Source organism: Pseudomonas sp. NFPP02 (assembly GCF_900119355.1).
Classification (GTDB): Bacteria; Pseudomonadota; Gammaproteobacteria; order Pseudomonadales; family Pseudomonadaceae; genus Aquipseudomonas; species Aquipseudomonas paracarnis.
This window is the reverse complement of sequence record NZ_FPJI01000009.1, coordinates 1-115,343: the sequence shown is the minus strand read 5'-3', so window position 1 is coordinate 115,343 and position 115,343 is coordinate 1. Positions and strand designations below refer to the sequence as shown.

Below are 115,343 nucleotides of genomic sequence, written 5' to 3'. Positions count from 1 at the left end.
GCCAACGATCACCAGCCCAATGACGATAAACCCTGCCAAAATCCCTCCGGCATTCACAAACACTTGTGGATAACCGAGGCTGTCCACATCCATGAACGGGTACTGATACTGCCCGAGCATATGCCCCCGCAGCAGCACATAACCGAAGTACACCAATGGGTAGATCACCCAGCCGGCAATGTGTTTGAGCCGCAACGTACCCTTGGGCACGCACCGCCACCAATACACCACAAACAACAACGGCATGACGTCGTGCAGCAATTCATCGGCGATAAATTGAAAGCCTTGCGGGCTCCACAGATGCCGCAGCAGCAGGTTGTAGGCCAGGCTCACCACCACGATGCTCGCGGCAATCGCGCTACTGATGCGAGGCGCGAGGAAGAACCGCTTGGCGGCTGAGTCGCGCTTGACCAGTGAGTAGCTGAGCACCACGACCACCAGGGTATTGGTCAGAACGGTGAAGAAGCTGAAGAAACTGATCAGGCCGCCCAGCAAGCTCGCGCCACTGGCCCAGCGCGAATAGAGAATCAGGTATTGCTGGATAGCCAACCCCACCCAACCGGCCAAGGCTGCCGTCGCGACAAAGCGCTTCATGCTTTCAATCCAGGGGGCGCTTGGTACGCATCAGCTTGACGTACAAACCTTCGACCTTTTCCCGCGCCCACGGGGTTTTGCGCAGGAAAGTCAGGCTCGACTTGATGCTCGGGTCACTCTTGAAGCAGCGGATATCAATGCGCTCGGCCAAGCCGCTCCACTCGTAATGCTCCACCAAGGTGGTGAGCACGTGTTGCAGGGTCACACCGTGGAGCGGGTCGTTGCTTGTCGCGGTCATGCCGGGCCTTTTGCAAAAAGAGGAACACAGCCGCGCACCTTAGCCGACGGGGCGAGCAGGTGGAAGCATCGCATTGAATATAGCCCGCCAGGAAAAGTTCCCCTTTTTCACAGAAAAGAGATGTTATATTGTAACTTAAATTATCAGTCATTTTGCCCAGGAATATCCGATGTCGCTGCCTTCTCTCTGGCGCTTGTCGCCCCTCGCCGCCGCCCTGTTGATTGGCTCCCAGGCCCATGCTCTGGAACTGCCACCCCAAGTAGTCACCGGCAACCCGCTGGGCAGCACACAACTCGCCTCGCCCACCACCGTGCTGGAAGGCGATGACCTGACCCTGCAACAAAAAGGCAGCCTCGGTGAAACCCTGAACAAGCAGCCGGGCGTGTCGTCTTCGTACTTTGGCCCGGGGGCCAGCCGCCCAATCATTCGCGGCCAGGATGGCGACCGCATTCGCATCCTGCGTAACGGCGTGGGGGCGCTGGATGCCTCGTCGCTGTCCTACGACCACGCGGTGCCACTGGACCCGATCAACGTTGACCGCATCGAAATCGTGCGGGGCCCGGCAGCCCTGCTGTACGGCGGCAGCGCCATCGGTGGGGTGGTCAACACCTTCGACAATCGCATCCCCACCGAAGCCATCGAAGGCATCCATGGCGCTGGCGAGTTGCGCTACGGCGGCGCCGACACCACCCGCAGCAGCGCCGGCAAGCTGGAAGCCGGCAACGGCACCTTCGCTTTGCATCTGGATGCCAATGGGCGCGAGTTCAATGACTTGAAAATCCCAGGCTATGCCCGCAGCCGGCATGCACCGGAGAGCGAGAACGGCCCCGGCAAAAACGGGCGCCTGGGCAACAGCAATGGGCGCCAGGACGGCGGTGCGGTGGGCGGTTCCTACACCTGGGACGATGGTTATGCCGGGCTGTCCTACAGTAATTACGACAGTAACTACGGCTCACCCGCCGAGCAGGATGTGCGCATCCGCATGAAACAGGACCACTACGCCTTTGCCTCCGAGATCCGCAACCTGCAAGGGCCGTTTACCTCGGTGAAAATCGACGCCGGGTACACCGACTACGAACACCGCGAAATCGAAGGCGGTGAAACCGGCACCACCTTCAAGAACAAAGGCTATGAAGCGCGGGTGGAAGCTCGTCACCAGCCGATTGGCCCATTCGATGGCGTGGTCGGCGCCCAAGTGACCCGCAACGAGTTCTCGGCCCTGGGCGAAGAAGCCTTCGTGCCGCAGACCGACACCAACGCCGGCGCGCTGTTTATCCTCGAAGAAATGCAAGCCACCGAACGCCTGAAACTCAGCCTCGGCGCACGCCTGGAACACACCAGCGTCGACCCGAACGCCAAAGGCAACGAGCGTTTTGCCAATGCCGACAAGAGCAGTGACTTCACCGCCGGTAGCCTGTCGTCAGGTGCGGTGTACACCCTCACGCCGATCTGGTCCCTGGCTGCCACCCTCGGCTACACCGAACGCGCGCCGACCTTTTACGAGCTGTACGCCAACGGCGCCCACGTTGCCACCGGTACCTACGAGTTGGGCGATGCCAACCTGAAGAAAGAAAAGGCCGTGTCCAGCGACCTGGCCCTGCGCTTTGACAACGGCACCCACAAGGGCAGCTTCGGCGTGTTCTATAGCCACTTCTCCAATTACATCGGCTTGTTGGGCACGGGTCGTACCCTGAACGATGAAGGCGAAGAGGACGCGGGAGGTATTCCCGAGTACGAATATTCTGGTGTGCGCGCACGTTTCGCCGGCTTCGAAGCCCAGGATCACTGGAAGCTCGGCGAAGGCGCCTACGGTAAGTTTGCGCTGGAACTGTCGGGCGACTACACCCGCGCCACCAACCTGGACACCGGCGAAGCCTTGCCGCGCATTGCGCCATTGCGTTTGAACAGCGGCTTGCTGTGGGAACTGGATCGCTGGCAAGCGCGTATCGACGTGGAACATGCCGCAGGCCAAGGGCGTGTGCCGGATAACGAAAGCGGCACCGATGGCTACACCACCCTCGGCGCCAGCGCGGGGTATCGCTTCAATGTGGGCGGCAGCCAGTGGCTGGCGTTCGTCAATGGCGAGAACCTGACCAACCAGACCGTGCGCTATGCCAGCTCGATCCTGCGCGACATCGCACCGGCGCCGGGGCGCAGTGCGCAGTTCGGCATCCGCACCACTTTCTAACCATCACCTCACCCCCCTGTAGGAGCGAGCTTGCTCGCGAAAAACGCCAACGATAACGCGCGCTTCCTGAATAAACGCGGCGCCTGTGAGTTTTTCGCGAGCAAGCTCGCTCCTACAGAGATAGAGCCTGCCATCAGGCTATTTTTGCAGCGACTATCTGTCACTGTTACCAAAACTGAAATGATGCATCTTGCGATTCACCCTTTCTCAAAACGCCCCGCCGCATTATCCTTCGCAACAATCTGAAACGCTTCACCTCCCGGTCGACTCCCTTTGCCGAATTTCTTCCTGCACAAAGACAGCGCTGTCTTGAATCGACCTGCGCCAGGGGATTGATTGCCCGCCTGTGGATAACCCGGTTATCCACAGAAAAAACCAAAAATAACGATGAACCAAGCCCGAGCCGAATCGTCATCTACAGTGAGTGAAGCACGGGGTTACATAATTCCAACGTAACGGAGAAACACACTATGAGCACTGATGGTGCCTCAAGCCCAAGCCGCCTGTTGCCCAGGCTGCTGGGGGTCTTGCTGCTGATCATGGGGCTGGCCTTGCTGGCCGGTGGCGTCAAGCTGAGTATGCTCGGCGGGTCGCTGTACTACCTGCTGGCCGGTATCGGCATTGCCGTGACCGGCGTATTGCTGCTGGCCACTCGCCGCGCCGCGCTGGGCCTGTATGCACTGGTGTTGTTTGCCAGCACCGTGTGGGCCCTGTGGGAAGTGGGCCTGGACTGGTGGCAACTGGTGCCGCGTCTGGCCCTGCTGTTCGCCCTCGGCATCGTCATGCTGCTGCCGTGGTTTCGTCGGCCATTGCTGCGTGGCCAAGCCGCACCGCTGGGCACTGGCGCGCTGAGCGTTGCCGTGGTGCTGGCGGGCGCGACCGCCCTGGCCAGCCAATTCACCAACCCAGGTGAAATGGTCAAGACCGGCCAACTGGACCGCGACGCGGTGCCGGGTATGGCCAGCGCTGCGCCAACCCAGGCCGATGGCGACTGGAACTCCTATGGCCGCTCGGCCTTCGGTGACCGTTACTCGCCACTGGCACAGATCACCCCGGAGAATGCCCATAAGCTGGTGCCGGCGTGGACTTATCGCACTGGCGACATCCCTGGCCCAGGCGATCCCGGTGAAACCACCGCCGAAAATACCCCGCTGAAAGTCAATGGCATGCTCTACGTGTGCACACCGCACAGCCAAGTGATTGCCCTGGACCCGGATACCGGCAAGGAAATCTGGCGTTTCGACCCGAAAATCACCACCCAGGGTGCTGAGAGCTTCAAAGGTTGGGCGCACATGACCTGCCGTGGCGTGTCGTACCACGATGACGCCGCCTACGCTTCCGAGCAGAGCCCGACTGGCACTGCCAGCCCGGCCGCCGCTCCGAATGCCTGCCCGAAACGCATCTTCGTGCCGACCGCCGACACCCGTCTGATCGCCCTGAACGCCGACACCGGCAAGATGTGCGAAGACTTCGGTGACAAAGGCCAGGTCGACCTGCGTGCCAACATCGGTAGCTTCGCCCCAGGCGGTTACTACTCCACGTCGCCACCGGCCGTGACCAAGAACCTGGTCGTGATCGGCGGTCACGTGACCGACAACGTTTCCATCGACGAGCCAAGCGGCGTGATCCGCGCGTTCGACGTGCACACCGGCAAGCTGGTGTGGAACTGGGACAGCGGCAACCCGGACGACACCACCCCGTTGGCCGAGGGCAAGACCTACACCCGCAACTCGCCGAACATGTGGTCCATGTTCGCCGTGGATGAAAAACTCGGCATGCTCTACCTGCCGATGGGCAACCAGATGCCCGACCAGTACGGCGGCGACCGTACCGATGAGTCCGAGAAGTACGCCGCGGGCCTGACCGCCCTGGACATCGACACCGGCCACGTGAAGTGGACCTTCCAGTTCACCCACCACGACCTGTGGGACATGGACGTGGGCGGCCAGCCTTCGCTGATCGACATCAAGACCGCTGCGGGCGTGAAGCAAGCGGTGATGGCGTCGACCAAGCAAGGCAGCATCTACGTGCTGGACCGCGCCACTGGCCAGCCAGTGGTGCCCGTCAATGAAATCCCGGTGCCACAGGGCGCAGTGGCGGGCGACCGCACCTCCCCTACCCAACCCAAGTCCGACCTGAACTTCATGCCGCCGCCGTTGAAAGAACGCGACATGTGGGGCGTGACACCGTTCGATCAGATGCTGTGCCGGATCGATTTCAAATCCATGCGCTACGACGGCCCGTTCACCCCGCCGTCCCTGCAAGGTTCGATCGTGTACCCAGGCAACTTCGGCGTGTTCGACTGGGGCGGTATCTCGGTTGACCCGGTGCGCCAGATCGCCTTCGTGAACCCAAGCTACATGGCGTTCAAATCGAAGCTGATCCCGGCTGCCGACATTGCCAAGCAAGGCCCACGCGTCAGCGAAACCGAAGGCGTGCAGCCGAACAAAGGCGCCCCGTATGGTGTGATCCTTGAAGCACTGCTGTCGCCGATGGGCCTGCCGTGCCAGGCACCGGCCTGGGGCTACGTGGCGGCGGTCGACCTGACCACCCACCAGACCATCTGGATGCACAAGAACGGCACCGTGCGTGACAGCTCGCCGGTTCCAATCCCACTGACCATGGGCGTGCCTAGCCTGGGCGGTACGTTCACCACCGCCGGTGGCGTCGCGTTCCTCAGCGGCACCCTGGACCAGTACCTGCGTGCCTATGACGTGAAAAACGGCAAGCAACTGTGGGAAGGCCGCCTGCCTGCAGGCGCGCAAACCACCCCGATGACCTACACCGGCAAGGACGGCAAGCAATACGTGCTGGTCATGGCGGGCGGTCACGGTTCCCTGGGGACCAAGCAGGGTGACTATGTGATGGCGTTCAAACTGCCAGATTAAGCAACGCTGGCGGTACAAAAAAGCGGCGGCCCGGATGGGCAGCCGCTTTTTTTTGCCTGCTGAAAATGCCCCCGTGGTTTCCCCTCAACCCTTTAAAACTAATTTAGTGCGCACACCCTGCGTAATACAAAAGGCGTACGGATAAAACTTTAAAGGGAGCTTCACTGCATGACGGACCATGTCGCTACAAAACCGTTTCTTTCCACCCCCACAAAAATCCTGGAACTTGAACACCTCAATACTGCCAGTTTGAAAAAACTCATCAGTGGCCAAGTGCTTGCCATTCGGGTACCTGAATTTGCCAACGCAACCACCAGCGCACGGTTGATTCAGGCCATCGACGATACCGCCACGCTGGAACACTACGGCCATGAAACCTACGAAGCGGGCCGCGTCGTTCAGCACTTCTATGGTGTGCATCGCTGGGGCACCCCGTTCAACTCCACGTACGGCAAGGCCGCCGGCGGTGACGCCCAACAGAAATATTATGCAGACGCGGCCCGTATGCGCGGCCTTATCGACAGCCTCTGTGCGCCGCAAAAACCGCCCATTCAACAACTGATGGAACAGTTCCAGGCGCTCTGGCCGCAAGGTGCAACAGCCGCTGCGTTCCAGGGCCAAGCGATGTTTTGCGGGATCATCCGCGTCATGTTCCCGGAGACGGCGCACCTCTCGGAAACGGTGCCCCATGTGGATTGCCTGCCCCGCACAATTGCTGAACTGCAGCATCAATTCAGCGCCAATATCTACCTGCAAACACCGCCTTCGGGGGGCGAGCTGATCATCTGGGACACCCAAGCCTTTAGCTATGACGAGGTCAAGCGCTTCGAGGGTGCCCAACTGCCCGAACAGTGTTTACAAAAACCGCTGCGCATCCGCCCACGCAAGAACGAACTGGTGCTCATCAATACCCGCCGCCCCCACGCCATCTGCGGGTTCGATTCGGGAAAACGCGTCAGCATGCAGTCGTTTATCGGCTATACCCCCGGCGAACCGTTTTACTTCTGGTGCTAATACTTTTATTGCTCGTGCACATGGACGTTTATCTATGACCCCCGAAGAATTCCGCCAACATGGCTATGCCATGATCGACCTGATTGCAGACTACCGACAGAACATCGAACAACGCGGCGTGCAGCCCACCACCCGACCTGGCGAGATCAAAGCTGCCCTGCCGGCCAGCCCGCCTGACACGGCCGAACCGTTCGAACAGATCATGGGCGACGTCGAAAAACTGATCATGCCCGGCTTGCTGCATTGGCAGCATCCCAGTTTCTTCGGGTTCTTCCCTTCCAATGTGGAACTGTCCTCAGTGCTGGGCGATTGCCTGAGCACCGGCCTGGGTGTGATTGGGTTGTCCTGGCAATCCAGTCCGGCTCTCACCGAAATAGAGGAAGTCACCACCGACTGGCTGCGCGACATGCTCGGCCTGGGCAGCACGTGGAGCGGTGTGATCCAGGACTCTGCGTCCACCTCCACGCTGGTGGCGCTTATCAGCGCCCGGGAACGCAGCTCCGATTACGCGCTGATGCACAACGGCCTGCAAAACAGCAGCGCGCCCCTGATCGTCTACACCTCAGCCCATGCCCACAGCTCGGTCAACAAGGCGGCGATCCTGGCCGGATTCGGCCAGAACCATATCCGCACCATCGCCACCGATGCACACCATGCAATGTCGCCCCAGGCACTGGCGCACGCCATCGCACAGGACCTGGCCGCCGGCAACACGCCCTGCGTGGTGATTGCCACCACCGGCACCACGGCCGCCATGGCGATCGACCCCCTGGATGCAATTGGCGAACTGACCCAACGTCACGGCCTGTGGCTGCATGTGGACTCGGCCATGGCCGGCGCCGCAATGATCCTGCCAGAATGCCGGGCCTTGTGGGATGGCATCGAAAAGGCTGACTCCCTAGTGCTCAACCCGCACAAATGGCTGGGCGCGGCCTTCGACTGCTCGGTGTACTTCGTGCGCGACCCCGAGCATTTGATTCGCATCATGACCACCAACCCGAGTTACCTGCAGTCCAGCGCAGACGGCCAAGTGCGAAACTACCGTGACTGGCGGATCTCCCTGGGCAGCCGTTTCCGCGCCTTGAAGTTGTGGTTCCTGATACGCGAGCAAGGCGTCAGCGGCCTGCAAGCGCGGTTGCGGCGAGACCTGGCCAATGCGCGCTGGCTGGCAGAGCAGATCGAAGCCACTGAGCACTGGACACTGGTGACCACGCCCGCCTTGCAAACCCTGTGCATTCGCCATGAACCGCCGGGTTTGGAAGGCCAGGCACTGGACCATCACACGCGAGCCTGGGCAGAAAAACTCAACCAGTCAGGCGATGCCTACGTCACCCCCGCCATCCTCGATGAGCGCTGGATGGTGAGGGTGTCCATCGGCGCGCTGGGCACCGAGCATCAGCATGTCCAAAGGTTGTGGGTGCGATTGCAAGCCCTGGTCGCTTGAACGCTGCCAAAGTAGCACCCCTGTGGCGAGGGAGCTTGCTCCCGCTGGAGTGCGAAGCGCTCCCAGGATTTTGGGGCCGCTGCGCAGCCCAGCGGGAGCAAGCTCCCTCGCCACAGTCAAACTGTCTAGGTTGGCACCTGCTCACGCCGCATCCACCGCTCGAACGCCATGGCATTGAGCGGCCGGCTGATCAGGTAGCCCTGGGCCGTGTCGCAGTTCCAGCGTTTGAGCAAGGTGAGGCTGTGTTCGAACTCCACGCCCTCGGCGACCACCTTGAGCCCCAGGCTATGACTCATCTCGATGGTGGAGCGCACGATCACCCCGTCGCCGCTGGTGCTGTCGAGGTTGCGCACAAAGGACTGGTCGATCTTCAGCTCTTGCACCGGCAGGCGCTGCAACTGTGCGAGGGAGGAGTAACCGGTGCCGAAATCATCCACCGACAGGCTGATCCCGCAATTGCGCAGCTGCTCCAGCACGCTGAGGGCCTGCTGCGGGTTGTGCATAATGGCGCTCTCGGTAATCTCGAAAATCAAATGCTCGGCGCCCACATGGTATTGGGCCAATAGCGCGGTGACGCGAATGGCCAAGTCATCATCCGCCAAGTCGTTCACGGAGATATTCACCGACAGCTGGATAACCAGCCCACGCTGCGCCCATTCGGCAATCTGGCGGATGGCTTCCTCGATCACCCACAGGGTCAGGGCACCCATGCTGCCAGTGCGTTCGGCCAACGGAATGAACTCCCCCGGAGACACTTGCCCCAGCGTCGCGTGTTGCCAGCGCAGCAAGGCTTCGGCCTGGCCCACGTGCCCGTGCCGCAGGTCGAGCTTGGGTTGGTAGCACAGGAACAACTCGCCTTCGATCACGGCGCGGCGCAAGTCGCGAATCAGGGTGATCTGGCGTTGGTGGGCGAGGTCGCGGTCCGGTTGGTAGATCTGCAAGTGCCCCGGCAGGTTGGCCGCGTCGTGCCGGGCGATGGCCGCGCGGTTGATCAACTCTTCCACCTGCTGCCCATCAGCAGGGTACGCGGCGATGCCGATACTCACCTCATGGCGCACTTCGTCATTGCCGATGCGCAGGGGTTCGGTCAACGCCCCATGCAACTGGTCGGCGCGGGCCACGGCAGAGTCGATCTCGGTGTTTTCCAGCAACAACAGAAACTCACTGCCGGCGATGCGCGCGGCGGTGTCGCTGGCCAACAGGCTGCTGGACAAGCAGCGGCTGGCCTCGCACAACATGTGCTCGACACCTTCGGGGCCAAACCCTTCGTTGATGACTCGGTAGTTTTCAATCCCCACGTACAGCAACACCACCGACCGCCGTGCGCTGATCGCACTGCCCAGGCGCTCCATGGCCAAGGCACGGTTGGGCAATCCGGTGAGCGGGTCATGCAAGGCATTGTGGGCCAGTTGCCGTTCGCGCAGGGCGATGCCGCTTTGCATGGCATTGAACGCCCGCGCCAGCAGGCCGAACTCGTCGTGGCTGCGCACCCGCACCGGGGTGCGGTAGTCACCGGCCCCGATCCGTTCAGCGGCTTGCACCAGCGCATTGAGCGGGCGTGACACTCGCCGCGCCAGGAATAAGGCCACCGCCAGCGAGACCAGCAGCACCGCCAGGGCAATCCCCATGAACTGCCGGTCCAGCGGCGCGAAGGATTCCAGCGCATGGTCCAGCGGACTTTGCAGCAACACGCGCACTTCATCGCCTTCGCCGCTGTTGGCCAAGGGCAACACTTGGCTGAGCACACGCTGGCCATGGAACAGCTGGATCTTCGCCTCAGGATCGACCTGCGTGCCATGCAAGAGGCTGATAATGCTTGGGCGCCAATTGCCAGGGTGGGTGGTGAACAGCTGACCGAGATGGCCGTCCTGCACACTGAGGAACGACACCTCCAGGTTGCTCATGGAGCGAAGTTCATGGGCGAATTGCGTGTCCATGGGAAAGCCCATGACCACGCGTGCGATCGGCACAGGCCCGAGCACATCTTTTTGCACCAGCAAATAGGGGCGCCCGGCCATGGCGACGATCAACATTTGCTGGCCGCTGCGCCGCGCCTTGCGCAAGGCATCGGCATACGGGAACAACTGGCCCCGCGTCTGCACCAGCAGGGTACTGACCATAACCCTATCATCCAGGCCCAGCACCACCACTTCGCTGGAACTGACCCCGGTGCCATGGGTGCCCAGGGCCTCCAGGATCGGCACCGTCCGGCCACCGGCCACCGCCTGCTTGAACGGCCCATCGGCGGTGAGCCAGTCCAACCCGTACTGCAAGCGCCGCCCGCGCAGGTCCAGCAGGCGCTCGAACACCTGCCGCCCGGTGTTCAACTGTACGTCGGCCTGGTTCTCCACCGCACGGGTGGTGGCAGCGTGCACGGCAAAATAGGTGGCGGCCACGACCACCAGCAACAACAGCGCCAGCACTCCGGCTATGCGGGTCTGAAACGTGTGGCGCCAGTGCATGGCCGCGCCCTCGGGCCGCGCTCGTCGCTCTTGGCCGTGCTTTCCTTGTGTCATACGCGTCCCTGCCGACTGCTAACCGGCGTCAAAAAAACATCCTTTTTTATGGGGAATTTTATTAAAGCAGGTTAGCTGGGACTGGGGATAAGTAAACCCAATAAAAGCTGGGTCTAGCCGTCACATTATTGACGATCAGTTCGAAAAGCGGAGGGGTAAAGTACGTTGACCGCAACCCTCCCGTTATTTCATGCAAATTGTTGCTAACGACGCCCCCCCATTGAAACCACCGCAACCCCGCCCCATCTAACCTGCATACTTACTGATGCAGGTGCCCCATGAGCGACCAGCAAGAATTTCCAGATTACGACCTCAACGATTACGCCGACCCCGAAAACGCTGAAACCCCCTCGTCCAATACTGGCCTGGCCCTGCCTGGGCAAAACCTGCCGGACAAGGTCTACATCATCCCGATCCACAACCGGCCGTTCTTCCCGGCACAAGTGTTGCCGGTGATCGTCAATGAAGAACCCTGGGCCGAAACCCTGGAGCTGGTGAGCAAATCCGACCACCATTCCCTTGCGCTGTTTTTCATGGACACGCCGCCCGAAGACCCACGGCACTTCGACACCTCCGCCCTGCCGCTGTACGGCACCCTGGTGAAGGTGCACCACGCCAGCCGCGAGAACGGCAAGCTGCAGTTCGTCGCCCAGGGCCTGACCCGCGTGCGCATCAAGACCTGGCTCAAGCACCACCGCCCACCTTACCTGGTGGAAGTCGAATACCCGCATCAGCCCAGCGAGCCGACCGATGAGGTCAAGGCCTACGGCATGGCGCTGATCAATGCGATCAAGGAACTGCTGCCCCTCAACCCGCTGTACAGCGAAGAGTTGAAGAACTACCTCAACCGCTTCAGCCCCAACGATCCGTCGCCGCTCACCGACTTTGCCGCGGCACTCACCTCGGCGACAGGTAATGAACTGCAGGAAGTGCTGGACTGCGTGCCCATGCTCAAGCGCATGGAAAAAGTGCTGCCGATGCTGCGCAAAGAGGTGGAAGTCGCGCGCCTGCAAAAAGAACTCTCCGCCGAGGTAAACCGCAAGATTGGCGAGCACCAGCGTGAGTTCTTCCTCAAGGAACAACTCAAGGTCATCCAGCAGGAGCTGGGCCTGACCAAGGACGATCGCAGCGCCGATGTCGAACAGTTCGAACAGCGCCTGCAAGGCAAAGTGCTGCCGGCGCAAGCGAAAAAACGCATTGATGAAGAACTGAACAAACTGTCGATCCTGGAAACCGGTTCGCCGGAATACGCCGTCACGCGCAACTACCTGGACTGGGCCACCTCGGTGCCGTGGGGCGTGTACGGAGAAGACAAACTCGACCTCAAGCACGCGCGCAAAGTGCTCGACAAGCACCATGCGGGCCTGGATGACATCAAGAGCCGCATCCTCGAATTCCTAGCGGTGGGCGCCTACAAGGGCGAAGTCGCCGGTTCCATCGTATTGCTGGTAGGCCCGCCGGGCGTGGGCAAGACGAGTGTGGGCAAGTCCATCGCCGAATCCCTGGGGCGGCCGTTCTATCGCTTCAGTGTTGGCGGCATGCGCGACGAGGCCGAGATCAAGGGCCACCGGCGCACCTACATCGGCGCCCTGCCTGGCAAGCTGGTGCAGGCGTTGAAAGACGTGGAAGTGATGAACCCGGTGATCATGCTCGACGAGATCGACAAGATGGGCCAGAGCTTCCAGGGCGACCCGGCGTCGGCGCTGCTGGAAACCCTGGACCCGGAGCAGAACGTCGAATTCCTCGACCACTACCTGGACCTGCGCCTGGACCTGTCCAAAGTGCTGTTCGTGTGCACCGCCAACACCCTGGACTCAATCCCCGGTCCGTTGCTGGACCGCATGGAAGTGATTCGCCTGTCGGGCTATATCACCGAAGAAAAAGTCGCCATCGCCAAGCGCCACTTGTGGCCCAAGCAGTTGGAAAAAGCCGGCGTGGCCAAAAACAGCCTGACCATCAGCGACGGTGCCTTGCGCGCCTTGATCGACGGTTATGCGCGAGAGGCCGGCGTGCGTCAGTTGGAGAAACAACTGGGCAAGCTGGTGCGCAAGGCGGTGGTAAAACTGCTGGATGAGCCGGACTCGGTGATCAAGATCGGCAACAAGGACCTGGAAAGCTCCCTGGGCATGCCGGTATTCCGTAATGAGCAAGTGCTGTCCGGCACCGGCGTGATTACCGGCCTGGCGTGGACCAGCATGGGCGGCGCCACCTTGCCGATCGAAGCGACGCGCATCCACACGCTCAACCGCGGCTTCAAGCTCACCGGGCAGTTGGGTGAAGTGATGAAAGAGTCCGCCGAAATCGCCTACAGCTACATCAGTTCCAACCTGAAGTCGTTTGGCGGCGATGCGAAGTTCTTCGACGAAGCCTTCGTGCACTTGCACGTGCCGGAAGGCGCCACGCCGAAAGACGGCCCGAGTGCCGGCGTGACCATGGCCAGTGCGTTGCTGTCCCTGGCCCGCAACCAACCGCCGAAAAAAGGCGTGGCGATGACCGGCGAACTGACCTTGACCGGGCATGTACTGCCGATTGGCGGGGTGCGCGAGAAGGTGATTGCGGCGCGGCGCCAGAAGATTCACGAGTTGATCTTGCCGGAGCCCAACCGTGGCAGCTTTGAAGAGTTGCCGGACTATTTGAAGGAAGGGATGACGGTGCACTTTGCCAAGCGGTTTGCGGATGTGGCGAAGGTGCTCTTCTGAGAAATATCCAGACCTGATCATTCCCACGCTCTGCGTGGGAATACATCCCGTGACGCTCCGCGTCACAAAGCGGACGCGGAGCGTCCAAGGCAACGTTCCCACGCAGAGCGTGGGAACGATCGGCCAACGCAAAACCCCACCTTGTCACACCTTGTCTCATCTTCGGTTATGCTCCCCCTTCGTCGTGTATTAACGGAGCCTTCATGACCGCTGCCCGCCTGCTTCTCCCCTTGAGCCTTGTCTTGCTGGCCGCATGCGCCAGTGCCCCCAAGCAAAACGTCAGCGTGGACAACCAGAGCGCCTGCCCGCTCCAGCTTAAAAACGGGCAAAACCTGATCCTCACCCTGCCCAGCAACCCCACCACCGGTTACCGCTGGGCCATCCAGGACTCCGCCGGCGGCGTGTTGCGCGCCTTGGGCCCCGAGGTCTACAGCAGCACCGAGTCCGGCGTGATCGGCGGTGGCGGCCAGTCCACCTGGCGCTTCCAGGCGTTTGCCGCAGGGCAAGGGCGTTTGCGCCTGACATCCCAGCAACCTTGGGAGCCGGAGGCCGAACCTGCCGAAACCTTTGACTGCGCCATTACGGTGAACTGATATGCCATGGCTGATCCTTGCCTTGATGGGCGCCGGCACCTTTGTCTATGGCTTGGCGACCCATGCGACGCTGCTGTGCCTGCTGGTCAAGCCACTGCCGGTGCTGGCGCTGCTGGGTTGGCTGCATGACGCGCCGCCCACCGAGTATCGACGCTGGATCAGCCTGGGGTTAATTTTTTCCCTGGTGGGCGACGTGTTGCTCGCCTGGCCAGGCGACCTGTTTATCTTTGGCCTGGGCGCGTTTCTGTTCGCGCACCTGGCCTATCTCAAAGCCTATTTCAGTGACTGTCGGCGCTTGGCGCTGCTGCCGCTGGTGCTGGCCCTCGGCGTAGGCGCAATCTTGCTGAGCATCCTGATCTCCCACGGCCTCGGTGAGCTTTTGATACCGGTGGTGGTTTACGCGCTGGTGATCAGCGCCATGCTCTGGCGTGCGTTGGCGCGACTGGGCAGCGAGGTGCCCAAGCGTTCAGCGTGGCTGGCGGCGGCGGGTGCGGTGTCGTTTGTGGTTTCCGACGCGCTGATCGGCATCAATCGGTTTGTGCTGGCGTTCGAGGCAGCGCCGTATTTGCTGATCGCCACCTACTGGCTCGGGCAATGGGGCATCACCGCCTCGGCTTTCCATCAGACAACCCGCGCATCCGAGGGCCAACTTGGCTAAAATGCCGGCCTTTCCCCCACCGTCGCCGGAACAACCGTGAGCAAAGAACCCGATCGCCTATTCGCCCAGCCCCTGCCCCAGGTGCCGGACTTCGCCTTTAACGAGGATGTGGTGCGGGTGTTCCCGGACATGATCAAGCGCTCGGTGCCGGGTTACCCCACCATCGTCGAGAACCTCGGCGTGCTGGCCGCGCAATTTGCCCAGCCCCACAGCGTGCTGTATGACCTGGGCTCTTCCCTGGGGGCCGTGACCCAAGCCCTGCGCCGCCATGTACGCACCGAGGGTTGCCGGGTGATCGCCGTGGACAACTCCGCCGCGATGGTCGAGCGCTGTCGCGAATACCTCAATGGCCAGGACTCGATGTTCCAGGAGTTGCTGCCCGTGGAGGTGATCGAGGGCGATATTCTCGCCCTGCAATTCAAGCCCGCCTCGGTGGTGGCCCTGAACTTCACCCTGCAATTTATCGCCCCCCAGGAGCGCCTGGCGTTGCTGGGGCGCATTCGCCAGGCGCTGCTGCCGGGCGGGGCCTTGATCCTCTCGGAAAAGCTGCGCTTTAACGATGTTGAAGAGCACGCGCTGCTGACCGACCTGCATATCGCCTTCAAGCGCGCCAACGGCTACAGCGAGCTGGAAATCGCCCAGAAGCGCAGCGCCATCGAAAACGTCATGAAGCCCGACAGCCTCGAAGAACACCGCGAACGCCTGCTGGCGGCCGGGTTCTCGAAAGTCGTGCCGTGGTTCCAGTGTCTTAACTTTGCCTCGTTGATTGCCTTGCCATGATTGATTTGTCCCCCCTCGCCCGCCACCTGGTAGGCACTCCTTTGGCCGTGTGGGCCCAGGGCCTGCAAGCGCAGCTCGATAGCAAGATGGAAAAAGGCCATGGCGACCTGGAGCGCTGGCAGAGCGCCTTGGATGCGCTGCCGAAGATCCAGCCCAACAGCGTAGATTTGCTCAACGGCCTGGTGCTGGACACCGATTGCGACGACGCCACCCGCGCGCAGATGCACACGGCGCTGATGGGCCTGAGCCCCTGGCGCAAAGGCCCGTTCCATCTGTTCGGCGTGCATGTGGACACCGAGTGGCGTTCGGACTGGAAGTGGTCGCGGGTCGCGCCGCACCTGGACCTCAAAGGCAAGCGCATCCTCGATGTGGGCTGCGGCAACGGCTACTACATGTGGCGCATGCTCGGCGCCGGGGCCGACAGCGTGATTGGCGTGGACCCCAACTGGCTGTTCTTCTGCCAGTTCCAGGCCGTGCAGCGCTACTTGTCCGAGCCCAAGGCCTGGCACCTGCCGTTCCCGTTCGAAGACTTGCCGGCGAACCTGGAAGGCTTTGACACGGTATTTTCCATGGGCGTGTTCTACCACCGCCGCTCGCCCATCGAGCATTTGCTGGCGTTGAAGGACACCCTGGTCAAGGGCGGCGAGTTGGTGTTGGAAACATTGGTGGTGGAAGGCGACCAACAACAAGTGCTGGTGCCAGAAGACCGTTACGCCCAGATGCGCAACGTGTGGTTCCTGCCGTCGGTACCGGCGTTGATGCTGTGGCTGCGCCGGGCCGGGTTCAGTGATGTGCGGTGCGTGGATGTGAGCATGACCACGGTTGAGGAGCAGCGTGGGACGCAGTGGATGAAGTATCAGTCGCTGAGTGATTTCCTGGACCCTGAGGATCACAGCAAGACCATTGAAGGGCTGCCGGCGCCGATGCGGGCGGTGATCATCGCTCGTAAATGACACCACTATGATCGTTCCCACGCTCTGCGTGGGAATGCCTCTTGTGACGCTCTACGTCACGCTTTGGGACGCAGAGCGTCCTGTGCTGCGTTCCCACGCGGAGCGTGGGAACGATCATCACGGTTTAGCTCGTCGGGCTTTGAAGAACTCGCTCAGGACAGCCCCACACTCCTCGGCCAATACCCCGCCCTCAAACAACACCCGATGGTTTAGAAAACCCTGGGTAAAAAACTGCCCCTGGCTTTGCACGATGCCCGCCTTCGGCTCCAGCGCGCCATACACCACCCGCGCCACCCGCGAATGCACGATCAAACCCGCGCACATGCTGCACGGTTCCAGCGTCACGTACAGCGTGCTGCCCACCAGCCGATAGTTGCTGATCGCTTGTGCAGCGGCGCGGATCGCGACCATTTCGGCATGGGCGCTGGGGTCGTTGCCACTGATGGGGCAGTTGAAGCCGCGGCCGATGATTTCACCGTCCTGCACCAGCACCGCACCCACCGGCACTTCGCCCAATTCAGCGCCTTGGGCGGCGAGCGCCAGGGCTTCGCGCATAAAGTCCTGGTCGCGGCTGCGGTCGATAATCGCGGCGGGGCGAATCTGGCGCATCACGCCACCTCGATGGCGGCCATCAGGCCGGTTTCCATGTGGTCGATCACATGGCAATGGAACATCCACACTCCTGGGTTATCCGCCACCAAGGCCACGCGGGCGCGTTCGTTCTTGCCCAGCAGGTAGGTGTCGGTGAAATACGGGATCACCTTGTGGCGGTTGGACGCAAGCACCTTGAAGCTCATCCCGTGCAGGTGGATCGGGTGCTGGTATTGGGTCATGTTCTTCAATTCGAAAATGTAACTCTTGCCCTTCTCCAGCTTGGCAATCGGGCGGTCGGCACAGGTCTTGTCGGTGATGTCCCAGGCCTGGCCGTTGATCTGCCACAGGCTCGGCGGCTTGCCGTTTTCGACGTTGACCGACACTGAGCCGACCCATTCGAAATTGAAGTTGAGTTTCTCGGCATTGGCCAGGTCTGGCTCGGCAACCGGGTTGGCCGGCAATGCCGGTGGCCATGCGGTAGGCGCGTCGGTATTGGCGACAGAGCGGAAGGTGCCAAGGCGCACCGGGCCGTTGCGCAGCGACAGTTCTTCGCCCGCCGGTGGCGCCTTGATCGCCAGGCAAATGCGCATGCCCGGGCCCAGCCAATATTCCTTGCCCAACGGGCGCGGCTCGATGGGGTTACCGTCCAGGGCATAGATCTGCGCTTCGACGCCAGGAATATTGAGGCGATAAGTCAGGGTGTTGTCGAGGTTGAGTAGGCGCACGCGGGTGATTTGCCCAGCCGGCAGGTCGATCACCGCCTGGGGCACGCCGTTGATAGTCGAGAGGCGCCCGGCCGTGCCGCCACGCGCCGCTTCACGGGGGATGCTGAACTCGACAAATGCGCCCTCTTCGTCGATGTGCCAGTTCTTCAGGCTCAAGGTGCGCTCGTACTGGAAACCGGTGGGTTCGCGCTCTTCCACGATCAACGGGCCGACGAGGCCACGGCCGAGTTCTTCGCTGCTGCTCACGTGAGGGTGATACCAGTAGCTGCCGGCATCGGGCACGCGGAATTTGTAGTCGAAGTATTCGCCAGGCAGCACCGGCAATTGCGAGACGTAGGGCACGCCGTCCATTTCCAGCGGCAGGCGGATGCCGTGCCAGTGGATGGTAGTGGCGACTGGCAGATGATTGATAAAGCGCACCCGCAGCCATTCGCCTTGGCGCACCCGCAACTCGGTGCCCGGCGCCGATGGGCCGAACGCCCAGGCCTGGGTCTTGTGCCCCGGCACCAACTCTACGTCCAGGGGCGCGGCGATCAGCTCGTAATCGTGCCCCGCCTCGGACTCAGCGACTTTCCCCAGCCAGTAGCGGTAGCCACCGCCGGCACCGACGCCTACTACGGCCAGGCCAGCAAGACCACCCAGGATTTGTCGACGGGAAAAGGATCGGGACACAACAACCTCGCGTATCTGCCGCAGGCCAAGGGCCCGCAAAGGGCTGATACGATACACCTGCGTCGGCTAAACAGTAAGGCTTCGCATTGCCGCACAGATGAAACATGGCTCAAACCTGTAGGAGCGAGCTTGCTCGCGAAAGACCTGAGAACAACGCGGGGAGCCAGACTCCCCGCGTCATCGTTAACGACCTTCGCGAGCAAGCTCGCTCCTACAGGTTAATGTGCGATCAGGGCTTGGCAGCGGCCAGAATCAGGGCTTTCATCTCGGCCACGGCGCCTTTGAAACCGACGAAAAGCGCGTGCGCCACCAGGGCGTGGCCGATATTCAGTTCGTTGATGCCCTTGATCGCAGCCACGGCTTCGACGTTGTGGTAATGCAAGCCATGGCCGGCATTGACGATCAAGCCTTCGTTGAGCCCGCAGTTCACGCCGTCGATGATGCGTTGCAGCTCGTCGGCCACTTCGGTCGGCGTGGTGGCATCGGCATAACGACCAGTGTGCAACTCGATCGCCGGGGCGCCGACACGGCGGGAGGCTTCGATCTGGCGTTCGTCGGCGTCGATAAACAGCGAGACTTCGCTGCCGATCCGCGACAGGCGCTCCACCGCGGCCTTGATCCGCGCTTCCTGGCCGGCGACGTCGAGGCCGCCTTCGGTGGTCAGCTCCTGGCGAGTTTCCGGTACCAGGCAGATATGCGCCGGGCGAATGCGCTCGGCGAACGTCATCATTTCTTCGGTGACGCCCATTTCGAAGTTCATGCGGGTTTGCAGCACGTCCTTGAGCAGCAGCACATCGCGCTCCTGGATGTGACGGCGGTCTTCGCGCAGGTGCACGGTGATGCCGTCGGCGCCCGCTTCTTCGGCGTCCAGCGCGGCCTTGACCGGGTCAGGGTAACGGGTGCCCCGGGCCTGGCGCAGGGTGGCGACGTGGTCGATGTTGACGCCAAGAAGAATGCGATTGCTGGTGGTCACGGAAGCGCTCCTGAAAAGGGAAAGAATCGGTGCACAGCATACACGGGGATGTCAGGGCTTTCGAAACAACTCGCGACTGACCAGCGGCCGCCCGCCCAGGTGCACGGCCAGGGCCTGGCGCATCAGGCGCTTGGCGGCGGACAGCGCACCGGGAGCGTGCCAGTCGGCTTCACTCATGGCCAGCAGTTCGGTGCCCTGAAACAGGCCGGGCTGCAGCAGGTACACGCGCTCAAGCCCCGCATCGACTTGCAGGCGATACATGCCATCGGCGGCGATGGGCTCTCCGTGCAAGTCGTTGGCCAGTTCGAAGCCGTAGCCAAGGTCGTCGAGCAAACGCCATTCGAAAGCGCGCAGCAGCGGTTCCAGCGGACGGCCTTCAGCGAGGGCCAGCAAGGTGGCAGCGTAGTGATCAAAGACTGCCGGGTGCGGGTCTTCGGCGGGCAGCAGGCGAATCAGCAGCTCATTGAGGTAAAGGCCGCTGAACAGCGCATCGCCATTCAGCCAGGCCGAGGTGCCAACGCTTTCCAGGCGGCCGACGTTTTTCAGCTCGCCCTTGCCGCGAAACTCCACGTCGAGCGCCACGAACGGCCGCGCCAAGGTGCCCGCCTTGCCCCGTGCGCTGCGCAAGACTGCGCGCAGTCGGCCTTGGGGCGTGAGGAAGTCCACCAACGCACTGGTTTCGCGGTAGGCGCGGCTGTGCAGGACGTAGGCGGGTTGGCTGGGGGGTGGGGATTGCGACATGAGACGGGGAATCTCTAAAGAAGGAGAGCGCTTGTGTGGCGAGGGGAGCTTGCTCCCGCTGGGCTGCGAAGCAGCCCCTCTAGCAGCCACCGAGTTATACCTGAAAAACCTCGTCGACCTTGTTGGGGCCGCTCCGCGGCCCAGCGGGAGCAAGCTCCCTCGCCACAGCAAGCCCGCCAGTCACTGTGCAACCCGTTACAGGTCGCCATAGCCCAGAGAGCGCAACGCACGCTCATCATCGGACCAGCCACCCTTAACCTTCACCCACAGGTTGAGCATGATCTTGGAGTCGAACAGCAGCTCCATGTCCTTGCGCGCTTCGGTGCCGATGCGCTTGATACGCTCGCCCTTGTCGCCAATGATGATTTTCTTCTGGCCGTCGCGTTCGACGAGGATCAGCGCATGAATGTGCAAGGTCTTGCCCTGCTGCTTGAACTCTTCGATTTCGACGGTGATCTGGTACGGCAGCTCGGCGCCCATCTGGCGCATGATTTTCTCGCGGACCAGTTCGGCGGCAAGGAAGCGGCTGCTGCGGTCGGTGATCTGGTCTTCCGGGAAGAAGTGCTCGTTTTCCGGCAGGTAACCGGCGATCACGCGCTCCAGGGCTTCGAGGTTGTGGCCGTGCTGGGCCGAGATCGGCATGATCTGGGCGTTCGGCAGTTGTTCCTGCAACCAGGTCAGGTGCGGCATCAGCTCGGCTTTGTCTTCGATACGGTCGGTCTTGTTCAGCGCGACGATCAACGGGCCGGTCACGTATTGCACACGCTCGAGGACCATCTGGTCTTCGTCGGTCCACTTGGTGCGGTCGACCACGAAGATCACCACGTCGACGTCTTTCAACGCGGCCGAGGCGGTCTTGTTCATGTAGCGGTTCAGGGCTTTCTCGCCGCCTTTGTGCATGCCAGGAGTATCGACATACACCGCTTGCACGTTGCCTTCGGTCTTGATGCCCAGCATGTTGTGGCGGGTGGTCTGGGGCTTGCGCGAGGTGATCGCGAGCTTCTGGCCGAGGATGTGGTTGAGCAGCGTGGACTTGCCCACGTTCGGGCGGCCGACGATGGCAACATAGCCACAGCGTGTTGCGGTTGAATCAGTCATGGCCATTCTCCACGCCCAGGGCAATCAGTGCTGCAGCGGCCGCTACCTGTTCGGCAATACGACGGCTCACACCCTGACCTCGGCTTTTTTCGTTCAATAAAGTGATTTCACATTCCACGAAGAACACCCGGCAATGGGGCTCGCCCTGGATATCCACCACTTCGTAGCGTGGCAGTTCGCAACCGCGGGACTGCAGGTACTCTTGCAGGCGGGTCTTGGGATCCTTGTTGGTATCTACCAGCGTCAGGCTTTCGATTTCCGAGGCCAGCCAGGCGACAACGCGCTCCTTGGCCGTCTCCATGCCTGCATCGAGGTAGATCGCACCGATCAAGGCTTCCAGGGCATCAGCCAGGATTGACTCGCGACGGAAACCGCCGCTTTTCAACTCACCGGAACCCAGCCGCAGGTACTCGCCCAGGCCAAAGCCTCGGGCCAGCACGGCCAGGGTCTCGCCTTTCACAAGGCGTGCGCGCAGGCGCGACAGCTGGCCTTCTCGCGCTTGGGGGAAGCGCTCGAACAGCGCCTCGCCGGCGGCGAAATTGAGGATAGCGTCACCGAGGAATTCCAGGCGCTCGTTATTGCGCCCTGCAAAGCTGCGATGTGTGAGGGCAAGGACCATCAATTCCTGGTCCTTGAAGGTGTAGCCGAGCTGACGCTCGAGACGACTTAGAGAAACGGTCACGGTTTATCCATATCTAGTTGATGGCACCGGCGGCCATCGACGATTGACGCAGTGTTCAAATTCAAATCCTGATGGGTACCGGGCATCGGAAAATGTCCAAGCCCCAGAAAAGCATTCGGCGCTGTGTTCACAGCGCCGCTTGTATTACTTGATCAGCCCGACCCGCGAGAAGTTCGGCAGGTGGCTGAGCTTGGGTTCCGGCCAACTCATCCAGACCGCGAAGGCTTTGCCGACAATGTTCTCGTCCGGCACCATGCCCAGCAGATCCTTGGGAATGTTGGGGTCATCCCAGTAGCGGCTGTCGTTGGAGTTGTCCCGGTTGTCGCCCATCATGAAGTAGTGCCCGGCAGGCACTTTCCACTGGCCATCCGGCATCGCACGGTAGCGGCTCATTTCCTTGCGGATTTGGTGCTCCACCGCACCGAGTTTTTCCTGGTACAGCTCGGCGCTGCCCAAGGTATTCGGCTCGGCGCCCAACAGCTTCTCGGCCACCGACTCACCATTGATGAACAGGCGCTTGTCGCTGGTGTAGCGCACCACGTCGCCCGGCAGGCCGACGACTCGCTTGATGTAGTTGACGTTCGGGTCGCTTGGGTAGCGGAACACCATCACATCGCCGCGCTGCGGGTCACCCACCGGGATGACTTTCTTGTCGATCACCGGCAGGCGAATGCCGTAGGAAAACTTGTTCACCAGGATGAAGTCGCCCACGTCCAGGGTGGGTTTCATCGACCCCGAAGGGATCTGGAACGGCTCTACCAGAAACGAGCGCAGCACCAGCACGATGAACAACACCGGGAAGAACGACTTGCCGTACTCAACCAGCAAGGGCTCTTTGTTCAGCTTCTCGACCACCACCGCATCGGGCTGGCTGACGCTGCCCTGATAGGAAGCGATGGCCGCCCGACGACGCGGGGCGAAGAACACCAGATCGAGCAACGCCAGGAGACCACAGACGGCAACGGCAATGACCAGCAACAGCGGGAAATTTAGTGACATAGGACCTAACTATCCAACCTGAGCACCGCAAGGAAGGCTTCTTGTGGAACTTCCACGTTGCCTACTTGCTTCATGCGTTTTTTACCGGCCTTTTGCTTCTCAAGCAGTTTGCGCTTACGGCTTACGTCACCGCCGTAGCATTTGGCCAGTACGTTCTTTCTGAGAGCCTTGACGGAAGTCCGTGCAATGATCTGCCCGCCGATGGCGGCCTGGATCGCGACGTCGAACATCTGGCGCGGAATCAGTTCTTTCATCTTCTCGGTCAGTTGGCGACCTTTGTAGTGCGCGTTGTCCTTGTGCACGATCAGTGCCAAGGCATCTACCTTGTCGCCGTTGATCAGCACATCCAGTTTCACCAGATTAGCCGATTGGTAACGATCGAAATGGTAGTCCAGCGAAGCATAGCCGCGACTGGTGGACTTGAGACGGTCGAAGAAGTCCAGGACCACTTCGTTCATCGGCATATCGTAGGTCACTTGTACCTGGGTACCGAGGAACAGCATGTCGCGCTGCACGCCACGTTTTTCGATGCACAGGGTAATGACGTTGCCCAAGTGTTCCTGCGGTACCAGGATATTGGCCCGCACGATCGGCTCGCGCATGTCTTCGATGGCCGACAGGTCCGGAAGCTTGGAGGGGTTGTCGACGTAAATCGTTTCACCGGTTTTGAGCAGCAACTCAAAAATAACGGTTGGCGCGGTGGTGATCAGGTCCAGGTCGTATTCGCGCTCAAGGCGCTCCTGGATGATCTCCATGTGCAGCATGCCCAGGAATCCGCAACGGAAGCCGAAGCCCAGGGCGTCGGAGCTTTCCGGGGTGTACTGCAACGACGAGTCGTTGAGGGTCAGTTTTTGCAGGGCTTCGCGGAAATCTTCGAAGTCATCGGAGCTGACCGGGAACAGGCCGGCGTAGACCTGTGGCTGGATGCGCTTGAAGCCGGGCAGCACGTCGACGTCTGGCGTGGAGCTCAAGGTCAGGGTGTCACCTACTGGCGCACCATGAATGTCCTTGATGCCGGCGATGATGAAGCCTACTTCACCGGCTTTCAGATCAACGGTAGCGGTGTGCTTGGGGTTGAATACACCGACGCTGTCCACCAGGTGGATCTTGCCAGTGGACTTGACCAGGATCTTGTCGCCCTTCTTCACACGGCCATGGCGCACGCGCACCAGGGACACAACGCCCAGGTAGTTGTCGAACCAGGAGTCGATGATCAACGCTTGCAGCGGATCTTCGTAGTTGCCGGTCGGCGCGGGAATGGTGTGCACCAGACGTTCGAGCACTTCGTCGACACCCAGGCCGGTCTTGGCGCTGCAGGTGACGGCGTCGGTGGCATCGATGCCGATGATCTTCTCGATCTCTTCCTTGACGCGCTCAGGCTCGGCCTGGGGCAGGTCGATCTTGTTGAGCACGGGCATGACTTCCAGGCCCTGCTCGATCGCGGTGTAGCAGTTGGCAACCGACTGCGCCTCGACGCCCTGGCCGGCATCGACCACCAGCAACGCACCTTCACAGGCCGCCAGCGAACGGCTGACTTCGTAGGTGAAGTCAACGTGGCCAGGGGTGTCAATGAAGTTCAGTTGGTAAGTGATGCCGTCTTTGGCCTTGTAGTACAGCGTGACGCTGTGGGCCTTGATGGTGATCCCGCGCTCGCGTTCGAGGTCCATGGAATCCAGTACCTGGGCTTCCATTTCACGCTCGGCAAGGCCGCCGCACATCTGGATAAATCGATCGGCCAGCGTCGACTTGCCATGGTCAATGTGGGCGATGATGGAGAAATTGCGGATATGACTCAAATCACTCACGGATCAACACTCAAAAAGGCTGCAGGCAGATTGCCCGCTGAAAAATAGCCGGGAATTGTACCTGATGCTCAGGCCAGACGTCATCTTTGCTGACCAATACAAAAAAGCCCCACTTTAATGGGGCTTAAAACTGTAGGAGCGAGCTCGCTCGCGAAAATCGCCAACGATAACGCGCTTATTCTGGATAAACGCTGCGTTTCGCAGACTTTCGCGAGCAAGCTCGCTCCTACAGTGAGTGGCATTTAGCGAGCGCGGCTTCAACCCGCCCGGCGCAGCAGCCAGAACCCGGCCACGGCACAAATAGCTGTTGGCACCAGCACCGCAAACAGCGGCGAGAAGCCGAATACCAGGCTCGACGGCCCAAGCAAGTCCTGGGCGATGCGGAAGGTGAAGCCCACCAGCACGCCGGTAAATACCCGTTGGCCCAGGGTCACGGAGCGCAATGGCCCGAAAATGAAGGAGATCGCCATCAACACCAAGGCGGCGGTAACCACCGGCTGCAAGACTTTCACCCAGAACGCCAGCCAGTAGCGGCCATTGTTCAAACCCTGCTCCTTGAGGTAGTGGATATAGCTCCACAAACCGGAGATCGGCAGGGCTTCCGGCACCATGACCACGGTATTGAGCAATTCCGGCTTGAGGGCGATATCCCACTGTTCGGTCGGCACGTTGACCACTTCGGTGCTGGACTGAGTGCCCTGGCCCACGTTACGGAAGTGCGTGGTGGTGACGTCGCTCAGTTGCCATTGCTCGCCACTGTACTGCGCGCGCTTGGCGAAGCTGGACGACAACATGTGCCGTTCTTTGTCGAAGGTGTAGCGGGTCACCCCGATCAACAGGCCACCCGGTTGCACGGCGTTGATGTGGATGAACTCGTCACCCTGGCGGTGCCACAGGCCGTGCTTGGCGCTTTGCGCATCGCCCGAACCCTGGGCCAGGGCGCGATTGGCCTGGGCGGTGGCTTCGGCCGGTGGCGCGACGTATTCACCGATCAGCACACTGCAGGCCATCAGCAGCAGCATCGGCTTCATCACCGCCCAGACGATACGGCCGATGGAAACCCCGGCGGCGCGCATGATGGTCAGCTCGCTGTTGCTGGCCAGGGTGCCCAGGCCGATCAGGCAGCCAATCAGCGCGGCCATTGGCATCATGTCGTAGAGGCGGCGCGGCGCGGTCAGTGCGACGTAGCTCAGCACGTCCGTGACTGTGTAAGTGTCAGTAACGTTGCCCACTTCATCAATGAAGGCGAACAGCAAGGCCAGGCCAAGGATGATGCCCAGTACCGCCAGGATGGCGATCAGTACGCTAATGCCGATGTAGCGATCAAGCTTAGCCACGGGCCAACTCCTTCAGGCCACGACGGCTCTTCATTTTCAAACGGATAGGTTCCCAGTAGAGCAGCCCCAGGCCGATCATCAGGAAAACCCCGTGCACCCACCACAGGCCCAGGGCCGGCGGCAACTTGCCCTTCTCCAGGGAACCACGGGCAGAAATCAGGATGGTGAGGTAGGCCATGTACAACAGGATCGCCGGCAGCAACTTGAGGAAACGCCCTTGGCGCGGGTTGACGCGCGACAGCGGCACGGCCATCAGGGTCACGATAAACACCAGCAGCGGCAGGGACAGGCGCCATTGCAACTCGGCGATGGAGCGCAACTCCGGGCTGCCGAACAGCGATGAGGTGGGCAGTGCGTCGCGGTCGGTGACCTCGTCACTGATCTCGGCCTTGGGCAGCATGACGCCATAGGTGTCGTACTTGATCGCTCGATAATCCGCCAGGCCAGGGCTGCCGTCGTAGCGGTAGCCGTTTTCCAGGATCAGGTAGCGATTGCCATCGGGGCGGATTTCCTGGCGACCGCTGTCGGCCACCAGGATCGAAATACCCCGATCCTTCTGGTTCTGACCGAGGTTCTTCTGGGAGATGAACACGCCGCCAAGGTTGGAGCGGTCGTCGGTCATGGTTTCGGTGTAGGTCACTCGCGAACCGTCGCTGAGCGACTGGAAGCGACCGGGCTCGAGGGTGTCGAACTCAGTCATCGCATCCTGCTTGTTCAGCAGCAGCTGGAATTGCATGGCCCCCTGGGGCGCCAGGCTCATGCTCAACCAGGCCACCACCAGGGCAACACCGGCGGCAGGCACCATGGTCATGGCCAGCAGGCGCTGCTGGCTCATGCCGGTGGCCGACAGCACGGTCATCTCGCTTTCCAAGTACAGCCGGCCATAGGCCAGCAATATGCCGAGAAACAGGCCAAGCGGCAGGATCAACTGGAGCATGCCGGGCATCCGGTAGCCCATGATCAGGAACAGTGAGCCCGGATCCAGGGCGCCAGCGGCGGCTTGGGCCAGGAACTTGACGAAACGACCACTCATGATGATGACCAGCAACACCGCACTCACGGCACTCAGGGTCAACAGGACTTCGCGGGACAGATAACGGAAGACAATCAAACCAGACACTCCAGGGTTGTCAGGCTAAGGCGGCCAAACAAGCAAGCATACCGAGTCGACCCGCTTACCACGGGCCGGCTAAAAAGATGGCGCATTATCCTGTGATTGACCTCGCCTGTCACGGAGCTTACTCATGCGCACGCACAAAGCGTGCGCCAAGGGTTGTCAGGCTCCGTTGGCGAGGTTCAAACTGCGGCCTTTGTCGCTGGCGGTTTACAACGCTGCCGAGCTTTAAAGCCGGAGTACAAGCTCCCGGCTCACAGACCTTGATAAGGGACCCGAAAATGGAATTGGTTGTAAAAAGCGTTAGCCCCGAAACGTTGAAAACCGCCACCCTCGTGGTCGCTGTCGGCGAAGGCCGCACACTCGGCGTCGCCGCCAAGCAACTGGACGAACTGAGCGGCGGCGCTATCAGCGCAGTGCTCAAGCGCGGCGACCTGGCCGGCAAGGTCGGCCAGAGCCTGCTGCTGCAGAGCCTGCCCAACCTTAAAGCCGAGCGCGTTTTGCTGGTGGGCGTGGGCAAGGATGCCGAACTGGGCGACCGTCCGTTTCGCAAGATCGTCAGCGGCATCCTCACCACCCTCAAGGGCCTGGGCGGCAGCGATGCGGTGCTGGCGCTCGATGAAATCGTGGTCAAGGGCCGCGACAGCTACGGCAAGACCCGCCTGCTGGCCGAGTCGCTGGTGGACGGCGGCTATATTTTCGACCAGTTCAAGAGCCAGAAAACCGAACCGCGCGCCCTGAAGAAAATCACCCTGCTGACCATCAAGGCCGCCCAGGCTGAAGTCCAGCGCGCCGTCACCCACGCCCAGGCCATCGCCAACGGCATGTCGTTCACTCGCGACCTGGGCAACCTGCCGCCGAACATCTGCCACCCGACATTCCTGGGCGAACAGGCCAAGGCATTGGGCAAAGAGTTCAAGGGCCTGAAGGTTGAAGTGCTGGACGAGAAGAAGATCAAGGACCTGGGCATGGGCTCGTTCTATGCCGTGGGCCAGGGCAGCGACCAGCCGCCACGCCTGATCGTGATGCAATACAACGGCGGCAAGAAGTCCGAGAAGCCTTACGCCCTGGTAGGTAAAGGCATTACCTTCGATACCGGCGGTATCAGCCTCAAGCCCGGTGCCGGCATGGACGAGATGAAGTACGACATGGGCGGCGCCGCCAGCGTGTTCGGCACCCTGCGTGCCGTGCTGGAACTCAAGCTGCCGATCAACCTGGTGTGCATTTTGGCCTGTGCCGAGAACATGCCGAGCGGCGGCGCGGCTCGCCCAGGCGATATCGTCACCACCATGAGCGGCCAGACTGTGGAGATCCTCAACACCGACGCCGAAGGCCGCCTGGTGCTGTGCGATGCCCTGACCTACGCCGAGCGCTTCAAGCCCCAGGCCGTGATCGACATCGCGACCCTGACCGGCGCGTGCATCGTTGCCTTGGGTTCCCACACTTCGGGCCTGCTGGGCAATAACGACGAACTGATCGAGCAACTGCTCAGCGCCGGCAAGGCCGCCGACGACCGCGCCTGGCAACTGCCGCTGTTCGATGAGTACCAGGAACAGCTCGATAGCCCGTTCGCCGACATCGCCAACATCGGTGGCCCGAAAGCCGGCACCATCACCGCAGCCTGCTTCCTGTCGCGATTTGCCAAGAACTTCAACTGGGCTCACCTGGACATCGCCGGCACGGCCTGGACCAGCGGCGGCAAGGACAAGGGCGCCACTGGCCGTCCGGTACCCCTGCTGACCCAATACCTGCTGGATCGCGCCAAAGCTTAAGCGGCCCCTGCGCCTCTCTGTAGGAGCGAGCTTGCTGTGGCGAGGGAGCTTGCTCCCGTTGACTGCGTAGCAGTCCCCGGCTTTTTAGGGGCACTGCGCACCACAGCGCAAGCAAGCTTGCTCGCCACAGCAAGCTCGCTCCTACAGAGGGGCAACCAGGCCAGCCCCAGGATTTCCAATGCCCCAAGTCGACTTCTATATATTGCCCAGCGCCGATCCCCTAGCGCGCCTGGACTTTGCCTGCAAACTCACCGAAAAAGCCTGGCGCATGGGCCATCGCATCTACCTGCACTGCAGCGATGCCGCCCAACGTGAAGAACTTGATGCCCGTCTGTGGCGATTCAAGGGCGAAAGCTTCGTGCCCCACGGCCCCGCCGAATCCGAACCTGAAAGCCTGGTAGTCCTGGGCTTGGGGGACAATTGCGGCGATCACCATGACTTGCTGGTCAACCTCGACCTGAAAGTACCGGCCTTTGCCCAAGCGTTCGCCCGTGTGGCGGAAGTGGTGGTGGAAGACCCGGCTATTCGTCAGGCTGCGCGGGAGAGTTTCCGTTTCTACCGTGAACAGGGCTATCCTCTGCAAGATCACCGGCTACAACGACTTTGAGTACATGATGGACACTCCCAACACGCTGAAAAAAGACGACCACCTGCTGGATGACCTGGAGTCGATCCGTCAGTTGCTGGGTGATGACAACCTGCAACCGCCGCTGCTGACCGAGACGGTCGAGGGTGAGGTACAGATTCCGCTGTTGTTCGACATGGTCGGCGGCAAGCCTGCCGCGCCGGCACCTGCGATTGCAGAACCCGCTCCAGCCGCCGAAAAAGCCCCCGACGCCCTGCTGCTGCACCTGGACAACGAACTGCGCGCCGCTGCGCAATTGATCATGCAGGATGTGATCGATGACTTTGCGCCGCATATCGAGGCCGAGATCAAGCGTCGGATGGATGCGCGGATGGAGCGGTTGCTCAGCCAATACCAGTCTTAAACCTTGCATAGACCCCTGTGGGAGCTGGCTTGCCTGCGAAGGCGGTTTCTCAGTCAAAACCTTTGGTGACTGAGAAACCGCCTTCGCAGGCAAGCCAGCTCCCACATTGGTTTTGCATCGACCTTTAAACGGTCTTCAACTCGCCCTCCACGCCTTGCCCCGTTATACTTGCCGGCTTTCCTGAATAAATGCCAACTAGGGTCCCGCCGCGCATGGATAAGACCTACCAGCCCCACGCTATCGAAACTTCCTGGTACAACACCTGGGAGTCCGAGAACTATTTCGCCCCACAAGGTGCGGGCGACTCGTACACCATCATGATTCCGCCACCGAACGTCACTGGCAGCCTGCACATGGGCCATGGCTTCAACAATGCGATCATGGATGCGTTGATCCGCTTCCGCCGCATGCAGGGTCGCGACACCCTGTGGCAACCGGGCACCGACCACGCCGGTATCGCCACCCAGATGCTGGTGGAGCGCCAACTGGAAGCCACCGGCCAGAACCGTCACGACCTGGGTCGCGAGAAATTCCTGGAGAAAGTCTGGGAATGGAAAGACCAGTCCGGCGGCAATATCAGCCGTCAGATCCGTCGCCTGGGTTCGTCCGTAGACTGGAGCCGCGAGCGCTTCACCATGGACGACGGCCTGTCCGAAGCCGTTAAGGAAGCCTTCGTGCGCTTGCATGAAGACGGCCTGATCTACCGCGGCAAGCGCCTGGTCAACTGGGACACCAAGTTGCACACGGCCATTTCCGACCTTGAAGTGGAAAACCACGACGAGAAAGGCTTCCTGTGGAACCTCAAGTACCCGCTGGCCGACGGCGCCAAGACCGCTGAAGGCAATGATTACCTGATCGTCGCCACCACCCGACCGGAAACCATGCTCGGCGATGCCGCCGTCGCCGTTAACCCGAACGACGAGCGCTACCAGGCGCTGATCGGCAAATTCGTCGAACTGCCACTGGTTGGCCGCCGTATCCCGATCATCGCGGATGACTACTGCGACCCTGAGTTCGGCACCGGCTGCGTGAAAATCACCCCGGCCCACGATTTCAACGACTACGAAGTCGGCAAGCGCCACAACCTGCCGTTGCTGAACATCTTCGACAAGAATGCCGCCGTATTGCCGGCCTGCCAGGTGTTCAACCTGGACGGCACGCTCAACGACAGCATTGACGGCAAGATCCCGGCCGAATACGCAGGCCTGGACCGTTTTGAAGCGCGCAAACAGATCGTTGCCGCCTTCGACGCTGCCGGTTTGCTGGTCAGCGTTGACGACCACGGCCTGAAAGTGCCGAAGGGCGACCGCTCCGGCACCGTGATCGAGCCGTGGCTGACCGACCAGTGGTACGTGTCCACCAAGCCGCTGGCAGAACCTGCGATTGCCGCCGTGGAAGATGGCCGCATCCAGTTCGTGCCTAAACAGTACGAAAACATGTACTTCTCGTGGATGCGCGACATCCAGGACTGGTGCATCAGCCGTCAGCTGTGGTGGGGCCACCGTATTCCGGCCTGGTACGACGAGTCGGGCAAGGTCTATGTAGGCCGCGACGAAGCCGAAGTGCGTGCCAAGCACAACCTCGGCGCGGACATCGCGCTGCAACAGGACAACGACGTACTGGACACCTGGTTCAGTTCGGGCCTGTGGACCTTCTCTACCCTGGGCTGGCCGCAGCAGACCGAGTTCCTGAAGAAATTCCACTCAACCGACGTGCTGGTCACCGGCTTCGACATCATTTTCTTCTGGGTTGCCCGGATGATCATGCTCACCATGCACCTGGTGAAGAACGAAGACGGCACCCCGCAGGTACCGTTCAAGACCGTGTACGTACACGGCCTGGTACGCGACGGCCAGGGCCAGAAGATGTCCAAGTCCAAGGGCAACGTCCTGGACCCGCTGGACATCATCGACGGCATCGACCTGGAAACCCTGGTGCAGAAACGCACCTCGGGCCTGATGCAGCCGAAACTGGCGAAAAAGATCGAGAAGCAGACCCGCGACGAATTCGCCGACGGCATCGCCAGCTACGGCACCGACGCCCTGCGCTTCACCTTCTGCTCGCTGGCCTCCACCGGTCGCGACATCAAGTTCGACATGGGCCGCGTCGAAGGCTATCGCAACTTCTGCAACAAGATCTGGAACGCGGCGCGCTACGTGCTGGACAAAGGCGAAGACTGCGGCCAGAACGGCGAAGCCTATGAGCTGAGCCTGGCGGATCGCTGGATCATCTCGCAGTTGCAGCGCACCGAAGCCGAAGTGACCCGCCAGCTCGACCAGTTCCGTTTCGACCTGGCCGCACAGGCCCTGTACGAGTTCATCTGGAACCAGTATTGCGACTGGTACCTGGAACTGTCCAAGCCGGTACTGTGGGACGAAAACGCGCCGGTCGAACGCCAGCGCGGCACCCGTCGCACCCTGGTGCGTGTGCTGGAAGTGGCGTTGCGCCTGGCGCACCCGTTCATGCCGTTCATCACCGAAGAAATCTGGCAGCGCCTGGCGCCGCTGGCCGGTATCGAAGGCAAGACCATCATGCTGCAACCTTGGCCGGTGGCCAACGAAGCGCGCATCGATGAGGCCGCCGAAAGCGATATCGAATGGCTCAAGACTCTGATGCTCGGCACACGTAACATCCGCGCCGAGATGAACATCGGTCCGGGCAAGCCGCTGGCCGTGTTCGTCAAGAACGCCAGTGCCGAAGACCAGCGTCGCCTCAGCGAGAACGATGCGCTGCTCAAGAAGCTGGCCAAGCTGGAGTCGATCACCGTATTGGCTGCCGATGCCGAAGCACCGTTGTCTGCCACCGCGTTGGTGGGTGATATGGAAGTGCTGGTGCCGATGGCCGGCCTGATCGACAAGGGCGCGGAACTGGCCCGCCTCGACAAGGAAATTGCGCGTCTGCAAGGCGAAGTGCAGCGAGTGGGCGGCAAGCTGTCCAACGCGGCGTTCGTCGACAAAGCGCCAGCTGAAGTGATCGAGAAAGAACGCGCCAAGTTGGCCGAGGCTGAACAGGCCTTGGGCAAGCTGGCGGAGCAACACGCGCGGATTTCCAGCCTGTAAGGGGAAACCGTGTAGAGAAAGAGGCCTTCGGGCCTCTTTTTTTTGTCCAGGAAAACCACACCATTTCCCAATCAAAACCCTATCCCTGTGGGAGCTGGCTTGCCTGCGATACTGACGACTCGGTGTATCAGGCAGACCGAGGTGATGCTATCGCAGGCAAGCCAGCTCCCACATTTGACCGAGTTGTGTTCAGGAATGTGTGACAATGCCCACCACATTGAGCCAACACCAGAATCATCATGACCGCCCCCACTACGCCCAAACCACCGCGCAAGAAGCCTAAAACCGCCGCCACGGCCAAACCCGTCGCGCCGCGCAAAGAGGCCACCCTGCACCCGCGCAACCGCCACACGGGCCGTTACGACTTCCCGGCACTGATCAAGACCACGCCGGAACTGGCGCAGTTCGTGATCATCAACCCCTACGGCAAAGAGAGCATCGACTTCGCCAGCCCGGATGCGGTGCGGGTGTTCAACCGGGCACTGTTGAAGTCTTTCTACGGCATCCAGCATTGGGACATCCCTGCCGACTACCTGTGCCCACCGGTGCCGGGGCGTGCCGACTACGTGCACTTTCTCGCCGACCTGCTGGCCAGCGTCAACGACGGCAAGATCCCGCGGGGCTCGATCGTCAAGGTGCTGGACATCGGTATGGGCGCCAACTGCGTGTACCCGCTGATTGGCTATATGGAATACCGCTGGAACTTCCTGGGCTCGGAGGTCGACCCGATCGCTGTGTCCGCCGCCAAGGCCATCGTGCAGTCCAACGACCTGAGCAAGGTCATCCAGCTGCGCCAGCAACCCAACCCCAAGCAGATCCTGTTGGGCCTGCTGGAACCGGGTGAGCGCTTTGACCTTACGATGTGCAACCCGCCGTTCCATGCATCCATGGACGAAGCCACCAAAGGCAGCGAGCGTAAATGGCGCGCCTTGGGCAAGGCCGACCCGAAACGCAAGTTGCCGGTGCTTAACTTCGGTGGTCAATCGGCCGAACTGTGGTGTGAAGGTGGAGAAGCGCGGTTTGTGACGCAGCTGATCGCCGAGAGCGCGCATTTTGCGCATAAAGTGCTGTGGTTCAGCACCCTGGTGTCCAAAGCGTCCAACTTGCCGGCGATCGAAACCGCGCTGAAAAAAGCCGGTGTGCTGGAAAGCCAGGTGGTGGAGATGTCCCAGGGGCAGAAGCAGAGCCGCTTTGTGGCCTGGACATTCCAGACCAAGAACGAGCAGCAGATCTGGCGCCAGCGCTGGGTTCGATAAGAATCATTGTGGCGAGGGAGCTTGCTCCCGCTGGGCAGCGCAGCGGCCCCAAAATCCTGGGAGCGCTGCGCACTCCAGCGGGAGCAAGCTCCCTCGCCACAATAACCGCGCTCTACAATAAAATCGCAGGCAATAAAAAACCGTGCCCGGATCACTCCGAAGCACGGTTTTTTTGCTGCGTCTTACTTGTTAACAGCGTCGGTCAGGCCTTTAGCCACAACCAGCTTGATAACTTTCTTGGCAGCGATTTCGATGGCAGCGCCAGTCGAAGGGTTACGGCCAGTACGGGCAGGACGCTCGGTCACTTTCAGTTTGCCAACGCCTGGCAGAGTGATTTCGCCGCCATTTTCCAGCTGATCAGCAACAACTTGGCTCAGTTGGTCCAGCAGAGCGCGCACGGTAGTTTTCGGTGCGTCTACTGCTTCAGCCAGGTCAGCGATCAGTTGGTCTTTAGTAATAGCCATTGTGGTGTTCCTTCCCTATCAAATTCATATGGATTGCAGAGTGCAGTGTCAGCCGTCGAGCCCGACCGTCATGGCCTGGCATCCCCGGCCATAACCACGGAGATCGGGGTTATAGATGCTTGAAACGGGGATTGGTTCGACCTGACAAATGCTGAATGCACGCTTAACGCCGAGACTTGGCGTAAGACGGGGCAAAACTAGCACAGAGACGGGGAAATATCCGCCTCAACATACCCATTTGGTCAGCTTTATCGCTCTAAACCGTGAAAAAAAGGCATATGGCCAGTGGGAGGGCGTGCAAAATGCCGTTCGGGGCACGTCTTGACCAATGGGTGCGGTACACTGGGCGACTTTTCGGGGAGGCCAACCGCTCCCCTTCAACCAGCCGAGAAGCCTATGCCGATCCGTCATTGCATCGTCCACCTGATCGACAAAAAACCCGACGGCACACCCGCAGTTCTTCACGCCCGCGACTCGGAGCTGTCCGAGTCCGCCGCCATCGAGAACATGCTTGCCGACCTCAACGAGAGCTACAACGCCAAACAAGGCAAGGCCTGGGGTTTCTTCCATGCCGAGTCCGGCGCGCACCCGTTCAGCGGTTGGTTGAAGGAATACTTTGACGGTGGCCAGGACTTCACCACCTTCAGCCGCACGGCGGTAGAGCACCTGCAAAAGCTGATGGAGGAATCCAACCTCTCCACCGGCGGCCATGTGCTGTTTGCCCATTACCAGCAAGGCATGACCGACTACCTGGCTATCGCCCTGCTGCACCACAGCGAAGGCGTGGCAGTGACCGACGAGCTGGATGTGACGCCCTCGCGCCATCTGGACCTGGGCCAACTGCACCTGGCGGCGCGTATCAACGTCTCCGAGTGGCAGAACAACAAGCAGTCCAAGCAGTACATCTCCTTCATCAAAGGCAAGAACGGCAAGAAGGTCTCGGAGTACTTCCGCGACTTTATCGGCTGCCAGGAAGGCGTGGATGGCCCGGGCGAAACCCGCACCCTGCTCAAGGCGTTCAGCGATTTCGTTGAAAGCGAAGACCTGCCCGACGAGTCCGCCCGCGAGAAAACCAAGACCCTGGTGGACTACGCCAGCAGCCAGGCCAAGCTCGGCGAACCCATGGGCCTGGAAGAGCTCTCCGGGCTGATCGATGAGGAGCGGCCAAAAGCCTTCTACGACCATATCCGCAACAAGGATTACGGCCTGTCGCCGGAGATTCCGGCCGACAAACGCACCCTCAACCAGTTCCGGCGTTTCACCGGGCGCGCCGAGGGCCTGTCCATCAGCTTTGAAGCGCACCTGCTGGGCGACAAGATCGAGTACGACGAAGCCGCCGGCACCTTGATCATCAAGGGCCTGCCGACCCAACTGACCGACCAGCTCAAGCGCCGTAACTGATGCTGGGCGGGGTGCTCAAGAAAGTCCTGCTGGTGTTGCTGGTGGTGGTTGCGATCCAGAACTGGGGCAAGGTGGAGCGGCTGTTCAACCCGTCCCAGGTTGCGCCCGAGCACGTACGCTCCTCTGCGCGGGTGGTGCTCTATGCCACCGAGTGGTGTGGGTACTGCAAGCAGATCCGGCGTTTTCTGGACCAGAAGGGTATCCCGTACCAAGCCGTCGATATCGAGAAGGATGCCGAGGCGCGCAAGGCGTATGAGGCACTGGGCGGTGGCGGGATTCCGTTTGTGGATGTAAACGGCACCTTGATTCGCGACTACGACCCCGAAGCAATCATGGCCGCCCTGAAGTAACACCCAATCAAATGTAGGAGCTGGCTTGCCTGCGATGGCGGTGTAACAGGTTCAATACCTGTGACTGACACACCGCTATCGCAGGCAAGCCAGCTCCCACACAAGTCTGCTCTGCGCATCGAGCTCTGGGGTGTGATTTAAAATTGGCCTCCAGCGACACCATCGCCGAGCGTGTCGAGCTGAGGTATTTCTTGCCTGACAGATTCAGCAGCGAAAACCCCAACGCAGCCCTAGCGCAGCACAATCATGCGGCCCAACAGGCTGTGCTGTTCAAAACCCAGCACCGCTTGCAAGGCGTTCAAGACCGCTACAGGGTCCTGGCTCGGAAAGCTGCCGCTGACGCGTTTGGCGGCCATGTCCTCGTTAAGCAGAAGAATTCGACCGGGGTAATAACGCCTCAGGTCCTCGACCACATCGGCCAGGGGGGCCTTGTAGTAGTTGAGCCAACCCTCGCGCCAGGCCAGGCGTGAGGCGCTGTCGACCCCATGCAAAGGGTCGGCAATACCATCGGCGTAGGCCACTTGCTGGCCTGCTGTCAGCACCTGTTGCTGGCCCTGTTTGGAGGGCGTCACGCCCACACGGCCGGACAGCACAGTGACCTCGGCGCCGCCAGGTTGCAGGCGCACTTCAAACTGCGTGCCCATTACCCGCGTTTCACCGCCGCTCGCCTCCACCACGAAGGGTTGGCCGGTGTGGGTCACGCTGAAAAAACCTGCACCACGGCGCAATTGGATGTGCCGTTCGCCCTGGCTGAAATCCACGGCGATGGCGCTGTCGGCGTCGAGGGTGACCTTGGATTGATCGGCCAGGGTGAAGGTCTTCACCTCCCCCGGCGCCGTCACATAATCGGCGCCCCACTCATCGACCCAGCGTGACGGCTGCCAACCGACGCCCATCGACACCATCAGCAGCAGGCAGGCGGCGACGGCCAAGGCACCAGACCAACGCGCTACCCGGGAGCGTTTGGAGGCGTTGATCGTGTTGAGGTAGCCCTGCAACGCGAGCGCGTCCTCGTCGGCCAGCTGGCGCGCCGGTACTTCGCTTAATTCCCAGAGCACCTGGGCTTGGGAGTATGCCTCGACGTGTGCGGGATCTGCGCGTAACCAGCGGCTGAACGTGGCCTGGTCGCCGCTGCTGGGCTGGTCATGCAGCAGGCACAACCAATCGAGCGCGGCCTGTTCCTGGGCGGGCGTGGGCGTGACGTTCACGGGGCGTTCCCTGGCGTGCGTGGAGGCGATGGTTCGCGAAGGCTGGCCTTGCAGGCTTCGAGGGCGCGCATCATATGTTTTTCCACGGCGCTTTGGGACAGGCCCATGGCCTTGGCAATTTCGGTGTACTTGCGCCCGTGGATGCGGTTAAGCAGGAAAATCTGGCGGGTGCGCTCGGGCAAGCTGCGCAAGGCGGCTTCCACATGACGCAGATCATTGCCCGCCTCCAGCGCTGCCTGGGGTTCGCAGCCTTGGTGGTCGGATTGTTCCGGTAGCCAGCCTTCGCTGCTGCGCGCCCGTGCGCTTTCGCTGCGCAGGTGGTCGATGGCGATGTTGCCGGCGCAGCGCAGCAGGTAGGTGCTCAGCTCTTCGACCTGCACCAGCGGGCGACGCCAGAAGCGCAGGAACAGATCCTGCACCAGGTCGGCTGCCGTGGCGCGGCAACCCACACGGCGGCTGACCAACGCCTCCATTTGCGAGCGCTGGGACAAAAACACCTGCAGGAAATGCGCGCGTCCACCCGCTGCATCCGGGTGCGGAGTGTCCTGAGAAGATTGCGGTGGTTGGGTCCTCATGGCCGGCTCAAGAGAGGGCGAACGCCGCAACAGGGCTGGCCAGAAGAGCGAGCCCCGCGAGGATCAAGGCCAGCCTCGGCCGATACGGCAACAGCAACACCAGTAGCAAGGCGCTGAGCATCAACACCGCGCACCACTCCACCAGGCCCTGACTCCAACCGGCGCCCAGCACCGATGGCCAGATCGACACGCCCAGCAGCAACCAACCGCCCACCCGCAACCCCAAGCGCCGAATGGGCGTGGGTTTGCTGTGCAGCAGTTCGCCGTGGTGACGGTCGGTGGACAAGCACAGTGCCATGAACCCGGCGTAGCACATCAATAGCGCCAGAAGCATCAGTTGGCCTGCTGCTTGAGTGTTAACCCGCGGGCACGCTCGGCCTTGGGTAGCGGCGCGCTGCGGTGGTGCATCGTCCAGGCTGCCCAGGCGAGGAACACGCCACTCGCCAGGCAGGTGAGGTCGAAGCCGGCCATGGCCCAGTCGCCACTTGGCACGGAGACGCCCAAGTGGTGCGAGGTGGTGATGGCGTTAAGCAATGGAATGGCGGCAAACAATAGCGCGCCGAGGCTCAGTTGCTCGACCCAGCCCTGGCGACCGCGCCGCAGCAAGGCGTGCAACAGGCTCAGGCCCCAGGCGATAAAGAACGCCTGCACTTCCCAGTCCGAACGCTCGGTGAAGCTCACCGGCAACAGGCGGTTGGTCCAGAAAAACGCTGCAATGGCGATCATCAATCCGGGCATGCTGGCGATATTCAGTACCTCCACCAAACGCAGTTCAAAGGGCATCACCGAGGCCTTGGCGTGTTTGAGCTGGCGTTTGCCCAGCCAGATCACCAAGCCTGTACCGATCATCGCCGTGCCCGCCAGGCCGCAGATAAAGTACAGCCAGCGCAGCACCGGGCCGGCGAAATGGCCCATGTGCAAACCGTAGAAACTGCCACCAACGACCGCTGGCAACGATGGCTCGGCACTGGCCCGCAACAGCTCGCCAGTGGTGCCGCTAAACGACAACGTACTGCCCGACGCATGCACTACGCTGTCGGAGCCGGCGCGGAACACATTGACCGAGGCGTTGACATCGCCGGGGTTGTTGACCGCCACACGGCCCACATGCCCGCCCGCCCACTGTTCCCGCGCCTGCTGGTACATCGGCATCAACGGCAGCAGTTTGCCCGGCTGGCCGAGGGCCGGCGCATTGTCAGTAGCGGGGAACAGCTCACTGAAAAACGCCCGGCTGTCGTCACCGTAGGACGCCACGATGGGCGCGGGCATGACCATGCTCATGAAAATCACCAGGCTGCTGTAGGTGATCATCAGGTGAAACGGCAGCACCAGCACACCCACCGCGTTATGCCCGTCCAGCCAGGAGCGCTGGCCTTTGCGCGGGCGGAAGGTGAAGAAGTCCTTGAAGATTTTCTTGTGGGTGATGATGCCCGTGATCAGCGCGACGAACATCACCATGGCAGCGATGGTCGACAGCCAGCGGCCCCACGGGTAAGGCATTTGCAGTTGGAAGTGGAAGCGATAGAAGAACTCACCGCCCTTGCTTTCCCGGGCCTGCACCGGTTGGCCGGTGACGGGGTCGAGGACTTTCTGGATGAAAGTGCCGCGCTTGCCGGGCTCGACCTTGTCTTGCCACATCACCGACAAGCCGGGGTCGCGGCGGTTCGGCAAGGTAATGAACCAGCGTGCGGCGGTAGGCGCCTGCTGTTGCAGATAGTTTTGCGCGACGGCGAGGCTGCGCTCATCGTCCAGGGGATGGGCCTGCACTTCGGGCTGCATCCAGTGGGTTATTTCATCTTTGAAATAGGCCAGGGTGCCGGTCAGGAAAATCGCGAACAGCAGCCAGCCGAAGATCAAGCCTGCCCAGGTGTGCAGCCAGGCCATGGCCTGGCGAAAGCCCTCTTTCATGTGCGAGCCATCCAAAAACCGATGCCGGCCAGGGTGGCCAAGAGTGCGCTCGGCACCATCACCCCTGCCCAGGCGCGCCATGCCGTGCGGCAGGCAAAACACCAGAGCACCGCCAGCAGGTAGAACACAAAGGAACTCATCATGCCGGTGACCACCGCATCGGCACGGGAGGTGGGCAGCCAGAGCGCCAGGCAGATGGCGGCCAGGGAGGCCATCAGATATCCGCCAATCACCGCCGCCAGCACGCGCGAGGTGACGGCGAGGCGGTAGGAAACGGGCAATGAGGTTTTGCTTTTCATGCGGCAGGCGCCTGGTTCATCAGCGCGCAATATTAATGATAAATATTCTCATAAGCAAAAGAGAACGGATGAATCACCTGCCTTGGCCGATTGCCGAACCTTGTCATGCGCCCTACAATGCGAACAATTCTTGTTCTCTAAAGCATGTCGAATGCTTGTGGAGTGATCGCGTTGCAGCCGTCCAACCCCGTCGAAGTGTTGTACAACGACCATCACCACTGGCTCACCGGCTGGTTGCGACGCAAGCTCGGCTGCCCGGAAAACGCCGCCGACCTGGCTCAGGACACCTTTATCCGCGTGCTCAGTGCCCGGGAAGCGCCAACGCTGATCGAGCCGCGCGCCTTCCTCACCACCGTGGCCAAGCGTGTGCTGTTCAACTTCTACCGCCGCCAGGACCTGGAGCGCGCCTACCTCGAGGCCTTGGCGCAGATGCCCGAACACGTGGCGCCGTCGGAAGAAGACCGCGCAATCATCCTGCAGACCCTGCTGGAACTGGACCAACTGCTCGACGGCTTGCCCAAGCAGGTCAAACGCGCCTTCCTGCTGGCCCAACTCGACGGCCTGACCTACGCGCAAATCGGCGCGCAACTGGGCATCTCCATCGCCACGGTCAAACGCCACCTGACCAAAGCGGCCATGCGCTGCTACTTCGCCCTATGAATGTCTCCAGCCAAGTCGCCGAACAAGCCGTGCACTGGTTGCTGGAAATGCAGCAAGGCGCGCTCAACCCACGCCAGCAGGCGGCCTGGCAGCAATGGTTGAATGCCCACAGCGAACACCAACGCGCGTGGGAGCAGATCCAGCGCGTCAACCAACGCCTGCGCGGCGTGCCCTCGCCCCTGGCCCACGCAGCGTTGAACGCGCCCACCTCCAGCAGCCGACGTCAGGCGCTTAAATTGCTGTTGATTCTGGGTGCCGGTTCGGCCGCCGCCTGGAGTCTGCGCCAGCAACATATCTTGCCGCCGTTGACGGCTGACTATCGCAGCCCGGTGGGCCAGCGCCGCACAGTACAACTGGCCGACGGCAGCCAGTTGCAGCTCAACACCGGCAGCGCGGTGGATGTGCATTTCGACGGCCAACAGCGCCTGGTGCGCCTGCTTGAAGGTGAAATCCTGCTCACCGCCCGTGCAGGCCAGGCGCCGTTGCACGTGCTGACCGGCCAGGGTCTGCTCAGCAGCCAGGCAGCGCGCTTGACTGTACGCCAGTTCAACGACCACACCCAACTGGCGGTACTGGCCGGCCAGGTCGAGGTGATGCCCAACCGCTACAACGGCCTGCCGCTGAGCGTCGACGCCGCGCACCAAGTCAATTTCACCCGCAAAGGCTGGGACACCCCGCGCCCCACCGACGCCAACAGCGGCGCCTGGGCCGACGGCATGCTGGTGGCCGCACACATGCGCCTGGAAGACTTCCTCAATGAATTGGGACGCTACCGTCGCGGCCAGCTCCATTGCGATCCACAAGTCGCCAACCTGCTGCTGTCCGGCAGTTACCCACTGGATGACAGCGAACGCATCCTCGACCTGCTGGAGATCAGCCTGCCGGTGAAAGTGCGGCGCTTTACCCGTTATTGGGTGACCGTGCAGGCACGTGCGTGATGCATAGCGCTTTTTGTAGGAGCGAGCTTGCTCGCGAAAAACCTCAACCCACCGCGTTAAACCAGACAACCCGCGTGATCGTTGACGACCTTCGCGAGCAAGCTCGCTCCTACAGTGGGCGGTGAGCTCGAAATATTTTTTGCAGCTGTGAGCCGTTTTCCGCACCTGGCGTGACAGAGAAGGAAAGCCACCTTGATCCTTCCTTCTCAGGACCGCCCTTCATGCCCCAGCACCCGACGCTTCTCGCCCGTACACTGCGCCAACTCCTGCTCGGTGCCAGTCTCAGCCTGACCACACTGCCGGCGGTGATGGCAGCCGACGCCAAGGCGTACCATATCGCCCCGACCACCCTGGAAGCGGCCCTGAATCAATTCGGTCGTGACGCCGGCGTACTGGTGTCCTTCGGCTCCGCCGTGACGGCAGGGATGCAAAGTCCTGGGTTATCGGGCAGCTACAGCACTGCCGAGGGCCTGCAAAAACTACTGGAGGGCACCGGCCTGCAAGCCCGCGCCGAGGGGGATAACGCCTACAGCCTGCAACCGGCCGGCGCCCCCGCCACACTGGAGTTGCAGACCTCCAACGTGGTCGGCGACTGGCTCGGTGACGCGGCGCAAACCAACGTGTTCGAACACCCCGGCGCCCGAGATGTGATCCGCCGTGAAGAATTCGAACGCCAGGGCGCCACCCAGGCCCGCGATGTGCTCAACCGCATCCCTGGCGTCAACGCCCCGGACAACAACGGCACCGGTAGCCACGACATGGCGCTGAACTTCGGCATTCGCGGGCTCAACCCGCGCCTGGCGTCGCGCTCCACCGTGCTGATGGATGGCATCCCGGTGCCCTTCGCGCCTTACGGCCAGCCGCAACTCTCCTTCGCGCCGATCAGCATGGGCAATATGGACGCGGTGGATGTAGTACGTGGCGGCGGTGCGGTGCGCTATGGCCCGCAAAACGTCGGTGGCATCGTCAACTTCGTCACCCGTGCCATCCCGGATGCGCCGACGGTCAAGGGTGGTTTGCAGACCGAGACCAGCCCCTCCTCCAGCCACGACGGCTTCAAGACCACCGGCAACTTGCTGGCTGGCGGCACCGCCGACAATGGGTTGGGTGGCGCGCTGCTGTACTCCGGCACCCGCGGCGGCGACTGGCGCGAAAACAGCAACACGCGCATCGACGACCTGATCCTCAAGGGCAAATACCAGTTGGACGACGCCAATAGCTTCAACGCCATGGCGCAGTACTACGAAGGCCAGGCCGACATGCCGGGCGGTTTGAACGTCAAGGACTACAAGGCTGATCCGTACCAGTCCACCCGCCCGTATGACAAGTTCTGGGGCCGCCGCACGATGTTCAACGTCGGCTACCGCTACGAACAGGACCGCCGCGAATTCACGGTCAACAGTTTCTTCACCAAGACCCTGCGCAGCGGTTACCTCGACCAGGGCAGTTTCTTGTCGCTGTCGCCACGGGAATATTGGGTACGTGGCCTGGAAACGCGCTTCGCCCAGGGCTTCGACCTCGGCCCCACCAGCCACGAAGTGGGTGTTGGCTACCGCTACATCAATGAAGCCGGCCACGAACTGCGCTACCGCACGCCGATTGCCGCCAACCAGCAAATCCCCACCACCAACAGCCGCAACGACCGCGACACGCGCGGCGGCACCGAAGCCAATGCGTTCTTCATCGACGACCGCATCGACATCGGCAAGTGGACCATCACCCCAGGCATTCGCTACGAGATGATCGAGTCCCAGCAGACTAACAACCTGAGCAACGTCAAATACAAGGGCGACTACAACACCGCACTGCCAGCGCTGAACGTGCTCTATCACCTCACCGATGACTGGAACCTCTACGCCAACACCGAAGGCTCGTTCGGCAGCGTGCAGTACAGCCAGATGCCCAACCGTGTGAACAGTGGCGAAGTGAAACCGGAAAAAGCCCGCACCTGGGAACTCGGCACGCGCTACGACAACGGCAGCTTGCGCGCAGAAATCGGCGCATTCCTGATCAACTTCGACAACCAGTACGACAGCAACCAGACCAACGACACCGTGATCGCCCGCGGTGAAACTCGCCACCAAGGCATCGAGTCGAGCATCAACTACGCCCTCGACGGCCTGAGCCCCGCACTGGCCGGCTTCGATGTGTACGCCACCTACGCCTATGTGGATGCGACCATCCGCGAAGACGGCCCCAACAAAGGCAACCGCGTGCCCTTCTCCTCCAAGCACAAAGGCACCCTCGGCGTGGGTTACACCGAAGGCCCTTGGAAGCTGAATGTGGACAGCAGCTACCAGAGCAGCCAGTTCGCCGACAACGCCAACACCCAGGCCGAAAGCGCCGACGGTGCCAATGGGCGCATCCCCGGCTACATGCTGTTCAGCAGCCGCGCAGCCTATGACTTCGGCCCGCAGTTGTCGGACTTGAATGTGGCGGTGGGGGTGAAGAACATCTTCAACAAGCAGTACTACACCCGCTCGTTCGATGACAACAACAAGGGCAAGTACGTGGGTGAGCCGCGTACGGTGTATGTACAAACCTCTATCGCGTTCTAACTGTATTTTGTAGGAGCGAGCTTGCTCGCGAAAAACTCACAGGCGCCGCGTTCATTCAGCAAACACGCGTTATCGTTGACGTTTTTTTCGAGCAAGCTCGCTCCTACAGATGGTTTTCAGTATGTTCAGGATCTAACTGCCCGCCAGGCAACTCGGGGTGGCCGCCACCAACGCGTCAATGGCACACCGCGTCTTGGCCGGCATATGCGCCGCCGTCGGCCAGATCACATGGATCGGCGCAGGTTGCTCACGGTAGCTGGGCAGCACGGCCTGCAACTGCCCGCGCAGCGCATAGTGGGCAATCAACCAACTCGGCAACCAGGCCAGGCCTACGCCCGCGATGGCGGCATCGGCTACCGCCTGGAGGTCGTCCACGATCAAGGGCGAAGCCAGGCGCGAGCGCTGCGCGGTGTTGCTGCGGTAGGCAATGCCACGATGAGCGGCCAGGTCTTCGATACTGCCAATAGCACCCTTGCGCTGCAAATACGCCGGCGACGCTGCCAGCCCCATGACCTGCTGACCCAGGCGCCGTGCGCTCAGGCGGTCGGTGTCGGGCAACGGGCCGATGCGCACGGCCATATCGAAGCCCTCCTGCACCAAGTCGATCATGCGGTCGGAAAAACAAAGGTCGATTTCCAGTTCCGGATAACGATCCAGCAAGGCCCACAACGCTGGCGCGGCATAGTGATGCCCAAACGCCAGGGGCACGCTCACTCTCAAACGCCCCCGAGGTTGCTGGCGGCCGCTTTCCAACACGGACTCGGCGGCCTCCAGCTCTGCCAATGCGCGCAGGCAATGCTCGTAGTACGCCTGCCCGTCCTCGGTCAACCGCTGGCGCCGGGTGGAACGCTGTAACAGGCAAGCGCCCAGGCGTGCTTCCAGGCGCGCCAGGCCCTTGCCCACCGCAGAACGCGTGAGGTTCAGGCGTTCGGCGGCTTCGGTGAGGTTGCCGCTTTCAACAATCTGCAGAAAGAGTTCGACACCATCAAAACGTGGGGTAGCCATGCTTAATTGTCGCCCTCTATTCCCTTGTTCAAGGAAAAATTATCGCTAATAAAGAACCTGATTCCCGAGAGAATAGCCCCTCCCGCTTTCGAAAGGAATGTCGTATGCCCCGCGCCGCCGCACTCTCGGCCCTCACTCCCCCGCGCACCGCCAGGAACGGCCTGGCCCTCACCGCCGTCTGCCTGGTGGCCCTGATGTTCGGCCTGGAAATCTCCAGCGTGCCGGTCATCCTGCCGACGCTGGAACAGGAACTGGGCACGGGCTTTCAAGACGCCCAATGGATCATGAATGCCTACACCCTGGCCTGCACCAGCGTGCTGATGGCGGCGGGGACCTTGGCGGATCGCTTCGGTCGTCGGCGTGTGCTGGTGGTGTGTCTGTGGGTATTCGCCCTGGCCTCGCTGGCCTGTGGCTTGGCCAACGATGCGCCGACACTGATCGCGGCGCGTTTCGTCCAGGGCATTGGCGCCGGGGCCATGATGATTTGCCAATTTGCGATCTTGTCCCATCAGTTCCGCGAACCGGCGGCGCGTGCGCGGGCCTTTGCGATATGGGGCGTGATCGCTGGCGTGGGCCTGGGTTTCGGACCGATGGTGGGAGCCTTGATCCTGGCCGTGGCGGACTGGCGCTGGGTGTTCCTGGTGCATGTACCGCTGACCCTGTTCACCTTGGCGTTGTTGCACATCAGCGTGCAGGAATCCCGCGACCCGGCCAACCATCGCCTCGACATCGCCGGCATGCTGACCATGACACTCACGGTGTTTGCGCTGGTTTATTTCATCACCCAGGGCAGCGAAATCGGCTTTGGCGCCCCGGCGATGCTCGGCTGGGCCGGCCTGGCGGTCTTCGGGCTGCTGCTGTTTATCTTGCTTGAGCGGCGCAGCGCCCATCCGATGTTCGACTTCTCGGTGTTCCGCATCCAACGCTTCAATGGCGCGTTGATGGGCTCGATCGGCATGAACTTCAGTTTCTGGCCGTTCATGATTTACCTGCCGTTGTACTTCCAGGCGGGCCTGGGTTACGACACGCTGACCACCGGCGCCGCCTTGCTCGCCTACACCTTGCCGACTTTGCTGGTACCGCCGCTGGCCGAACGCCTGGCCCTACGCTTTGGCGCCGAACGCATCATTCCCCTGGGCCTGGGGGTAATGGGCGCAGGGTTCATGGGAATGGCCGCCGTTAATTACGCCGAACAACCCAGCACGGCGCTGGTGCTGCTCAGTTGCGTGATCGCCGGTATCGGACTGGCGTTGACCAATTCGCCGACCACCAACACCACCACCGGCTCCGTCTCGAATGACCGCGCAGGCATGGCCTCGGGCATCGACTTCAGCGCACGGCTGATCACCCTGGCGCTCAATATCGCGCTGATGGGCCTTGTGTTGTTGTTAGGGATCAGCCACAACCTGGCCCATGTGCTGCCTGACAGCACGGCAATGGAGTGGGCAAGCCTCAGCCAGCATATTGCCGCCGGCAAGTTGGATGCGCCGGGGCTGACCATTCTGGATGCGCAAACAGCACTGCGCAGCGGCGCCGGCTGGGCCATGCTGTTTGCGGGGTTGGGCGCCTGCGGGCTGGCGCTGCTGAGCCGGCATTTCTTCCGGCGCGAGCGCTGAACGAAAAACGGGCCTGCATGTGCAGGCCCGTTTTCATTGGGGGAGTGGAAAAATCAGCCGTTAATGGCAGCGTTTTCGTTTTCCAGGAATTCCTCTTCCAAAGCGTCTTCGTTCACTTTGTTGATTGGCTGGTTTTTACCGGCAGCGCGCGGCTTGCCTTGCAGTTTGCCAAACAGATGTTCCAGTGCGTGGTCGAGCTTGACTGCGGCGCCATCGATCGCTTGCTCCAGCGTATCGGCTTTATGGCACACGGAAACTGGTTGATGGCCCTTTGGCCGTGCTTCCAGGCGGCAACTCAAATCGTGAGGGCCGGGCTTGTCGCCGTTCTCGTCTCGCAGGTAGACCTCTACACGGGTCAGGTCTTCTTCGTAGCGTTCGAGCGTGCTCTCAATGGTAGTACGTACCCACTCCTCCAGTCGGATGCTGCTTTCAATATGGTTATCGCTATTGACTTGGATTTGCATAGTTCTTCCCTTATTTCAGCTAGCTCGCCAGAGGTCACAAACTGCAACACCGGGGTGGTGAAACCATGACCTCTTGATTACACAATTGAGCACCTGCTGAAACATTTCAACCCCTTTGCAAAGATAAATCCTACATTACAAATTAACCCTGACGACGAGCAAAAACGCTGGTAGGGTGGGGAGTTAGTTACAACTTCTTACTTTCTGTTTTCCTCACAATTGCCCCTCTCCCAACGGGTGCAAGCTGCGAAAAATCCTCGCCTCCTCCACCAGCCAGTCATGCACCGCACGCACGCCCGGATGGTTCAACGCGCCCGGCGCATACAGCAGCACGTAGCGTTTATGGTTGGGCACGGCCAGGCCGAACGGCACGATCAAGGTGCCGCGCTCCAGCTCATCGTTCAGCAAGGTGCGCCGCGCAATCGCCACGCCCATGCCGGCGATGGCGGCTTCGATAGTCAGATGATTGCGGTTGAAGGTGTGCCCGCGCCGTACGTCGGCACCGTGGTAGCCGATGGCATTGAGGTAAAACTCCCATTCGGCATATTCATAACTCCCACGCCAGGCCGTGATGTCGTGCAGCAGCGGGAAATGGGCCAGGTCCGCCGGGCCATGCAAGGGTGGGCGGCCACGCAACAGGCTGGGGGCGCACACCGGGAATATCTGTTCGTCCAACAGGGCTGTGGATAACAAGCCAGGGTAGCTGCCGTCGTTGAGGTCGATGGCCAGGTCGAAGTCGCCTTCATGCAGGGCGATGCTGCTGTCTTCGGCGACCATGCGCAGTTGAATGTCCGGAAAGCGCTGCTGAAAACGTGGCAGACGCGGGGTCAGCCACTTGCCCAGAAATGAGGGGATAGAACGCAGGCGCAAGGTGCCGCTGATCATCCCGGCGTCCAGGCGCTGCAGTTCGGCATCAATGCTGCCATAAGCCTCACCCACCACGGCCGCCAGGCGCTGCCCCTCGGCGCTGAGTTCAACGCCTCGCGCACGCCGATGAAACAGTCGAAAGCCCAGGCGCTCTTCTAGCTGGCGAATTTGTTGGCTCACCGCTCCCGGCGTGATGTGCAGTTCCTCGGCGCAGCGGGTGAACGATAGATGCCGCGCAGCGCAGGAAAACACATGCAGCCAGACATAGGTCTGGCCATGGAGGGGGCGAGTCATAGCGTTTAGTCCTGCTAAAGGGTGTCTTAGGATAATTCGTTGGTCAGTACTGATCCAGAGGCTCAGTATCGCGCCAATTCCGCCTGCTCTACAAAACATGGCAGCGATTTCTACTCCATTGCTTGTAAGGCTTTAGCATGGCTATCAGTGTTTTCGATCTATTCAAGGTGGGCATCGGCCCTTCCAGCTCCCACACCGTTGGCCCGATGCGCGCTGCCGCGACATTCGCCCAAGCCCTGACCGACCTGCATTTGCTCAGCCAAACCCGTCGCGTCGAAGTGCGCCTATATGGCTCGCTGTCCGCTACCGGCGTCGGCCATGCCACCGACCGCGCCTGTGTCATGGGCTTGATGGGTGAATGGCCAGATCGCGTCGACCCCACCTCGATCAATGCGCGTATCCAGCAACTGCGCGAGTCCGGCCAACTGCTGCTGGCGGGCTCTCAGGCAATTGCTTTCAACTGGCACACCGACTTGCTGCTGCTGGACGAAAGCCTGCCGTACCACCCCAACGCCATGTCCTTGCACGCCTATGGCGACAGCGGCCTGCTGAGCGAACAAACCTATTACTCGGTGGGCGGTGGTTTCATCATCGAAGCCGCCGAAGCTGCATCAGGCATTGCACCGACCAGCGACGTGCAATTGCCCTACGACTTTTCCAGCGCCGTAGAACTGCTGGCCTTGTGCAACAAGCACGGCCTGCGGGTATCCGAGCTGATGATGGCCAACGAACGGGCGTGGCGCAGCGATGAAGAGATCCGCAGCGGCCTGCTGCATATCTGGTCGGTGATGCGCGAGTGCGTGGAACAGGGCCTGCGCGATGAAGGCATCCTGCCCGGTGGCCTGGATGTGCCCCGTCGCGCCGCGAAGTTGCATCGCAACCTGTTGGAAATCGGTAAGCCCAACGTGATCACCTCGACCTTGTCGGCGATGGAATGGGTCAACCTGTTCGCCCTCGCCGTCAACGAAGAAAACGCCGCTGGCGGGCGCATGGTCACCGCCCCGACCAATGGCGCGGCCGGGATTATCCCGGCAGTGCTGCATTACTACATGAAATTCAACGCCGACGCGTCTGACGACGACGTGGTCAATTTCTTCCTGGCCGCCGCTGCCGTCGGCATCCTCTGCAAGAAAAACGCCTCCATCTCCGGCGCCGAAGTCGGCTGCCAGGGCGAAGTGGGCTCGGCCTGTGCCATGGCCGCCGCAGGCCTGGCCGATATCCTCGGCGCCACCCCGGAGCAACTGGAAAACGCCGCCGAAATCGGCCTGGAACACAACCTCGGCCTGACCTGCGACCCGGTCGGTGGCCTGGTGCAGGTGCCCTGCATCGAGCGCAATGCCATCGCGGCGGTCAAGGCGATCAACGCCACGCAGATGGCCCTGCGCGGCGACGGCAAACACTTCATATCCCTCGACCGGGTGATCCGCACCATGCGCGATACCGGCGCCGATATGCATGACAAATACAAAGAAACTTCACGGGGCGGCCTGGCGGTCAGCTGGGTGGAGTGCTGATCGGAGCACTGCTACCCGCCCCAACGTGAGCCCGCGCAAAAATAATAACGAGGCAATACCGATGACTGATGTACGTACACCTGCTGCCGAAAATCCCGATGTCAGAGAAAGCACAGTAACCACCGGCTGGACCAAACACGATACCACCTGGATGCTCGGCCTCTATGGCACCGCCATCGGCGCGGGCACCCTGTTCCTGCCGATCAATGCCGGCGTAGGCGGCTTCTGGCCGCTGATCGTGCTGGCATTGCTGGCATTTCCGATGACCTTCTTCGCCCACCGTGGGCTGACGCGCTTTGTGCTGTCGGGCAAATCCGGCGACATCACCGAAGTGGTCGAGGAACACTTTGGTGTCGGCGCCGGCAAGCTGATCACCCTGCTGTATTTCTTTGCGATCTTCCCGATCCTGCTGGTGTACAGCGTGGCGCTGACCAACACCCTGGGCAGTTTCATGGAGCACCAATTGCACATGGCGCCGCCGCCACGGGCGATTCTGTCGCTGGTGCTGATCCTCGGCCTGATGGCCATTGTGCGCTGTGGCCAGGGCGTGATCGTCAAGGCCATGAGCGTGCTGGTGTACCCCTTCGTTGCCGCCTTGCTGCTGCTGGCATTCAGCCTGATTCCCAACTGGAACGGCGCGTTCTTCGCCTCGGCCAGCGAAGGCATGCCGCTGCCGCTGTTCTTCAAAACGCTGTGGCTGGCGATCCCGGTGATGGTGTTCTCGTTCAACCATTCGCCGATCATCTCCGCCTTTGCCGTGGACCAGAAGCGCGTCTACGGCGCCCAGGCCGAGCGCAAAAGCAGCGGCATCCTGGCCACCGCCCACGGCATGATGGTGCTGACCGTGATGTTCTTCTGCTTTAGCTGCGTGCTGGCGCTGTCACCGGCTGACCTGGCCGCTGCCAAGGCGCAGAACATCTCGATCCTGTCGTACCTGGCCAACCACTTCCAGACGCCGGTGATTGCCTACGCCGCACCGTTGATCGCGCTGGTGGCGATTACCAAGTCCTTCCTGGGTCACTACATTGGTGCCAGCGAAGGCTTCCAGGGGCTGATCGTCAAATCCCTGCGTGGGCGCAACCGTTCGATGTCGTCCAAATGGCTGGAACGCTGCACCGCGTTGTTCATGGTGCTGACCTGCTGGGCCGTGGCCACCTTCAACCCGAGCATCCTGGGCATGATCGAAACCATGGGCGGGCCGATCATCGCGTGCCTGCTGTTCCTGATGCCGATGTACGCCATCCGCCGAGTGCCATCTTTGCGCCAGTATTCAGGCCAGGCATCGAATGTATTTGTGGTGGTGATCGGGCTGATTGCGCTGTCTGCGATCGTTTTTTCCGTGATGCCCTGAATTAGCTCACTGATCTCCAAAAACAGCACAAAAAATGTGGGAGCGGGCTTGCTCGCGATTGCGGTCCTTCAGCCAAGTACTTGTTGGCTGATACACCGCAATCGCGGGCAAGCCCGCTCCCACATTTGAATATCTATGTCGGGTAAATCGCTGTACGGCACGTCCTTTGCTGTAGAACTTTTGAGGAAAACGGAATTTGGCCAGTGGTCAGGCAATGCGAACTAATCCCGACACCGGCCGTCAATGACTGCATGTTCTTATCAGGCGGTAACGCACCATGGACAATCCTTTTCAGATCATCACCGACACGTTCAGCCCCCAATACCGCGTCAACCTGAGCATCCAAAGGCTGGACGGCAGCATCATGCTCACCCTGTCTGACGAGACTGGCGTGGTGGCCAAGCGCATGATCAGCGCCGAACAACGCAACGACCCGCAGCGCCTCAGGCGCCTTGTGCAAAGCATCCAGTTCGGCATCGCCATCGAACAGGGCCACAGCGCCGTGGAAATTCTGGAGCTGATGACGGACGGCGACAGCCACAAACTCCTGCAGCGACCGCCCGCCCGTACCCTGCCCTTCAGCGTCGGGCTTTAAAGCTCGCCCTTCTCGGTCTCCAGGCTCGCCTCGCCCTTGCGACGCGGGCTTTCGACCTTCACCGAAGGGAAGGCCGACGATGCGTAGCGCACCACCAGGATCGCAAACGCCAACAGCAAAATGCCGCCGCACAGGTAGATGATGCCCACGTCCGGCGGGTTGTGGTGCGACACGTTGGAGATCAGCAAACGCGTGAGCGCAGTGATCGCCACGTAGATCAGGAAGCGCACCGGCATGTGGTTGGTCTTGAAGTAAATCCCGACCATGGCACCCAATTCCAGGTAGATGAACAGCAGCAAGATGTCATCGATCTTGATATGGCCGTTCTCCAGCATCCCCAGAAATTCCATCACCGCCGCCCAGGCGGTCACCGCACCAATGGCGAACAGCGCCAGGTAATGGAACGACTCGACAAACAGATTACCCAGCGACTCGGCCAGCCCGTGTACTTGCTGACGCAGCCTTTCGGCCCAATTGATTTTCACGATGATGCTTCCTTAGGTCGGCTCGACCGGATAATGCGGGGTGGACGTGACGGTTGTTCTGCATGCAGAAAAAAGGCCAGGGCTGGGAAATAAGATGGTGGCCGTGTGACACGAGGCACTTAAATTACCCCCCGATCGTTCCCAAGCTCCGCGTGGGAACGCCGCCTGGGACGCACCGCGTCCCTCAGACCTGCTCGTGGGTGACGCGGAGCGTCACGGGATGCATCCCCACGCGGAGCGTGGGAACGATCGACCTCAGCGTGCCGTGCGAAATTTCCGGTTCAGCCCCCTATTTCCCAACTACATTAAAAACCTACTACCCAAACCCCGACGTTTGGCTTATCCTTTTCGCTGTATATAAATACAGTAGTCGCAAAAGACAACTATCGTGAAGGCATGTGAGGTGGTGAATGGCCGTCGAAGTGGTATACCGCAGCAGCCGAGATCTGGAGCGTTTGTTCATGGATAAAGCCGAAGCTGACCGTCATGACAAGATGCTTGAACTCGCTGAGTTGCTGGCAGAGGTGTTGCAAAAAGCCGTGCCGTCGTTGAGCGAGCAGCAGGTGGAGGAAGCCGGGATCTACATGGCGAAGAACCGCGATGTATTTGCCAAGGCGTTCAAGAGCCAACCGGACGCCTTGTCCGAGTTGCTGAACCCGGCGGCGGAGTAAAGCCCGAATTGAACGGGCCCTGAATCATGGATTCAGGGCCTTTTTAATGCCTGGCCTATTTGTACAGCAGGCGTTCGGCCAGTTCATCGGCCACCCGTGCGGGGGAGCGTTTTTCGGCTTGGGCATGGGCAAAGATTTCGGTCAGGCGGCTGCCGATGTTCGACAGGTGCGCGGTGATGCCTGGCAGGTCGGTGCCGGCGTGTTTGAGGGCGACGTAGATCAGCCCACCAGAGTTGATCACATAGTCCGGTGCGTAGAGGATGCCGCGGCCTTCCAATTGGTCGGCGATGTCCAGGTTGGTCAGTTGTGCGCTGGCGGCACCCGCCACGGCGGCGCAACGCAACTGGCCGACGCTGTTACGGTTGAATACGGCGCCGACGCCGCACGGTGCGAGGATGTCGCAGGGCGTGCTGAGCAAGGCGTCGTTGGCAATCGGGTGGGCGCCCAATTGCTCCATGGCCAGTTGCACCTTGCCGTGGTCGATGTCGCTGACCAGCAGCTCGGCACCCGCGGCGTGCAGTTGTTCGGCCAAGGCGTAACCGACGTTGCCCAGGCCTTGCACCGCCACGCGCAGGCCCTCGAGGTTGTCGCTGCCCAGGCGCGCCATGGCGGTGGTGCGGATACCGGCGAATACCCCCATGGCGGCATGGGGCGCAGGGTCGCCGGCGGCGGTGGTGCTCGTGACAAAGCGAGTGTTCTGGGCGATGCAGTCCATGTCGGCGACCGAGGTACCGCTGTCGATCGAGGTGATAAAGCGGCCATCGAGTTTTTCCACACAACGGCCAAACGCCTCGAACAGCGCCGCACGGCTTTCCACGTGCACGGGGCGGATGATCACCGCGGTGCCGCCGCCCACCGGCAGCCCGGCCAGTGCCGCTTTGTAGCTCATGCCTTGCGCCAGGCGCGCGGCATCGGCCACGGCGGTTTCATCATTAGGGTAAGCCAGGTAACGACAGCCACCCAACGCTGGGCCCAGGCGACTGTTGTGGATGGCGATGATCGCCTTCAAGCCGGTCACCGGATCAACGCTCAGGTGCAGCGATTCAAGGCGGGTGCTGTGCATGAGCGCAAACATCAATGAGCTCCCGAATCACTTCTGGTAGTGGGCCAAGTATAGGCTTGCGGCAGAAAACTGCTGGATTGCACTGGAATAAGCCGCGCGTTTTCGTGGGATCTACGACATAAGAGCGTGGGATATCTCTCAAGATGCTGGACGAAAATTCGCAGCAAGGCTAAAACGGGGGCATATGCCGGAGAACTCAATGAATCCCCGCACCGCCTTTTTCGCCTGCCTGGACCGTTCACCCCCCGCGCTGTTTGAGGCCGCGCTGTGGATTGCTGCCGAGCATGACGCCAGCGTGCAGCCCGCGTTGATACTGCACGACCTTGGTGCGCTACAACAACAGGTGAGCCTGGGCATGCCCTTGCTACCGGCGGATGAACTCGGCCAGCCGCTACTGCGGCGCATGAATGACCTGGGGTTTGCCCAGGATGACCACACGCCGTTGCGCCCCGCCGCCGCGCTGCTGGACAAAGTGCTGCAACGCAAACGCGGGCAACCCTTGGCCATGGGCCTGATCGCACTGGAGATGGCACGGCGCCTGGATATCCCCCTGGTCGGCGTGAACTTCCCTGGGCACTTCCTGCTGCGGGTACCGGGAGCCGACCACCTGTTGGACCCTTGCGGCGGCCGGCGCCTGTACCCCAACGACTGTCGCGAGTTGCTGGCGCGCCAGTACGGGGCGAAACTGAAATTGCAGGCCGACCACCTACTGACCGCCGAGCCACGGGCCATCCTGCAACGGCTGTCGCGCAACCTGCGCCAACTCTACCTTGCCAACGACGAGCCACTGGCCGCCCTGGTGGACGCCGAGCGCGTACTGGAACTGGGCAACGCCAGCGCCTCCGACTACCTGGCGCGGGCCAGCCTGTATCAACGCCTGGACTGCCCCAGCGCCGAACGCTTCGACCTGGAACACGCCCTGCTGCTCAGCGACGACCCGATTCAGCGCCTGCGCCTGACCGAGCGGCTGGGGCACCTGCCGCCCAACTCAGTGGTGCACTGACCCCTGTAGGAGCGAGCTTGCTCGCGAAGAACGTGAACGATAACGCAGGCATCCTGGTTTAACGCGCTGTCCTTGCGGCCTTCGCGAGCAAGCTCGCTCCTACAGTGAAGGCGCCCGCACCTGAATAATCAACAACGCTGCAATCACCGCCGGAATCGCGCAGAAGAAGAAAATCTGCTCGACCGGTATATGCATCGCCAGCAGCAGGCTGCCAAACAGCGGTCCCAGAATCGATCCGAATCGCCCCACACCCAACGCCCAACCCGTGCCGGTGGCGCGCACGTGCGCCGGGTAGAAGTTGCTCGCGAAGGCATTGAGGGTCAGTTGCCCGCCGATGATGCAGAACCCTGCTGCAAACACGCAGGCCACCAGGTAGCGTGGGTTGTCGTGGTTCAAGCCCAGCAGAATGGTGCACAGCGCTGCCGCCGCCAGCACGCCGGACAGCAACCGCACTTTGCTTTTCAGACGGTCGGCAAACCAGGCCATGAGGATGGCGCCCAAGGTGCCAGCGAACAGGAACATGGAGGTGACCAGGTTGGCTTCGTTCAATGCCAGGCCGCTTTCGAGCAATAGCGACGGCAACCAACTGATCATGAAGTACAGCAGGATCAGGCTGACAAAGAAAGTCGCCCAGATCAGCAGCGTCGGGCGCGCGTAGCCGTTGCGAAACAGCTCCACCACCGTCAGTTTGCTGCCCTGCTCCTGCAAGTTTTCAGCTTCGGTCGCCGGTGGCGGTTGCCAATCGGGCAGCATCCGCACCGTGACTTTGCGCAAACGCAGATACGGCGGCGCATCGCGCAACAGGCGTGGCAAGGATTCGGGCAACAGCCACACCAGGAACGGGAACAGCAGCAGCGGCGTCACACCACCCGCCAGGAACACCGCCTGCCAACCAAAACCATCGATAAACCCGGCCGCCACAAAGCCGCCTGCTGCGCCGCCGAACGAGAAGCCGCAGGCCGCCAGGGTCACCATCAAGGTGCGCATCCGCGGCGGCGAGTATTCAGACATCAATGCCATGGCACTGGGCATCGCACCGCCCATGCCAATGCCGCAGATAAACCGCGCCGCCATCAACGTGGTCAGGGAATTGGCGAACACCATCAGTACCGTGAGGCTGGCGTAGATCAGCACGCATGCCAGCAGGATACGTCGCACGCCGAACCGATCCGCCAGCGGTGTCACCAACAGCGAGCCCAGGGTGAGGCCCAGCAGGTTGGCGCTGAACACGGGGCCAAACGCGGACTTTTCCAGGCCCCAATCCTGGGCCAGCGCCGGCACTACATAGCCCAGCACCTGGGCGTCATAGCCATCGGTGACCAGTAACAGTGCCAGCAGCAGGAGAATCAACCATTGGTAGCGCGACACCGGACGGGCGTCGAGTGCCGCACGAAAGCTGGCAATCTGATTGTGCATCGCTAGGTACCTGTTTTTTTATGATTGTTCCCACGCTCTGCGTGGGCATACAGCCCTGGATGCTCCGCGTCCGTTTTTAGAGCCGTGACGCAGAGCGCCACATGAGGCGTTCCCACGCTGAGCGTAGGAACGATCATTACAGGGGGTTCAGGGGGTGTCAGGTTGATTGGCGGGGTGGGCCTGCATGAAGGCTGGATGTTGGGCCGCCAACGCCGCCACCCGCCCAATGCGTGGGTATGCCGCCAAGGGCACCTTGAAGCGCTCGGCCGCATACAACTGCGGGATCAGAAACGCATCGGCCAAGCCCGGCTGCTCGCCAAAGCAAAACCCTGTGTCGCCAATCAACTGCTCCACAGCGCCCAGGCCCTGGCTGATCCAGTGCCCGATCCACTCCAGCAATTGCGCCTCATCGTGCCCCCACTTGCGCAGCAAGTTCTGGGTGCTGGAGTTATGCAACGGGTGGATATCACAGGCGATGATCGACGCCACCGCCCGCTCATGAGCCCTGGCGAGCAAATCCCTGGAGAACATCGGCACCTGGGGATAACGCTCTTCCAGGTACTCGATGATCGCCTGTGACTGGATCAACAACGCCCCTTCATCAGTACGCAACGCCGGCACGCGCCCTTGGGGGTTGATCGCCAGGTATTCAGGCTGGCGGTTGGCGCCGCCTGCCGGCACCAGCAGGTTGACCGGCAGCGCGGTGAAATCCAGGCCTTTGAGGGCCAGGGCAATACGTACTCGATACGACGCGGTGGAACGGTAGTAAGTATAGAGTTCCATGGCCCTGCCCTCTCAGCGCGCCGCGACCACGGTACCGCGGCATTCGCCGAAGCCGATGGAGGCAAAGCCCTCGCGGCTGCAACGGGCACGCAGAATGATTTCGTCGCCGTCTTCAAGGAATTTACGTACCTCGCCGGAGGCCAATTCAATCGGCTTCTTGCCGCCTTCGGTAATTTCCAACAGGCTGCCGAACTGCCCCGGCTGCGGGCCAGACAACGTGCCCGAACCAAACAGGTCACCCGCCTGCAACTGGCAGCCATTGACGCTGTGGTGCGCCACCATTTGCGCCACGGTCCAGTACATATGCTCGGTGTTGCTCAGGGTCAGGCGATGGGCGGGCAGGTTTTGCTCACGCATCGAGGCCGTGGTGAGCAGCACTTCCAGTTCGATATCAAAAGCGCCCGCGTTCTGATCGCGCTTATCCAGCAGGTAAGGCAGCGGTTGCGGATCACCTTCAGGGCGCGGCGGCTGGGCTTTGCGGAAAGGCTCCAAGGCTTCGGCAGTCACCACCCACGGCGAGATGCTGGTGATAAAGCTTTTCGACAAGAACGGCCCCAGCGGCTGGTACTCCCAGGCCTGGATATCCCGCGCCGACCAGTCGTTGAGCAGGCAGAAACCGGCGATATGCTCGGCGGCATCACCAATGGCAATCGCATCGCCCATGGCATTGCCCTGGCCGATCCAGATGCCCAGCTCCAACTCATAGTCCAGGCGCGCGCATGGGCCAAAGGTCGGCTCGGACTGACCGGCTGGCAAGGTCTGGCCCTTAGGGCGTCGCACCTCTGTACCCGAGGGACGAATGGTCGAGGCACGGCCGTGGTAACCAATCGGCACGTACTTGTAGTTCGGCAACAGCGGGTTATCGGGGCGGAACAATTTGCCGACGTTTTGCGCGTGCTCGATGCCGACGTAGAAGTCGGTGTAGTCATTGATCTTGGCCGGCAGGTGCATCTGGCAATCGGCGGCACGGTGCAGCACTTGCGCCTCGCGGGTTTGCAGCTTGCTGCCTTCGGCCAGCAGTTCCAGCAGGCGCTGGCGCAGGGCAACGCGAGGCCCACGGCCCAGTTCGAAAAACGCGTTCAACTGCCCGCCCGCAGTGGCTTCGACGGCGCGCCGGGCGTCACCGTCAAACTCATCCAGCGCGGCGTGCAGGTCGAGGATCATGTCGCCAATCGCCACGCCACTGCGCGGGGCCGAGCCGTTGATACTGAACACGCCCAGGGGCAGGTTTTGCAGGGGGAAATCCGCGTGACCATTGGCCGAGGCCACCCAGCTGCGGGTCTGCGTTGGTTGAGTCATGGGTTATCTCCGGTTCGGGTTGAAGGTGGCGGGCAGCGAGGCCCAGCACGCGTCGTAAGCAGGTTGCAGTTGGGGGCACTCCAGGGCGAACTGGGTCGGACGCAGCACTTGGCTGGTCTCGAACATGAAGGCCATGGTGTTATCGATCTTGTGCGGCGCCAGGTCCACGTTGATGGCCTTGGTGCAAGTTTCGCCATCCGGGCCGTGGGCGCTCATACAACTGTGCAGCGACGCGCCGCCCGGCAGGAAGCCTTCGGCCTTGGCATCGTAGGCGCCCTGGATCAGGCCCATGTATTCGTTCATGAGGTTGCGATGGAACCACGGCGGCCGGAAGGTGTTCTCGGCCACCATCCAGCGCGGCGGGAAGATCACGAAGTCGAGGTTGGCCAGGCCGTGCACGCTGGTGGGCGAGGTCAGCACGGTGAAGATCGACGGATCCGGATGGTCAAAACTCACCGTGCCAATGGTGTTGAAGCGACGCAGGTCGTATTTGTACGGCACGTTATTACCGTGCCAGGCGACCACGTTGAGCGGTGAGTGATCCAGCTCGCAGGCCCACAGTTCGCCGAGGAATTTCTGTACCAGCGTGGTCGGTTGCTTGAGGTCTTCGTAACGGGCGACGGGCGTGAGGAAATCGCGCGGGTTAGCCAGGCCGTTGCTGCCAATCGGCCCCAGGTCAGGCAGGCGCAGCGGGGCGCCATGGTTTTCAGCGACGTAGCCGCGGGCTTGCGCGTCCAGCAGTTCGACACGGAACTTGAGGCCACGGGGCAGCACCACGATTTCCAGCGGCTCGACATCCAGCACGCCCAGTTCGGTGGCGATGCGCAAGCGGCCCTGCTCCGGCACGATCAGCAACTCGCCGTCGGCGTTGAAGAACACGCGCTCCATGGAACGATTGGCGCGGTAGTTATAAATGCTGATGCCCGAAGGTTTTTCCGACCCCGAGTTGGCAACCATGCCGACCAGTCCATCGATAAAGTCCGTGGGTTCACTCGGAATATCCAGCGGGTTCCAGCGCAGGCGGTTGGGCGTCACCGCCCCCAGCGGGCCACCGGACAATTGCCGCGCAAGTTTGACGAACGCCGGGTGATTGGCGGACGGCCGGATGCGGTACAGCCAGGTGCGCCGGGCTTCGCTACGCGCCATGGTGAAGGCAGTGCCGGAAAACAGTTCGGTGTAGAGCCCGTAGGGGGCTTTTTGCGGCGAGTTCTGGCCGACCGGCAGCGCGCCAGGCAAGGCTTCGCTGGCGAATTCGTTGCCGAAACCCGAAAGGTATTCGAGGTCCATGGATCTTCCTCTGTACAGAAGTTGTTTTTATCGTAATCCAGTTACGCATAACGTAATTTGATCACTGTCGACCGTCAAGCTATAAAGACGCCCATTCATCTCTCGGATTCTCGCCCTTCCATGGAAAAGCCCCGCGACACCGGTAAACAGAAAGTCCGCTCGGCGGAAGTCGGCACCGATATTCTCAAGGCCCTGGCCGAACTGTCCCCGGCCACCTCGCTGTCACGCCTGGCAGAGCATGTGCAGATGCCAGCGAGCAAGGTCCACCGCTATTTGCAGGCGCTGATCGCCTCGGGTTTTGCCGAACAGAACAGCGCCACCAACCATTACGGCCTGGGCCGCGAAGCGTTGCGCGTGGGGCTGGCGGCGCTGGGCAGCATGGATGTGTTGAAAGTCGGCGCCATGCCCTTGGCCGAACTGCGCGATGAGTTGAATGAAACCTGCTTTCTGGCGGTGTGGGGCAACCAGGGCGCGACCGTGGTGCAGATTGAGCCAGCCGTGCGCGCCGTCACCGTGGTGACGCAGTTGGGCTCAGTGCTGCCGCTGCTCAGCTCGTCCACCGGACTGGTGTTCAGCGCCTACTTGCCGTCGCGGGAAACCGTGGAGTTGCGCGAACGCGAGGTTCAAGCCGGCACCGCTCACACCTTGGCGGACGATCAAGCCTATGCCAGCGTGTGCGAGCAAATCCGCAGCCGCGGCCTGCATTTTGTACATGGCCTGCTGATGCCCGGCGTGGATGCGTTGTCGGCGCCGGTGTTCAATGCGGTCGGGCAAGTCGCGGCGGTGATGACCGTGGTCGGCCCAACCTCGCTGTTCCATGCCGATGAAGATGGCCCGGCGGCGCAGCATCTGCTGGCGGCGACCCGGGCCGTGAGTTGGCGGATGGGCTATCAGCCCTGAATCACTCGTCGCTGCGCGCCAGCGCCACGGCCACGCGATCCTCCAACGCCTTGACCTGCGCGCCGGCCACCACGTAGTTGTTGGTCAGCATCGAGAACACCAGCTTGCGCCCGCCGGCAGTGGTGATGTATCCACTCAATGACGACACGCCGCCCATGGAGCCGGTCTTGGCGTGCAGGTTGTTTTGCGCCTGCGTGTCGCGCAAGCGATAGCGCAGGCTGCCGCCGGTCATGCGGTCGGTGTTGCCGGCAATCGGCAGCGCGTTGTACCAGGCGTCGAACCACGGCTGTTTGCTGGCGGCCAGCAGCAGGTCGGTGAGGGTTTGCGACGACACCAGGTTGCGCCGCGACAGGCCTGAGCCGTCGACCTGACTGAATGTGGCGGTTTCCAGCCCCTGGCGCTTGAGGAACCCGGCCACCGCCAGAGCACCCGCCGCTGCCGTGCCGCTATTGGCCGTCTTGCGCCCCATGGCCTTGAGCAAGGCTTCAGACATATTGTTGTTCGAAAGCTTGAGCAGCGGTGTGATCAACGCCTGTAACGGCGCCGATTGGTGCTCGGCCAGCACCGTTACCGCCGCCGGGCTTGCCCCGCCCATCACCCGACGCCCCAGTACGGTAATGCCCTGTTGCGCCAGGGCCTGTTCAAACAGATTCGCGACCAGTTGCGTTGGCTCCCAGACGCTGACCAATTGCTGGCTCTGCTTTCCCGGCGCTACTGCGCCGCTGAGTTGCAACAGGTTAGTGCCGTGACGGCGATTGATTCCATAGCTGTTGCCCGGTCCGCTCATGGCATGGTTGCTCAGTTGCAGGTAATCAGTAGGCGGGAAAATATCGACACTCACCGGCGAGCCGTTCCGCAATGGCGCCTTGGCCGTAACCAGTACGCTGCCCGCATCAAAATCCGCATTGGGCGCCACGGTCAGCGCCGAAATCTGCGCGCCGTAGTAGGTGGTTTCATCGTCATGGGACCAATCCACCCCCAATCGCTCGGCATCGAACCAGGTGTCATCGAACACCAGATCACCCTGCACCTGGCGCACGCCTTGGCTGGCCAATTGCGCGGCCAGCGCCTGGTAGTCGGCAAACTGAATGCTCGGGTCGCCCAGGCCACGCAGGTAAAGATTGCCGGTCAGGCGGTCGCCCTGGCGTATGCCATTGCTCAGCAGTTGGGTGGCAAAGCGGTATTGCGGCCCCAGCACATCCATGGCCGCCGCCGTGGTCAACAGCTTGAGGTTGGACGCGGGCACCAACCGGCTGCGTGGGTTGTGCTGATACAGCGTGGTGCCCGTGCGGGCGTCACGTACCATCAGCGAGACCGTAGCACCTTGCAGCGCCGGATCGCTCAGCAGTTTATCCAGGGTTGCCGGAGTGGAAGTGTGGGAGACGCTGGCGCAGCCGCCCAGTAAAAAACTCAAACCGACCAGCAGGGTGCCGGTGCGTAGCCATTTTCCAAAGTACATCAGTAGCGTTTTCCATAAGCATGCAATGGCGGCAACGCTAACAGCTCGCTATCAATGTGGCGACCGCTTTCCTGTGGGAGCTGGCTTGCCTGCGATGCAGACAACTCGGTGTATCAGGCGAACCCAGTCGATGCCATCGCAGGCAAGCCAGCTCCCACAGATAAATGAATCAGAAGGTAAGCGTGCTGGACACCGACACCTGCCGCGCATCGCCCATGGACACAAACTGCGTATTCACCGAGGACGTGTAGTAGGTACGGTCGAACAGGTTTTTCACGTTGAGCTGGAACTTGACCTTTTGCCCCTCAAGCTTGGTGTCGTAGCTGGCGAACACATCAGCCACGGTGTAGCTGGGCAGCTCGAAACTGTTGGCCGCATCCCCTGCCCGCTCGCCGACGTAACGCGCCCCGGCGCCGACGCGCAGTTGATCACCACCCAGGATGCTGCCGAAGTCATACACCGCCGACAACGAGCCGGTGCTTTTTGCCACATTCTGCAGGCGATTGCCTTTGAGCTTAGGGTCTTCAGTGACCTCTGCATCGGTGTAGGCATAGCTGCCGATCAGGCTCCACCTATCCGTCAGCTGGCCGCTGGCATCCAACTCCAGACCACGGGAGCGCACTTTGCCGGCCACGCTGTACTCCGAGGTCAGGCCCTCGCCTACCTGCACCAACACGTTGCGTTTATCGATGGTGAACAACGCTGCGCTGGCGGTGATACGCCCCGGCAGGTCGAACTTGGTACCCAGCTCCCAGGCTTTGGATTCCTCCGGCTGCAAACTGCCATTCAACACGGTTTTATTGGCCAGTGGCGCGATGGTGGAGTTGGGTTTGAACGACTCGGTGTAGCTGCCGTAGAACGACAATTCGTCACTGTAGCGATACACCAACCCGGCCCGAGGCACCCACTTCTGGCCATTGCCGTCGGTGTTGGCGGTGAACGGCACGCCTTTGCCGGCGTATTGGTCGTACATCTGGTAGCGCGCACCGCCGACCAGAATCCATTGATCGTTGAGGTGGATAGCATCCTGGAAGAACAGCGAATCGCTGCGCAAGAGGTCGGTCTGGTTGCTGTCCGGCGCGCTCACCTTGGAACCGGCGACTTCGTTGCCGTACACCGGGTTGGTGTAATCAAAGGTGCCCCGCGGTGCCTGGCGGATCAGGTCGGCACGGTAGATCTTGCGGTACTCATCGTCCAGGCCGAACACCAGGTCGTGCTGCATACCCGCGACATCTACCTTGCCTTCGAGGCTGGCGGTGGCGAAGCGGTCGGTGGTCAGCGCGCCCTGGGTGCCGTCCATGCTGCGGGTCAGGGTGCCGTTGGTGTTGACCTTGACCACGCGCACCTGGCTGGCGTCGTAGGTCTCGCGGTTCCAGCTGTAACCGAAGTGGGCTTTCCAGTCGTCGTTGAGATCATGATCGACAGTCAGGCGGTACAGATCGGAGCGCCCTTCCATATTGTTGAACGGTTCATCCAGACGGCGGGTGGCGGGGATGTTCAACGGATGGTTGGTCTTGGGGTCGATGGCGGTGCCACGGTCGAACGGTGCGAGAAATTCGCGGTGCTCATAGGCCAGCAGCACTTGGGTGGTGTCGCCATACCAGCCCAGGGACGGCGCCACCAGGGTTTCGCGGTGGGTGCCGTAGTTGCGCCAGTAATCTTCGTCTTCATGGTCGACGATCAGGCGATAAGCCAGGCCGCTGTCACCCAGGGGCCCGGTGGTGTCGAGGTTACCGCCGCTGCCGTTCTTGCCGCTGCCGAAGGTCGAACCGCGTGCGGTCAGGGAAGTGGACTGCACCAGCTCAGGCTTTTTGCTGACGATATTGACTACACCGCCTGGGTCCTGGATGCCATACAACAGCGACGACGGGCCCTTGAGCACTTCGACGCGCTCGGCTGTCGCGTTCAAGGCACGGCCCTGCACCATTGGCATACCGTCCTTCATGATCGAGCCGTTACGGTTGTCGCCAAAGCCGCGCAACATCACCGCGTCCTGGGTGCTGCCGAGGGTGTTTGTCTGGGTGATACCGCTGATATTGCCCAGCGCGTCATCCAGGTTGCGCGGTTGCTGGTCGCGCAGCACTTGAGCAGGCACTACGTTGACGGTTTGTGGGGTTTCCAACAGCAACCCATGGGAGCGCATTACCGAGCTGGTCGGCGGCGGTTGGTAGCTGGTGCTGTCCTGGGTGAGGTTGGCGCCGCTGATGGTGGTAGCGCCGAGGTTGACCGCGCCGTCGGTTGGCACCGGCTCCAGCGCCAGGGTGCGGGCATCGATCTGGCGGAACGTGAAGCCGGATCGGCTCAGCAGGCGTTGCAGCGCCTGCTGAGCCGTCATCGGCCCGCTGACTGCCGGGGCATTGAGGCCGTAGGGCGCTTCATCGGTATAGATCACGCTGATGCCGGTGACCCGGCTGAATTCGCTCAGGGCCTGGGGCAGTGGTTTGGCTGCCAGGGCAAAATTGAACTGAGCGCTGTGCTGCTCCTGCGCACGCGCAACGCTCAAGGGCAGCAACGCCAGCCCCGACACCGCCAAGACCGAAGCTCCCAGCCACTGTTTTACCCAACCGCCCGCCGTCGACTTCATGCTCTGAGAACCCGTGTTGAAAACGCTGTTAATGCGAATAGATCGCAGTTTCAAGCACTACACGGATGGGGCGCAGGTTTACCTCACATGGGTTCGCAACTATTTTTGTGTATGCCGCTCTCGAGGCCACTCGCGGCCAGGCACTCCTTGGCACTCTTCTTCAATTTCTTGATCAAGCGCTCCTGACGCAGCGCCTCGCCCTTGCTCGCACATTGCTCGGTATAGACCAAGGCCACGGCAGGGCTGGACAGAAAAAACCGTGCGCCCTTGCCGCTTTGGTGCGAGGCAAACCGGCGCACGGGGTCATTGCTGATACCGCAGTACAGCGAGCCATTGGCGGCCCGCACCAGATAGACGAACCAGGGTTTGGGTTCAGAGGGATCAGTCACAAGTCGATGTCGGCAAACCAGAAGAGCGCCAAGCTTATCAACGCCCGGCCTGAAATGCCTTCAAGCCTTTGAGCGCCTGGGCACGTACCGCGTTTTTCAGCGCGGGCGACCAACCCAGCAACAGGCCCTTGAGGCCCAACGCCTGGCGCGACCAACGCCACAGGTCGAAGTGGTCGTGGTGTTCACAGATCTTGCCGTCACGGAACACGAACCGCGCACCGATATCGTTGACCACGGTATTGCCGGTGGCGCTGAACAAATACGTCGCCACCCAATGGGCACTGCCGGTGCTGTCATCGCTGCGCACATGGTCGAACGTCAGGGAAAAATCCTTGGCCCGCGTGGTAAGCATGCGCCACATATCACCGGCATCCCGCCCGCGCAGTTCGCCGAACGCCGGGTCGCTGAAGACCACATCGTCGGTGTAGCAAGCGGCCATGGCCTCGGCGTCAAGGCGCTGAAAGGCCTCATAGAAGCGGTGGATCAGAGCATCGTGGGCAGCACTCATGGGCAGGTTCCGCAGCAATTATTGTCAGGCCTGCACGATAATCCGCACAGGCCGCGAAGACCATGGGCATTCATGACAAAAATAGCGCTGCCGTCGATCTGGATCTCTTCAGCGGTCGGCAGTGCGGACTTGAACACTAGCCGCGCGGCCTTGACGGCTATCAATGCAGGCGCGTTGCAACTGACCTCCGTCAGGGTTGCATCACTTACGGTCGATCAACCAGCGGTTACGCGGGCACAAGCAAGTACATCGCACAATGGGTATTTCGTCTCAACTAATTTGACCGGGATTTTAAACAACCCTCAACTAATGCCAGCAGGCTCTAACAACAAGTTAGAGCACTTAGCGCACCAGCCCCATACAACTAATACGAATCCTGCACTTGGCCTTTAGTTAAACCACTGTCATAAAACTGCAACTTTCTAAGGCACCATTCCCGATGCACGCGCATAGGCGAACAGTTCAACATCGGTAGAGATACTCAGCCGCTGCATCGCTGTACTTTTCTGTTTGCTGATAGTGGAAATACTCCGGTGGACCTTGGCCGCGATCTGGCTGACAGTCATGCCGCTGGCCAACATACGCACCACCTCGCTCTCCTTGCCGGACAACTGCGGCTCATGGGACTGATTGCCTGTCCCCGCCTCCACCAGTTGCACCCGCAGGCATTCACTGGCGAAGGTCTGGCCGGCGCACACGGCTTTGATCGCCAGGGGCAACTCCTTGGCAGAGGCACTTTTGGCGACCACTGCCTTGGCACCATGGGCGAAGGAGGCACGCAGGGTGGCAACGTTGGCGAACATCGTCACCAGGATCACTGGCACGTTCGGGTACTGACGACGCAACAGGCTCAACAGGCTGTAGCCATCAGCTTGCTGACCGCCCGGCATGGCAAAATCGGTGACCAGCACATCACATGCCGTAGTACTCAATACCCCGAGCAATTGATCGGGACCGTCGGCTTCGCCGACCACCTTGCACTTGCCATTCGCCTCAATCACGACTCTCTGCCCGACTCGAACAATAGGGTGATCGTCAGCAATAATTACTCGAAGCATAGATACCTACGAATGGTGGCAACTTGAATCCGCGCAAAATACCTCTGTCAGCGCTCATCAACAACTACTAACAAAGACCCACTTGCAGCCGAAGCCAATGTTTAGTAGCGGCTATTTTTTGGACTACAACATAATAGGAAACCACCTACAGCAAAAACTAGACTTCCAAATAACTTAAACCCTCTGTAAACACCTTTCACAGAGTGGACAGATAATCCAGATAGGTGCGCAAGCGTGCCTGGAACGATGTCAACTCCGCCTGGTGCGCAGACACGCCATCGCGCTGAACCTGCTCGATCAACCTCACGGCACAGGACTCAAGCCCTGTTCCTCCTATAAATACCAGGCTACCCGTCAATCGATGCAGGCGTTCGGCGGTCAATGATGCGTTCAATGCGGCACAGGCACGGCCCAACAGGTCGTGATCTTGCCAAGCCTCGACCAGCAGATTTTCCAACAGTTGATTGACCACCTGTTCACTGCCAAACGTCGCGACCAGGCTCGCGCGGGCGGGCCACCCCATAACCTTCGCAACAGGCTCCGCACCGATAGGCATGTGATCGGCACCCGGGAGCCATCGCGCCAAAACGGCACTTAATTGTTCCAGGGTCAGAGGCTTGAGCAGCCAGGCATCCATGCCCGCGTCGCGGCAGCGCTGGGGGCTGTCGTTTTGCAGGTCGGCGGTCAACGCGATGATCGGCACTCGCCTCAAGCCGACGTGGTGCTCATATTGGCGAATGGCGCGGGCCATGCTGTAACCGTCCATGACGGGCATCTGGCAATCAGTGATCACCAGGTCAAAGGGCCGACGAGCATAAGCCACTCGCCCGAGATACCCGTCGGCGACCAGCTCATGGTCCAACCCGAGTTTTCGCAGCAAGCAACCCAGCAATAGACGGTGGGCTGAATGATCCTCCGCCACCAGGACATGCAACTGCCGCCAGTGAGGCGGGGGAGTAACAGGCGATCTCGATTTGCGGCTCGCGCCTGCGGTTGAACCTGACAGCGAACCCATCAGTACCTCTTCGTAGCTATTGATACGGCAGCAACCTTCGGCACTGGCGCAATAGCCATAGAGGCCTACTTAGGCAGCAACGATCGCCACATTCCTTTGAATGCTATCGACGAAAAACCAATAACCTTTTGAATGGCTTAAAGCCGATACAACAACTACGAAAAAACGCGAACTCACCCTATTCGATCCACCCTGCCAATGTCGTATTAGTTGTATTTCCCCCGCGCACGCTCCTCGCTAAATTGTGCCCCACCCCAAAAGAGGGACGGCTTGCCACTCCCCGGCAGCCGCAAAAAATATCGAGACCGTCGCACCGACAACCACCCGCCGACACCAGCGCGGGCGTTGCGTTGCACGCACCTCTATCTGCCAGCCTGCAATGGAAAAAACAGAAAAATGAAGAGCCCTGTAGCCCTATTGAGCAGTGTCCTGCTGCTCGCCATGAGTTCATCGGTATTCGCAGCCAGCAGCGTGGAACTGGCCGTCAAAGGGCTGATCACACCCAGCGCCTGTGCACCTAGCCTTTCAAGCGGCGGGATTGTCGACCACGGAAAAATTTCGGCCAAGGATTTGAGGCTGGATGGATGGACCGTGCTTAAAAGTCACAACCTGCAACTGGGCATCACGTGCGATGCGCCAACCCTGCTAGCCCTGAAGGGCATTGATAACGTTGGTGACGCCCACGATCCGAGGAACAGCTATGGCCTGGGCTTGGTCAGCGGAAAAAAATTAGGCAGTTTCTCCCTGACCTTAAGCAATCCAATCGCCGATGGCGCAGCGATCTCCATGATTGAGTCCTCGGATAACGGCCTCACCTGGCGGGCAAGTTTCCCAGGTGACATGTGGCCAGCCTCCTACCTCGCTTCGTTTGGCGACAACACCACCGGCAGGTGGGCACCCACCCCGGTCCAGCAGGTGTTGGCGGACCTCATGGTGGCAACCATCATCGCGCCGACAGCAGGAATGGATCTGACCGCAGAGGTTCCAATCAACGGGTCCGCCACGCTTGAAGTCAAATACCTATAACGCCTCTGCCCCATGCCCAAGGAGATTCACTGACATGAATGTTTTTGCATCCAGCCTGATAGGCGCCTTGCTCCTCAGCCCGACAGCATTCGCCGCCAGCAACACAGACTTGCTCGTGCGCGGCAGCATCACCCCCAGCGCTTGCTCACCAGTCATCGCCGGCGGCGGGACTGTGGACTTCGGCAAGGTGTCGGTCAAGGACCTCAACACCGACACCTACACCGATCTGCCCAGAGAAACCATGCTGTTGAGTGTGCGCTGCGACGGGCCGACGTACTTCACCCTCAACACCATCGACAACCGTTCAGGCACCGCCGCCAGCCACTTCAGCTGGCATGGGCTGGGCACCACACCCAGCGATGAAAAAGTCGGCGATGCCGGGCTGGGTCTCTATATGCCCGTGGCCGACGGCGTCTCCGTGCGCACCATCACCTCAAGGGATGGCGGCGTGACCTGGATGCCTTCGGTGATGCTCAGCCATACCTTGCTGACGGCGATCGCCCACAGCGACGACGTGATACCGATTGCAGTTCAGGAACTGGACGCCGAGATCCGCCTGATCACCCACATCGCACCTGCCAACAACCTGACGTTGACCGACGAAGTCCCTATCGACGGTCACGCCACCGTACAAGTCAATTACCTTTAAGGAGTCCCTACGATGAAAACCCGATTGACCACCCTGGCCGCCGGCGTATTGCTGCTCGGCTCGGCGACAACCTTCGCTGCATCGTCCGTTGACCTGACCGTCAAGGGGCTGATCGTGCCCAGCGCTTGCACACCCAGCTTGTCCGGTGGTGGCGTGGTCGACCACGGCAAGATTTCCGCCAAGGATCTGAATCTGGACGACGCAACATATCTGGATAAACGCACCCTGACGATGACGGTCAACTGTGACGCTCCGATTCAGTTTGCCCTGCACCCGATTGATAATCGGGCAAGTTCCAGCATGAGCAGCTCGTACTTTGGCCTGGGTTTTATCAACGATACCCAGAAACTGGGTTACTACTTCCTCACCTTGAGCAACCCGGTCGCCGATGATGGCGTTGTAGTGCAGACGATCGGTTCCACTGACCAGGGCCAGACCTGGTTCAAAGAGAAGTTCCTGGACCCAGGCCTGTACATGTCAGTTGCCTCAATGGAGGACCTTACCCTGCCCCTGGCGGTCAAGGACTTGAGCGTTGATGTGGGTGTAAGCACTGCAATTCACCGCGCCGACGGCCTGGACCTGAGCAACGAAGTGACCATCGACGGCTCCGCCACCCTTGAAGTGAAGTACCTCTGACCCATGGCGCCCCATGCCCTTACCCTTGAAGGGCATGGGCTTCGCCGTGGGCTGTGCTCACCCGTGCCAGTGATGAATCGATGACTATGTTCACCCGTTTCTTTACCGTGCTGTTGTTATCCCTGTGCGCTGCGGCCAAGGCCAGTGCGGGCAGCGCTGCCGAGCTTACGGTAACCGGTCGCGTGACACCGGATGCCTGCTATATCGAGCTGTCGGATGAAGGCTTTGTCGACCACGGAAAGATCCCCGCACACACCCTCCTTGTCGACGAATTCACCGTGCTGCCCAGCCGACAACTCGAACTGCAGGTGCAATGCGCCAGGCCCATGCTGTTTGCGCTGGTGGGTATCGACAATCGTGCGGAGTCTTCCCTGGCACCGGATTTTTTCTATGGGCTGGGCAGAAACATCCATGCACCGGACGAACGCCTCGGCTCCGTGGCGTTGTCGTACCGCAACCCAGTGGGGGACTCACAGGCCATGCAAGTCCTGGCCTCCACCAACAGCGGCGAAAGCTGGACGCCCGAGCCCAATGGCTATCCACGATCCTATATGGCATTTGCTCCGACGGGCGACCGTCAGCCCGACTTCATCAGCCAGTTGAGGGTCCAGCTTCAAGTGGACACCGCCATCAACTTTTCGCAGTACCTGACCCTGAATCAGGAAGTGCCCCTCGACGGCTCCATCGTTCTGGATTTGCGTTACCTCTGACCCACTCATTTCGCCTAATGGAAAACCCATCATGACGATGACATGCTCAAACACCGCGTTCGGCCTTATTGCCCTGCTGCTGATATTCGGCAACCAAGCAAAGGCTGACGGCATGGTCCCTGACACATCCGTGGTGATCGTCCACGAGGCCGATGGTGAAGCTTCCGTTTCGGTGACCAACTCCGACAGCCAGCTCTCGTTGTTGCATGTGACCTTGCAGGACATTCCGGAAGACACCGAACCCCTGCTGGTGGTGACGCCGCCGCTGTCTCGAGTCGAAGCGTCCAAATCCCAGTTGGTGCGCTTTATTCTGCAAAACCAAAAACCGTTGCTCACCCAGCGGCTCAAACGCGCCGTGTTCGAAGGCATGCCCCAGGGCCGCGCAGCCACTGCCGCCGGTCATGCCCGCGTGGGCGTGACCGTGCGCCAGAACCTGCCGGTGATTGTGCATCCCAAGGGCCTGGCACCCAATCGCAGCCCCTGGACCGGCCTGACATGGACCCTGCGCGACGGCCAATTGCAGGTGCGTAATGACACACCCTATGTGGTGCGCCTGGCCCAGGAGCTGCGGCTGTTGCCCGGCGACGGCAAGGCGATGCTGCCGCGCACCTACGTGCTGCCAGGTGAAGCCTTGAGCGTGCCTGCCAGCGGTGGCCAAGCCAAGACGGTGAGGCTACAACCGGCCACTGTGTACGGGTTTGCGGTCAAGGCCTACGACGCCCCCATCACCCTCTGACAGAAAACCACAGGCGTCGCCAAGACCGCCGCCTGGATAACGAAGTGACGGCTTATCGACCGTCACCAGAACGCCCAAAGCCCCGAACCCAATGAGGGCTGTGCGTTCACTAAGCGAGTACCTTGCGTGAAAACAGTATTGAGTTACCGTGACGGCGAAGCCGTGCCCATTCGTCCAGCCTTGCCGCTGGTGTTGCTGCTGTATGCGCTTATGCCGGACAAGGCGTGGGCCGACGACACCAGCCCCGCAGGCTTCGACGCCCAGACCTTGCATCAGCGCGGCATCGATCCACAGTTGGCCAGCCTGCTGCTGGCAACACCGCGCTTTGCCGCCGGCCGTCATAACGTCAACCTGCGGGTCAATGGCCTGCGCCGGGGACGCCTGGAGGTCAGTTTCGATCAACAGGGCAACCCCTGCCTGGACCGTGCGTTGCTGGACGCCGCCAACCTGGTGATACCCGCTGAACCCGTGGGTTGTGAGGATTTTCTCGTGCGGTATCCGCAAAGCCTGGTGGAACCGGACCCGTCGACACTGACGTTGGCACTGGTCGTGCCCACCGAAGCACTGCGCCCCGTGCAACAGGACATCTCGGGCTACCAGACCGGCGGGTTTGCCGGGATGCTCAACTACGACCTGAGCGGGTTCTACAACCGCTTTGGCGAAGACGCCAGCCGGTTTGGCTCAGCCAATACCGAAATCGGCTTCAACGCCGGCGACTGGATCGTGCGCAGCCGCCAGGTGCAGACCTGGCAGGATGGCTTATCGCGCAGCGTCCACTTGGAGGCCTATGCGCAACGGACCTTCGCCAGCCATCAGGCAGTGCTGCAGGCCGGGCAGATCAACCTCTATAACCCGGTGTTGTCTGGCGCACAGATCACCGGCGTGCAGGTGCTGACCGAGCACGCCCTTCAGGAGCAAGGCCAGAGCGCGCAAATCCAGGGGATCGCCAACAGCCCGGCACAGGTAGAAGTGCGCCAGAACGGCGCGCTGATTCACTCCACCGTGGTGCCTGCCGGGCCGTTTGTGCTGAACGATGTACGTCGCCTGAATACGCGCTCGGACGTCGAAGTCACGGTCAAGGAAAGTGTCGGCGGGGAACGACGTTTCACCGTACCCGCCGCCATGCTCGGTCTCGGCCTGCCTGCACCCGGCTATTCGGTCGCAGCGGGGCGCGTACGTAACGTCGGCGGGGCCGAGGCAGAGGCGCCGTGGGTGGTCAGCGCCGGTTGGACCGGGAACTTGCATCCGCAACTGACCCTGGGCAGTGGCGTGCTGGCGACCGGCGAGTATCGCTCGGCGGGCGCCAGCCTGGGCTGGCTGCCGTGGCTGGACAGTCAGATCCAGGTGTCTACCCAATTGTCCAACACCCAGTCGTGGGAAAAAGTCTCGGGCGTGCAGACCGATCTTTCCTGGTCACAGCGCCTGAGCGAGCGATGGTCGTTCAGCGCCGCCAACTCCTGGCGCAGCAGCGGCTACCGCGAACTGGAGGAAAGCACCTACGAGCGCGACGGCAGTCAGCGCAACTCACACTATCGCGACCAACAAAGCATCAACCTGGGGTGGTCACATCCGCAGTTGGGCGCATTCAGCGCCGGCGTTTCACGTTCGAGTACCTTCGAGGGCAACAGCAGCAGCCGCGCGCTGGCAGCGTGGGGCACGAGCATTGGCGCAGTCTCGTTATCGGCCAGTGCCGAGTGGCAGATGGGCGGACGCCAGCAACAGGACAACGCGGTCTACCTCACTGTCAGCGTGCCGTTGGGCGAAAGCCGCCGGCTGCGCAGTTGGGTGCGCAACTCCGGCGGCCAAAACCGTACCGGCCTGGGCCTGACCGAACAGATCGACGACCAACTGAGCTACCGCGTCAGCGCCGAACACGACAGCAGTGACCATCAGGTGGAAACCAGCGTGGGCGTTTCGGCATTGCCGCGCTATACCCAACTCGACTTGAGCTACAGCCGCTCCGATGCCGAGCGTTCGAGCTACCAGGGCGGCGCCCGCGGCGGTGTAGTCGTGCATGGCGACGGCATGACATTTACCCCCTACCCGGTGCGCGACACCTTCGCTCTGGTATCCGTCGGCGACATGAGCGGCATCAAGCTCAGCACCCCCAGTGGGCCGGTGTGGACCGACTGGCAAGGCCAGGCCGTGGTGCCGCAGGTGGCCGCCTACGGGCGCAGCCCAGTGGAAGTGCAGACCCGCTCTCTACCGCGCAACGCCGACATCAACAATGGCCTGGCGGTGATCTCGGCCGGGCGTGGCGCTGTCGATCGGGTCGAGTTCGGCGTGGGCCTGACCCGCCGCATGCTGCTCACCGTCAGCGACGATCAGGGAAACCCCATGCCCGTGGGAGCGTCCGTTACGACGAACACAGGTGAGTTCATCACCTTGGTGCAGGACGCCAGCCAGGTGTTCCTGCCCAATGTGCTGGACCAAGGAGCGCTGTGGATCACCACCTCCCAAGGCAAACGCTGTGAATTGCGCTACCAACTGCCGGCAAAAGCCGACCCCACGGTGTATTTCGAAACCGCACCTGCTCGTTGCCACACACCATGAGGACTACTGCCATGCCCCCTGCAATCTGTTTGCGCTACGTGAGCCTGGGGTTATTGCTCGCGTTTGCCGGCACTGCTCAAGCCTTTGAGGAATGCCAATTCAACCTCAGCGAACCGCTGGTGGATTTGGGCTTGATGAGTCGCCTGGCGCAAAGCGACAGCGCGCCGCAACGCCTGCTCGGCGAGCGCCGTTTGAGCCTGACGTTCACCTGCCCCCAGGCCCAGGACCTGAGCCTGTTTTATCGCGGCACCGCCGCCTCCGCGCAACGTCTGCAATTCACTCCCAACGGCAGCTATGCCATAGAATTCGGCAACGCCGTGCTCGACGGCCGGGCGGTGGAACTGGGCTTGTTACCCGGCGCAGGCCAGGCGCCGGTGAGCAGCGCCAGCGTGCTGGAATGGCGGCCCGACCATGGCATCGCGCCGCTGCACCAGGGCACGGTGTTGCAGGGGAAAACCCTGGCATTGCAGTTGACTCTGCGCGCCTGGGCCGACCCGGCCGCCACCCAGGTACGCGACGCCACCACCTGGGAAGTCAGCGGGATGATGTACCACAGCGCAAGCGGGCGTTACCGCGACCTCACGTTGCGCGCCCACTTCGCGCCGACCGCCTGCCAACCGACACTGTCGGACCAGGGCGTCGTGGACTACGGCACGCTGTACGCCAAGGATCTGAGTGCCACCCACGAAACACCGCTACCGACGCGCACCGTACGCCTGAGCGTGACCTGCGATGCTCCGGCCCGCTTCGGCCTGCGCATGAAAGACAATCGCGATGGCTCAGCCACCGGCGGCACCGATGAAACGGCCTATGGTCTGGACCTGGACGCCGGCAACAACAAAATCGGACGTTTCTACCTGACGGTCGACCCAGCGGAATTCAGCGCCGACAGCGTGTCCACGCTGTACCGCACCGACTCCACCAGCAATGGCGCAGCCTGGAGCAGTTCGACTGCGCGGCAGATCCCCATGGCTGCCAACAGCCTCATGGGCTTTACCGACAAGACCGGCGTGACTACGGGCCCGCTCGCCATACAGGTCCTGACCGGCACGATGCGCATCAAGACGTACCTGGCCCCCACCCAATCGCTGGATCTGCGCGATGTCGTGCGTATCAATGGGTCCGGCACCCTCGAAATCATTTACTTGTAGGAGTGCGTACCATGAAAATTCCTGCCCTTTGCAGCCTTCTATTATTGACCAGCACCCAGGCGGCGCTGGCGGCCTCGACGGTGGACCTCAGCGTCCAGGGGTTGGTCACGCCCGCCGCGTGCCTGCCGCAACTGTCAAACGGTGGCTTGATTGACTACGGCAAAATATCTCAACAAGACTTGAACCTGGAAACCCGCACCCGTCTTCCCGCCAAGACCCTGTTCTTCGGCATGGCGTGTACCGGCCCGGTACGTTATGCCCTGCGCATGCAAGACAACCGCAGCGACTCGACCCTGGTCGAAAGCGAGATTTACTACGGGCTGGGTTTCGACAGCAACGGCACGCCCCTGGGCGTCTACTCCATGACCTTCGATCCTCGGCAGACCCAGGCCAGCAACAACGGGCAACTCTACGGCACCGAATCCACCACCGGGGGCCTGGCATGGCGCACGTCCAACCTCAACCCCATCGACATCGGTTCCCGCAGCTACCTGGGCTTTACGTCGATCGAGGGCAGCGTCAGCGGCCCCACCGCCATTGGCATAATAGGCAGCCACGTCACGGTGCAGACCGTGATCAATGCTCGCAAGAATCTGGACTTGAGCACGCAAACCCCGATTGACGGCTCGGCCACCCTGGAGGTGGTTTATCTCTAGACCCTCTAGCAGGTGACGCACACGTAGCGCGCACGTCCGGCGCCCAGGCCCGCCACGATGGCGCCGAGGCCGATCACTGCGAAGATCCAGCCGATGGCCGTCCAGCCGCCGGTCCAGTCATGCACCACGCCCACAGCGAAAGGGCCAAGGGACGCCAGGGTATAACCGACCCCCTGTGCCATGCTCGACAGGTTGGCGGCTACGTGAGCGTCACGCGAGCGCAGCACAATCAAGGTCAGCGCCAGGCTGAAGGTACCGCCCTGCCCCAGGCCGAGCAGAATCGCCCACCCCCACAAACCGTCCAGCGGCGCATACAGGCAGCCGAACAAGCCGCCTAGGGTCAGCAGCATCACCACCACGATCGCCAGGCGCTGGTCCTTGCCACGGGTGGCCAGCCATGGCGCGGCCAGGGAACTGAACAATTGCACAATGATCGAGCCGGACAACGCCAGTCCCGCCTCCGTGGCACTCAGGCCACGACCGATCAGAATCGACGGCAACCAGCCGAATACGATGTAGGCCAGGGATGATTGCAGGCCCATGTATAAGGTCACTTGCCAGGCCAGCGGGTCACGCAGTAGCCCCTTCACGCGGTAGGCGACGCGATGGGCGCCGTGCTTCTGCCCGACTTGCGGCAACCAGAACAACGCCGCCAACAGCGCTGGCAGAATCCAGAACCCCAAACCAAGGGGCCAACTGTCGCCGAAGTAATGACTCAACGGTACCGTGGCCCCTGCCGCCAATGCGGCGCCCAGGCACAGGGCCATGGTGTAGACGCCGGTCATGGCGCCCGCACGTGCGGCGAAGTCGCGCTTGACGATACCCGGCAGCAATACGCCGATGATGCCAATGCTGGCGCCGGCGATCAGGCTGCCGGCAAACAGGCCCACTTCTCCGAATGAACTGCGCAGGATGATCCCGCCAGCCAGCGTCAGCAAGACGCCGAACACCACCCGCTCAGCCCCAAAGCGTCGGGCCAGGATCGGCGCCATGGGCGCGAACAGGCCCAGGCACAACACCGGCAGGGTGGTCAGTAAACCGGCTTGGGCGGCCGACAGGCCCAGGCTGCTGGAGACGTCGGCCAACAGCGGCGACAGGCTCGACAAGGCCGGGCGCAAGTTGAGCGCCACCAGGATCAGGCCCAGCAACAGCAACCAGGGCCGGCTCACCCGCGGGTGGCTGTGCTGCACCTCGTCGTCATCGGCCTCGGCGTCAATCAACAACTCTTCAAGTTCGGGCGTGCGTTGGGTTTCAGGGTTCATTGATCAACTGCCGGCAGAGGGATTTGGCACGTTCGGGGTCTTGCTGCTCCACGGCGTCAAGCAGGGCAACGTGCAAGTCGAACACGGCCTGGCGACGCGGTGAAAGGTTCAGGGTCTGACGCAACTGCGCGCCGACGATGGCGGAGAAATACTGATACAGCTCGCTCAAGGCCGGGTTGTGTGCGGCGTCCACCAAGCGTTGGTGAAACGCCAGGTCGGCGCTGATATAGGCCTCGAGGTCGCCCTGATACAGCGCGGCGCTGGTATCCAGCGCTGTGCGCAATGCTCGCAGGTCACTTGCAGTACGGCGTTGAGCAGCAAGGCCGATGGCCTCCACTTCCAGAATCTGCCGCGTCTCCTGCGCCTGCCCCAGGGTGCAATGAGACAACGCACGCATCGTGCCCAACGGGTCGGTCATCGAGCGCAAATAACTGCCGTCGCCCTGACGAATTTCGATTAACCCGGAGAATGCCAACACGCGCATGGCTTCGCGCACGGTGTTACGGCTGATCCCCAGCTCGGCGCACAGTTCGGGCTCGGTGGGCAGGCGTTCGCCAACGGCCCACACACCCTGGGCAATGCGCAGACGTAGTTGTTCCAGCGCCTGGTCAACCAGGGAGCGTTTGATCAGCGGGGCAATGTCTGTCATGGGCTTTACGCTTTCGTCCAATCATAGGATGAATTTTCCTACAGCCTATTAGGAGTCGCCTACAAAGGCAACGCACTAGGGTTTTTAGGCAGGGAAAGGAGCAGTATTTTCGATTGGTAAAATTACCCTCAGAGGGTAATTATTGGACTCAGGTGTCTTATGGAAAAGTACACACCTCATTACGATCTGGCCTACATCAAGGTGACTCACCGCCCAGGCGGCGAAGCTCCCGTAATCTCCTTCAAGGAGAAAACCTTATGAAAACCCAACAATGCGTAAATTGCGGAACCCATGATGGAATGCAGTATTTCGCAGGTCGCACCTTCACCATCAACACACGCGGCATGATGCGCGACATTCCAAACATCGCGGGCTGGGAATGCCAGGTTTGTAAGGAAATCGAATTCGATCATGACGATGACAGCGCAGAGCGTTATTCCGATGCCAGTGACCAATTATTGATTGATGGCAGAAAAGTCATCGCGGCTGAAATGAAGCGAATCCGTCGCAAACTGCACCTCACTCAGAAGGAGGCAGTGAAGCTGTTGACTGTGCGCGGGCAAAACTCATTTTCTCGCTACGAAAGGGCTGAGGTTTTCCCTCCTGAACCATTGTTTACACTCATGCGCCTACTGGATAAGCATCCGCATCTGCTGGCCGAGATCGAGGCGCTCAATGTCGGAGAAGACCTCAATCGCCTGCTCATAGCAAAAGATGAGCAACAACGTGCGGCACAAGCATCCTGAACAGACCAACAGGCAAAAATAAACCCGGCACCAGGCTAATGCCAGTCAGTTAAGACAGAATCGGTAACTGTGGCGAGGGAGCTTGCTCCCGCTGGGGCGCGAAGCGGCCCCCAAAATGGGACTGCTACACAGTCCAGCGGGAGCAAGCTCCCTCGCCACAAGTCACTGGTTGTCTGCTCTAGCTCTTAACTGACTGGCATTAGGCACCAGGCCGGGTTTATTTTTTCAAACGTCGATCAATGCAGTATCTGGCTCAAGAACAACTTGGTCCGCTCATTCTGCGGGTTATCAAAGAAGTCATTCGGCGCCGCCTGCTCGACGATCTCGCCCTTGTCCATGAAGATCACGCGATTGGCCACTGTGCGGGCAAAGCCCATTTCGTGGGTCACGCACAACATGGTCATGCCGTCTTCGGCCAGGCCGATCATGGTGTCCAGTACCTCTTTGACCATCTCCGGGTCCAGCGCCGATGTCGGCTCGTCGAACAACATGATTTTGGGCTTCATGCACAGCGCGCGGGCAATCGCCACACGCTGTTGCTGTCCACCTGAAAGCTGCCCGGGAAACTTGTGGGCCTGCTCCGGAATGCGCACACGCTCCAGGTAGTGCATGGCGATTTCCTCGGCCTTGCGCTTGGGCATCTTGCGCACCCACATCGGCGCCAGCGTGCAGTTTTGCAGGATGGTCAAATGCGGGAACAGATTGAAGTGCTGGAACACCATACCGACTTCGCGGCGGATCGCTTCGATCTGCTTGAGGTCATTGGTCAGTTCCACACCATCGACCACAATGCGGCCTTGCTGGTGCTCTTCCAGGCGGTTGAGGCAGCGGATGGTGGTGGACTTGCCCGAGCCCGACGGGCCGCACAGCACGATACGCTCGCCCTGCTTGACGTTGAGGTTGATGTCTTTCAACACGTGGAACTGGCCGTACCACTTGTTGACGCCCTGCATCTGGATAATGCCTTCAGGGCTCACAGGCTGTTTGATTGCTTCGCTCATCAAAAAACTCCTAACGCTTGTGGCCAGTGTCGAGCTTGCGTTCCAGATGCATGGAATAGCGCGACATACCAAAACAGAAAATCCAGAACACCAGGGCGGCGAACACATAGCCTTCGGTAGCCATGCCCAGCCATTTGGGGTCGGCGGCGGCTTGCTTGACGCTGTTGAGCAGGTCGAACAGGCCGATGATGATCACAAGGCTGGTGTCCTTGAACAGGGCAATGAAGGTGTTGACGATCCCAGGGATCACCATCTTCAAAGCTTGCGGCAGGATCACCAGGCCCATGCTGCGCCAGTAGCCCAGACCCATCGCCGCAGCGGCTTCATATTGGCCCTTGGGAATCGCCTGCAAACCACCGCGCACCACTTCGGCCACATAGGCCGACTGGAACAGGATCACACCGATCAGCGCCCGCAGCAGCTTGTCGAAGTTCATGCCTTCAGGCAGGAACAGCGGCAGCATCACCGAAGACATGAACAGCACGGTGATCAACGGCACGCCGCGCCAGAACTCGATGAAGGTCACGCAGACCACCCGAATGGCCGGCATGTTCGAACGCCGCCCCAGCGCCAGCACAATGCCCAGCGGCAAGGCGCCGGCGATGCCCACCGTGGCGATCACCAGGGTCAGCATCAACCCGCCCCATTGGCTGGTCGCCACGTTGCTCAGCCCGAACACGCCGCCATGCAGCAAGCAGTAGGCAATGATCGGATACAGCACCAAAAAGCCCAGGCCATAGATCGCCTTGCGTGGGAAACGCGAGATGAACAACGGCGCCACGCCCACGATGGCCAGCCATACCGTCATGTCCACGCGCCAGCGCAGGTCGACGGGGTAATAGCCATACATGAACTGCCCGAAGCGCTGTTGGATAAACACCCAACAGGCGCCCTCCTTGGTGCAGTCGGCGCGGGTGGTGCCCACCCAGTTGGCATCGAGGATGGCCCAGTGCAGGATCGGTGGCACCACCAGGTACACCAGGTAAATCGCCAGCAAGGTCAGCAGTGTATTGAGCCAGCTCGAGAACAAGTTGGCGCGCATCCAGGCCACCGGCCCGAAGACTTTGCTCGGCGGTGGCATGTCAGGTTTGAACGTATGCGTAGTCATGGGTGTGTCCTCACCGCTCGATCAGCGCAATGCGCTTGTTGTACCAGTTCATCAGCAGGGAAATGCTGATGCTGATCGCCAGGTACACGCTCATGGTGATGGCAATGACTTCAATGGCCTGGCCGGTCTGGTTGAGCACCGTGCCGGCAAACAGCGAAACCATTTCCGGATAACCGATACCGGCGGCCAACGACGAGTTTTTCGCCAGGTTCAGGTATTGGCTGGTCAGCGGCGGAATGATCACGCGCAACGCTTGCGGGATGATGACCTTGCGCAGCGTCGGCCCCGGGCGCAGGCCCAGTGAACGTGCCGCTTCGGTCTGGCCATGGCTGACGGACTTGATGCCCGAGCGCACGATCTCGGCAATAAATGCCGCCGTGTACACCGTCAGCGCCAAGGTCAACGCCAACAACTCTGGGATCAGTACCCAGCCACCGACAAAGTTGAAGCCCGCAAGCTTGGGCATTTCCCAATGCAATGGCGTACCGAAGATCAACACGCACAACGCCGGGATCACCACCAGCAGCGCCAGGCCCGCCCAGAATTTATGGAAAGGAACTCCCGTCGCTTCAAAGCGCTTGTTGGCCCAGCGGGTCATCAGCACGATGGCAACGATAGCGACCACCAGGCTGGTGACAAACGGCCAGAACCCGTCGGACGCCAGCGCTGCCGGCATGTTCAAGCCACGGCTGCTGACAAAGAAGGTGTCACCGAAGTTATGGCTGTTGCGCGGCCCTGGCATGGTCAGGAACACCGCGAAGTACCAGAACAGGATTTGCAACAGCGGCGGAATGTTGCGGAATACCTCCACGTACACCGTCGCCAGCTTGTTGATCATCCAGTTGGGCGACAAGCGTGCCACGCCGATGATGAAGCCGAGCAGGGTTGCCAGCACCACACCGATGACGGTCACCAGCAAAGTGTTGAGCAGGCCAATGACAAACACCCGGGCATAGCTGTCCGATTCGGTGTAGTCGATCAAGTGCTGCGCGATGCCGAAACCGGCACTGCGCTCAAGAAAGTCGAAACCCGAGGTGATGCCCCGGTGTTGCAGGTTGGTCTGGGTGTTATGGAACAGGTACCAGCCCAGCGAGACCACCGCCACGATCGTGATGATCTGGAACAGCCACGCACGCACTTTGGGGTCGCTGAAGCTGAGCTTCTGCTTGGGTGCGCCGATTTGATTTTGCATGAAGTGCCCCGAAAATAATGGAACAGAACATCACCCGGCAGTTGGCCTACCGGGTGACAGAACCATCAGCGATCAGCGCACAGGGGGTGCGTATTGAATGCCGCCGTTGTTCCACAGGGCGTTCAGGCCACGGTCGATTTCCAGCGGCGTGCTCTTGCCCAGGTTGCGCTCGAACATCTCGCCGTAGTTACCCACTTGCTTGACGATCTGTACCACCCAGTCCTTCTTCACTTTCAGGTCTTTACCGTATTCGCCGTCGGCACCGAGCAGACGCGCAACGTCCGGGTTCTTGGTGGCCTTGGCTTCAGCTTCGACGTTCTTGGAGGTCACACCGGCCTCTTCAGCGTTGAGCATGGCGTAGCCCACCCAGCGCACGATGGCCAGCCACTCATCATCACCGTTACGCACGACCGGGCCCAGGGGCTCCTTGGAAATGGTTTCCGGCAGCACCACGTAGTCTTTCGGCGAAGCCAGCTTGCTGCGCTGGGCGAACAGCTGGGATTTGTCGGACGTCAGCACGTCGCAACGCCCGGACTCCAGCGACTTGGCGCTTTCATCGGAGGTGTCGAAGGTGATCGGGGTGTATTTGAGGTTGTTGGCGCGGAAATAGTCGGAAACGTTCAGCTCGGTGGTGGTACCGGCCTGGATGCAGATGGTTGCACCGTCCAGTTCCTTGGCGCTCTTGACGCCCAGCTTGTTGTTCACCAGAAAGCCGATGCCGTCGTAGTAGGTAATGAAGCCCGGGAATTTCAGGCCCATGCCCGCATCGCGGGAGCTGGTCATGGTGGTGTTGCGCGACAGGATGTCGACTTCGCCTGACTGAAGCGCGGTGAAACGCTCCTTGGCGTTCAACTGGCTGAACTTGACCTTGGTGGCATCGCCAAATACGGCAGCCGCCACAGCGCGGCAATAGTCAGCGTCGATCCCGAGGATCTTGCCGCTGGCATCCGGCACCGAGAAACCCGGCAGGCCGTCACTCACACCGCACTGCACAAAGCCTTTCTTCTGCACGGCGTCCAGGGTGGCGCCCGCCTGGGCAAAACCACTGACACCCAGTACAGCCGCCGCAGAGACGATGGCCAGGGTGGATTTCAATACTTTCATTACAAACCTCCAATTGCTCTTGTTGTGTCGGAGCTCCAACCTCAGCGCACCCTTATGAGGCGATATCGACCCGTGTTGGTTTTTTTTGGGGCCAAGCAGCATGAGGTTTTTGCGGTAATTCCAGTTGCTTTCCCACGAGCGGCAGTCACTGATAGTGTTACCGCCCTGGGAGAGTTCTGACATCGAGCTACACATAGCAAGGCGCGTACCAGAGTCTTGGCCGAGTGGCTGTAACTGCGCTTCGATGGCAAAAGATTCAACCTTGCGACATTCTCTTAACAGATCAACCTGTCGCGCACCGTTCCGACGCACCTCATCGGAGCGCCCGCACATCTATGGAGCAGACATGACCGAACCCTTGATTCTTCAGCCCGCCAAGCCCGCAGACGCCTGCGTTATCTGGTTGCATGGCCTGGGCGCCGATCGCTACGACTTCCTGCCGGTGGCCGAAGCCCTGCAGGAAACCCTGCTGACCACCCGCTTCGTTTTGCCCCAGGCGCCCACGCGTCCGGTGACGATTAACGGTGGCTACGAGATGCCGAGCTGGTACGACATCAAGGCCATGAGCCCGGCCCGTTCGATCAGCCTGGAAGAACTGGAAGCGTCGGCAAAAATGGTCACAGACCTGATTGAGGCGCAACAGAGAACCGGAATAGACACCTCGCGAATTTTCCTCGCCGGTTTTTCTCAAGGTGGCGCGGTGGTTTTCCACACCGCGTTCAAGAAATGGGAGGGGCCTTTGGGCGGTGTGATCGCCCTCTCCACCTATGCGCCAACCTTCGATAATGACCTGGAATTATCCGCCAGCCAGCAACGCATTCCCACGCTCTGCCTGCATGGCCAGTACGACGATGTGGTGCAGAACGCCATGGGCCGCAGCGCCTACGAGCATTTGAAGGACCGTGGTGTCACCGTGACATGGCAGGAATACCCAATGGGCCACGAAGTGTTACCCCAAGAGATACACGATATAGGCACCTGGCTGACTGAACGCCTGCGCTGAATCCCGTGTTTATGTAGCCGTATGACAGACGCACTACGCCGCGCCCGATTCTTGCATTACACTGGCCGGCGTACATTCCTTAATCAATTAATGAGATGACCGTGCTCAAAGCACTCAAGAAGATGTTCGGCAAAAGCGAGGCTGAGCCGCTCGCGCCTGTTCCCAGTGCTCCTGCCCCCAAGCCCGGCAACCGCAATGACGGTCAACAGCCCGGCCGGAACGCGCCCGCCGCCTCACCGAACAAAACCACGGTGACGCCGCCTGAACAGGTAAAGCCTGCCGCACCCGCCCCGGCGCCTGTGGCCAAGCCCCGTCGCGAACGTGCGCCCAAACCGCCCGTGACCCCCTGGAAACTCGAAGACTTCGTCGTCGAACCCCAGGAAGGCAAAACCCGCTTCCACGATTTCAAACTGGCCCCGGAACTGATGCACGCCATCCAGGACCTGGGTTTCCCGTACTGCACGCCCATCCAGGCACAAGTGCTGGGCTTCACCCTCGCGGGCAAAGACGCCATCGGCCGTGCCCAGACCGGCACCGGCAAGACCGCCGCGTTCCTGATCTCGATCATCACCCAGTTGTTGCAAACGCCGCCGCCCAAGGAACGCTACATGGGTGAACCGCGCGCGCTGATCATCGCCCCGACCCGGGAGCTGGTGGTGCAGATCGCCAAGGACGCCGCCGACCTGACCAAGTACACCGGCCTCAACGTCATGACGTTTGTGGGCGGCATGGACTTCGACAAGCAACTCAAGCACCTCGAAGCCCGTCATTGCGACATCCTCGTCGCCACCCCGGGCCGGCTGCTCGACTTCAATCAGCGTGGCGACGTGCACCTGGACATGGTCGAAGTGATGGTGCTGGACGAAGCCGACCGCATGCTCGACATGGGCTTTATCCCGCAAGTACGCCAGATCATTCGTCAGACGCCGCCGAAAACCGAGCGCCAGACCCTGCTGTTCTCCGCGACTTTCACCGAAGACGTGATGAACCTCGCCAAGCAGTGGACCACCGACCCATCCATCGTCGAGATCGAAGCACTCAACGTTGCCAGCGAAAACGTCGAGCAGCATATCTACGCCGTCGCCGGTGCCGACAAGTACAAGCTGCTCTACAACCTGGTCAACGACAACGGTTGGGAGCGCGTGATGGTATTCGCCAACCGCAAGGACGAAGTGCGCCGCATCGAAGAACGCCTGGTGCGCGACGGCGTCAACGCTGCGCAACTGTCGGGTGATGTGCCGCAGCACAAGCGCATCAAGACCCTGGAAGGCTTCCGTGAAGGCAAGATCCGCGTGCTGGTGGCTACCGATGTAGCCGGTCGCGGTATTCACATCGACGGCATCAGCCACGTGATCAACTTCACCCTGCCGGAAGTACCGGACGACTACGTGCACCGCATCGGCCGTACCGGGCGTGCTGGGGCTGCGGGTGTGTCGATCAGCTTTGCGGGCGAAGATGACTCGTACCAGTTGCCGTCCATCGAGGCGTTGCTGGGGCGCAAGATCAGCTGTGAGACGCCGCCGACGCATTTGTTGCGCGCTGTAGAACGCAAACGCCCTTGAGCTGAAATGCGGTAAAAAATGTGGAAGCGGGCTTGTGTGGGAGCTGGCTTGCCTGCGATGCAGACACCTCGGTTTTTCAGTCACGCCGAGGTGATGCTATTGCAGGCAAGCCAGCTCCCACATGGGTTTCAGCGTCTGGCTGGCTACTTCCAGCGATCCGCTGCGGCGTGGTCACTGCTGCGCCCTTCTACCCAACGCGGGCCCTCACTGGTGTTCTCCTTCTTCCAGAACGGCGCCCGCGTCTTCAGGTAATCCATCACAAACGCGCAGGCATCAAACGCTGCCTGCCGATGCGCACTGGCCGCGCCGACAAACACAATCGGCTCGCCCGGCTCCAGCGCGCCGATACGGTGCAGCACCTCCAGCTTGAGCAACGGCCAACGCTGCTCGGCTTCCACAGCGATCTTGCCCAGGGCCTTCTCGGTCATGCCGGGGTAGTGTTCCAAAAACATCCCCGACACCTCGCGCCCGTCATTGAAGTCGCGTACATAGCCGACAAAGCTCACCACCGCGCCCACGCCCACGTTGGCCGCGTGCATGGCGTTGACTTCGGCACCGGGATCAAAGGCTTCGACCTGCACACGAATGGCCATGGTCAGCCTCCGGTCACGGGTGGGAAGAAGGCGACTTCATCGCCGGCTTGCACCGGCTCGTCCAGGCTGCACAACTCCTCGTTGCGCGCACACATCAGGCTCGCTTCGTTGAGCACGGCGAATTCCGGGTCAGCAGCCAGCGCGAGGCGCACGGCATCAACACTGGCAAACTCACCTTCCATCTCCAGCGAATCGAAGCCCACCGCTTCGGCGTAGCGCGCAAAAAACAGTACGTTGATACTCATTGCTGATCCGCCTTGAAATGCCCGCTCTTACCGCCCAGCTTTTCCAGCAGGCGAATACTCTCAATGGTCATGCCGCGGTCCACCGCCTTGCACATGTCGTAGATCGTCAGGGCCGCGACGCTGGCGGCGGTCAGGGCTTCCATCTCAACGCCGGTCTGGCCGGAGAGTTTGCAGCGCGCCACGATACGAACCGCGTCTGTGCCGTCGGCACTCAGCTCCACCTTCACGCCGGTGAGCATCAACGGGTGGCACAGAGGGATCAAGTCACTGGTTTTTTTCGCTGCCTGGATCCCGGCAATGCGGGCCACGGCAAACACGTCGCCTTTGGGGTGGGCGCCGTCGACAATCATTTGCAGGGTGGCGGGCAGCATACGCACCCGCGCTTCGGCCACCGCCTCACGGAACGTCACGGCTTTTTCGGTGACGTCGACCATATGGGCGCGACCTTGGGAATCGAGATGAGTCAGCACAGGGATACTCCTGATCAGGAGCAGCGATTGTAAACCTGTGGGTCAAAATTTGCGCAGGGCTGTTTATCCCATCCTGTAGGAGCGAGCTTGCTCGCTCCTACATTCAAGGTTAGAACCGGAACGTAAACCCGGCATTGATTCCGTTATTGTTCCCTCGGTTGGAGAGCAAGCCGCTGTAGTTCAACGACACCAGGGTGTCCTGGGTCAGGGCCATTTCCGCACTGGCTTTGATCACCGCGCCATCCCTCGCCACAGGCACGCTGTTGACGGCGAAGGCCGTGTCACTACCGGCAAACTTCAGAGAAGCTTCACGATCGGTGTCACCAAACTGGTGCTCCCACCCCAGCTCACCGCGCAGGGTCACCGCCGAGGTGGACGTGAGTGGCAACTGAGTATGGCCACGCACGCCCAGGGTGGAGAGTGTCGCGTCCTGGCTTTGCTGGCTGGCATGCAAGGCTGCGGCACCGCCTTTTTCCTTGAACGAGTCGCTTTGATAGTTCAGGTACGTGAGGTTGGCGAAGGGTTCAAACACGGTCCATTGGGTATAACCGATCTCGGCAAACACCTGGTCGGTGCGCGCGTTGTAGTCGGCTTTGGCATGGTCCGACTGATTGGCATAGGCCACCCGTCGCGAAGTGTCCAGGCGGTGCCAGGTGCTGGCACCGCCCAGGCGCAGGGCAATCGCCTCGAAGCGTTTGCCACCATAGACCGACAGGTGATAGTTGTCGCTGTCCGCCGACGCCGACTGGCCGTTGAGGTGGCTTTGGGTATAACCGGTGGCTGCGCCCACGCGCCAGCCGTCGTTCACCTCGGTGTCCAGGCCCAGCAGTACGCCGCTGGTGGACGAGGAGTAACCGCTGGCGTTGTTGTCACCACTGACGTTGTTGCGTCCACCGAGTAGCTGTACCCAGCCGCCGTTGTCACGGCTGTCGATCTGCGCGTTGGAATCCAGTGCCTGCGCCTGTTGCAGGCGAGCGTTGACCGCTTCACGCAGGTAGCGGCTGTCGGCCATTTGCGCTGCGGCCACGTCCGAATGCAATTGCCCTGAAAGTTGCTTGAAGCCCTCCCGCGCCTGGGCGGCGGAATCCGATGACAGCAGGCTTTCGTAGACCGGGCTGCCAGTGCCCAATGTCTCGGCCACCGTCGCCACCGCACGCTCGTTGCGGGTTTGCGCGACACTGGCGAAGGTGGTCTGGTTGCGAGCTATCGCCAGGGTCAACTGATTCGGTTGATAGTTGAGCGCAGTGCCAATGAACAGGTAGTTGGGGGCGAACGCTGCAAACTGCCCCTGGATACCTTGACTGGCGCTGAGGATATTGAACTGCTGGCCCAGCAAGCTGCGCGCCTCGGTGGCGGTCAACAGGTTGGGGCTGTTCTCCAGGGACACGCTCACCACACCACCGTTGAGAGTCGCCGCGCCATTGCTCTGGAGCTGGTCGCTCTGACCATTGGCGCCGACTTCGACGGCATACACCGAACCCGGATTGAACGTAACATCGCCGGTGCGCAGCGTGCCTATCGAATGCCCCGGGGCCACTCGCCCGCCGTTGTTGACGGTCAAGGCACCCACCGTGCCGTTGCCGGCCAGGGTGCCGCCCAGTGTGGTCATCACGCCGTTATCGGCATTGCGCATGCCAACGGCGCTGCCGTCTACCGTCACGGCAGAGGTCAACGCGCCGTCCACCGACAATTTGCCACCGCGTACCCAAGTGCTGCCCGAATAGCTGTTCTGGCCTTCCAGCACCAACTCGCCATCCCCGGACTTGACCAGGCTACCGACGTAGGTGCTGCCGGTGAGCACGTCCTGGCCGCGGGTGAGTGTTGCCTGCTCCCGGGCATGACCGATGTCGTATTCAAACTGATCGTCGGCCGAGGCATTGGCGGGCAGGCCATTGAGCCAGCCTTTTTGCTGCTTGGTGGCGGCCCAGGTCGCCTGCTCGGCAGCGTCTTCTACGCGGCGGGCGCGAATGGCTTCATCGGAAATCGGGTTGGCCCAGATATCGCGGGTACCGCTGGGCAACGCCACTGCCACCGCACCGAGGAACTGCCCCGGCCCTTGCATGGCTTTTTGCAGGTTGGGCAAGCCCCAGCCACTGACCACACCTGGTACTTGTGGGACACCCGGCGCGGCATCGTGCACCGGTTGCAGGTTGTCGTAGGTGCGGCCTCCGGTCAGCTCGCCAACCGGCGTGTCCGGTCCATCCGGCGCCTGCAGGCTGGAGGTGGTCAGCAACACGTCCCGCGCCTGGCTGGGCGTCATATAGGGGAAGCGTTGCATCACCAACGCCAGGGCCCCGGAAACGCTCGGCGCGGCGGCCGAGGTGCCGTTGGCATTCGGGATGATTTCGCCCTCGGGGCCGGCAGACGGAATGCCCGACACGCCCATCACGCACCACCACTTGGAGGTACCGCAACGGTTGTAGACCTGGGCGCTAGTCTCGTCGTAGCCCGTGATGGAGAGGAACCTGCCTTCGATATCCGGCTTGAAAAACGGCAGGTTCGCATTGGTGTCCGGGTTGGCACCGTGGCTGTCGTTGCCCGCCGAGATGATCTGGATGAACGTGTTTTGCCGGGCCGCATCGGCCATGGCGTCCATCCAGGTTTTGTGCCCGGCGTGGGCCTTGTCCCAGAATGGGCGATAGGCGGCGGTCATGTCCTGCAGGTTTTGCGCGGCGCTGTCGCCGACGTTGCCGAAGTGGTTCTCCACGTCATCGCGCGAGCTCTGCCCCCAACTCTGGTTGACGATCGCCACGTTCTTCGCCGCCAGGGCGTTGTAGCTGGCCATGAATGCGTTGTAGTCGAGGTCGTTGGAGCCTTGGTAGCGGTCGTTGTCGCTGCCGCCAGTGTTGGCGACAAAAAGATTGGCGTCGAAGGCAATGCCGTGCATACCAGTGCCGTTGCGGTTGGCAGCCAGCACCCCGGACATTTCCGTGCCATGCCCGTCGTTGAACTCCGGGTCGTATTCCCCAGGGATACTGAAAGGCTCCCCCTGCTTGAACTCGCCGCTGGGTACTTCAAGGCGGTAGCGCGGATGGGTGGCGTAGTACTCGCCCGTGGAGGTCACCGCCTGCACCCGGTCCTGGCCCTGGGCATTTTTGCCCTGGAACTCGGAGTGTTCGGTGAGGATGCCCGAGTCGAGTACGCCGACATTCACCCCCTTTCCGGTGATGCCCAAGGCATAGGCGTAATACGCGTTGGTGCGGTCCAGGCCGGAATTGACCTGAGCTTCCGGGGTCTTCCAGGTTTGCGCGTTGGCACTCCAGTTACGGGTTGCGCCAGCCCAGGACTGGCCTGCGTTCAATTGCCCGCTCAGGTTGCTGCTCACGCCCGGCTCGACGTAGGTGAAAGGCTTGGCGGCCGGCAGGTTGGCGATAATGGCCTTGGAGAAGTCCAGAATATTGGTGGTGTAGCGGCCGCTGTTGCTGAACAGCCGGCTGCGGTAGTAATCCAGGCGCGAAGCGTAGTCCAGTGGCCGACGGGTGTCGCCGAGCATGGCGCCAATGGTCAGGTTCTCGGGTTGCAGCTCATAGTTTTGCTTGAGGGCCGAATCGAACTTGCCGGACTGGGCCGCGAAGTCCTTGGCCGCAAGATCGACAATATCCGCGTAGGCAAACCTGAGGTTTTTGTACACGGCAGTCTCAGGACCGAATGAGGCGACGGCTGTCCTGAACGCCGATTCCAATACCTGCGGGGTGTAGGGGTTGTCGTCTGCCCTGGCCACGGAACCGTGGCCCAGCCATAAGGCCAGGCCGAGTGCTATGGGTGTGAGGGGTGTGGTCTTGAAACGGGGGGTGCGATTGCGTTGCGACACAATGAAGCCATTACCTGCTACGTCCATTTTCCTTTCCCTTTGGATATGTGCGTCATCAATGAGCGATGTTTTTGTAATAGGCAGGGTCACGGTGAAAACCCTGGACAGGTTTTCTAAACGTTCGTCGAATCAAGGAGGTGGTGTTCCGACGGGGTCTTGCAGTGTTCTTATAGTTTTTATCGCAAGAAAAAATGTAACAAAATAATTACAGAGACCACAAGCACCCGGGACGCGTTAACGCAGGCAAATGTCGCACAAAACAAAAACCCCGGACTTCGTGAAAAATCCGGGGCTTTTCGTCGCAGGTTCGCTGCAGTTACAGATGGGACTCGGCGTATTCAGCCAGAATCGAACGCGGTACCCCTTGCAGCGCAATGTGCACGCCGTTCGGGAAGTCCTTGAAGCGTTCCGTCAGGTAAGTCAGCCCGGAGCTGGTCGCGGACAGGTAAGGGGTGTCGATCTGCGCCAGGTTGCCCAGGCACACCACTTTGGAACCGGCGCCGGCACGGGTGATGATGGTTTTCATCTGGTGCGGCGTAAGGTTCTGGCATTCATCAATCAGAATCAGGCTTTGCTGGAAGCTGCGACCTCGGATGTAGTTGAGGGATTTGAACTGCAACGGCACTTTGCTGAGGATGTAGTCGACGCTGCCATGGGTGTTTTCGTCATCCATGTGCAAGGCTTCGAGGTTGTCGGTAATCGCCCCCAGCCACGGCTCCATTTTTTCCGCCTCGGTACCGGGCAGGAAACCGATTTCCTGGTCCAGGCCCTGCACGCTGCGGGTGGCGATGATGCGGCGATAGCGTTTGGTCACCATGGTCTGTTCGATGGCGGCGGCCAGGGCGAGGATGGTTTTCCCCGAACCTGCGGCGCCGGTCAGGTTGACCAGGTGAATGTCCGGATCGAGTAGCGCATACAGCGCCAGGCTCTGGTAGATATCACGCGGTTTCAGGCCCCAGGCTTCCTGGTGCAACAGGGGTTCCTGATGCAGGTCGAGGATCAGCAGCTTGTCGACCTGGATCTCTTTGATCCAGCCCACGAAGCCCTGTTCGTCGACGATGAACTCATTGATATGCACGGCCGGCAGGTTGTCGATCAGCTGTACCTGGTGCCAGGTGCGGCCGTGGTCCTGACGGGTTTCGACCTTGCTGACACGGTCCCAGAATGAGCCGGTCATCATGTGATAACCACGCGAGAGCATCGACACGTCGTCGACCAGTTGGTCGGTGCTGTAGTCCTCGGCAGCGATCCCACACGCTCGTGCCTTGAGGCGCATATTGATGTCTTTGGTCACCAGCACCACGCGCAGGTCCTTGTCGCGGGCGTGCAGGTCGATCAATTGGTTGATGATTTTGTTGTCGTTCAGGTTTTCCGGCAGCAGGCTGTTGGGCTCGCTGCGCTTGCTCATCAGGATCGACAGCAAGCCCTTGGGCCCGCTCTTGCCACGCTGGATGGGCACGCCAACCTCGACGTCCTCGGGCGAGGCTTCGCCCAATGTCTTGTCGATCAGACGGATGGCCTGGCGGCATTCGGCGGCAACGCTGTGGTGGCCGCTTTTGAGTTTGTCGAGCTCCTCAAGCACGATCATCGGGATGGCGACGTGGTGTTCTTCGAAGTTCAGCAGTGCATTTGGATCGTGGATCAATACGTTGGTATCAAGCACATAAAGGATTGGCTGGTCGGAAGAAGGGTTACGTCCATGATCATCCATACTCGGTCACCTTTGTGGGAGCCATTCGACGCAATACCTGGGCGGTGCTGCGCCTCGATTCGACCACCGAGTGCACCTGAGGGACGTCAAGTGCAGTGCCCACATGCGGAGTCTTGGAAGACGCCACCTGTGTTGCAGGTTTCGGCGGTCTGACTTCGTAATACCGCAAAACCCATGACAGGAAAAAGCACTTTGACGCTTTTTTGAAGTTTATTTTTCAGGATGACGAATAGCACTAGCCGAGTGCCATGTACCCCGTTAAAGTCGGAAGTCCGCCTGCATCGAAATGTCGCAGCAAATCGCCCCGAAAACACCCCATCCCCAGCAAAGCCGGGCACTTCATCGAAATGCCTCGCGACACTCCTGCCAGCCCAAGCCACTCTGCGCCGTAGCCTGCAACACCATCGGCAATCCCACCCGCGCCTTGTCCTGGGTGTCGTGAAACACGATCACGCCTTTGCGCCACAGCAGCATCAATGTCAGCACCCGTTGCGCCGACTCATCGGCCTTGAGCTTGCCCGGCTCGTCCTGGGAGTCGATGTCCCATAACGCCACTTGCAGGCCCTGTTGCTGGAAGAAGCCCTGGCTGTCCGCGCGGCGCTGCCCATACGGTGGGCGGAACAAGGGCACATAGTTTTCCGGCATCAGGTTCTGTACCAGCCCGGCACTGCGGGTGATGGAGCTTTGCCAGTCGACCCAATGGCTGTGGGAGCGGTACTGCCAGCCCTGAAGCCCCACGCACTGCCCTTGGTACAGCGCCTGCACATCGGCGGCGGAACTGCGCTCCACACGGGTTTGCAAGCTGCTGCCAAGGACAAAGAACGTCGCGTTCATCTTTTGCTTGCGCAGGTAATCGGTGAGCCAGTCGGTATTGCCGCTGACAGGTGCAGGGCCACCGTCGAAGGTCAGTAAAAACATCCGGTCATTGAGTTCATCACCGTTGCGCTCATGATCGCCAAAGCGCGCCACTTCACTGCTGATCTGCGGAAACAGCGCGGCCTTGCGCAACAACTCGTCCAGATAGCGTGCGTGAAAGTGCCGGCTGGGGGCGGCCCAGCCTATATAGAAAGAGTTGTCACTGACCTCGAACTTGCCGGCCTGCTCACGCAGGTCGTCCATGTTTTCCACCAGGTAGCAGAACGAGGCGTCTTCTTCGCAGCTCTGCTGGGCGAATGTGTAGTTCTCCAACAGCCGTTGCCAGAGCTGGCGACGCAGGTCGCCGATGGCGGCCAGGTTGATGTTCTTCAGCCCCAGGCGTTGCTTGAGCGCCGCGTCGTCCAGGGCTTCGCTGGCGAGCAGGCCGTGGGCGAACATCAGGATCTCCGCACGCGAAGCCACATCGAACAGCGCCGGGCTGGCGAGTTTTTCCGGCCAGGTACTACGGTCCAGGCTGGCGACATCCACCGGCGCGGCCTGGGCATTCAGGCACAGCAGGCAAGCGGACAATAAAAGCGCTAATCGCACACGAGGTCTCCCTCTACAGAGTTACCGCCCATCATAGCGGACTGGTCCGCCCTTTTTGTGTAGGAGCGAGCTCGCTCGCGAAAAACGTCCGGGCACCGCGTCTATTCAGTCTGCCAGCATTCTCGTTGACGACTTTCGCGAGCAAGCTCGCTCCTACAAAAACCGGGGCCTATCGGCTTGATAGGTGGAGTCGAACGCTCCAACCCCCTAGAATCCCCCCACGATTCCAGGAGCCAACTTCATGCTGATGGTGATTTCCCCCGCCAAAACCCTCGACTTCGAGTCCAAGCCGGTCACTGCGCGCTTCACCCAGCCGCAGTACCTGGACCACTCCCAGGAACTGATCGAGCAACTGCGCGAACTGAGCCCGGCGCAAATCAGTGAGCTGATGCACGTCTCCGACAAGATCGGTGGCCTCAACGCTGCGCGTTTCGGCAGCTGGACGCCGGCCTTCACTCCGGCCAACGCCAAGCAGGCGCTGCTGGCGTTCAAGGGCGATGTGTATACCGGCCTGAATGCCGAGACTTTCAGCGAGGCCGATTTCAGCTATGCCCAGGACCATCTGCGTATGCTCTCGGGCCTCTACGGCCTGCTGCGCCCGCTGGACCTGATGATGCCGTATCGCCTGGAGATGGGCACCAAGCTGGCCAACGCCCGCGGCAAGGACCTTTACGCGTTCTGGGGCACACGCATCAGCGAATGGTTGAATGAAGCCCTGGCCGAGCAAGGCGACGATGTGCTGCTCAACCTGGCGTCCAATGAGTATTTTTCGGCGGTCAAGCGCACGGCCTTGAACGCGCGGATCATCAATACCGAGTTCAAGGACCTGAAGAACGGCCAGTACAAGATCATCAGCTTCTACGCGAAAAAAGCTCGGGGCATGATGAGCCGGTTTGTGATTGAAGAACGCATCAACGATCCGGCCCAGCTCAAGCAGTTCGATGTACAGGGCTATCGCTTCAATGCGGAGCAGTCCAAGCCGGATAACCTGGTGTTTTTGCGCGATCACGCACCGGAATAAGGCCTGTACAGCCACCAACATCAACTGTGGGAGCTGGCTTGCCTGCGATAGCGGAGGGTCAGCCGACTCACATGTCGCTGATACACCGCTATCGCAGGCAAGCCAGCTCCCACATTTTTTGCCTGCATTTCACCCCACCAATCGTCATTTATTTGACGTCAAAAAATATCAAGACACATCTCTAACAATTTCTTCACTCGACACTCGTCGGTTTTTTTCGTAGTGGCACCACTTTTTTTTAACGGTAGTGGCACAAAACTATCCTCTCGCACCAACTCCCCATAACTACTGGCCTAAATAGCAAGTGCTATCAATATAGTACTAGTGCCATCTTTTCTAATATTTCAAAAAATTTCCGGAAAGGGGATGAGCGGCCCGGAACTTCGTCTTGAAGCACCGCTCATACCACCGGTAACGAAATTCTCTGTTTACGTAAGAGATGACTTACATACCGACCAATGGAAGTAGCCAAGTTGTCATAAAGCACTTTGGCTCGAGGGTCATATCATCAACTGATTGAGTTGAGGGCGGCGATAAGGACTCATTGCCAACCCCTAAAGGCCAAGGCAGCGCTGACCTAAATGAGCCAGTGTTAACACCCAAGGCGTTGATATCAAAAGGCTTCTTGCCTGTATCAAAGCCCTGCGGCACTGGCGCCGGCCCCTTCCGCCATGGAAAACCGGCTGCATTTCAGGGCAAGCCCCAATAACAAGGCCACGTTGCGCACAACTTGAGTGCAATAGTTAGTCACTCGCTATTTAACATGCCTGCACGCGGTAAGTCGGCGTCTATTCGCCTAACTTTCGCGGCATCAGTGACGCTTGCAAACATGAACTCCGGCCATCTAATGGCATGATTTAAACATAGAGGTAATTGCGATGCGCATCAGCATATTTGGTTTGGGTTACGTTGGCGCCGTGTGTGCCGGTTGCCTGTCTGCCCGTGGCCATGAAGTGGTCGGCGTAGACATCTCCAAGGACAAGATCGACCTGATCAATGCGGGTAAATCCCCCATCGTTGAACCGGGTCTGGGCGAACTGTTGAGCCAAGGCATCGCAACCGGTCGACTGCGCGGTACCACCAACTTCGCCGAAGCCATCCGCGACACCGACCTGTCGATGATCTGCGTCGGTACGCCGAGCAAGAAGAACGGCGACCTGGAACTGAACTACATCGAGTCGGTATGCCGCGAGATCGGTTTTGTACTGCGTGACAAGACCACCCGCCACACCGTCGTGGTGCGCAGCACCGTACTGCCGGGCACCGTGGCCAACGTGGTAATCCCGATCCTCGAAGACTGCTCCGGCAAGAAAGCCGGTGTTGATTTCGGCGTCGCGGTCAACCCGGAATTCCTGCGTGAATCCACCGCCATCGCCGACTACGACCTGCCACCGATGACCGTTATCGGCGAGTTCGACAAAGCCTCCGGCGACGTCCTGCAGTCGCTGTACGAAGAACTCGACGCGCCGATCATCCGCAAGGACATCGCCGTTGCCGAAATGATCAAGTACACCTGCAACGTATGGCACGCCACCAAAGTCACCTTCGCCAACGAGATCGGCAACATCGCCAAGGCCGTCGGCGTTGACGGTCGTGAAGTGATGGAAGTGGTCTGCCAGGACAAGACCCTCAACCTGTCCCAGTACTACATGCGCCCAGGCTTCGCTTTCGGCGGTTCGTGCCTGCCAAAAGACGTGCGTGCCCTGACCTACCGCGCCGGCTCCCTGGACGTGGAAGCACCGTTGCTCAACTCGCTGATGCGCAGCAACGAATCCCAAGTGCAGAACGCCTTCGACATCGTCTCCAGCCACGACAAGCGCAAAGTCGCCCTGCTGGGCCTGAGCTTCAAGGCCGGTACCGATGACCTGCGTGAAAGCCCATTGGTAGAACTGGCGGAAATGCTGATCGGCAAGGGCTACGACCTGAGCATCTACGACAGCAACGTCGAGTACGCCCGTATGCACGGCGCGAACAAGGACTACATCGAAGGCAAGATCCCGCACGTATCGTCCCTGCTCAACTCGGACTTCGACGAAGTGATCAACAACTCCGACGTGATCATCCTCGGTAACCGTGACGAGAAGTTCCGCGCCCTTGCGCACGAAGCCCCGCACGGCAAGCAAGTGGTCGACCTGGTGGGCTTCATGTCCAAGGCCACCAGCGTGAGCGGCCGTACCGAAGGTATTTGCTGGTAACAGCAACGGCAAGTTTCAGGCTGCCAGTGGCTTACCCCAGCGCTTGCAGCCTGAAGCCTCCTCACCTTGCGGATGACGCTTATGTCCAAGTTAAAACATGTATTTCTGCAATCTGCCGGCTGGCTGTTCTTTCTCAGCCTGCTGATGGGGCTCGCCCTGCTGTTGCCGGCGAGCACCTTCGATTCGCAATCGAAGAATTTTATTTTCCTGATTGGTGCCGTGGGTATCTGGCGCTACTCGATGGGCGCGACGCATTTCTTTCGCGGCATGCTGTTCCTGTACGTGGTGTACCCGCACCTGCGCCGCAAAGTGCGCAAGCTGGGCAAGGCCGCCGACCCGTCCCATGTGTTCCTGATGGTCACCAGTTTTCGTATCGATGCGCTGACCACCGCCCAGGTCTACAGCTCGGTGATTCGCGAAGCCATCGACTGCGGCTTCCCCACCACCGTGGTGTGCTCGCTGGTGGAAATGTCCGATGAGCTGCTGGTGAAAAGCCTCTGGGAAAAGATGAACCCGCCGGCTCACGTCAAGCTCGACTTCGTGCGTATCGCCGGTACCGGCAAGCGTGACGGCCTGGCCTTCGGTTTTCGCGCCATCTCGCGTCACCTGCCGGACGACCGCGCCGTGGTTGCCGTGATCGATGGCGACACCGTGCTGGCCGAAGGCGTAGTGCGCAAGACCGTGCCGTGGTTCCAGCTGTTCGGCAATGTCGGCGGCCTGACCACCAACGAATTCTGCGAAGTGCGCGGCGGCTACATCATGAGCGAATGGCACAAACTGCGCTTCGCCCAACGCCACATCAACATGTGCTCCATGGCCCTGTCCAAGCGCGTGCTGACCATGACCGGGCGCATGTCGGTATTCCGCGCCAGCGTAGTGACTGACCCGGGCTTTATCGCCGACGTGGAAAGCGACTCGCTGCAACACTGGCGCCTGGGCCGCTTCAAGTTCCTCACCGGGGATGACAAGTCCAGCTGGTTCAGCCTGATGCGCCTGGGCTACGACACCTTCTACGTGCCGGACGCCGCCATCAACACCGTGGAACACCCGCCGGAAAAGAGCTTTATCAAGGCCAGCCGCAAGCTGATGTTCCGCTGGTACGGCAACAACCTGCGCCAGAACTCCCGTGCCCTGGGCCTGGGCGTGCGTCGCCTCGGCCTGTTCACCAGCGTGGTGCTGTTCGACCAGCGCGTATCGATGTGGACCTCCCTGCTCGGCCTGACCGTGGCCATGATCGCCACCTTCAAGTACGGCGGCGCGTTCATCCTCGCCTACCTGCTATGGATCGGCATTACCCGCCTGATCCTCACCCTGCTGTTGTCGTGCTCCGGCCACAAGATCGGCCCGGCCTACCCGCTGATTCTCTATTACAACCAGATCATGGGCGCGTTGGTGAAGATCTACGTGTTCTTCCGCCTTGATCAACAGTCCTGGACCCGCCAGGACACCAAACTGACCCGCGATTTGGCCAGCTTTCAACGTTGGTTCAACACCTGGTCGTCTCGGACCATGACCTTCTCCGCCGGCAGCATCTTCGTTGCCGTGTTGCTGATGATGGTCTGACCCTGCCAAGCCTGAATTAACCTAGGAATTACACCCGATGAATAGCCAAGTAAACGCCAACGTTGTCCACGAATCCGAAGCCCAGCGCCAACACGCCCGGGTGAAAATCCCGGCCAAGCTGCGCTTCTTCAACAGCGACCGCACGCCGACCGAAGCAAAGGTTATCGACCTGTCCGCCGGCGGCCTGGCTTTCACCGCTACCCAGCCGCTCACCATCGGCCAAGTGCACAAGGGCCGCCTGCAGTTCGTGATCGACAACCTCGGCCTGGCCATGGACGTGGAGCTGCAGATTCGCTCCTACGACCGCCAGACCGGCCGCACCGGTTGCCAGTTCCAGAACCTCGATGCCCAGGATATTTCCACCCTGCGCCACCTGATCACCTCGCACCTGTCCGGTGACATCGTGACCATGGGCGACGTACTCGCGACCCTGCAACGCGACAACTTCACCAAGGCACGCAAGGTCAAGGACGGCGGCAGCGGCATGACCGCGTTCGGTCGCCTGCGCGCCGTGACCTTCAGCCTGGCGATCTTCCTGGTGGGCCTGGCGGCCTTCGGTTTTGTGGTCAAGTCGCTCTACGGCATGTACTTCGTCAGCCACGCCCAGGCCGGCCTCGTCAGCGTACCGGGCATGAACGTGACCATGCCCCGTGACGGCACCGTGCAAAGCCTGCTCAAGGGTGATTCGGTAGCAGCCAAGGGCGCGCCGCTGGCGACTTTCAGCACCAGCATGCTCGACGTGCTCAAGGGCCACCTGGACGAAGACCAGTTGCAACCGGCCAAGGTCGAAGAACTGTTTGGCAAGCAAATGACCGGCACCCTGACTTCGCCGTGCGATTGCGTGGTCGCCCAGCAACTGGTCGCCGACGGCCAGTACGCCAGCAAGGGCGATGTGATCTTCCAACTGGTGCCACGTGGCAGCCAGGCTAATGTTGAAGCCCGCTTCACCTACCGCCAGTTTGGCGATGTACGCCCAGGTACGCCGGTGAGCTTTCAGGTCGCCGATGAAGAACAGGTTCGCACCGGCACCATCGTCAGCAGCACCAGCCTGAACAGCGCCGACCTGTCCTCCGACATCCGCGTGCAGATCAAGCCTGATGCACCGCTGGACAGCACCTACGCCGGCCGCCCGGTAGAAGTCACCAGCGACCGTGGCCCATCGCTGAACTGGCTGATCGACAAAGCCATGGCTCACGGTCTGTAAGCGAGGACATGCCTGTGATGACTCTCTCAAAAACACCACAATCCCTGTGGGAGCGGGCTTGCTGTGGCGAGGGAGCTTGCTCCCGCTCGACAGCGCAGCTGGAGCCGGCTTTTGGGGGCGCTGCGCACCCCAGCGGGAGCAAGCTCCCTCGCCACAAAGGCAGTGCCCACATTGGTTCGGTAGCGTTGATCGCCCTAGCAATCAGCCTGGCCGGTTGCGCCGGCCTGCCCGACCAGCGCCTGGCCAACGAAGCCCTCAAGCGCGGCGACACCGTCACCGCGCAGCAGAATTACCAGCAACTGGCAGACCTGGGCTACAGCGAGGCCCAGGTGGGCCTGGCCGATATCCAGGTCGGCACCCGTGACCCGGCGCAAATCAAACAGGCCGAAGCCACCTACCGTGCGGCGGCAGATACGTCGCCGCGTGCCCAGGCACGCCTGGGTCGCCTGTTGGCGGCCAAGCCCGGCGCCACTGAGGCCGAACACCATGAAGCCGAAAGCCTGCTGAAAAAAGCCTTTGCCAATGGTGAAGGCAATACCTTGATCCCGCTGGCAATGCTGTACCTGCAATACCCCCACAGCTTTCCCAACGTGAATGCCCAACAGCAGATCAGCCAATGGCAGGCGGCGGGTTACCCGGAGGCCGGCCTGGCCCAGGTGCTGCTGTATCGCACCCAGGATACCTACGATCAGCACCTGGATGATGTGGAGCGCATCTGCAAAGCCGCGCTGACCACCACCGATATCTGCTACGTCGAACTGGCCACGGTCTATCAGAAAAAACAGCAGCCGGAACAACAGGCCGAACTGCTCAAGCAAATCGAAGCAGGCGTCAGCCGTGGCACCGTGACTGCGCAGCGCGTCGACAGCGTGGCCCGCGTACTCGGCGATGCCACCCTCGGTACCCCGGACGAAAAAACTGCCCAGGCATTGCTGGAAAAAATCGCCCCTGGCTACCCGGCGTCCTGGGTCAGCCTGGCGCAACTGCTCTACGACTTCCCCGAACTGGGCGATGTCGACCAGATGATGAAGTACCTCGACAACGGCCGTGCCGCCGACCAGCCACGCGCCGAATTGCTGCTGGGCAAGCTCTACTACGAAGGCAAGTGGGTGCCGGCCGATGCCAAGGCTGCCGAGGCGCATTTCGAGAAAGCCGTGGGCCGTGAAGTGGCCGCCGATTACTACCTCGGCCAGATTTACCGCCGTGGCTACCTGGGCAAGGTCTACCCGCAAAAAGCCCTCGACCACCTGCTGACCGCAGCGCGCAACGGCCAGAACAGCGCCGACTTCGCCATTGCCCAACTGTTTTCCCAAGGCAAGGGCACCAAGCCCGACCCGTTGAACGCCTATGTCTTCAGCCAACTGGCCAAGGCCCAGGACACGCCAGAGGCCAATGACCTGGCCACCCAGCTCGAAGCGCCGCTGACGCCTGAGCAACGCGCCGAAGGCCAACGCCTGGTGCAACAGGAACTGGCCGCCCGCGGCACCCTGGCCCAAAGCACGCTGCAACTGCACGCCCTGCAAGAAGAAGACGGCGAGGAATCCCTATGAAGCTCAACCCATTCGTCAAGGCCGGTATCGGCCTGACCTTCGCCCTGCTGTGGTCGTGCCCGACCCTGGCCGCGCTCACCGAAGCCAAGAACTTCGGCCTGGAAGTCAAAGCCACCGCGCAGTCTGAAGATGACCGCGACCTCGGCACCCAGAAAGGCGGTGACGTCAACGGCATCGGCCTCGACCTGCGCCCCTGGATCTACGGCGAAAGCGGCGCATGGAGCGCCTACGCCATGGGCCAGGCAGTGGTTTCCAGCGATATCATCGAGACCGACACCCTGCAACAGTCGGCCGATGACACCACCGAGCAGCAGTCGAGCAACGACGACCGCAAGGCCAAGAAAAACTACCTGGCCCTGCGTGAGTTCTGGGTCGGCTACAGCGGCTTCACGCCCTACCCCGGCGAGATCCTCAAGTTCGGCCGCCAGCGCCTGCGCAATGACGACGGCCAGTGGCGCGACACCAACATCGAAGCGTTGAACTGGACCTTCGACACCACCCTGCTCAAGGCCAACGTCGGCGCTGCCGAACGTTTCAGCGAATACCGCACCGACCTCAAGGAACTGTCGCCGGTCGACAAAGACCGCCAGCACTTCTACGCCGACGCTGCCTACCAGTGGACGCCGGGCCAGTGGATCGGCGTGCGCGGCCACCACACCCATGACGACGGCAAGCTCGACTACGCCGAACCGGGTGTCGCCAGCGACCCGTTGGACAAGCGCGAAAACGGCGACCTGACCTGGCTGGGCATCGAAGCCAACAGCGACGCCTACAACTGGCGCAACACCAACACCGTCAACTACTGGGCAAGCATCACCGGCATGCGCGGCGACCGCGACAAGGTCAACGCCTTGAACGCTGACGGCACACGCCCCACCAGCGCCAAGCGCAGCGATGACCTGAGCGGCTGGGCCACCGATATCGGCGTGCGCCTGCGCCTGGATCCGCAGTGGCAAGTGGGTGCCGCGTACTCGCGCGCCAGTGCCGAGTACGAACAGAACGGCCTGCAAAGCAACCGTTCGAACTGGACCGGCACCCAGTCCCGCGTGCATCGCTTCGGTGAAGCGTTTCGCGGTGAAATGAACAACATGCAGTCCATGAGCCTGTTCGGTTCCTGGCAACTGCGCGAGGACTACGACGCCAGCCTGGTGTACCACAAGTTCTGGCGCGTGGACGGCAACAAGCCGGTGGGCAGCAACGGCATCGACGCGGTGCAGAACAACACCGATGACGTCACCGGCGCGATCCTCTCCAGCACCTCCCTGCCCCTTGAAGACGGCAAGAAAGACCTCGGCCAAGAAATGGACCTGGTGGTCACCAAGTACTTCAAGAAAGGCTTGCTGCCAGCCGCGCTGAGCCAGTCGATCGACGAGCCTTCAGCCCTGGTGCGTTTGCGTGCCGGTGTGTTCAAGCCCGGCGATGCCTATGGCAGCCAGGTCGACTCCTACATGCACCGCGCGTTTGTCGACGTGGTCTGGAAATTCTGATGGGAGCCTGCGCCATGAATGCTCAAAGCCTACTCGTCGCGGCAATGCTGATGGCCAGCGCCACAGCGTTTGCCGATACGGCGGCCAAGGCGCCGATCATCGCCAAGGAACTGCAACAGGCCAAAACCTACACCATCTCCAGCCCGCCCACCGCGCCGTTGGAAATGGCCAAGCCGGCGCTGCCCGACCTGTCGGGCTACACCGCGCAGGCGATGGAAAAGAAAATCGTCAAGACCAAAGTCGGCAAAATCAGCATCCGCCGCATGATGCAGGAAGACGCACTCAAGGACTTTATCGGCGGCGATAACAAGATGGCCGAATGGGTAGTGCGCCAACACGGCATTCCCCAGGCGATCTTTGTCGACGACGGCTACATGAACCTCAAGGACCTGCTGGGCAAGGTGCCCAAGCAGTACTTCAGCGAAACGTCGCCGGGCGTGTTCCTGGCCAAGTTGCCGATCGTGGTGGGCCGTAAAGGCATCCTCGATATCGACAAAAACACCCAGGAACTGCGCCTGTCCCAGCAAGCCGGCTCGTTTTTGATCAACGACGGCCAGCTGTTCGTGCGTGACACCAAGGTCACCGGCTGGGATGAAAAAACCAACGGCCCGGCGCTGTTCAAGTCGGCCAAGGAATTCCGCCCGTTCCTGCTGGCCTGGGGCGGCACTGAGACCTACATCTCCAAAACCAAGATGGCCAGCTTCGGCTATGCCAACAGTAAGTCGTACGGGGTGAGTATTTCCCAGTACACGCCGAACATGGCCAAGGTGCTCAAGCGCCCCGAGCCCACCGGTTGGATCATTGACTCCGAGTTCTCGGACATGTGGTACGGCTTCTACTGCTACGAGACCACGGGCTTTGTGATCAAGGGCAATACCTACAAAGACAACATCGTCTACGGCATCGACCCCCATGACCGTTCCCACGGCCTGATCATCGCGGACAACACCGTGTACGGCACCAAGAAGAAGCACGGCATCATCATTTCCCGGGAAGTGAACGACAGCTTCATCTTCAACAACCGCAGCTATGACAACAAGCTTTCGGGCCTGGTGATCGACCGTAACAGCGTGAACAACCTGATCGCCGACAACGAGATCTACCGCAACCACACCGACGGCATCACCCTCTATGAGAGCGGCGACAACCTGCTGTGGGGCAACAAGGTGATCAGCAACCGTCGCCACGGGATTCGCGTGCGTAACAGCGTGAACATCAAGCTCTACGAAAACACCTCGATGGCCAACGGGCTGACCGGCGTGTACGGCCACATCAAGGACTTGACCGACACCGACCGCGACATCGCCCTCGACCCGTTTGACGCCAAGGTGTCGCTGATCGTGGTTGGCGGTGAACTGGCGGGTAACGGCAGCGGGCCGCTGTCCATCGACTCGCCGTTGAGTATCGAGCTGTATCGCGTGTCGATGCTCGCGCCGACCAAATCCAGCGGCATCAGCTTCTCCGGCATCCTGGGCGACCGCCAGGAAGAAATTCTCGACCTGCTGGTTCGCCAGCAGAAAGCCGTGCTGATCGACCCCGTCGAACGCCAGACCGAATTGCAGGACTGAGGATGACCCTTATGCACCCACACATGATCAAACTGCTGAGCCTCTCGGGTCTGACCCTCGGCCTGCTGGCGGCCAGCCAGGGCGTACGCGCCGATGAAGTCAAAGCTCCGACCTTCACCGCCGAACCCTGCTGCAGCCTGTGCCCGGCCGCCCATGACGCGAAGAACTACACCACGCGCTACCAGCAGAACTTCACCACCCTGGTGCAAGCCCAGGGCGACTGGCTGTTCCGTACCCAGGAAGACCTGCGCACCGAGTTCGACACCACCCCGGCCGGCTACAAGCGCATGCAGCAGCTGCACGATGCGTTCAAGAGCAAGGGCGTGGAACTGGTGGTGGTCTACCAGCCGACCCGTGGCCTGGTGAACCGCAACAAGCTCAACCCTGAGGAAAAGGCCAAGTACGATTTCGACAAGGCCCTGACCAACTACAAGACCATGCTCGGCCGATTCGCCAAGATGGGCTACGTGGTGCCAGACCTGTCGCCGCTGACCAACGAGCAACTGCCGGATGAGTTGCCGGCCCACGATTTCTACTTCCGTGGCGACCAGCACTGGACCCCGTACGGCGCCCAGCGCACCGCGAAAATCGTCGCGGCCAAGGTCAAGCAGATGCCGGAATATGCCGAGATTCCCAAGCGCGAATTCGAGACCAAGCGCTCGGGCCGCATGGGCAAGACCGGCACCCTGCACAACATGGCCGGGCAACTGTGCGGCACCAGCTATGCGATCCAGTACATGGACCAGTTCACCACCGAACCCAAGGGCGAAGCCGGTGACGGCGACCTGTTCGGCGATTCGGGCAACCCGCAGATCACCCTGGTGGGCACCAGCCACAGCGGCAAGAACTACAACTTCGCCGGCTTCCTCGAAGAAGAAATCGGCGCTGACATCCTCAACGTCGCCTTCCCCGGCGGTGGCCTGGAAGGCTCGATGCTGCAGTACCTGGGCAGCGATGAATTCCAGAAGAGCCCACCGAAGATACTGATCTGGGAATTCTCGCCGCTGTACCGCCTCGACCAGGAAACCATCTACCGCCAGATGATGGCGCTGCTGGACAACGGCTGCGAAGGCAAGACCGCGCAGATGTCGGCCAGCACCACGCTCAAACCGGGCAAAAACGAACTGATGGTCAACAGCGCGAACAAAGACCTGCGCAACGCCAACCATCAGGTGGATATCCGCTTCGCCGATCCGTCGGTGAAAACCTTGCAAGCCACCCTCTGGTACATGAACGGGCGCCACGAGGACATCAAGATCGAGAAACCCGAAACATCCGATACAGACGGGCGTTTCGCCTTTGAACTGCGCACCGATGAAGACTGGGCCTCGCAGAACTTGCTGGCCGTGGAAGTGCAGGGCCCCGAAGCGGGCGCTGCGGCGCAGAAGGTTGAAGCGAAAATTTGCACACGCAACGTATTCCCAAGCGGTGGTCAGCAGACCGCCCAACTCGGGAAGTGAGGTTACTTATGCAAAAGTTATTGCTCCCTACCCTGCTGGGCCTGGCCGTGTTTGCCGGCTCCGTGAATGCGGCCGCGCCGTTGCGCCCGCCCCAGGGCTATTTCGCACCGATCGAAGCGTTCAAGACCGGCGACTTCAAGAATGATTGCGACAGCATGCCAACGCCCTACACCGGGCCATTGCAGTTTCGCAGCAAGTACGAAGGCTCCGACAAGGCCCGTTCGACCCTGAATGTGCAGTCGGAAAAAGCCTTTCGCGACAGCACCGCCGACATCACCAAACTGGAAAAAGACACCAGCAAGCGCGTGATGCAGTTCATGCGTGACGGTCGCCCGCAGCAACTCGAATGCACCCTGAACTGGCTGGTGTCATGGGCCAAGGCCGATGCGTTGATGTCCAAGGACTTCAACCACACCGGCAAGTCCATGCGCAAATGGGCATTGGGCAGCATGGCCTCGGCCTATGTGCGCTTGAAGTTCTCCGAGTCGCAGCCGCTGGCCAAGCACCCGCAGGAAGCCCAGCAAATCGAAGCCTGGTTCAACAAGCTGGCCGACCAGGTGGTGAGCGACTGGGACAACCTGCCCCTGGAAAAAACCAACAACCACTCCTACTGGGCCGCCTGGTCGGTGATGGCAACGTCCATCGCTACCAACCGCCGCGACCTGTTTGATTGGGCGGTGAAGGAATACAAGGTCGGCGTGAACCAGGTCGATGACCAGGGCTTCCTGCCGAACGAATTGAAGCGCCAGCAACGCGCCCTGTCGTACCACAACTACGCCCTGCCGCCGCTGTCGATGATCGCCAGCTTTGCCCTGGTCAACGGCGTGGACCTGCGCCAGGAAAACAACAGCGCGCTCAAGCGCCTGGGCGACAAGGTGCTGGCCGGGGTGAAAGACCCGGACATCTTCGAGCAGAAGAACGGCAAAGAGCAGGACATGAAGGACCTCAAGGAAGACATGAAATTTGCCTGGCTTGAGCCCTTCTGCACCCTCTACACCTGCGCCCCGGACGTGATCGAACGCAAGCATGGCATGCAACCGTTCAAGACCTTCCGCCTGGGCGGCGACCTGACCAAGGTCTACGACCCGGCGCATGAAAAAGGCAACAAAGGCAGCTAGTCGCTGATCGTTCCCACGCTCTGCGTGGGAATGCAGCACGGGACGCTCTGCGTCCCAAAGCGTGACGCACAGCGTCACAAGAGGCATTCCCACGTAGAGCGTGGGAACGATCACAACCTCCCCCGAAATCGTGGGGGGGTTTGGGGGGGCTCCGGCCCTTGACTGTTGGTTAAACATGGAGAGATCGGGATGGTTTTCTCGTCCAATGTGTTCCTGTTTCTGTTCTTGCCGATCTTTCTCGGCTTGTACTACTTAAGCGGGCAACGCTATCGCAACCTGCTGCTGCTGATTGCCAGCTACGTGTTCTACGCCTGGTGGCGAGTGGACTTCCTGGCGCTGTTCGCGGCCGTCACGCTGTGGAACTACTGGATCGGCCTCAAGGTCGGTGCCGCCGGTGTGCGCACCAAGCCGGCGCAGCGCTGGCTGTTGCTCGGCGTGGCGGTCGACCTGTGCATCCTCGGCTACTTCAAGTACGCCAACTTCGGCGTCGACAGCATCAATGTGATGATGAAGTCCGCGGGACTGGAGCCGTTCATCCTCACCCACGTGCTGTTGCCGATCGGGATCTCGTTCTACATCTTCGAGTCCATCAGCTACATCATCGACGTGTACCGTGGCGACACTCCGGCGACTCGCAACCTCATCGACTTTGCGGCGTTTGTGGCGATCTTCCCGCACCTGATCGCCGGTCCCGTGCTGCGCTTTCGTGACCTGGCCGACCAGTTCAACAACCGCACCCACACCCTGGATAAATTCTCCGAGGGCTGCACGCGGTTCATGCAGGGTTTCATCAAGAAGGTCTTTATTGCCGACACCCTGGCGGTGGTGGCCGACCATTGCTTCGCCCTGCAAAACCCCACAACAGGCGATGCCTGGCTCGGCGCGCTGGCCTACACCGCGCAGTTGTACTTCGACTTCTCCGGCTACAGCGACATGGCCATTGGCTTGGGCTTGATGATGGGTTTCCGCTTCATGGAAAACTTCAAGCAGCCGTACATCAGCCAGTCGATCACCGAGTTCTGGCGGCGCTGGCACATCAGCCTGTCCACCTGGCTGCGTGACTACCTGTACATCACCCTGGGCGGCAACCGCAAAGGCACCCTGACCACTTACCGCAACCTGTTCCTGACCATGCTGCTCGGTGGCCTGTGGCACGGCGCGAACATCACCTACATCGTGTGGGGCGCCTGGCACGGCATGTGGCTGGCGATTGAAAAAGCCATCGGCCTGAACACCGCGCCGCGCAGTTTCAATGTGCTGCGCTGGGCCTTTACCTTCCTGCTGGTGGTGATGGGCTGGGTGATCTTCCGCGCCGAAAACCTGCACGTTGCCGGGCGCATGTACGGTGCGATGTTCAGCTTCAGCGAATGGTCGTTGTCGGAACTCAACCGCGCCAACCTTACCGGCCTGCAAGTGGCAACCCTGGTGGTGGCCTACGCAACGCTGGCGTTTTTCGGTCTGCGCGACTTCTACACCAACCGCCCGGCCGACAAGGCCAAGCCAGCCGACCCGAGCCTGATCAAGGCCGTACCCGGCGACAATCCTGGCAGCATCCACGAGCCCGGTTTCAGCGTGGGCCGTGACGCTGCCGTGCAACCGGCCTACTGGACCGCTGACTGGCCACGCTACGCCATGCGCGCTGCGGTGCTGCTGCTGTTCGTGGCGTCGATTCTCAAACTGTCGGCGCAGAGTTTCTCGCCGTTCCTTTACTTCCAATTCTGAGGGAGCCGACCATGACCCGTTCATTACGCGTCCTCTACATAAGCCTGTTCCTGGTGCTGCTGCTGGCACTGGGCGCCTGGTCACTGCGCAGCTTCTTTGGCTTCAGCACCAACGCCGATGCCACGGTGCTTAACGGTCGCTGGACCAAAGCCGTCGAGACTCACTACGACGACGAGTTCCCGATCAAGCGCCTGGGCACCAACCTGTGGGCAGCGCTGGACTACAAGCTGTTCAATGAAGGCCGCCCTGGCGTGGTGCTGGGCCGTGATCACTGGTTGTACAGCGACGAGGAATTCAACCCCGCCGTCAACGAAGACCAGAACCTGCAAGGCAACTACGCGCTGGTCGAAGGCGTACGCCAGAAGCTCAAGGCCCAGGGCATCCAACTGGTGATGGCGATCGTGCCGGCCAAGGTACGCCTGTACCCGGAGCACTTGGGTGAGGTGAAACCGGCGAGCATCCACGCCAACCTGTACCAGGACTTCCACGCCCGCGTGGCGGCAGACAACATCCCGGCGCCAGACCTGCTCGGCCCGCTGCAACAGGCCAAGCTCGCCGGCAAGCAGGTGTTCCTGCGTACCGATACCCACTGGACCCCGGACGGTGCCGAAGTCGCCGCCAAGCAATTGGCCAAGGCGATTGCCGACAAGACCCCACTGAGCGGCGAGCCGCAGCGTTTTGTCACCGAGGCCGAGAAAACCGAACCGCATAAAGGCGACCTGCGTTTGTTCCTGCCCCTGGACCCGCTGTTCGAAAACCTGATGCCACCTAAAGAGCCGCTGGAAAAACGCGTCACCCACCTGGCCGAAGAGAAAGGTGATGACGCGCTGTTCAGCGACAGCGAAACCCCGGTGGCACTGGTCGGCACCAGCTACAGCGCCAACCCCAACTGGAACTTCGTCGGTGCACTCAAGCAAGCCTTGCACAGCGACGTAGTCAGCTACGCCGAAGACGGCCATGGCCCGATCCTGCCGATGCTCAGCTATCTCAAAAGTGATGACTTCAAGAACAGCCCGCCCCAGGTGCTGATCTGGGAGTTTCCTGAACGCTATCTGCCCGTGAATAACGAAATCGGTGATGCCGACCCAGCCTGGGTTGCGCAGCTTAAACAAGCCGGTTCGCGCCAACAGAACATGGCAATCAACACATCTAAATCCGAGACGCCCGACCGGGCGCAAAACTGAAAGAGAGGTAACTCACATGACTTTCACTACTACTCCTCGTCGTCTCGCTAAAACCCTGGCTATCGCAGCAGGCTTGAGCTTCGTATCCCTGTCGGCCTTCGCTGCCGGTGATGCCGCCCTGTACGGCCCGACTGCACCAAAAGGCTCCAGCTTTGTACGTATCTACAACGCCAGCAACCAGGAAGTCAGCGCCACCGTCGGCAGCACCAACCTCAGCGACGTTGCGCCACTGGCCAGCAGCGACTTCAGCTTCATGCCGGGCGGCGACTACAGCGCCAAGGTCGGCAGCCAGACCTTGCCGGTCAAACTGGCTGCCGACCACTACTACACCCTGGTCAACAGTGGCAGCGGCCAGCCGCAGTTGATTGAAGAGCCCCCGTTCAAGAACAAGCAGAAATCCCTGGTGCGCGTGCAGAACCTCAGCGACAAGGCCCTGACCCTGAAAACCGCCGATGGCAAGACCGATGTGGTCAAGTCGGTGGCTGCCAAGGGCCGTGGCGAGCGTGAGATCAACCCGGTGAAAGTGAGCCTGGCGTTGTATGACGGTGACAAGAAAGTCGGCGATGTGAAGCCGGTTGCGTTGGAACGCGGTGAAGCGGCGGTGCTGTATGTCACCGGCTCGGGCTCGAGCCTGTCGCCAGTGTGGGTGAAACGCCCAGTGTCGACCCGCTGATTATTTCCCTGAGTTGACACGCCCCCTCGTGGGAGCTGGCTTGCCTGCGATGGCGGTCTTGAAGGCGCCATCGCAGGCAAGCCAGCTCCCACGCTGAACGGGTTTCAACTCAGGACCGAGACAAAAACAAGAGTGAAACGACAAACCTTCGTAGCTCTGACCCAAACTGATTCAAGGAGAAACACCCATGATCCCAGTAATCCTTTCCGGTGGTAGCGGCTCACGTCTTTGGCCGCTTTCCCGTAAACAGTTCCCCAAGCAGTTCCTGGCCCTGACCGGCGAGCACACCTTGTTCCAGCAAACCCTGGAGCGCCTGGTGTTCGAAGGCATGGACGCCCCCATCGTGGTCTGCAACAAAGATCACCGTTTCATCGTCAACGAGCAACTGAGCGCACGCAAGCTCGACTGCCAGCGCATCCTGATGGAACCCTTCGGCCGCAACACTGCGCCGGCCGTGGCCCTGACCGCGATGATGCTGGTCAACGAAGGCCGTGACGAGCTGATGCTGGTACTGCCCGCCGACCACGTGATCGACGACCAGAAAGCACTGCAACGCGCACTGGCCCTGGCCACCGTGGCCGCCGAGCGTGGCGAGATGGTGCTGTTCGGCGTGCCGGCCACCCGCCCGGAAACCGGCTACGGCTACATCAAGTCCACCAACGACTCGCTGCTGCCTGAAGGCGTGAGCCGCGTGCAGCAGTTCGTGGAGAAACCCGATGAAAAACGTGCGGTCGAGTTCGTCAAAAGCGGTGGCTACTTCTGGAACAGCGGCATGTTCCTGTTCCGCGCCAGCCGCTTCCTCGAAGAGCTGAAAAAGCACGACCCGGATATCTATGACACCTGCGTGCTGACCCTGGAACGCAGCGAGCAGACCGCCGACACCGTGACCTTTGACGACTCCACGTTCGCGTGCTGCCCGGACAACTCCATCGACTACGCCGTGATGGAAAAAACCCAGCGCGCCTGCGTAGTCCCGCTGGCAGCCGGTTGGAGCGACGTGGGCTGCTGGGCGTCGCTGTGGGCGGTCAACGATAAAGACGCCAACGGTAACGTGAGCAAAGGCGATGTAGTGATCCAGGACAGCCGCAACTGCATGGTGCATGGCAACGGCAAACTGGTGTCGGTGATCGGCCTGGACAACATCGTGGTGGTGGAAACCAAGGACGCGATGATGATTGCCCACAAGGACAAGGTCCAGGGCGTCAAGCAGATGGTCAACACCCTCAACGAGCAAGGCCGCAGCGAGACCCAGAACCACTGCGAAGTCTACCGCCCGTGGGGCTCCTACGACTCGGTGGACATGGGCGGCCGCTTCCAGGTCAAGCACATCTCGGTCAAGCCGGGCGCGTGCCTGTCGCTGCAGATGCACCACCACCGCGCCGAACACTGGATCGTGGTCAGCGGCACCGCCGAAGTCACCTGTGACGACAACGTGTTCCTGCTCTGCGAAAACCAGTCCACCTACATCCCGATCGCCTCGGTGCACCGCCTGCGCAACCCGGGCAAGATCCCGTTGGAGATCATCGAAGTGCAATCGGGCAGCTATTTGGGTGAGGACGATATCGAGCGCTTCGAAGATATCTACGGTCGCTCGACACCGGTTGAACGTGGTGTATCGGTGAAAACTATCGCGCAGTAAAACAGTCGTACAAGAAGCCCTCGCCCAGCCCATTGCGTCCCCTATCCGCAGTGGGTTGGGTGGGGGCTTTTCGGTTCAATGACCATCAAAACAGACAGAAAGCTCCTCGCGGGATGTCAGGCCTGTTTTTAACGAACCCAGTTACGCGGTGCAAACGCGTTGTAATTGCCGTCCTCCTTGGGTTCAGCATTTTTATACGTGTTCTTGCCGATTTTCTCCGCCGCTTTACCCCCCCACATCAGCGCCGAACCTGCGACTTTCGAGGAAACGCCACCTGAGCTTGCCATCTTCTTGCCGGCCACCTTCGCCATCCCGCCAACGAACGTCAACGCGGCCCCATAGGCTTTGTCTTTCGAACTGTCGGTGCTATGAAGTACTGAGGATGGCAAAACATGCGAACGAATTGTATCGCCGAGGCCTTGCAGCACAGTTTGCCGCAAGCTCGTAAGCCCCATACTTTGCATACGCGGCCCCGAGCGCGATTCGAGGGGGGCGGCACTCGCTTGCACGGGTCCTGCCTGGCTGGAGGCCTCCGCTGGTGCGGACACGCTGAGAGGGGTGGACAGGCTTACAGCGGCGTCTGAAATATTCATAAAAAACTCACATTGTATAAGTGCAACGTTGGGTTCCGTCGTTGATCAACCAAGCCTCCTTGCGCAAACTGTGTGGCAAGTTATTCAAACCGGTTCCCACATCGTCGGGTGCAATGACCTACGTTGACCCTTGCCCTCATCTTGCCGATCCTTGCGCCTACCACGACGCATTCGTGATGAGGTTTGACGGCCTCAGAGATTCATAGGATCCCTTCTTTTTCAGAAGATCCATGTCAGCTATGAGTGGGTTGGGTGGGGGCTTTTTATTTGGACTGTATAACGCCTGTACACAGTTACTCGCCAGGGCCCTTGCGGTTAACATTAAACTTGTTTGAAGTATCCCCGCTTTATCGTCGACAGTTTTGCCTGCTCCTTTATATGTGCGGTTTCCCCTTCCCAAGTAGCAGTACTGTGTCGCGCCATATATAATTTTGCGCCAAACTCATCTATAGGTTTCACACCGTTCGCCCCTACATAACCATTGAACTTTCGGGGAGATATAGTGCTATCCGACCATCGCTCAAACCGGTTATCAGTCGGCTCCCCCCCCAAAAATCTATCGGCCCTGGAATCGTACTTTCCAAGGTATCGTGCCCCTCCCGACTGGGATGAAACCCCGCCAACAAGTAGAAACCTGTAGCACTCATCGCCACGCCACTCGCTTCGACCCTTTGAATCGACTGTTCCTCAGCGTCATACGTCAACTCTAAAAGCAGCAGGGAACCGTAGCCTTTCCCCTCGGGCTTTGCATCAAACAAATGAACATCTGCAACTCGTTTCTCAGCGTCATCGCGCACCACATACTCTATATATCCATGAACGGAAGAGTTTTGTTCCTCACTACCATCAGGGTTGGCTCCCACGTAACTAATTCTGTTACTGCCATCTTGGAATGTTTGTCTGGTCACCAGTATATTGGCCGTGGCCGCGCCTCCGCTTGGCGGGATCCACACGTAAACTTGCGTCTCAGCGATGTGCGTAGATGATCGCTCTTGGATCACGCTGTTTTTTTTCAGCCAGGCTGGCAGCATTCTTTGAAATAGAGAGGGCGATGCCGACTTGTTGATCTCTTCTTTCGTAGGTACCAGACCTTCATCATCTCTGAGCAAAACCGGATTATTTCTGACCATTCTATACAGATTCAAACCGTCGATCCGTCCCGCCGGATCAGGGTTAATCCAACGCTGTAACCACGGCACGTAGTACCTGAACCCATAGTAATAAAGCCCCGTCGCATCCCGCTCCTTGCCCGAATAACGCAACGTGCGATAACTCTCTTCGCTCGAATCACCCTTCTGCGTGAAGGCCGTCGTACCAAACGGATGATACGTCTCGCGAGTGATGATCCGCGCTTCACTGTCCAGTTCCAGCGAACAAGAGCCCAGATGATCGCTAAGGGTGTAACGGTATTGATCATTCGCCAGTTGCTGCGGCACCGCGCCTTCCCAATGCAACACCTGCACCGTGGTGCGGCCGGCCTGGACGGTGACGACGTGCAGTTTCTCGCCATCCCCATCGCGCGTTTCCAGCCCTGGTAGATATCGGGTCTCACTGACCAAGGTGCGGGCGTTGGTTTGCGTCGTGCGCACCTTGCGCTGGCGCATGCCGTCGGCACCGTAGACGTAGCGCTCGGTGTCATTGAGGCGCAACGTGCGCTCCACCATATGCACATGGCTCAGTTGGTTACGTGCATCCCAACTCAGTGTTCGGCCCCGGTCCAACATCAACAGGTTGCCGCTGGCATCGAAGGCTTCGGCAATCTCCGCTTCGGTCGGTGGCCTCCCGCCCACCTCGGGCAGGCAGCGATTACTGTGCTTGGCCGCCGTCAACACACGCCCATGTTGCTGTGGGCCGTGGTGGATCAGCTCGAGCAAATTGCCGCCAGCGTCGTAGCGATAGGTTTGACGATAGTTAGCCACGGCAGCCGGATCCTCGAGATGAGCAGGCCCGCGATTAGCGC

99 protein-coding genes and 1 pseudogene (1 of these 100 running past the window's edge) are annotated in these 115,343 nt (G+C 60.8%); 51 read left to right on the top strand and 49 right to left on the bottom strand.

Going from position 1 to position 115,343, the window contains the following annotated elements:
* Both BT204_RS17070 and BT204_RS17065 read right to left on the bottom strand, forming a co-directional pair.
* Positions 1-594, bottom strand: partial view of a Pr6Pr family membrane protein gene (locus BT204_RS17070; RefSeq protein ID WP_054897682.1) — the 5' portion only. The gene continues 33 nt to the left of window position 1, outside the view; the window shows 594 of its 627 coding nt (coding positions 1-594); its start codon is at positions 592-594; its stop codon lies beyond the left edge, outside the window.
* A gap of 4 nt (positions 595-598) precedes the next feature.
* The gene (locus BT204_RS17065; RefSeq protein ID WP_003188882.1) at positions 599-832 is read right to left on the bottom strand and encodes a VF530 family protein; all 234 of its coding nucleotides are present in this window, start codon (positions 830-832) and stop codon (positions 599-601) included.
* 169 nt (positions 833-1,001) lie between these two features.
* On the opposite strand from BT204_RS17065, the gene BT204_RS17060 reads away from it, so the two are divergent.
* From BT204_RS17060 to BT204_RS17040, 5 genes are all read left to right on the top strand, one after another.
* The gene (locus tag BT204_RS17060) at positions 1,002-3,020 is read left to right on the top strand and encodes a TonB-dependent receptor (protein WP_072447584.1); all 2,019 of its coding nucleotides are present in this window, start codon (positions 1,002-1,004) and stop codon (positions 3,018-3,020) included.
* A gap of 30 nt (positions 3,021-3,050) precedes the next feature.
* Positions 3,051-3,266 (top strand): hypothetical protein, encoded by a 216-nt coding sequence (locus BT204_RS27900; RefSeq protein WP_034127998.1) that lies wholly within the window; start codon positions 3,051-3,053, stop codon positions 3,264-3,266.
* A 224-nt stretch (positions 3,267-3,490) separates the two neighbouring features.
* Positions 3,491-5,908 carry a glucose/quinate/shikimate family membrane-bound PQQ-dependent dehydrogenase gene (locus BT204_RS17050; RefSeq protein ID WP_034127999.1) on the top strand — a complete coding sequence of 806 codons (2,418 nt, stop codon included), beginning with the start codon at positions 3,491-3,493 and terminating at the stop codon, positions 5,906-5,908.
* Between the two features lie 168 nt (positions 5,909-6,076).
* Entirely contained in the window at positions 6,077-6,922 is an 846-nt protein-coding gene (locus BT204_RS17045) for a 2OG-Fe(II) oxygenase (protein ID WP_072447582.1), read from the top strand.
* A 34-nt stretch (positions 6,923-6,956) separates the two neighbouring features.
* On the top strand, positions 6,957-8,366 hold the full coding sequence (locus tag BT204_RS17040; RefSeq protein ID WP_072447580.1) for a pyridoxal phosphate-dependent decarboxylase family protein: 1,410 nt from the start codon (positions 6,957-6,959) through the stop codon (positions 8,364-8,366).
* A gap of 125 nt (positions 8,367-8,491) precedes the next feature.
* On the opposite strand, the gene BT204_RS17035 is transcribed toward BT204_RS17040, so the two are convergent.
* The gene (locus tag BT204_RS17035; RefSeq protein ID WP_054897756.1) at positions 8,492-10,828 is read right to left on the bottom strand and encodes a putative bifunctional diguanylate cyclase/phosphodiesterase; all 2,337 of its coding nucleotides are present in this window, start codon (positions 10,826-10,828) and stop codon (positions 8,492-8,494) included.
* A gap of 332 nt (positions 10,829-11,160) precedes the next feature.
* Here BT204_RS17035 and lon point away from each other — a divergent pair, with 332 nt between their 5' ends.
* The 5 genes from lon (at position 11,161) to cmoB (ending at position 16,565) form a co-directional block, all read left to right on the top strand.
* Positions 11,161-13,581: an endopeptidase La gene (gene lon, locus BT204_RS17030; protein WP_072447578.1), complete on the top strand. Its 2,421-nt coding sequence runs from the start codon at positions 11,161-11,163 to the stop codon at positions 13,579-13,581.
* Between the two features lie 203 nt (positions 13,582-13,784).
* Positions 13,785-14,174 (top strand): protease inhibitor I42 family protein, encoded by a 390-nt coding sequence (locus tag BT204_RS17025; RefSeq protein WP_072447576.1) that lies wholly within the window; start codon positions 13,785-13,787, stop codon positions 14,172-14,174.
* Position 14,175: 1 nt separating this feature from the next.
* On the top strand, positions 14,176-14,832 hold the full coding sequence (locus BT204_RS17020) for a lysoplasmalogenase (RefSeq protein WP_034128651.1): 657 nt from the start codon (positions 14,176-14,178) through the stop codon (positions 14,830-14,832).
* Positions 14,833-14,868: 36 nt separating this feature from the next.
* Positions 14,869-15,612 carry a carboxy-S-adenosyl-L-methionine synthase CmoA gene (cmoA, locus tag BT204_RS17015; protein WP_047712669.1) on the top strand — a complete coding sequence of 248 codons (744 nt, stop codon included), beginning with the start codon at positions 14,869-14,871 and terminating at the stop codon, positions 15,610-15,612.
* Entirely contained in the window at positions 15,609-16,565 is a 957-nt protein-coding gene (gene cmoB, locus BT204_RS17010; RefSeq protein WP_072447574.1) for a tRNA 5-methoxyuridine(34)/uridine 5-oxyacetic acid(34) synthase CmoB, read from the top strand. The genes cmoA and cmoB overlap by 4 nt, the downstream gene beginning before the upstream one ends.
* Before the next feature lie 117 nt (positions 16,566-16,682).
* Here cmoB and tadA read toward each other — a convergent pair whose 3' ends face one another.
* From tadA to lptF, 11 genes and pseudogenes are all read right to left on the bottom strand, one after another.
* Positions 16,683-17,174 (bottom strand): tRNA adenosine(34) deaminase TadA, encoded by a 492-nt coding sequence (tadA, locus tag BT204_RS17005; RefSeq protein ID WP_072447572.1) that lies wholly within the window; start codon positions 17,172-17,174, stop codon positions 16,683-16,685.
* Positions 17,174-18,556, bottom strand: a complete 1,383-nt coding sequence (locus BT204_RS17000) for a multicopper oxidase family protein (protein WP_034128713.1) — start codon at positions 18,554-18,556, stop codon at positions 17,174-17,176. The genes tadA and BT204_RS17000 overlap by 1 nt, the downstream gene beginning before the upstream one ends.
* Before the next feature lie 116 nt (positions 18,557-18,672).
* A pseudogene (locus BT204_RS28310) lies at positions 18,673-18,759 on the bottom strand (outer membrane lipoprotein carrier protein LolA); the annotation flags it as partial.
* A gap of 26 nt (positions 18,760-18,785) precedes the next feature.
* Positions 18,786-19,529 carry a pyridoxine 5'-phosphate synthase gene (gene pdxJ, locus BT204_RS16990; protein ID WP_034128655.1) on the bottom strand — a complete coding sequence of 248 codons (744 nt, stop codon included), beginning with the start codon at positions 19,527-19,529 and terminating at the stop codon, positions 18,786-18,788.
* 51 nt (positions 19,530-19,580) lie between these two features.
* Complete coding sequence (gene recO / locus BT204_RS16985; RefSeq protein WP_034128656.1) at positions 19,581-20,270, bottom strand: DNA repair protein RecO; 690 nt, start codon at positions 20,268-20,270, stop codon at positions 19,581-19,583.
* A gap of 195 nt (positions 20,271-20,465) precedes the next feature.
* Complete coding sequence (gene era, locus BT204_RS16980; RefSeq protein WP_005785147.1) at positions 20,466-21,368, bottom strand: GTPase Era; 903 nt, start codon at positions 21,366-21,368, stop codon at positions 20,466-20,468.
* A complete protein-coding gene (rnc, locus tag BT204_RS16975) occupies positions 21,361-22,050 on the bottom strand; it encodes a ribonuclease III (protein ID WP_003188856.1) in 690 nt (229 codons plus the stop codon). The genes era and rnc overlap by 8 nt, the downstream gene beginning before the upstream one ends.
* A gap of 144 nt (positions 22,051-22,194) precedes the next feature.
* Positions 22,195-23,049, bottom strand: a complete 855-nt coding sequence (lepB, locus tag BT204_RS16970; protein ID WP_003188855.1) for a signal peptidase I — start codon at positions 23,047-23,049, stop codon at positions 22,195-22,197.
* Positions 23,050-23,054: 5 nt separating this feature from the next.
* Positions 23,055-24,854, bottom strand: coding sequence for a translation elongation factor 4 (gene lepA / locus BT204_RS16965; protein ID WP_003188853.1), 1,800 nt, complete (start codon positions 24,852-24,854; stop codon positions 23,055-23,057).
* A 257-nt stretch (positions 24,855-25,111) separates the two neighbouring features.
* Positions 25,112-26,191: an LPS export ABC transporter permease LptG gene (lptG, locus tag BT204_RS16960; protein WP_003188851.1), complete on the bottom strand. Its 1,080-nt coding sequence runs from the start codon at positions 26,189-26,191 to the stop codon at positions 25,112-25,114.
* The gene (gene lptF, locus BT204_RS16955; RefSeq protein ID WP_034128657.1) at positions 26,184-27,302 is read right to left on the bottom strand and encodes an LPS export ABC transporter permease LptF; all 1,119 of its coding nucleotides are present in this window, start codon (positions 27,300-27,302) and stop codon (positions 26,184-26,186) included. Before lptF ends, lptG begins: the two co-directional genes overlap by 8 nt.
* Positions 27,303-27,586: 284 nt before the next feature.
* Here lptF and BT204_RS16950 point away from each other — a divergent pair, with 284 nt between their 5' ends.
* From BT204_RS16950 to rlmF, 5 genes are all read left to right on the top strand, one after another.
* Positions 27,587-29,077 carry a leucyl aminopeptidase gene (locus BT204_RS16950; RefSeq protein ID WP_072447568.1) on the top strand — a complete coding sequence of 497 codons (1,491 nt, stop codon included), beginning with the start codon at positions 27,587-27,589 and terminating at the stop codon, positions 29,075-29,077.
* A gap of 178 nt (positions 29,078-29,255) precedes the next feature.
* Positions 29,256-29,684: a DNA polymerase III subunit chi gene (locus tag BT204_RS16945; protein WP_034128659.1), complete on the top strand. Its 429-nt coding sequence runs from the start codon at positions 29,256-29,258 to the stop codon at positions 29,682-29,684.
* A gap of 7 nt (positions 29,685-29,691) precedes the next feature.
* Positions 29,692-30,066: a DNA polymerase III subunit chi gene (locus tag BT204_RS16940; protein WP_072447566.1), complete on the top strand. Its 375-nt coding sequence runs from the start codon at positions 29,692-29,694 to the stop codon at positions 30,064-30,066.
* A gap of 212 nt (positions 30,067-30,278) precedes the next feature.
* A complete protein-coding gene (locus BT204_RS16935; protein WP_054897749.1) occupies positions 30,279-33,125 on the top strand; it encodes a valine--tRNA ligase in 2,847 nt (948 codons plus the stop codon).
* A gap of 239 nt (positions 33,126-33,364) precedes the next feature.
* The gene (gene rlmF, locus BT204_RS16930; RefSeq protein ID WP_034128662.1) at positions 33,365-34,381 is read left to right on the top strand and encodes a 23S rRNA (adenine(1618)-N(6))-methyltransferase RlmF; all 1,017 of its coding nucleotides are present in this window, start codon (positions 33,365-33,367) and stop codon (positions 34,379-34,381) included.
* A gap of 182 nt (positions 34,382-34,563) precedes the next feature.
* Here the strand turns inward: rlmF and BT204_RS16925 are convergent, their stop codons facing one another.
* On the bottom strand, positions 34,564-34,845 hold the full coding sequence (locus tag BT204_RS16925) for an HU family DNA-binding protein (protein ID WP_003188840.1): 282 nt from the start codon (positions 34,843-34,845) through the stop codon (positions 34,564-34,566).
* Positions 34,846-35,241: 396 nt separating this feature from the next.
* On the opposite strand from BT204_RS16925, the gene yejK reads away from it, so the two are divergent.
* Positions 35,242-36,246 (top strand): nucleoid-associated protein YejK, encoded by a 1,005-nt coding sequence (gene yejK, locus BT204_RS16920; protein WP_065885922.1) that lies wholly within the window; start codon positions 35,242-35,244, stop codon positions 36,244-36,246.
* Entirely contained in the window at positions 36,246-36,596 is a 351-nt protein-coding gene (locus BT204_RS16915; protein WP_072447564.1) for a glutaredoxin family protein, read from the top strand. The genes yejK and BT204_RS16915 overlap by 1 nt, the downstream gene beginning before the upstream one ends.
* A 230-nt stretch (positions 36,597-36,826) precedes the next feature.
* Here the strand turns inward: BT204_RS16915 and BT204_RS16910 are convergent, their stop codons facing one another.
* The 5 genes from BT204_RS16910 to BT204_RS16890 are packed head-to-tail and all read right to left on the bottom strand — an operon-like array spanning position 36,827 to position 40,586.
* Entirely contained in the window at positions 36,827-37,804 is a 978-nt protein-coding gene (locus tag BT204_RS16910; RefSeq protein WP_072447561.1) for a FecR family protein, read from the bottom strand.
* Entirely contained in the window at positions 37,801-38,379 is a 579-nt protein-coding gene (locus tag BT204_RS16905; RefSeq protein ID WP_054897746.1) for an RNA polymerase sigma factor, read from the bottom strand. Before BT204_RS16905 ends, BT204_RS16910 begins: the two co-directional genes overlap by 4 nt.
* A gap of 7 nt (positions 38,380-38,386) precedes the next feature.
* Positions 38,387-38,713: a DUF3325 domain-containing protein gene (locus BT204_RS16900; RefSeq protein ID WP_034128665.1), complete on the bottom strand. Its 327-nt coding sequence runs from the start codon at positions 38,711-38,713 to the stop codon at positions 38,387-38,389.
* The gene (locus BT204_RS16895) at positions 38,713-40,287 is read right to left on the bottom strand and encodes a PepSY-associated TM helix domain-containing protein (RefSeq protein WP_072447559.1); all 1,575 of its coding nucleotides are present in this window, start codon (positions 40,285-40,287) and stop codon (positions 38,713-38,715) included. The genes BT204_RS16900 and BT204_RS16895 overlap by 1 nt, the downstream gene beginning before the upstream one ends.
* Positions 40,284-40,586: a DUF3649 domain-containing protein gene (locus BT204_RS16890; protein WP_014717062.1), complete on the bottom strand. Its 303-nt coding sequence runs from the start codon at positions 40,584-40,586 to the stop codon at positions 40,284-40,286. The genes BT204_RS16895 and BT204_RS16890 overlap by 4 nt, the downstream gene beginning before the upstream one ends.
* Positions 40,587-40,757: 171 nt before the next feature.
* Between BT204_RS16890 and BT204_RS16885 the strand changes: the two genes are divergently transcribed.
* The 3 genes from BT204_RS16885 (at position 40,758) to fecA (ending at position 44,742) form a co-directional block, all read left to right on the top strand.
* The gene (locus BT204_RS16885) at positions 40,758-41,246 is read left to right on the top strand and encodes a sigma-70 family RNA polymerase sigma factor (RefSeq protein WP_014717061.1); all 489 of its coding nucleotides are present in this window, start codon (positions 40,758-40,760) and stop codon (positions 41,244-41,246) included.
* Positions 41,243-42,184: a FecR domain-containing protein gene (locus tag BT204_RS16880; RefSeq protein ID WP_034128667.1), complete on the top strand. Its 942-nt coding sequence runs from the start codon at positions 41,243-41,245 to the stop codon at positions 42,182-42,184. Before BT204_RS16885 ends, BT204_RS16880 begins: the two co-directional genes overlap by 4 nt.
* A gap of 221 nt (positions 42,185-42,405) precedes the next feature.
* Positions 42,406-44,742 carry a TonB-dependent Fe(3+) dicitrate receptor FecA gene (gene fecA / locus BT204_RS16875; RefSeq protein WP_072447557.1) on the top strand — a complete coding sequence of 779 codons (2,337 nt, stop codon included), beginning with the start codon at positions 42,406-42,408 and terminating at the stop codon, positions 44,740-44,742.
* A 132-nt stretch (positions 44,743-44,874) separates the two neighbouring features.
* On the opposite strand, the gene BT204_RS16870 is transcribed toward fecA, so the two are convergent.
* Positions 44,875-45,747 carry a LysR family transcriptional regulator gene (locus BT204_RS16870; protein WP_057976123.1) on the bottom strand — a complete coding sequence of 291 codons (873 nt, stop codon included), beginning with the start codon at positions 45,745-45,747 and terminating at the stop codon, positions 44,875-44,877.
* A gap of 104 nt (positions 45,748-45,851) precedes the next feature.
* Between BT204_RS16870 and BT204_RS16865 the strand changes: the two genes are divergently transcribed.
* Positions 45,852-47,363, top strand: a complete 1,512-nt coding sequence (locus BT204_RS16865) for an MFS transporter (RefSeq protein ID WP_057976125.1) — start codon at positions 45,852-45,854, stop codon at positions 47,361-47,363.
* A gap of 53 nt (positions 47,364-47,416) precedes the next feature.
* Here the strand turns inward: BT204_RS16865 and BT204_RS16860 are convergent, their stop codons facing one another.
* Both BT204_RS16860 and BT204_RS16855 read right to left on the bottom strand, forming a co-directional pair.
* Complete coding sequence (locus BT204_RS16860; protein ID WP_003188815.1) at positions 47,417-47,827, bottom strand: HPF/RaiA family ribosome-associated protein; 411 nt, start codon at positions 47,825-47,827, stop codon at positions 47,417-47,419.
* Between the two features lie 213 nt (positions 47,828-48,040).
* Entirely contained in the window at positions 48,041-48,988 is a 948-nt protein-coding gene (locus tag BT204_RS16855; protein WP_057976127.1) for a LysR substrate-binding domain-containing protein, read from the bottom strand.
* A gap of 137 nt (positions 48,989-49,125) precedes the next feature.
* On the opposite strand from BT204_RS16855, the gene BT204_RS16850 reads away from it, so the two are divergent.
* The 3 genes from BT204_RS16850 (at position 49,126) to BT204_RS16840 (ending at position 52,448) form a co-directional block, all read left to right on the top strand.
* Entirely contained in the window at positions 49,126-50,502 is a 1,377-nt protein-coding gene (locus BT204_RS16850) for an L-serine ammonia-lyase (protein ID WP_034128672.1), read from the top strand.
* Positions 50,503-50,563: 61 nt separating this feature from the next.
* The gene (locus BT204_RS16845; protein WP_032893430.1) at positions 50,564-51,853 is read left to right on the top strand and encodes a serine/threonine transporter; all 1,290 of its coding nucleotides are present in this window, start codon (positions 50,564-50,566) and stop codon (positions 51,851-51,853) included.
* Between the two features lie 277 nt (positions 51,854-52,130).
* Positions 52,131-52,448: a DUF3509 domain-containing protein gene (locus tag BT204_RS16840; protein WP_034128674.1), complete on the top strand. Its 318-nt coding sequence runs from the start codon at positions 52,131-52,133 to the stop codon at positions 52,446-52,448.
* Here BT204_RS16840 and BT204_RS16835 read toward each other — a convergent pair.
* On the bottom strand, positions 52,445-52,933 hold the full coding sequence (locus tag BT204_RS16835) for a phosphate-starvation-inducible protein PsiE (protein WP_003188808.1): 489 nt from the start codon (positions 52,931-52,933) through the stop codon (positions 52,445-52,447). The two genes, BT204_RS16840 and BT204_RS16835, sit on opposite strands and share 4 nt — an antisense overlap.
* Positions 52,934-53,343: 410 nt before the next feature.
* Here BT204_RS16835 and BT204_RS16830 point away from each other — a divergent pair, with 410 nt between their 5' ends.
* Positions 53,344-53,604, top strand: a complete 261-nt coding sequence (locus BT204_RS16830; RefSeq protein WP_003188807.1) for a YebG family protein — start codon at positions 53,344-53,346, stop codon at positions 53,602-53,604.
* Positions 53,605-53,659: 55 nt separating this feature from the next.
* Here BT204_RS16830 and BT204_RS16825 read toward each other — a convergent pair whose 3' ends face one another.
* Positions 53,660-54,679, bottom strand: coding sequence for a Glu/Leu/Phe/Val dehydrogenase family protein (locus tag BT204_RS16825; protein WP_014717048.1), 1,020 nt, complete (start codon positions 54,677-54,679; stop codon positions 53,660-53,662).
* Positions 54,680-54,866: 187 nt separating this feature from the next.
* Between BT204_RS16825 and BT204_RS16820 the strand changes: the two genes are divergently transcribed.
* Entirely contained in the window at positions 54,867-55,670 is an 804-nt protein-coding gene (locus tag BT204_RS16820) for a SirB1 family protein (protein ID WP_054921083.1), read from the top strand.
* 99 nt (positions 55,671-55,769) lie between these two features.
* Here the strand turns inward: BT204_RS16820 and BT204_RS16815 are convergent, their stop codons facing one another.
* The 4 genes from BT204_RS16815 to hmgA form a co-directional block, all read right to left on the bottom strand.
* Positions 55,770-57,086 (bottom strand): MFS transporter, encoded by a 1,317-nt coding sequence (locus BT204_RS16815; RefSeq protein WP_072447555.1) that lies wholly within the window; start codon positions 57,084-57,086, stop codon positions 55,770-55,772.
* Positions 57,087-57,233: 147 nt separating this feature from the next.
* Positions 57,234-57,869 carry a maleylacetoacetate isomerase gene (gene maiA, locus BT204_RS16810; RefSeq protein ID WP_072447553.1) on the bottom strand — a complete coding sequence of 212 codons (636 nt, stop codon included), beginning with the start codon at positions 57,867-57,869 and terminating at the stop codon, positions 57,234-57,236.
* A gap of 12 nt (positions 57,870-57,881) precedes the next feature.
* Positions 57,882-59,168 (bottom strand): fumarylacetoacetase, encoded by a 1,287-nt coding sequence (gene fahA, locus BT204_RS16805; RefSeq protein WP_072447551.1) that lies wholly within the window; start codon positions 59,166-59,168, stop codon positions 57,882-57,884.
* A 3-nt stretch (positions 59,169-59,171) separates the two neighbouring features.
* Positions 59,172-60,455 carry a homogentisate 1,2-dioxygenase gene (gene hmgA / locus BT204_RS16800; RefSeq protein ID WP_072447549.1) on the bottom strand — a complete coding sequence of 428 codons (1,284 nt, stop codon included), beginning with the start codon at positions 60,453-60,455 and terminating at the stop codon, positions 59,172-59,174.
* A 120-nt stretch (positions 60,456-60,575) separates the two neighbouring features.
* Here hmgA and BT204_RS16795 point away from each other — a divergent pair, with 120 nt between their 5' ends.
* Positions 60,576-61,355, top strand: coding sequence for an IclR family transcriptional regulator (locus BT204_RS16795; RefSeq protein WP_054897733.1), 780 nt, complete (start codon positions 60,576-60,578; stop codon positions 61,353-61,355).
* 1 nt (position 61,356) lies between these two features.
* Here the strand turns inward: BT204_RS16795 and dacB are convergent, their stop codons facing one another.
* The 6 genes from dacB to BT204_RS16765 all read right to left on the bottom strand — a co-directional run bounded on the left by dacB (position 61,357) and on the right by BT204_RS16765 (position 68,368).
* Positions 61,357-62,814: a D-alanyl-D-alanine carboxypeptidase/D-alanyl-D-alanine endopeptidase gene (dacB, locus tag BT204_RS16790; RefSeq protein ID WP_072447547.1), complete on the bottom strand. Its 1,458-nt coding sequence runs from the start codon at positions 62,812-62,814 to the stop codon at positions 61,357-61,359.
* A 169-nt stretch (positions 62,815-62,983) separates the two neighbouring features.
* Complete coding sequence (locus BT204_RS16785) at positions 62,984-65,398, bottom strand: TonB-dependent siderophore receptor (protein ID WP_057976143.1); 2,415 nt, start codon at positions 65,396-65,398, stop codon at positions 62,984-62,986.
* A gap of 83 nt (positions 65,399-65,481) precedes the next feature.
* Positions 65,482-65,787 (bottom strand): GIY-YIG nuclease family protein, encoded by a 306-nt coding sequence (locus BT204_RS16780; RefSeq protein ID WP_034128684.1) that lies wholly within the window; start codon positions 65,785-65,787, stop codon positions 65,482-65,484.
* A 37-nt stretch (positions 65,788-65,824) separates the two neighbouring features.
* Entirely contained in the window at positions 65,825-66,295 is a 471-nt protein-coding gene (locus BT204_RS16775) for a nuclear transport factor 2 family protein (RefSeq protein WP_054897730.1), read from the bottom strand.
* Positions 66,296-66,717: 422 nt separating this feature from the next.
* Entirely contained in the window at positions 66,718-67,353 is a 636-nt protein-coding gene (locus BT204_RS16770; RefSeq protein ID WP_034128686.1) for a response regulator, read from the bottom strand.
* Between the two features lie 196 nt (positions 67,354-67,549).
* Positions 67,550-68,368: a response regulator gene (locus BT204_RS16765; protein WP_034128687.1), complete on the bottom strand. Its 819-nt coding sequence runs from the start codon at positions 68,366-68,368 to the stop codon at positions 67,550-67,552.
* 270 nt (positions 68,369-68,638) lie between these two features.
* Here BT204_RS16765 and BT204_RS16760 point away from each other — a divergent pair, with 270 nt between their 5' ends.
* The 8 genes from BT204_RS16760 (at position 68,639) to BT204_RS16725 (ending at position 76,485) form a co-directional block, all read left to right on the top strand.
* On the top strand, positions 68,639-69,394 hold the full coding sequence (locus BT204_RS16760) for a DUF1120 domain-containing protein (RefSeq protein WP_325168194.1): 756 nt from the start codon (positions 68,639-68,641) through the stop codon (positions 69,392-69,394).
* Between the two features lie 34 nt (positions 69,395-69,428).
* Positions 69,429-70,043: a DUF1120 domain-containing protein gene (locus BT204_RS16755; RefSeq protein WP_054921065.1), complete on the top strand. Its 615-nt coding sequence runs from the start codon at positions 69,429-69,431 to the stop codon at positions 70,041-70,043.
* A 12-nt stretch (positions 70,044-70,055) separates the two neighbouring features.
* Complete coding sequence (locus BT204_RS16750; protein ID WP_054921063.1) at positions 70,056-70,679, top strand: DUF1120 domain-containing protein; 624 nt, start codon at positions 70,056-70,058, stop codon at positions 70,677-70,679.
* 80 nt (positions 70,680-70,759) lie between these two features.
* On the top strand, positions 70,760-71,389 hold the full coding sequence (locus tag BT204_RS16745; protein WP_054921061.1) for a DUF1120 domain-containing protein: 630 nt from the start codon (positions 70,760-70,762) through the stop codon (positions 71,387-71,389).
* 31 nt (positions 71,390-71,420) lie between these two features.
* Positions 71,421-72,125 carry a fimbria/pilus chaperone family protein gene (locus BT204_RS16740; RefSeq protein ID WP_034128691.1) on the top strand — a complete coding sequence of 235 codons (705 nt, stop codon included), beginning with the start codon at positions 71,421-71,423 and terminating at the stop codon, positions 72,123-72,125.
* Positions 72,126-72,251: 126 nt separating this feature from the next.
* Positions 72,252-74,678: a fimbria/pilus outer membrane usher protein gene (locus BT204_RS16735; RefSeq protein WP_239695920.1), complete on the top strand. Its 2,427-nt coding sequence runs from the start codon at positions 72,252-72,254 to the stop codon at positions 74,676-74,678.
* A gap of 11 nt (positions 74,679-74,689) precedes the next feature.
* A complete protein-coding gene (locus tag BT204_RS16730) occupies positions 74,690-75,829 on the top strand; it encodes a DUF1120 domain-containing protein (RefSeq protein ID WP_072447543.1) in 1,140 nt (379 codons plus the stop codon).
* A gap of 11 nt (positions 75,830-75,840) precedes the next feature.
* Positions 75,841-76,485 (top strand): DUF1120 domain-containing protein, encoded by a 645-nt coding sequence (locus BT204_RS16725; RefSeq protein ID WP_034128692.1) that lies wholly within the window; start codon positions 75,841-75,843, stop codon positions 76,483-76,485.
* 5 nt (positions 76,486-76,490) lie between these two features.
* Here the strand turns inward: BT204_RS16725 and BT204_RS16720 are convergent, their stop codons facing one another.
* Positions 76,491-77,747, bottom strand: a complete 1,257-nt coding sequence (locus tag BT204_RS16720) for a CynX/NimT family MFS transporter (RefSeq protein ID WP_072447541.1) — start codon at positions 77,745-77,747, stop codon at positions 76,491-76,493.
* Positions 77,737-78,396 carry a FadR/GntR family transcriptional regulator gene (locus BT204_RS16715; protein WP_034128694.1) on the bottom strand — a complete coding sequence of 220 codons (660 nt, stop codon included), beginning with the start codon at positions 78,394-78,396 and terminating at the stop codon, positions 77,737-77,739. Before BT204_RS16715 ends, BT204_RS16720 begins: the two co-directional genes overlap by 11 nt.
* A gap of 257 nt (positions 78,397-78,653) precedes the next feature.
* Between BT204_RS16715 and BT204_RS16710 the strand changes: the two genes are divergently transcribed.
* The gene (locus BT204_RS16710) at positions 78,654-79,142 is read left to right on the top strand and encodes a type II toxin-antitoxin system MqsA family antitoxin (RefSeq protein ID WP_034128695.1); all 489 of its coding nucleotides are present in this window, start codon (positions 78,654-78,656) and stop codon (positions 79,140-79,142) included.
* A 236-nt stretch (positions 79,143-79,378) separates the two neighbouring features.
* On the opposite strand, the gene BT204_RS16705 is transcribed toward BT204_RS16710, so the two are convergent.
* The 4 genes from BT204_RS16705 to BT204_RS16690 all read right to left on the bottom strand — a co-directional run bounded on the left by BT204_RS16705 (position 79,379) and on the right by BT204_RS16690 (position 83,547).
* Complete coding sequence (locus tag BT204_RS16705) at positions 79,379-80,143, bottom strand: amino acid ABC transporter ATP-binding protein (RefSeq protein ID WP_010444394.1); 765 nt, start codon at positions 80,141-80,143, stop codon at positions 79,379-79,381.
* Between the two features lie 10 nt (positions 80,144-80,153).
* Positions 80,154-81,251, bottom strand: a complete 1,098-nt coding sequence (locus tag BT204_RS16700; RefSeq protein WP_014717022.1) for an amino acid ABC transporter permease — start codon at positions 81,249-81,251, stop codon at positions 80,154-80,156.
* A 10-nt stretch (positions 81,252-81,261) separates the two neighbouring features.
* Complete coding sequence (locus BT204_RS16695; RefSeq protein WP_054898976.1) at positions 81,262-82,443, bottom strand: amino acid ABC transporter permease; 1,182 nt, start codon at positions 82,441-82,443, stop codon at positions 81,262-81,264.
* A gap of 72 nt (positions 82,444-82,515) precedes the next feature.
* The gene (locus BT204_RS16690; protein ID WP_034128697.1) at positions 82,516-83,547 is read right to left on the bottom strand and encodes an amino acid ABC transporter substrate-binding protein; all 1,032 of its coding nucleotides are present in this window, start codon (positions 83,545-83,547) and stop codon (positions 82,516-82,518) included.
* A gap of 346 nt (positions 83,548-83,893) precedes the next feature.
* On the opposite strand from BT204_RS16690, the gene BT204_RS16685 reads away from it, so the two are divergent.
* The gene (locus BT204_RS16685) at positions 83,894-84,550 is read left to right on the top strand and encodes an alpha/beta hydrolase (protein ID WP_072447539.1); all 657 of its coding nucleotides are present in this window, start codon (positions 83,894-83,896) and stop codon (positions 84,548-84,550) included.
* Between the two features lie 95 nt (positions 84,551-84,645).
* Positions 84,646-86,112, top strand: coding sequence for an ATP-dependent RNA helicase RhlB (gene rhlB / locus BT204_RS16680; protein ID WP_034128699.1), 1,467 nt, complete (start codon positions 84,646-84,648; stop codon positions 86,110-86,112).
* A 143-nt stretch (positions 86,113-86,255) separates the two neighbouring features.
* Here rhlB and moaE read toward each other — a convergent pair whose 3' ends face one another.
* The 6 genes from moaE to BT204_RS16650 all read right to left on the bottom strand — a co-directional run bounded on the left by moaE (position 86,256) and on the right by BT204_RS16650 (position 94,406).
* Positions 86,256-86,705, bottom strand: coding sequence for a molybdopterin synthase catalytic subunit MoaE (gene moaE / locus BT204_RS16675; RefSeq protein ID WP_054898978.1), 450 nt, complete (start codon positions 86,703-86,705; stop codon positions 86,256-86,258).
* 2 nt (positions 86,706-86,707) lie between these two features.
* Positions 86,708-86,950: a molybdopterin converting factor subunit 1 gene (gene moaD, locus BT204_RS16670; RefSeq protein WP_032903342.1), complete on the bottom strand. Its 243-nt coding sequence runs from the start codon at positions 86,948-86,950 to the stop codon at positions 86,708-86,710.
* Positions 86,947-87,420 (bottom strand): cyclic pyranopterin monophosphate synthase MoaC, encoded by a 474-nt coding sequence (moaC, locus tag BT204_RS16665; protein ID WP_072447537.1) that lies wholly within the window; start codon positions 87,418-87,420, stop codon positions 86,947-86,949. The genes moaD and moaC overlap by 4 nt, the downstream gene beginning before the upstream one ends.
* A gap of 109 nt (positions 87,421-87,529) precedes the next feature.
* Entirely contained in the window at positions 87,530-91,258 is a 3,729-nt protein-coding gene (locus tag BT204_RS16660) for an autotransporter domain-containing protein (RefSeq protein WP_072447535.1), read from the bottom strand.
* A gap of 289 nt (positions 91,259-91,547) precedes the next feature.
* Complete coding sequence (locus tag BT204_RS16655) at positions 91,548-92,942, bottom strand: PhoH family protein (RefSeq protein ID WP_005785025.1); 1,395 nt, start codon at positions 92,940-92,942, stop codon at positions 91,548-91,550.
* Positions 92,943-93,281: 339 nt separating this feature from the next.
* Positions 93,282-94,406, bottom strand: coding sequence for a polysaccharide deacetylase family protein (locus BT204_RS16650; protein WP_072447533.1), 1,125 nt, complete (start codon positions 94,404-94,406; stop codon positions 93,282-93,284).
* A 241-nt stretch (positions 94,407-94,647) separates the two neighbouring features.
* Between BT204_RS16650 and yaaA the strand changes: the two genes are divergently transcribed.
* The 13 genes from yaaA to BT204_RS16580 all read left to right on the top strand — a co-directional run bounded on the left by yaaA (position 94,648) and on the right by BT204_RS16580 (position 112,790).
* Positions 94,648-95,427: a peroxide stress protein YaaA gene (yaaA, locus tag BT204_RS16645; RefSeq protein ID WP_034128704.1), complete on the top strand. Its 780-nt coding sequence runs from the start codon at positions 94,648-94,650 to the stop codon at positions 95,425-95,427.
* A gap of 878 nt (positions 95,428-96,305) precedes the next feature.
* Positions 96,306-97,622 (top strand): nucleotide sugar dehydrogenase, encoded by a 1,317-nt coding sequence (locus BT204_RS16640; RefSeq protein ID WP_034128705.1) that lies wholly within the window; start codon positions 96,306-96,308, stop codon positions 97,620-97,622.
* 81 nt (positions 97,623-97,703) lie between these two features.
* Positions 97,704-99,185 carry a mannuronan synthase gene (alg8, locus tag BT204_RS16635; RefSeq protein WP_161794312.1) on the top strand — a complete coding sequence of 494 codons (1,482 nt, stop codon included), beginning with the start codon at positions 97,704-97,706 and terminating at the stop codon, positions 99,183-99,185.
* Positions 99,186-99,222: 37 nt separating this feature from the next.
* Positions 99,223-100,389, top strand: coding sequence for an alginate biosynthesis protein Alg44 (locus BT204_RS16625; protein ID WP_034128707.1), 1,167 nt, complete (start codon positions 99,223-99,225; stop codon positions 100,387-100,389).
* 8 nt (positions 100,390-100,397) lie between these two features.
* Entirely contained in the window at positions 100,398-101,939 is a 1,542-nt protein-coding gene (gene algK, locus BT204_RS16620; RefSeq protein WP_239695919.1) for an alginate biosynthesis TPR repeat lipoprotein AlgK, read from the top strand.
* Positions 101,936-103,426 (top strand): alginate export family protein, encoded by a 1,491-nt coding sequence (locus tag BT204_RS16615; RefSeq protein ID WP_054921029.1) that lies wholly within the window; start codon positions 101,936-101,938, stop codon positions 103,424-103,426. The genes algK and BT204_RS16615 overlap by 4 nt, the downstream gene beginning before the upstream one ends.
* Positions 103,426-104,994: a mannuronan 5-epimerase AlgG gene (gene algG, locus BT204_RS16610; RefSeq protein WP_054921026.1), complete on the top strand. Its 1,569-nt coding sequence runs from the start codon at positions 103,426-103,428 to the stop codon at positions 104,992-104,994. Before BT204_RS16615 ends, algG begins: the two co-directional genes overlap by 1 nt.
* Before the next feature lie 11 nt (positions 104,995-105,005).
* Positions 105,006-106,454, top strand: a complete 1,449-nt coding sequence (locus BT204_RS16605) for an alginate O-acetyltransferase (protein ID WP_034128799.1) — start codon at positions 105,006-105,008, stop codon at positions 106,452-106,454.
* A gap of 8 nt (positions 106,455-106,462) precedes the next feature.
* Entirely contained in the window at positions 106,463-107,572 is a 1,110-nt protein-coding gene (locus BT204_RS16600) for a mannuronate-specific alginate lyase (RefSeq protein ID WP_054898941.1), read from the top strand.
* A 189-nt stretch (positions 107,573-107,761) separates the two neighbouring features.
* On the top strand, positions 107,762-109,294 hold the full coding sequence (locus tag BT204_RS16595; RefSeq protein ID WP_003188730.1) for an MBOAT family O-acyltransferase: 1,533 nt from the start codon (positions 107,762-107,764) through the stop codon (positions 109,292-109,294).
* Positions 109,295-109,305: 11 nt separating this feature from the next.
* Positions 109,306-110,478, top strand: coding sequence for an alginate O-acetyltransferase (locus BT204_RS16590; RefSeq protein WP_054921024.1), 1,173 nt, complete (start codon positions 109,306-109,308; stop codon positions 110,476-110,478).
* Between the two features lie 16 nt (positions 110,479-110,494).
* Positions 110,495-111,151: an alginate O-acetyltransferase AlgF gene (locus tag BT204_RS16585; protein ID WP_032893493.1), complete on the top strand. Its 657-nt coding sequence runs from the start codon at positions 110,495-110,497 to the stop codon at positions 111,149-111,151.
* A gap of 187 nt (positions 111,152-111,338) precedes the next feature.
* The gene (locus BT204_RS16580) at positions 111,339-112,790 is read left to right on the top strand and encodes a mannose-1-phosphate guanylyltransferase/mannose-6-phosphate isomerase (RefSeq protein ID WP_034128771.1); all 1,452 of its coding nucleotides are present in this window, start codon (positions 111,339-111,341) and stop codon (positions 112,788-112,790) included.
* Between the two features lie 128 nt (positions 112,791-112,918).
* Here BT204_RS16580 and BT204_RS16575 read toward each other — a convergent pair whose 3' ends face one another.
* On the bottom strand, positions 112,919-113,383 hold the full coding sequence (locus BT204_RS16575; RefSeq protein ID WP_054898944.1) for a hypothetical protein: 465 nt from the start codon (positions 113,381-113,383) through the stop codon (positions 112,919-112,921).
* Positions 113,384-113,853: 470 nt separating this feature from the next.
* Positions 113,854-115,343 (bottom strand): RHS repeat-associated core domain-containing protein (locus tag BT204_RS16570; RefSeq protein ID WP_139271522.1); only part of this gene is annotated, 1,490 nt, incomplete at its 5' end.

Bases quoted from the DNA above. Each gene is read 5' to 3' on its own strand.
- BT204_RS17065 (WP_003188882.1), bottom strand. From the start codon at position 832: ATGACCGCGACAAGCAACGACCCGCTCCACGGTGTGACCCTGCAACAC.
- era (WP_005785147.1), bottom strand. From the start codon at position 21,368: ATGACTGATTCAACCGCAACACGCTGTGGCTATGTTGCCATCGTCGGC.
- BT204_RS16940 (WP_072447566.1), top strand. From the start codon at position 29,692: ATGGACACTCCCAACACGCTGAAAAAAGACGACCACCTGCTGGATGAC.
- BT204_RS16915 (WP_072447564.1), top strand. From the start codon at position 36,246: ATGCTGGGCGGGGTGCTCAAGAAAGTCCTGCTGGTGTTGCTGGTGGTG.
- BT204_RS16715 (WP_034128694.1), bottom strand. From the start codon at position 78,396: ATGACAGACATTGCCCCGCTGATCAAACGCTCCCTGGTTGACCAGGCG.
- BT204_RS16695 (WP_054898976.1), bottom strand. From the start codon at position 82,443: ATGCAAAATCAAATCGGCGCACCCAAGCAGAAGCTCAGCTTCAGCGAC.
- BT204_RS16820 (WP_054921083.1), top strand. From the start codon at position 54,867: ATGAATCCCCGCACCGCCTTTTTCGCCTGCCTGGACCGTTCACCCCCC.
- BT204_RS16845 (WP_032893430.1), top strand. From the start codon at position 50,564: ATGACTGATGTACGTACACCTGCTGCCGAAAATCCCGATGTCAGAGAA.
- BT204_RS17025 (WP_072447576.1), top strand. From the start codon at position 13,785: ATGACCGCTGCCCGCCTGCTTCTCCCCTTGAGCCTTGTCTTGCTGGCC.
- alg8 (WP_161794312.1), top strand. From the start codon at position 97,704: ATGTCCAAGTTAAAACATGTATTTCTGCAATCTGCCGGCTGGCTGTTC.
- BT204_RS16890 (WP_014717062.1), bottom strand. From the start codon at position 40,586: ATGAAAAGCAAAACCTCATTGCCCGTTTCCTACCGCCTCGCCGTCACC.
- maiA (WP_072447553.1), bottom strand. From the start codon at position 57,869: ATGGAACTCTATACTTACTACCGTTCCACCGCGTCGTATCGAGTACGT.
- BT204_RS16725 (WP_034128692.1), top strand. From the start codon at position 75,841: ATGAAAATTCCTGCCCTTTGCAGCCTTCTATTATTGACCAGCACCCAG.
- BT204_RS16615 (WP_054921029.1), top strand. From the start codon at position 101,936: ATGAAGCTCAACCCATTCGTCAAGGCCGGTATCGGCCTGACCTTCGCC.
- BT204_RS17045 (WP_072447582.1), top strand. From the start codon at position 6,077: ATGACGGACCATGTCGCTACAAAACCGTTTCTTTCCACCCCCACAAAA.
- BT204_RS16655 (WP_005785025.1), bottom strand. From the start codon at position 92,942: ATGGATGATCATGGACGTAACCCTTCTTCCGACCAGCCAATCCTTTAT.
- BT204_RS16950 (WP_072447568.1), top strand. From the start codon at position 27,587: ATGGAATTGGTTGTAAAAAGCGTTAGCCCCGAAACGTTGAAAACCGCC.
- yaaA (WP_034128704.1), top strand. From the start codon at position 94,648: ATGCTGATGGTGATTTCCCCCGCCAAAACCCTCGACTTCGAGTCCAAG.
- yejK (WP_065885922.1), top strand. From the start codon at position 35,242: ATGCCGATCCGTCATTGCATCGTCCACCTGATCGACAAAAAACCCGAC.
- BT204_RS17050 (WP_034127999.1), top strand. From the start codon at position 3,491: ATGAGCACTGATGGTGCCTCAAGCCCAAGCCGCCTGTTGCCCAGGCTG.
- BT204_RS16690 (WP_034128697.1), bottom strand. From the start codon at position 83,547: ATGAAAGTATTGAAATCCACCCTGGCCATCGTCTCTGCGGCGGCTGTA.
- rlmF (WP_034128662.1), top strand. From the start codon at position 33,365: ATGACCGCCCCCACTACGCCCAAACCACCGCGCAAGAAGCCTAAAACC.
- fahA (WP_072447551.1), bottom strand. From the start codon at position 59,168: ATGACTCAACCAACGCAGACCCGCAGCTGGGTGGCCTCGGCCAATGGT.
- BT204_RS16825 (WP_014717048.1), bottom strand. From the start codon at position 54,679: ATGTTTGCGCTCATGCACAGCACCCGCCTTGAATCGCTGCACCTGAGC.
- BT204_RS16785 (WP_057976143.1), bottom strand. From the start codon at position 65,398: ATGAAGTCGACGGCGGGCGGTTGGGTAAAACAGTGGCTGGGAGCTTCG.
- tadA (WP_072447572.1), bottom strand. From the start codon at position 17,174: ATGCGCCAGATTCGCCCCGCCGCGATTATCGACCGCAGCCGCGACCAG.
- BT204_RS16770 (WP_034128686.1), bottom strand. From the start codon at position 67,353: ATGCTTCGAGTAATTATTGCTGACGATCACCCTATTGTTCGAGTCGGG.
- BT204_RS16730 (WP_072447543.1), top strand. From the start codon at position 74,690: ATGCCCCCTGCAATCTGTTTGCGCTACGTGAGCCTGGGGTTATTGCTC.
- BT204_RS16595 (WP_003188730.1), top strand. From the start codon at position 107,762: ATGGTTTTCTCGTCCAATGTGTTCCTGTTTCTGTTCTTGCCGATCTTT.
- lon (WP_072447578.1), top strand. From the start codon at position 11,161: ATGAGCGACCAGCAAGAATTTCCAGATTACGACCTCAACGATTACGCC.
- BT204_RS16935 (WP_054897749.1), top strand. From the start codon at position 30,279: ATGGATAAGACCTACCAGCCCCACGCTATCGAAACTTCCTGGTACAAC.
- recO (WP_034128656.1), bottom strand. From the start codon at position 20,270: ATGTCGCAATCCCCACCCCCCAGCCAACCCGCCTACGTCCTGCACAGC.
- BT204_RS16900 (WP_034128665.1), bottom strand. From the start codon at position 38,713: ATGCTTCTGGCGCTATTGATGTGCTACGCCGGGTTCATGGCACTGTGC.
- BT204_RS16720 (WP_072447541.1), bottom strand. From the start codon at position 77,747: ATGAACCCTGAAACCCAACGCACGCCCGAACTTGAAGAGTTGTTGATT.
- algG (WP_054921026.1), top strand. From the start codon at position 103,426: ATGGGAGCCTGCGCCATGAATGCTCAAAGCCTACTCGTCGCGGCAATG.
- BT204_RS16840 (WP_034128674.1), top strand. From the start codon at position 52,131: ATGGACAATCCTTTTCAGATCATCACCGACACGTTCAGCCCCCAATAC.
- BT204_RS16605 (WP_034128799.1), top strand. From the start codon at position 105,006: ATGCACCCACACATGATCAAACTGCTGAGCCTCTCGGGTCTGACCCTC.
- cmoB (WP_072447574.1), top strand. From the start codon at position 15,609: ATGATTGATTTGTCCCCCCTCGCCCGCCACCTGGTAGGCACTCCTTTG.
- BT204_RS16580 (WP_034128771.1), top strand. From the start codon at position 111,339: ATGATCCCAGTAATCCTTTCCGGTGGTAGCGGCTCACGTCTTTGGCCG.
- algK (WP_239695919.1), top strand. From the start codon at position 100,398: ATGCCTGTGATGACTCTCTCAAAAACACCACAATCCCTGTGGGAGCGG.
- BT204_RS16625 (WP_034128707.1), top strand. From the start codon at position 99,223: ATGAATAGCCAAGTAAACGCCAACGTTGTCCACGAATCCGAAGCCCAG.
- BT204_RS16705 (WP_010444394.1), bottom strand. From the start codon at position 80,143: ATGAGCGAAGCAATCAAACAGCCTGTGAGCCCTGAAGGCATTATCCAG.
- BT204_RS17020 (WP_034128651.1), top strand. From the start codon at position 14,176: ATGCCATGGCTGATCCTTGCCTTGATGGGCGCCGGCACCTTTGTCTAT.
- BT204_RS16815 (WP_072447555.1), bottom strand. From the start codon at position 57,086: ATGCACAATCAGATTGCCAGCTTTCGTGCGGCACTCGACGCCCGTCCG.
- rhlB (WP_034128699.1), top strand. From the start codon at position 84,646: ATGACCGTGCTCAAAGCACTCAAGAAGATGTTCGGCAAAAGCGAGGCT.
- BT204_RS16865 (WP_057976125.1), top strand. From the start codon at position 45,852: ATGCCCCGCGCCGCCGCACTCTCGGCCCTCACTCCCCCGCGCACCGCC.
- hmgA (WP_072447549.1), bottom strand. From the start codon at position 60,455: ATGGACCTCGAATACCTTTCGGGTTTCGGCAACGAATTCGCCAGCGAA.
- fecA (WP_072447557.1), top strand. From the start codon at position 42,406: ATGCCCCAGCACCCGACGCTTCTCGCCCGTACACTGCGCCAACTCCTG.
- BT204_RS16750 (WP_054921063.1), top strand. From the start codon at position 70,056: ATGAAAACCCGATTGACCACCCTGGCCGCCGGCGTATTGCTGCTCGGC.
- BT204_RS16685 (WP_072447539.1), top strand. From the start codon at position 83,894: ATGACCGAACCCTTGATTCTTCAGCCCGCCAAGCCCGCAGACGCCTGC.
- BT204_RS16880 (WP_034128667.1), top strand. From the start codon at position 41,243: ATGAATGTCTCCAGCCAAGTCGCCGAACAAGCCGTGCACTGGTTGCTG.
- BT204_RS16575 (WP_054898944.1), bottom strand. From the start codon at position 113,383: ATGAATATTTCAGACGCCGCTGTAAGCCTGTCCACCCCTCTCAGCGTG.
- BT204_RS16855 (WP_057976127.1), bottom strand. From the start codon at position 48,988: ATGACTCGCCCCCTCCATGGCCAGACCTATGTCTGGCTGCATGTGTTT.
- BT204_RS16905 (WP_054897746.1), bottom strand. From the start codon at position 38,379: ATGAGGACCCAACCACCGCAATCTTCTCAGGACACTCCGCACCCGGAT.
- BT204_RS16660 (WP_072447535.1), bottom strand. From the start codon at position 91,258: ATGGACGTAGCAGGTAATGGCTTCATTGTGTCGCAACGCAATCGCACC.
- BT204_RS17035 (WP_054897756.1), bottom strand. From the start codon at position 10,828: ATGCACTGGCGCCACACGTTTCAGACCCGCATAGCCGGAGTGCTGGCG.
- BT204_RS17040 (WP_072447580.1), top strand. From the start codon at position 6,957: ATGACCCCCGAAGAATTCCGCCAACATGGCTATGCCATGATCGACCTG.
- BT204_RS16700 (WP_014717022.1), bottom strand. From the start codon at position 81,251: ATGACTACGCATACGTTCAAACCTGACATGCCACCGCCGAGCAAAGTC.
- BT204_RS16830 (WP_003188807.1), top strand. From the start codon at position 53,344: ATGGCCGTCGAAGTGGTATACCGCAGCAGCCGAGATCTGGAGCGTTTG.
- BT204_RS16585 (WP_032893493.1), top strand. From the start codon at position 110,495: ATGACTTTCACTACTACTCCTCGTCGTCTCGCTAAAACCCTGGCTATC.
- BT204_RS16590 (WP_054921024.1), top strand. From the start codon at position 109,306: ATGACCCGTTCATTACGCGTCCTCTACATAAGCCTGTTCCTGGTGCTG.
- BT204_RS16925 (WP_003188840.1), bottom strand. From the start codon at position 34,845: ATGGCTATTACTAAAGACCAACTGATCGCTGACCTGGCTGAAGCAGTA.
- BT204_RS16755 (WP_054921065.1), top strand. From the start codon at position 69,429: ATGAATGTTTTTGCATCCAGCCTGATAGGCGCCTTGCTCCTCAGCCCG.
- BT204_RS16945 (WP_034128659.1), top strand. From the start codon at position 29,256: ATGCCCCAAGTCGACTTCTATATATTGCCCAGCGCCGATCCCCTAGCG.
- moaD (WP_032903342.1), bottom strand. From the start codon at position 86,950: ATGAGTATCAACGTACTGTTTTTTGCGCGCTACGCCGAAGCGGTGGGC.
- BT204_RS16600 (WP_054898941.1), top strand. From the start codon at position 106,463: ATGCAAAAGTTATTGCTCCCTACCCTGCTGGGCCTGGCCGTGTTTGCC.
- BT204_RS16710 (WP_034128695.1), top strand. From the start codon at position 78,654: ATGAAAACCCAACAATGCGTAAATTGCGGAACCCATGATGGAATGCAG.
- BT204_RS16745 (WP_054921061.1), top strand. From the start codon at position 70,760: ATGACTATGTTCACCCGTTTCTTTACCGTGCTGTTGTTATCCCTGTGC.
- BT204_RS16740 (WP_034128691.1), top strand. From the start codon at position 71,421: ATGACGATGACATGCTCAAACACCGCGTTCGGCCTTATTGCCCTGCTG.
- BT204_RS16850 (WP_034128672.1), top strand. From the start codon at position 49,126: ATGGCTATCAGTGTTTTCGATCTATTCAAGGTGGGCATCGGCCCTTCC.
- BT204_RS16860 (WP_003188815.1), bottom strand. From the start codon at position 47,827: ATGCAAATCCAAGTCAATAGCGATAACCATATTGAAAGCAGCATCCGA.
- dacB (WP_072447547.1), bottom strand. From the start codon at position 62,814: ATGTACTTTGGAAAATGGCTACGCACCGGCACCCTGCTGGTCGGTTTG.
- BT204_RS17060 (WP_072447584.1), top strand. From the start codon at position 1,002: ATGTCGCTGCCTTCTCTCTGGCGCTTGTCGCCCCTCGCCGCCGCCCTG.
- BT204_RS16870 (WP_057976123.1), bottom strand. From the start codon at position 45,747: ATGGCTACCCCACGTTTTGATGGTGTCGAACTCTTTCTGCAGATTGTT.
- BT204_RS16765 (WP_034128687.1), bottom strand. From the start codon at position 68,368: ATGGGTTCGCTGTCAGGTTCAACCGCAGGCGCGAGCCGCAAATCGAGA.
- BT204_RS16775 (WP_054897730.1), bottom strand. From the start codon at position 66,295: ATGAGTGCTGCCCACGATGCTCTGATCCACCGCTTCTATGAGGCCTTT.
- BT204_RS16895 (WP_072447559.1), bottom strand. From the start codon at position 40,287: ATGAAAGAGGGCTTTCGCCAGGCCATGGCCTGGCTGCACACCTGGGCA.
- moaE (WP_054898978.1), bottom strand. From the start codon at position 86,705: ATGGCCATTCGTGTGCAGGTCGAAGCCTTTGATCCCGGTGCCGAAGTC.
- BT204_RS16640 (WP_034128705.1), top strand. From the start codon at position 96,306: ATGCGCATCAGCATATTTGGTTTGGGTTACGTTGGCGCCGTGTGTGCC.
- BT204_RS16795 (WP_054897733.1), top strand. From the start codon at position 60,576: ATGGAAAAGCCCCGCGACACCGGTAAACAGAAAGTCCGCTCGGCGGAA.
- lepB (WP_003188855.1), bottom strand. From the start codon at position 23,049: ATGTCACTAAATTTCCCGCTGTTGCTGGTCATTGCCGTTGCCGTCTGT.